Source organism: Rhizobium sp. 768_B6_N1_8 (assembly GCF_051811225.1).
Lineage (GTDB): Bacteria > Pseudomonadota > Alphaproteobacteria > Rhizobiales > Rhizobiaceae > Rhizobium.
The window spans coordinates 3,615,875-3,726,902 of record NZ_JBPWPV010000001.1 but is presented as its reverse complement, the minus strand read 5'-3'; the positions used below and the strand labels follow the sequence as shown (position 1 = coordinate 3,726,902).

113 protein-coding genes, 1 other RNA gene and 1 pseudogene (2 of these 115 cut by a window edge) are annotated in these 111,028 nt (G+C 60.3%); 56 read left to right on the top strand and 59 right to left on the bottom strand.

The genetic code is table 11. The features are described from left to right. Positions 1–450 carry the 5' portion of an N-formylglutamate amidohydrolase gene (locus tag AB8B33_RS19185; protein ID WP_439017277.1) on the bottom strand. 339 nt of this gene lie to the left of the window's left edge, so only the first 450 of its 789 coding nucleotides appear in the window; it begins with the start codon at positions 448–450; its stop codon lies beyond the left edge, outside the window. A gap of 214 nt (positions 451–664) precedes the next feature. Here AB8B33_RS19185 and AB8B33_RS19180 point away from each other — a divergent pair, with 214 nt between their 5' ends. Continuing rightward, positions 665–1,138 (top strand): DUF1036 domain-containing protein, encoded by a 474-nt coding sequence (locus AB8B33_RS19180; RefSeq protein WP_439016536.1) that lies wholly within the window; start codon positions 665–667, stop codon positions 1,136–1,138. Continuing rightward, positions 1,138–2,577: a pyruvate kinase gene (gene pyk, locus AB8B33_RS19175; protein WP_439016535.1), complete on the top strand. Its 1,440-nt coding sequence runs from the start codon at positions 1,138–1,140 to the stop codon at positions 2,575–2,577. The genes AB8B33_RS19180 and pyk overlap by 1 nt, the downstream gene beginning before the upstream one ends. 77 nt (positions 2,578–2,654) lie before the next feature. Here the strand turns inward: pyk and AB8B33_RS19170 are convergent, their stop codons facing one another. The 3 genes from AB8B33_RS19170 to AB8B33_RS19160 are packed head-to-tail and all read right to left on the bottom strand — an operon-like array spanning position 2,655 to position 4,017. Further along, the gene (locus AB8B33_RS19170) at positions 2,655–3,206 is read right to left on the bottom strand and encodes a DUF4865 family protein (RefSeq protein ID WP_439016534.1); all 552 of its coding nucleotides are present in this window, start codon (positions 3,204–3,206) and stop codon (positions 2,655–2,657) included. Next, positions 3,203–3,601 carry a cupin domain-containing protein gene (locus AB8B33_RS19165; RefSeq protein WP_439016533.1) on the bottom strand — a complete coding sequence of 133 codons (399 nt, stop codon included), beginning with the start codon at positions 3,599–3,601 and terminating at the stop codon, positions 3,203–3,205. Before AB8B33_RS19165 ends, AB8B33_RS19170 begins: the two co-directional genes overlap by 4 nt. Next, a complete protein-coding gene (locus AB8B33_RS19160; protein WP_113320911.1) occupies positions 3,598–4,017 on the bottom strand; it encodes a tautomerase family protein in 420 nt (139 codons plus the stop codon). Before AB8B33_RS19160 ends, AB8B33_RS19165 begins: the two co-directional genes overlap by 4 nt. 107 nt (positions 4,018–4,124) lie before the next feature. Between AB8B33_RS19160 and AB8B33_RS19155 the strand changes: the two genes are divergently transcribed. Together AB8B33_RS19155 and AB8B33_RS19150 are read left to right on the top strand one after the other, a co-directional pair. Further along, positions 4,125–5,057 carry a LysR substrate-binding domain-containing protein gene (locus AB8B33_RS19155; RefSeq protein WP_439016532.1) on the top strand — a complete coding sequence of 311 codons (933 nt, stop codon included), beginning with the start codon at positions 4,125–4,127 and terminating at the stop codon, positions 5,055–5,057. 227 nt (positions 5,058–5,284) lie between these two features. Beyond that, positions 5,285–6,091 (top strand): phytanoyl-CoA dioxygenase family protein, encoded by an 807-nt coding sequence (locus AB8B33_RS19150; protein WP_113320910.1) that lies wholly within the window; start codon positions 5,285–5,287, stop codon positions 6,089–6,091. Between the two features lie 38 nt (positions 6,092–6,129). Here AB8B33_RS19150 and AB8B33_RS19145 read toward each other — a convergent pair whose 3' ends face one another. Next, on the bottom strand, positions 6,130–7,074 hold the full coding sequence (locus AB8B33_RS19145; protein ID WP_113320975.1) for a GlxA family transcriptional regulator: 945 nt from the start codon (positions 7,072–7,074) through the stop codon (positions 6,130–6,132). A gap of 130 nt (positions 7,075–7,204) precedes the next feature. On the opposite strand from AB8B33_RS19145, the gene AB8B33_RS19140 reads away from it, so the two are divergent. Continuing rightward, a complete protein-coding gene (locus tag AB8B33_RS19140) occupies positions 7,205–8,002 on the top strand; it encodes an SDR family NAD(P)-dependent oxidoreductase (protein ID WP_113320909.1) in 798 nt (265 codons plus the stop codon). Between the two features lie 54 nt (positions 8,003–8,056). On the opposite strand, the gene AB8B33_RS19135 is transcribed toward AB8B33_RS19140, so the two are convergent. From AB8B33_RS19135 to AB8B33_RS19125, 3 genes are all read right to left on the bottom strand, one after another. Further along, positions 8,057–9,085 carry an alpha/beta hydrolase family protein gene (locus AB8B33_RS19135; RefSeq protein ID WP_439016531.1) on the bottom strand — a complete coding sequence of 343 codons (1,029 nt, stop codon included), beginning with the start codon at positions 9,083–9,085 and terminating at the stop codon, positions 8,057–8,059. A 132-nt stretch (positions 9,086–9,217) separates the two neighbouring features. Further along, complete coding sequence (locus AB8B33_RS19130) at positions 9,218–10,192, bottom strand: threonine ammonia-lyase (RefSeq protein WP_439016530.1); 975 nt, start codon at positions 10,190–10,192, stop codon at positions 9,218–9,220. Positions 10,193–10,261: 69 nt separating this feature from the next. Next, positions 10,262–11,323 (bottom strand): helix-turn-helix domain-containing protein, encoded by a 1,062-nt coding sequence (locus AB8B33_RS19125; RefSeq protein ID WP_439016529.1) that lies wholly within the window; start codon positions 11,321–11,323, stop codon positions 10,262–10,264. Between the two features lie 151 nt (positions 11,324–11,474). On the opposite strand from AB8B33_RS19125, the gene AB8B33_RS19120 reads away from it, so the two are divergent. Further along, entirely contained in the window at positions 11,475–12,182 is a 708-nt protein-coding gene (locus tag AB8B33_RS19120; RefSeq protein WP_439016528.1) for a hypothetical protein, read from the top strand. Positions 12,183–12,190: 8 nt separating this feature from the next. Here AB8B33_RS19120 and ggt read toward each other — a convergent pair whose 3' ends face one another. Both ggt and AB8B33_RS19110 read right to left on the bottom strand, forming a co-directional pair. Next, complete coding sequence (gene ggt / locus AB8B33_RS19115; RefSeq protein ID WP_439016527.1) at positions 12,191–13,933, bottom strand: gamma-glutamyltransferase; 1,743 nt, start codon at positions 13,931–13,933, stop codon at positions 12,191–12,193. 62 nt (positions 13,934–13,995) lie between these two features. Next, a complete protein-coding gene (locus AB8B33_RS19110) occupies positions 13,996–14,850 on the bottom strand; it encodes a helix-turn-helix transcriptional regulator (RefSeq protein ID WP_310383573.1) in 855 nt (284 codons plus the stop codon). 114 nt (positions 14,851–14,964) lie between these two features. Here AB8B33_RS19110 and AB8B33_RS19105 point away from each other — a divergent pair, with 114 nt between their 5' ends. Then, the gene (locus tag AB8B33_RS19105; protein ID WP_439016526.1) at positions 14,965–15,681 is read left to right on the top strand and encodes an SDR family oxidoreductase; all 717 of its coding nucleotides are present in this window, start codon (positions 14,965–14,967) and stop codon (positions 15,679–15,681) included. A gap of 4 nt (positions 15,682–15,685) precedes the next feature. Here AB8B33_RS19105 and AB8B33_RS19100 read toward each other — a convergent pair whose 3' ends face one another. Further along, positions 15,686–16,051 carry a winged helix-turn-helix transcriptional regulator gene (locus AB8B33_RS19100; RefSeq protein ID WP_439016525.1) on the bottom strand — a complete coding sequence of 122 codons (366 nt, stop codon included), beginning with the start codon at positions 16,049–16,051 and terminating at the stop codon, positions 15,686–15,688. A gap of 106 nt (positions 16,052–16,157) precedes the next feature. Here AB8B33_RS19100 and AB8B33_RS19095 point away from each other — a divergent pair, with 106 nt between their 5' ends. Continuing rightward, entirely contained in the window at positions 16,158–16,487 is a 330-nt protein-coding gene (locus AB8B33_RS19095) for a nuclear transport factor 2 family protein (RefSeq protein ID WP_439016524.1), read from the top strand. Continuing rightward, the gene (locus AB8B33_RS19090; protein ID WP_439016523.1) at positions 16,484–17,287 is read left to right on the top strand and encodes an SDR family oxidoreductase; all 804 of its coding nucleotides are present in this window, start codon (positions 16,484–16,486) and stop codon (positions 17,285–17,287) included. The genes AB8B33_RS19095 and AB8B33_RS19090 overlap by 4 nt, the downstream gene beginning before the upstream one ends. Here AB8B33_RS19090 and AB8B33_RS19085 read toward each other — a convergent pair. From AB8B33_RS19085 to AB8B33_RS19060, 6 genes are all read right to left on the bottom strand, one after another. Further along, the gene (locus tag AB8B33_RS19085; protein WP_439016522.1) at positions 17,239–18,288 is read right to left on the bottom strand and encodes an alpha/beta fold hydrolase; all 1,050 of its coding nucleotides are present in this window, start codon (positions 18,286–18,288) and stop codon (positions 17,239–17,241) included. The two genes, AB8B33_RS19090 and AB8B33_RS19085, sit on opposite strands and share 49 nt — an antisense overlap. A gap of 78 nt (positions 18,289–18,366) precedes the next feature. Then, positions 18,367–18,984 carry a hypothetical protein gene (locus AB8B33_RS19080; RefSeq protein ID WP_113181450.1) on the bottom strand — a complete coding sequence of 206 codons (618 nt, stop codon included), beginning with the start codon at positions 18,982–18,984 and terminating at the stop codon, positions 18,367–18,369. A 99-nt stretch (positions 18,985–19,083) separates the two neighbouring features. Continuing rightward, positions 19,084–19,209: a type B 50S ribosomal protein L36 gene (gene ykgO, locus AB8B33_RS19075; RefSeq protein ID WP_007826467.1), complete on the bottom strand. Its 126-nt coding sequence runs from the start codon at positions 19,207–19,209 to the stop codon at positions 19,084–19,086. A 177-nt stretch (positions 19,210–19,386) separates the two neighbouring features. Further along, positions 19,387–20,454, bottom strand: a complete 1,068-nt coding sequence (locus AB8B33_RS19070; RefSeq protein ID WP_439017276.1) for a 5-(carboxyamino)imidazole ribonucleotide synthase — start codon at positions 20,452–20,454, stop codon at positions 19,387–19,389. Beyond that, complete coding sequence (gene purE, locus AB8B33_RS19065) at positions 20,451–20,945, bottom strand: 5-(carboxyamino)imidazole ribonucleotide mutase (protein WP_162728560.1); 495 nt, start codon at positions 20,943–20,945, stop codon at positions 20,451–20,453. Before purE ends, AB8B33_RS19070 begins: the two co-directional genes overlap by 4 nt. 16 nt (positions 20,946–20,961) lie before the next feature. Continuing rightward, on the bottom strand, positions 20,962–21,165 hold the full coding sequence (locus AB8B33_RS19060) for a YdcH family protein (protein ID WP_007826473.1): 204 nt from the start codon (positions 21,163–21,165) through the stop codon (positions 20,962–20,964). Between the two features lie 230 nt (positions 21,166–21,395). Here AB8B33_RS19060 and AB8B33_RS19055 point away from each other — a divergent pair, with 230 nt between their 5' ends. Then, positions 21,396–21,569, top strand: a complete 174-nt coding sequence (locus tag AB8B33_RS19055) for a YdcH family protein (RefSeq protein ID WP_007826474.1) — start codon at positions 21,396–21,398, stop codon at positions 21,567–21,569. 154 nt (positions 21,570–21,723) lie between these two features. On the opposite strand, the gene AB8B33_RS19050 is transcribed toward AB8B33_RS19055, so the two are convergent. Both AB8B33_RS19050 and AB8B33_RS19045 read right to left on the bottom strand, forming a co-directional pair. Then, entirely contained in the window at positions 21,724–21,984 is a 261-nt protein-coding gene (locus AB8B33_RS19050; protein ID WP_025669780.1) for an ArsR/SmtB family transcription factor, read from the bottom strand. Between the two features lie 65 nt (positions 21,985–22,049). Beyond that, positions 22,050–22,814: a sulfite exporter TauE/SafE family protein gene (locus AB8B33_RS19045; protein ID WP_439016521.1), complete on the bottom strand. Its 765-nt coding sequence runs from the start codon at positions 22,812–22,814 to the stop codon at positions 22,050–22,052. Positions 22,815–22,922: 108 nt separating this feature from the next. Between AB8B33_RS19045 and AB8B33_RS19040 the strand changes: the two genes are divergently transcribed. Together AB8B33_RS19040 and AB8B33_RS19035 are read left to right on the top strand one after the other, a co-directional pair. Continuing rightward, entirely contained in the window at positions 22,923–23,576 is a 654-nt protein-coding gene (locus AB8B33_RS19040) for a thiamine phosphate synthase (RefSeq protein WP_439016520.1), read from the top strand. 10 nt (positions 23,577–23,586) lie between these two features. Then, complete coding sequence (locus AB8B33_RS19035; protein ID WP_113320895.1) at positions 23,587–24,666, top strand: tetratricopeptide repeat protein; 1,080 nt, start codon at positions 23,587–23,589, stop codon at positions 24,664–24,666. Positions 24,667–24,678: 12 nt separating this feature from the next. On the opposite strand, the gene AB8B33_RS19030 is transcribed toward AB8B33_RS19035, so the two are convergent. Continuing rightward, on the bottom strand, positions 24,679–26,424 hold the full coding sequence (locus tag AB8B33_RS19030; RefSeq protein ID WP_439016519.1) for a chemotaxis protein: 1,746 nt from the start codon (positions 26,422–26,424) through the stop codon (positions 24,679–24,681). Between the two features lie 343 nt (positions 26,425–26,767). Between AB8B33_RS19030 and AB8B33_RS19025 the strand changes: the two genes are divergently transcribed. From AB8B33_RS19025 to AB8B33_RS18975, 11 genes are all read left to right on the top strand, one after another. Further along, positions 26,768–27,097, top strand: coding sequence for an STAS domain-containing protein (locus AB8B33_RS19025; RefSeq protein WP_439016518.1), 330 nt, complete (start codon positions 26,768–26,770; stop codon positions 27,095–27,097). After that, the gene (locus AB8B33_RS19020; RefSeq protein WP_112544064.1) at positions 27,094–27,462 is read left to right on the top strand and encodes a response regulator; all 369 of its coding nucleotides are present in this window, start codon (positions 27,094–27,096) and stop codon (positions 27,460–27,462) included. The genes AB8B33_RS19025 and AB8B33_RS19020 overlap by 4 nt, the downstream gene beginning before the upstream one ends. Further along, the gene (locus AB8B33_RS19015; RefSeq protein WP_310383543.1) at positions 27,459–29,522 is read left to right on the top strand and encodes a chemotaxis protein CheA; all 2,064 of its coding nucleotides are present in this window, start codon (positions 27,459–27,461) and stop codon (positions 29,520–29,522) included. Before AB8B33_RS19020 ends, AB8B33_RS19015 begins: the two co-directional genes overlap by 4 nt. Then, positions 29,519–30,028, top strand: a complete 510-nt coding sequence (locus AB8B33_RS19010; protein ID WP_007826497.1) for a chemotaxis protein CheW — start codon at positions 29,519–29,521, stop codon at positions 30,026–30,028. Before AB8B33_RS19015 ends, AB8B33_RS19010 begins: the two co-directional genes overlap by 4 nt. Positions 30,029–30,058: 30 nt before the next feature. Continuing rightward, complete coding sequence (locus tag AB8B33_RS19005) at positions 30,059–31,771, top strand: methyl-accepting chemotaxis protein (protein ID WP_439016517.1); 1,713 nt, start codon at positions 30,059–30,061, stop codon at positions 31,769–31,771. Between the two features lie 225 nt (positions 31,772–31,996). Then, complete coding sequence (locus AB8B33_RS19000) at positions 31,997–33,934, top strand: HAMP domain-containing methyl-accepting chemotaxis protein (protein WP_439016516.1); 1,938 nt, start codon at positions 31,997–31,999, stop codon at positions 33,932–33,934. A 200-nt stretch (positions 33,935–34,134) separates the two neighbouring features. Further along, positions 34,135–36,198 (top strand): HAMP domain-containing methyl-accepting chemotaxis protein, encoded by a 2,064-nt coding sequence (locus tag AB8B33_RS18995; protein ID WP_439016515.1) that lies wholly within the window; start codon positions 34,135–34,137, stop codon positions 36,196–36,198. A gap of 170 nt (positions 36,199–36,368) precedes the next feature. Beyond that, positions 36,369–38,189 (top strand): methyl-accepting chemotaxis protein, encoded by a 1,821-nt coding sequence (locus tag AB8B33_RS18990; protein WP_439016514.1) that lies wholly within the window; start codon positions 36,369–36,371, stop codon positions 38,187–38,189. A 76-nt stretch (positions 38,190–38,265) separates the two neighbouring features. Beyond that, positions 38,266–38,742, top strand: a complete 477-nt coding sequence (locus tag AB8B33_RS18985) for a chemotaxis protein CheW (protein WP_113320887.1) — start codon at positions 38,266–38,268, stop codon at positions 38,740–38,742. 33 nt (positions 38,743–38,775) lie between these two features. After that, a complete protein-coding gene (locus AB8B33_RS18980; RefSeq protein ID WP_439016513.1) occupies positions 38,776–39,630 on the top strand; it encodes a CheR family methyltransferase in 855 nt (284 codons plus the stop codon). A 9-nt stretch (positions 39,631–39,639) separates the two neighbouring features. Further along, complete coding sequence (locus AB8B33_RS18975; protein WP_310383529.1) at positions 39,640–40,737, top strand: protein-glutamate methylesterase/protein-glutamine glutaminase; 1,098 nt, start codon at positions 39,640–39,642, stop codon at positions 40,735–40,737. Between the two features lie 59 nt (positions 40,738–40,796). Here the strand turns inward: AB8B33_RS18975 and AB8B33_RS18970 are convergent, their stop codons facing one another. Together AB8B33_RS18970 and AB8B33_RS18965 are read right to left on the bottom strand one after the other, a co-directional pair. Beyond that, positions 40,797–41,537, bottom strand: coding sequence for a 3-oxoacyl-ACP reductase family protein (locus AB8B33_RS18970; protein WP_439016511.1), 741 nt, complete (start codon positions 41,535–41,537; stop codon positions 40,797–40,799). 74 nt (positions 41,538–41,611) lie between these two features. Continuing rightward, complete coding sequence (locus AB8B33_RS18965; RefSeq protein WP_113320883.1) at positions 41,612–42,190, bottom strand: TetR/AcrR family transcriptional regulator; 579 nt, start codon at positions 42,188–42,190, stop codon at positions 41,612–41,614. Between the two features lie 212 nt (positions 42,191–42,402). On the opposite strand from AB8B33_RS18965, the gene AB8B33_RS18960 reads away from it, so the two are divergent. The 3 genes from AB8B33_RS18960 (at position 42,403) to AB8B33_RS18950 (ending at position 45,448) form a co-directional block, all read left to right on the top strand. Next, positions 42,403–43,203 (top strand): inositol monophosphatase family protein, encoded by an 801-nt coding sequence (locus tag AB8B33_RS18960; protein WP_113320882.1) that lies wholly within the window; start codon positions 42,403–42,405, stop codon positions 43,201–43,203. 112 nt (positions 43,204–43,315) lie between these two features. After that, positions 43,316–44,416, top strand: coding sequence for a MotA/TolQ/ExbB proton channel family protein (locus AB8B33_RS18955; protein WP_113320881.1), 1,101 nt, complete (start codon positions 43,316–43,318; stop codon positions 44,414–44,416). Between the two features lie 3 nt (positions 44,417–44,419). Beyond that, on the top strand, positions 44,420–45,448 hold the full coding sequence (locus AB8B33_RS18950) for a peptidoglycan -binding protein (RefSeq protein ID WP_439016510.1): 1,029 nt from the start codon (positions 44,420–44,422) through the stop codon (positions 45,446–45,448). Here AB8B33_RS18950 and AB8B33_RS18945 read toward each other — a convergent pair. From AB8B33_RS18945 to AB8B33_RS18925, 5 genes are all read right to left on the bottom strand, one after another. Beyond that, entirely contained in the window at positions 45,429–46,679 is a 1,251-nt protein-coding gene (locus AB8B33_RS18945; protein ID WP_439016509.1) for an RNA polymerase sigma factor, read from the bottom strand. The genes AB8B33_RS18950 and AB8B33_RS18945 overlap by 20 nt on opposite strands. Positions 46,680–46,686: 7 nt before the next feature. Next, positions 46,687–47,028, bottom strand: coding sequence for a YciI family protein (locus AB8B33_RS18940; RefSeq protein ID WP_113320878.1), 342 nt, complete (start codon positions 47,026–47,028; stop codon positions 46,687–46,689). 232 nt (positions 47,029–47,260) lie between these two features. Then, complete coding sequence (locus AB8B33_RS18935; protein WP_007826520.1) at positions 47,261–47,449, bottom strand: YegP family protein; 189 nt, start codon at positions 47,447–47,449, stop codon at positions 47,261–47,263. 170 nt (positions 47,450–47,619) lie between these two features. Next, positions 47,620–48,609 carry a Bug family tripartite tricarboxylate transporter substrate binding protein gene (locus AB8B33_RS18930; RefSeq protein WP_439016508.1) on the bottom strand — a complete coding sequence of 330 codons (990 nt, stop codon included), beginning with the start codon at positions 48,607–48,609 and terminating at the stop codon, positions 47,620–47,622. A gap of 135 nt (positions 48,610–48,744) precedes the next feature. Further along, positions 48,745–50,547, bottom strand: a complete 1,803-nt coding sequence (locus AB8B33_RS18925) for an ABC transporter transmembrane domain-containing protein (RefSeq protein ID WP_439016507.1) — start codon at positions 50,545–50,547, stop codon at positions 48,745–48,747. A gap of 193 nt (positions 50,548–50,740) precedes the next feature. On the opposite strand from AB8B33_RS18925, the gene rpmE reads away from it, so the two are divergent. Further along, a complete protein-coding gene (gene rpmE / locus AB8B33_RS18920; protein WP_007826526.1) occupies positions 50,741–50,962 on the top strand; it encodes a 50S ribosomal protein L31 in 222 nt (73 codons plus the stop codon). A gap of 135 nt (positions 50,963–51,097) precedes the next feature. Here the strand turns inward: rpmE and rcdA are convergent, their stop codons facing one another. The 3 genes from rcdA to AB8B33_RS18905 all read right to left on the bottom strand — a co-directional run bounded on the left by rcdA (position 51,098) and on the right by AB8B33_RS18905 (position 53,582). Continuing rightward, positions 51,098–51,613, bottom strand: a complete 516-nt coding sequence (gene rcdA, locus AB8B33_RS18915; protein ID WP_037103737.1) for a protease adaptor protein RcdA — start codon at positions 51,611–51,613, stop codon at positions 51,098–51,100. 374 nt (positions 51,614–51,987) lie between these two features. Then, positions 51,988–52,179, bottom strand: coding sequence for a DUF1192 domain-containing protein (locus tag AB8B33_RS18910; protein ID WP_037103740.1), 192 nt, complete (start codon positions 52,177–52,179; stop codon positions 51,988–51,990). 122 nt (positions 52,180–52,301) lie between these two features. After that, positions 52,302–53,582 carry an MFS transporter gene (locus tag AB8B33_RS18905; RefSeq protein WP_113320874.1) on the bottom strand — a complete coding sequence of 427 codons (1,281 nt, stop codon included), beginning with the start codon at positions 53,580–53,582 and terminating at the stop codon, positions 52,302–52,304. Between the two features lie 175 nt (positions 53,583–53,757). Here AB8B33_RS18905 and AB8B33_RS18900 point away from each other — a divergent pair, with 175 nt between their 5' ends. Beyond that, positions 53,758–53,925, top strand: a complete 168-nt coding sequence (locus tag AB8B33_RS18900; protein WP_439016506.1) for a hypothetical protein — start codon at positions 53,758–53,760, stop codon at positions 53,923–53,925. A 7-nt stretch (positions 53,926–53,932) separates the two neighbouring features. Here the strand turns inward: AB8B33_RS18900 and AB8B33_RS18895 are convergent, their stop codons facing one another. The 7 genes and pseudogenes from AB8B33_RS18895 to tkt all read right to left on the bottom strand — a co-directional run bounded on the left by AB8B33_RS18895 (position 53,933) and on the right by tkt (position 63,349). Continuing rightward, complete coding sequence (locus tag AB8B33_RS18895; RefSeq protein ID WP_439016505.1) at positions 53,933–54,853, bottom strand: PhzF family phenazine biosynthesis protein; 921 nt, start codon at positions 54,851–54,853, stop codon at positions 53,933–53,935. A gap of 161 nt (positions 54,854–55,014) precedes the next feature. Next, positions 55,015–56,040 carry a class I fructose-bisphosphate aldolase gene (locus tag AB8B33_RS18890; protein ID WP_310383500.1) on the bottom strand — a complete coding sequence of 342 codons (1,026 nt, stop codon included), beginning with the start codon at positions 56,038–56,040 and terminating at the stop codon, positions 55,015–55,017. 213 nt (positions 56,041–56,253) lie between these two features. Next, on the bottom strand, positions 56,254–57,456 hold the full coding sequence (locus AB8B33_RS18885; RefSeq protein WP_439016504.1) for a phosphoglycerate kinase: 1,203 nt from the start codon (positions 57,454–57,456) through the stop codon (positions 56,254–56,256). Positions 57,457–57,537: 81 nt separating this feature from the next. Next, complete coding sequence (locus AB8B33_RS18880; protein WP_439016503.1) at positions 57,538–59,388, bottom strand: potassium/proton antiporter; 1,851 nt, start codon at positions 59,386–59,388, stop codon at positions 57,538–57,540. Positions 59,389–59,656: 268 nt separating this feature from the next. Further along, a pseudogene (locus AB8B33_RS18875) lies at positions 59,657–60,180 on the bottom strand (GNAT family N-acetyltransferase). A gap of 102 nt (positions 60,181–60,282) precedes the next feature. Beyond that, positions 60,283–61,293 carry a type I glyceraldehyde-3-phosphate dehydrogenase gene (gene gap / locus AB8B33_RS18870; RefSeq protein ID WP_439016502.1) on the bottom strand — a complete coding sequence of 337 codons (1,011 nt, stop codon included), beginning with the start codon at positions 61,291–61,293 and terminating at the stop codon, positions 60,283–60,285. A gap of 82 nt (positions 61,294–61,375) precedes the next feature. After that, positions 61,376–63,349, bottom strand: coding sequence for a transketolase (gene tkt / locus AB8B33_RS18865; RefSeq protein ID WP_439016500.1), 1,974 nt, complete (start codon positions 63,347–63,349; stop codon positions 61,376–61,378). A gap of 332 nt (positions 63,350–63,681) precedes the next feature. On the opposite strand from tkt, the gene AB8B33_RS18860 reads away from it, so the two are divergent. The 3 genes from AB8B33_RS18860 (at position 63,682) to ssrS (ending at position 64,566) form a co-directional block, all read left to right on the top strand. Next, positions 63,682–63,957 (top strand): DUF4164 domain-containing protein, encoded by a 276-nt coding sequence (locus tag AB8B33_RS18860; RefSeq protein WP_439016499.1) that lies wholly within the window; start codon positions 63,682–63,684, stop codon positions 63,955–63,957. 14 nt (positions 63,958–63,971) lie between these two features. After that, entirely contained in the window at positions 63,972–64,349 is a 378-nt protein-coding gene (locus tag AB8B33_RS18855) for a cell division protein ZapA (RefSeq protein WP_439016498.1), read from the top strand. Between the two features lie 59 nt (positions 64,350–64,408). Continuing rightward, positions 64,409–64,566, top strand: a non-coding RNA gene (gene ssrS / locus AB8B33_RS18850) — 6S RNA. Between the two features lie 57 nt (positions 64,567–64,623). Here the strand turns inward: ssrS and AB8B33_RS18845 are convergent. Further along, positions 64,624–65,181 (bottom strand): GrpB family protein, encoded by a 558-nt coding sequence (locus AB8B33_RS18845; RefSeq protein ID WP_439016497.1) that lies wholly within the window; start codon positions 65,179–65,181, stop codon positions 64,624–64,626. Positions 65,182–65,247: 66 nt separating this feature from the next. Then, on the bottom strand, positions 65,248–66,144 hold the full coding sequence (locus tag AB8B33_RS18840; RefSeq protein ID WP_439016496.1) for a LysR family transcriptional regulator: 897 nt from the start codon (positions 66,142–66,144) through the stop codon (positions 65,248–65,250). Positions 66,145–66,259: 115 nt separating this feature from the next. Here AB8B33_RS18840 and AB8B33_RS18835 point away from each other — a divergent pair, with 115 nt between their 5' ends. Then, positions 66,260–67,453, top strand: coding sequence for an MFS transporter (locus tag AB8B33_RS18835; protein WP_439016495.1), 1,194 nt, complete (start codon positions 66,260–66,262; stop codon positions 67,451–67,453). A 26-nt stretch (positions 67,454–67,479) separates the two neighbouring features. Further along, the gene (locus AB8B33_RS18830; protein ID WP_439016494.1) at positions 67,480–68,310 is read left to right on the top strand and encodes an aldo/keto reductase; all 831 of its coding nucleotides are present in this window, start codon (positions 67,480–67,482) and stop codon (positions 68,308–68,310) included. Positions 68,311–68,416: 106 nt separating this feature from the next. Here AB8B33_RS18830 and AB8B33_RS18825 read toward each other — a convergent pair whose 3' ends face one another. From AB8B33_RS18825 to AB8B33_RS18815, 3 genes are all read right to left on the bottom strand, one after another. After that, the gene (locus tag AB8B33_RS18825; protein WP_439016493.1) at positions 68,417–69,406 is read right to left on the bottom strand and encodes an NAD-dependent epimerase/dehydratase family protein; all 990 of its coding nucleotides are present in this window, start codon (positions 69,404–69,406) and stop codon (positions 68,417–68,419) included. Positions 69,407–69,502: 96 nt separating this feature from the next. After that, on the bottom strand, positions 69,503–70,036 hold the full coding sequence (locus AB8B33_RS18820; RefSeq protein WP_113320861.1) for a helix-turn-helix domain-containing protein: 534 nt from the start codon (positions 70,034–70,036) through the stop codon (positions 69,503–69,505). Between the two features lie 49 nt (positions 70,037–70,085). Continuing rightward, entirely contained in the window at positions 70,086–70,418 is a 333-nt protein-coding gene (locus AB8B33_RS18815) for a metalloregulator ArsR/SmtB family transcription factor (RefSeq protein ID WP_113320860.1), read from the bottom strand. Between the two features lie 56 nt (positions 70,419–70,474). On the opposite strand from AB8B33_RS18815, the gene AB8B33_RS18810 reads away from it, so the two are divergent. The 6 genes from AB8B33_RS18810 to AB8B33_RS18785 all read left to right on the top strand — a co-directional run bounded on the left by AB8B33_RS18810 (position 70,475) and on the right by AB8B33_RS18785 (position 79,003). Continuing rightward, a complete protein-coding gene (locus AB8B33_RS18810) occupies positions 70,475–70,957 on the top strand; it encodes an SRPBCC domain-containing protein (protein ID WP_439016492.1) in 483 nt (160 codons plus the stop codon). Between the two features lie 11 nt (positions 70,958–70,968). Then, a complete protein-coding gene (locus AB8B33_RS18805; RefSeq protein WP_113320858.1) occupies positions 70,969–71,325 on the top strand; it encodes a hypothetical protein in 357 nt (118 codons plus the stop codon). A gap of 241 nt (positions 71,326–71,566) precedes the next feature. Then, positions 71,567–72,592: a phosphogluconate dehydrogenase (NAD(+)-dependent, decarboxylating) gene (gnd, locus tag AB8B33_RS18800; RefSeq protein WP_113320857.1), complete on the top strand. Its 1,026-nt coding sequence runs from the start codon at positions 71,567–71,569 to the stop codon at positions 72,590–72,592. Between the two features lie 147 nt (positions 72,593–72,739). Then, positions 72,740–74,815: a mechanosensitive ion channel family protein gene (locus AB8B33_RS18795; protein WP_439016491.1), complete on the top strand. Its 2,076-nt coding sequence runs from the start codon at positions 72,740–72,742 to the stop codon at positions 74,813–74,815. 202 nt (positions 74,816–75,017) lie between these two features. Then, the gene (gene mprF / locus AB8B33_RS18790) at positions 75,018–77,624 is read left to right on the top strand and encodes a bifunctional lysylphosphatidylglycerol flippase/synthetase MprF (protein ID WP_439016490.1); all 2,607 of its coding nucleotides are present in this window, start codon (positions 75,018–75,020) and stop codon (positions 77,622–77,624) included. Then, positions 77,621–79,003 (top strand): virulence factor family protein, encoded by a 1,383-nt coding sequence (locus AB8B33_RS18785; RefSeq protein ID WP_439016489.1) that lies wholly within the window; start codon positions 77,621–77,623, stop codon positions 79,001–79,003. The genes mprF and AB8B33_RS18785 overlap by 4 nt, the downstream gene beginning before the upstream one ends. 61 nt (positions 79,004–79,064) lie before the next feature. Here the strand turns inward: AB8B33_RS18785 and AB8B33_RS18780 are convergent, their stop codons facing one another. The 6 genes from AB8B33_RS18780 to ruvC all read right to left on the bottom strand — a co-directional run bounded on the left by AB8B33_RS18780 (position 79,065) and on the right by ruvC (position 83,426). After that, entirely contained in the window at positions 79,065–79,628 is a 564-nt protein-coding gene (locus AB8B33_RS18780) for a DinB family protein (RefSeq protein ID WP_439016488.1), read from the bottom strand. A 115-nt stretch (positions 79,629–79,743) separates the two neighbouring features. After that, complete coding sequence (locus AB8B33_RS18775; protein ID WP_113320853.1) at positions 79,744–80,256, bottom strand: NUDIX hydrolase; 513 nt, start codon at positions 80,254–80,256, stop codon at positions 79,744–79,746. A gap of 4 nt (positions 80,257–80,260) precedes the next feature. Then, positions 80,261–81,163 carry a metallophosphoesterase gene (locus tag AB8B33_RS18770; RefSeq protein WP_439016487.1) on the bottom strand — a complete coding sequence of 301 codons (903 nt, stop codon included), beginning with the start codon at positions 81,161–81,163 and terminating at the stop codon, positions 80,261–80,263. Beyond that, positions 81,164–82,201, bottom strand: coding sequence for a Holliday junction branch migration DNA helicase RuvB (gene ruvB, locus AB8B33_RS18765; RefSeq protein ID WP_183735182.1), 1,038 nt, complete (start codon positions 82,199–82,201; stop codon positions 81,164–81,166). A gap of 70 nt (positions 82,202–82,271) precedes the next feature. Then, on the bottom strand, positions 82,272–82,886 hold the full coding sequence (gene ruvA / locus AB8B33_RS18760) for a Holliday junction branch migration protein RuvA (protein WP_037103812.1): 615 nt from the start codon (positions 82,884–82,886) through the stop codon (positions 82,272–82,274). 12 nt (positions 82,887–82,898) lie between these two features. Further along, a complete protein-coding gene (ruvC, locus tag AB8B33_RS18755) occupies positions 82,899–83,426 on the bottom strand; it encodes a crossover junction endodeoxyribonuclease RuvC (RefSeq protein WP_037103815.1) in 528 nt (175 codons plus the stop codon). 247 nt (positions 83,427–83,673) lie between these two features. Here ruvC and AB8B33_RS18750 point away from each other — a divergent pair, with 247 nt between their 5' ends. The 3 genes from AB8B33_RS18750 (at position 83,674) to AB8B33_RS18740 (ending at position 87,593) form a co-directional block, all read left to right on the top strand. Continuing rightward, positions 83,674–85,989: a methyl-accepting chemotaxis protein gene (locus tag AB8B33_RS18750; RefSeq protein WP_439016486.1), complete on the top strand. Its 2,316-nt coding sequence runs from the start codon at positions 83,674–83,676 to the stop codon at positions 85,987–85,989. A 7-nt stretch (positions 85,990–85,996) separates the two neighbouring features. Next, entirely contained in the window at positions 85,997–86,491 is a 495-nt protein-coding gene (locus AB8B33_RS18745; RefSeq protein WP_439016485.1) for a GNAT family N-acetyltransferase, read from the top strand. Between the two features lie 100 nt (positions 86,492–86,591). Then, on the top strand, positions 86,592–87,593 hold the full coding sequence (locus AB8B33_RS18740; RefSeq protein ID WP_439016484.1) for an LLM class flavin-dependent oxidoreductase: 1,002 nt from the start codon (positions 86,592–86,594) through the stop codon (positions 87,591–87,593). A gap of 72 nt (positions 87,594–87,665) precedes the next feature. Here AB8B33_RS18740 and AB8B33_RS18735 read toward each other — a convergent pair whose 3' ends face one another. Continuing rightward, complete coding sequence (locus AB8B33_RS18735) at positions 87,666–88,412, bottom strand: YebC/PmpR family DNA-binding transcriptional regulator (protein WP_113323808.1); 747 nt, start codon at positions 88,410–88,412, stop codon at positions 87,666–87,668. A 173-nt stretch (positions 88,413–88,585) separates the two neighbouring features. Between AB8B33_RS18735 and AB8B33_RS18730 the strand changes: the two genes are divergently transcribed. After that, positions 88,586–89,089 (top strand): pyridoxamine 5'-phosphate oxidase family protein, encoded by a 504-nt coding sequence (locus AB8B33_RS18730; RefSeq protein WP_113323807.1) that lies wholly within the window; start codon positions 88,586–88,588, stop codon positions 89,087–89,089. Positions 89,090–89,119: 30 nt separating this feature from the next. Here AB8B33_RS18730 and AB8B33_RS18725 read toward each other — a convergent pair whose 3' ends face one another. The 4 genes from AB8B33_RS18725 to AB8B33_RS18710 all read right to left on the bottom strand — a co-directional run bounded on the left by AB8B33_RS18725 (position 89,120) and on the right by AB8B33_RS18710 (position 92,005). Further along, positions 89,120–89,965, bottom strand: coding sequence for an MBL fold metallo-hydrolase (locus AB8B33_RS18725; protein WP_439016483.1), 846 nt, complete (start codon positions 89,963–89,965; stop codon positions 89,120–89,122). Between the two features lie 95 nt (positions 89,966–90,060). Next, positions 90,061–90,885: a TIGR00282 family metallophosphoesterase gene (locus AB8B33_RS18720; RefSeq protein ID WP_007827096.1), complete on the bottom strand. Its 825-nt coding sequence runs from the start codon at positions 90,883–90,885 to the stop codon at positions 90,061–90,063. Between the two features lie 3 nt (positions 90,886–90,888). Continuing rightward, positions 90,889–91,476: a 5-formyltetrahydrofolate cyclo-ligase gene (locus AB8B33_RS18715; RefSeq protein WP_439016482.1), complete on the bottom strand. Its 588-nt coding sequence runs from the start codon at positions 91,474–91,476 to the stop codon at positions 90,889–90,891. Between the two features lie 67 nt (positions 91,477–91,543). After that, positions 91,544–92,005: a MarR family winged helix-turn-helix transcriptional regulator gene (locus AB8B33_RS18710; protein WP_439016481.1), complete on the bottom strand. Its 462-nt coding sequence runs from the start codon at positions 92,003–92,005 to the stop codon at positions 91,544–91,546. Between the two features lie 58 nt (positions 92,006–92,063). Between AB8B33_RS18710 and AB8B33_RS18705 the strand changes: the two genes are divergently transcribed. Beyond that, on the top strand, positions 92,064–93,131 hold the full coding sequence (locus tag AB8B33_RS18705; RefSeq protein WP_439016480.1) for an FUSC family protein: 1,068 nt from the start codon (positions 92,064–92,066) through the stop codon (positions 93,129–93,131). On the opposite strand, the gene AB8B33_RS18700 is transcribed toward AB8B33_RS18705, so the two are convergent. From AB8B33_RS18700 to AB8B33_RS18685, 4 genes are all read right to left on the bottom strand, one after another. Next, positions 93,128–93,919 (bottom strand): hypothetical protein, encoded by a 792-nt coding sequence (locus AB8B33_RS18700; RefSeq protein ID WP_113323802.1) that lies wholly within the window; start codon positions 93,917–93,919, stop codon positions 93,128–93,130. The genes AB8B33_RS18705 and AB8B33_RS18700 overlap by 4 nt on opposite strands. Before the next feature lie 39 nt (positions 93,920–93,958). Then, positions 93,959–94,873 (bottom strand): NAD-dependent epimerase/dehydratase family protein, encoded by a 915-nt coding sequence (locus AB8B33_RS18695; RefSeq protein WP_439016479.1) that lies wholly within the window; start codon positions 94,871–94,873, stop codon positions 93,959–93,961. Next, positions 94,870–95,694: a glycosyltransferase gene (locus AB8B33_RS18690; protein WP_113323800.1), complete on the bottom strand. Its 825-nt coding sequence runs from the start codon at positions 95,692–95,694 to the stop codon at positions 94,870–94,872. The genes AB8B33_RS18695 and AB8B33_RS18690 overlap by 4 nt, the downstream gene beginning before the upstream one ends. Before the next feature lie 67 nt (positions 95,695–95,761). Beyond that, positions 95,762–96,982, bottom strand: a complete 1,221-nt coding sequence (locus tag AB8B33_RS18685; RefSeq protein WP_439016478.1) for an NAD-dependent epimerase/dehydratase family protein — start codon at positions 96,980–96,982, stop codon at positions 95,762–95,764. Positions 96,983–97,100: 118 nt separating this feature from the next. On the opposite strand from AB8B33_RS18685, the gene ybgC reads away from it, so the two are divergent. The 11 genes from ybgC (at position 97,101) to glmM (ending at position 108,906) form a co-directional block, all read left to right on the top strand. Next, positions 97,101–97,550, top strand: coding sequence for a tol-pal system-associated acyl-CoA thioesterase (gene ybgC / locus AB8B33_RS18680; protein WP_113323798.1), 450 nt, complete (start codon positions 97,101–97,103; stop codon positions 97,548–97,550). A gap of 402 nt (positions 97,551–97,952) precedes the next feature. Beyond that, positions 97,953–98,672, top strand: coding sequence for a protein TolQ (gene tolQ, locus AB8B33_RS18675; protein WP_007827062.1), 720 nt, complete (start codon positions 97,953–97,955; stop codon positions 98,670–98,672). A 14-nt stretch (positions 98,673–98,686) separates the two neighbouring features. After that, a complete protein-coding gene (gene tolR / locus AB8B33_RS18670) occupies positions 98,687–99,142 on the top strand; it encodes a protein TolR (protein ID WP_113323797.1) in 456 nt (151 codons plus the stop codon). 8 nt (positions 99,143–99,150) lie between these two features. Further along, entirely contained in the window at positions 99,151–100,290 is a 1,140-nt protein-coding gene (locus AB8B33_RS18665) for a hypothetical protein (protein ID WP_439016477.1), read from the top strand. Continuing rightward, entirely contained in the window at positions 100,290–100,703 is a 414-nt protein-coding gene (locus tag AB8B33_RS18660) for a hypothetical protein (RefSeq protein ID WP_113323795.1), read from the top strand. The genes AB8B33_RS18665 and AB8B33_RS18660 overlap by 1 nt, the downstream gene beginning before the upstream one ends. A 20-nt stretch (positions 100,704–100,723) precedes the next feature. Further along, complete coding sequence (gene tolB / locus AB8B33_RS18655; protein WP_113323794.1) at positions 100,724–102,034, top strand: Tol-Pal system beta propeller repeat protein TolB; 1,311 nt, start codon at positions 100,724–100,726, stop codon at positions 102,032–102,034. 158 nt (positions 102,035–102,192) lie between these two features. After that, the gene (gene pal, locus AB8B33_RS18650; RefSeq protein ID WP_113323793.1) at positions 102,193–102,720 is read left to right on the top strand and encodes a peptidoglycan-associated lipoprotein Pal; all 528 of its coding nucleotides are present in this window, start codon (positions 102,193–102,195) and stop codon (positions 102,718–102,720) included. 158 nt (positions 102,721–102,878) lie between these two features. Then, the gene (gene ybgF, locus AB8B33_RS18645; protein WP_439016476.1) at positions 102,879–103,877 is read left to right on the top strand and encodes a tol-pal system protein YbgF; all 999 of its coding nucleotides are present in this window, start codon (positions 102,879–102,881) and stop codon (positions 103,875–103,877) included. An 11-nt stretch (positions 103,878–103,888) separates the two neighbouring features. Then, entirely contained in the window at positions 103,889–105,292 is a 1,404-nt protein-coding gene (tilS, locus tag AB8B33_RS18640) for a tRNA lysidine(34) synthetase TilS (protein WP_439016475.1), read from the top strand. A gap of 97 nt (positions 105,293–105,389) precedes the next feature. Further along, positions 105,390–107,321, top strand: coding sequence for an ATP-dependent zinc metalloprotease FtsH (gene ftsH, locus AB8B33_RS18635; protein ID WP_310383415.1), 1,932 nt, complete (start codon positions 105,390–105,392; stop codon positions 107,319–107,321). Positions 107,322–107,553: 232 nt separating this feature from the next. Beyond that, positions 107,554–108,906 (top strand): phosphoglucosamine mutase, encoded by a 1,353-nt coding sequence (gene glmM / locus AB8B33_RS18630; protein WP_439016474.1) that lies wholly within the window; start codon positions 107,554–107,556, stop codon positions 108,904–108,906. 43 nt (positions 108,907–108,949) lie between these two features. Here glmM and AB8B33_RS18625 read toward each other — a convergent pair whose 3' ends face one another. Further along, positions 108,950–109,564 (bottom strand): class I SAM-dependent DNA methyltransferase, encoded by a 615-nt coding sequence (locus tag AB8B33_RS18625; RefSeq protein ID WP_439016473.1) that lies wholly within the window; start codon positions 109,562–109,564, stop codon positions 108,950–108,952. Positions 109,565–109,886: 322 nt separating this feature from the next. Here AB8B33_RS18625 and AB8B33_RS18620 point away from each other — a divergent pair, with 322 nt between their 5' ends. Further along, on the top strand, positions 109,887–110,732 hold the full coding sequence (locus AB8B33_RS18620) for an outer membrane protein (RefSeq protein ID WP_439016472.1): 846 nt from the start codon (positions 109,887–109,889) through the stop codon (positions 110,730–110,732). A gap of 52 nt (positions 110,733–110,784) precedes the next feature. Here the strand turns inward: AB8B33_RS18620 and AB8B33_RS18615 are convergent, their stop codons facing one another. After that, a protein-coding gene (locus AB8B33_RS18615) for a TetR/AcrR family transcriptional regulator (RefSeq protein ID WP_113323789.1) crosses the window boundary here: on the bottom strand, positions 110,785–111,028 show its 3' end. The gene runs 377 nt beyond the window's last position; 244 of the gene's 621 nt are visible here — the last part of the coding sequence; the start codon falls outside the window, past its right edge; its stop codon occupies positions 110,785–110,787.

Here is a 111,028-nt window from a genome sequence, read left to right as displayed (position 1 = left end):
AGGCGTGAAGGAGTGGAGGGACAGTACCAGCGGCGCTTTGCCGGTCGCGTTCGCCACCCTACCGATCGTCTCCGACACGGCATTGTGATAGGGTCTGTGGAAGGTTTCGACCCGGTAGTTCCACTCCTCTTCAGTAATCGGATGGTTGCCGGCGATGATGGTGCCGTCGGAGATTTTCATGATCAGTGTCGGGTCGTCCTCGCCTCTATTAGGATCGATCAGCAGACGTGAAAAACCGCCGAGCACGCCCGGCACGCCCAGCTGTGCACACAGCTTGCGGGCAAGGCCCTGAATGCCGATGTCATAAGCGATGTGCCTGGAGAAGGCACTTTCCGGTAGGCCGAGCCGGCCATATCGTTCGGGCAGACGGTTCATGGCATGATCGCCAAGGATCACCATGCCTTTGTCATGTTGGCCAGATAGGATTTCAAAGGATTGGAAGTGATCCATCAGGAAATTGCCAATTGTCATTTCGCGTCTTCGCCCAGTGATTGCATGCGCGTTCGGCCGGTTCAAGCGTGATGGGCGGACCAACGCGACAAGATGCGCCCGATCGGCGGTTATGAAAGGAAATATAATCGATTAGCATTGCGTTGACTTTCGCCTGATGGCGGCGCAAGAAGACACGGATAACGAATAACCGTGGAGCTATTTGGGAGCCGTGTTGATCCAAGCCGCGCCAAGTTTCCTCACGCGGTCCGGGCCGCTGGTCCGTCTCGCATTGTTCGCTCTTGCAGCCGTCTCGCCGTTCTTCATTGCCGATGCCGCGCGCGCGGATTTCCGTGTATGCAACGGTACGCAAAATCTGGTTGGCGTTGCGATCGGATATAGGGCGAAGGGTGGCTGGGTCACGGAGGGTTGGTGGCAGGTGCCGGCAACGACCTGCGCCACGCTGATCGAGGGAGAGTTACAGTCGCGTTATTATTACCTCTACGCAGAAGACGCCGCCCGGGGAGGCCGATGGACGGGTGACGTGCAGATGTGCGTGGCGGAAAACGAATTCAAGATCACGGGTGTGCAGGACTGCTACGCCCGGGGTTATCAGAAAATGGGATTCAAGGAATATGATACGGGCCGCCAGGGAAGCTGGATGGTTCAACTCTCCGACACCCCAGGGACGCAAGAAAGCCAGAATTGATGAAGCGTAACCGCAAAGTTAAAATCCTCGCCACCCTCGGCCCCGCCTCCTCCGAGGAGTCGATGATCGAGAAGCTGCACCAGGCGGGTGCTGATATCTTCCGCATCAATATGAGCCATGCGAGCCATGACGTGATGCGCACGCTCGTGCAGCGCATTCGCGCCGTCGAAGCCCGCTCGGGTCGGCCGATCGGTATTCTGGCCGACCTGCAAGGTCCGAAGCTTCGCGTCGGGAAGTTTGCCGATGTTAAGGTCGAGCTGAAGCCCGGCCAGACATTTACGCTCGACAACAACGATACCCCCGGCGACAACACCCGCGTGTTCCTGCCGCATCCTGAAATTCTCGAAGCCGTGCAGCGGGGCCATCGCCTGCTGATCGACGACGGAAAACTGGCTCTCCGCGCAGAAAAGTGCGACGGCAAGAGCATCGTCACGACCGTCATCGCCGGTACCAGCATTTCCGACCGCAAGGGCGTCAGCCTGCCCGATACGCTGCTTGGCGTTGGCGCGCTGACCGACAAGGACCGTGTCGACCTCGACGCCGTTCTCGCGACCGACGATGTCGACTGGGTGGCGCTTTCCTTCGTCCAGCGTCCCGACGACCTTGCTGAAGTGCGCAAGATCGCCCGTGGCCGCGTCGGCATTATGTCGAAGATCGAGAAGCCGCAGGCGCTGGAACGCATCGAAGAAATCATCGAGCTTTCCGACGCACTGATGGTCGCCCGCGGCGATCTCGGCGTTGAAATGCCGCTCGAAGCCGTTCCGGGTATCCAGAAGCAGCTCATCCGCTCCTGCCGCCGTTCGGGCAAGCCTGTCATCGTCGCCACGCAGATGCTGGAATCGATGATCTCCTCGCCGGTTCCGACACGTGCCGAAGTTTCGGACGTTTCGATCGCCGTCTTCGAAGGCGCGGATGCAATCATGCTGTCGGCCGAATCGGCTTCCGGCGCTTATCCGGTCGAAGCCGTCTCGATGATGGCCTCGATTGCGAGCACCGTGGAGAAGGATCCGCACTATCCGGGCATCATCTACGCGCAGCGCGCCCAGCCGGAAGCAACCGGCGCCGACGCCATCTCGCTTGCCGCCCGCCAGATCGCCGAGACGCTGAAGCTGTCGGCTATCGTCTGTTACACGTCTTCCGGCACAACTGGCCTGCGCGCCTCGCGTGAGCGTCCGCAGGTGCCGATCATCGCTCTGTCGCCGATCATCAAGACCGCGCGCCGTCTGTCCGTCGTCTGGGGCATGCATTGCGTCGTCACGCATGACGCGACCGACCTCGACGACATGGTCAACCGCGCCTGCCGCATCGTTGCTGCAGAAGGTTTCGGCAAGCCGGGCGATCGCATCATCATCTCCGCTGGCGTGCCGCTCGGCACACCGGGCGCAACCAACATGCTGCGTATCGCCTATATCGGCTCCGACGGCCAGAGTGGCATCTGATCGCTTTCAGGCCTGAAAAAACAAAGCGCTCCTCGAAAGAGGGGCGCTTTTTGCTTTTCGATTCTGCCTTTGGTGCCTTAGCCGCGGGAGAGGTGACCGACGTGATAGATCTGGTTGGTGCCTGACGCGGGCGGGGATTCCGCGCCGAGGCCAAAACGGACCATCGTCCAGTCATGCGGGTCAAAGGCGGTAATGCGGGCGAGCAGATGTTTGCCACCGGCTTCCTGCTTTGCCAGATCAACCTCTTGCTGCCGCAAGTCGGGCAGAGAGACATGCGGTTGGATAGGGAGGTGTTCGCTGTAAGCAAAGCGGGCTTTGGCGAGGTCCGGTGAGACATGCGCATGCCAGACGATCCAATGGCGAATGCGCGGCCGGCCGAAGGCGTCCGTCAGCGCGGCAAAGCCGGGACCGCAGATGAAGTTGCTGGCGCCCTCCGGCTGATCCCAGAGATAAAAGGGCGAGTACAGATTTTCCCGGCTGCCGAATTCACCGCGGCGAACGCTCAGAAAAGCCTTGAAACCGAGGTGGGGGAAGCCGTCCATCGCCGGCCCCTTGTCGCGGATGCGGCGATCGATGATCTGCATGTCGTAATCTGCCGGCAAGGTGAAGGAATATTGCATGGCCATCATGGCTGTGTCTCCTCAGACCAGTCGACGAAGCGTCCCTTCTCAAAACCCTGGATGCTAAGATATCCGAAAGGGCTGTCAGTTGTTGCCCCGTGCCAGTGAAGCTCGTCCGGGGCGAACCATATTGCATCGCCGGTTCTGACTTCCTCGACGGGTTCACCCTCCCGCTGCACGACACCGACACCGGAGAGGACATAAAGAAGCTGGCCGCGCGGATGCGTATGCCAGTGTGTGACCGTGCCGGGATCGAGGGTTGCGCGCATGGCGGTGTTCTCGCCATCGATCTCACTGTCGAGCAGGATTTCGACCCAGAAGGGTGCATTCGAAATGCCTTCGGGAGAACGGACCGCACTGCCGGGACGGCGGATCGTCATCGTCCTCGGATTGGCGGTGTTCATGCCGGAACTCCCCTGGCGCGCGCTTCCCATCCGGGTTCGGCCATCTGCGCCAAGCCGTCGCCGAAGGACCATTCGTCCGGTTCGCTGGTCGAGATGACGATCATCACGTCTTCGGGACGCAAGCCGGGCGATTGTTGGAGCAATTCGACGGTTCGGCGGAAGAGAGCCTTGCGCATTTCCGTTGTGCGCGGCTTGCCGGTCGTGATCGAAATCAGCACGAAATCATCCGAGCGCGGACCGGCAAGGTAATTGCGATCGAAGATCAGTTCGCCCGGCTCATGCTGGTGGATGATCTGGAAGCGGTCGGCCGGCGGCACATTGAAGGTCTCGACCATGGCCTTGTGGATATTGTCCGAGAGCGCACGCAGATAGTCCGGCGATTTGCCCTTCAGAAGGGAAATGCGAGCGAATGGCATTGGATGCCTCCTTGTTCTTTGTCTTGACAGGAGAAGCATGCCACGACACCATGGTGCGGAAAATCAGAATTTTATGGATGAATTATCCTGAAAATCGGGATCGTGAAATGCGACGGATTACATTCGACCTGGATGTGCTCAGGACATTCGCGACCGGCATGGATCTCGGCAATTTCGCCAGGGCGGCGGATCGCCTGGGGCGCTCGACCTCGGCGGTCAGCGCACAGCTTAAGAAGCTGGAGGAGCAGGCTGGCACGCCGATTTTCCGCAAATCCGGGCGCGGACTGGCGCTGACGGAAGCCGGAGAGACGATGCTTGCCTACGCCCGGCGATTGCTCGATCTGAACGACGAGGCAGTCGCTGCGGTGCAGAGTGTCGAGCTGGAAGGCTGGGTGCGGCTCGGCCTGCAGGAGGACTTCGGTGAGAATTTGCTACCCGAGGTGCTCGGACGCTTTGCTCGGGCGCATCCGAAGGTGCGGATCGAAGCGCGTGTGGTGCGCAATGCCGAGCTTCTGGAACGGGTGACGACGGGGAAGCTCGATCTTGCGCTCGCCTGGAGCACCGGCACTTTGACCGCCCATTGCGAGTATATTGCCGATGTGCCGATGCGCTGGATTGGCCCGGCGAATGGCTTGCCGGCATGGGCGGCTGGAGGCGGCGAACCGATGCCGCTTGCCTCGCTCGAGGCGCCCTGCCTGCTCAGGAATGCCGCGACGAAAGTGCTGGACGAGGCGGGTATCTCCTGGCGGCTGTCTTTCGTCAGTCCAAGCCTCGGCGGCCTCTGGGCGGCAACCGCTGCAGGACTGGGTATTACGGTGCGCACGCCTATAGGGCTGCCTGCCAAGGTGCGGATGCTGACGTCAGGCGAAGCCGGCCTGCCGGAACTGCCGAAGCTGGGGCTGGTCTTGCATCGAGCGGAAGCGGAGCCGGATGCTGCAACGAGCCGGCTGGCGGAACTGGTGCTGCAGTCGGTGCACGAGGCAGTGCGAGATATTTCTATTCCATCCGATCAGGAGAAGGCGCTGCGAAGATTCGGGTGAAGTGTTGACCCTCCCCTTGGAAGCCAGTAGCCTCCCATCGCTATGAAAATGATCGCTCTCAATATCGCTACGGTCTTCTTCTTGAGCCTCTAAGGCTCTGCCCTCGGGCAAAGGAAGATGCGGCCGCTTCACCAGCCTGCTGACTGGGTCCGTTGCCGTGAACTGTAACCACCCTGCATTCGGCCGATGGACAATGCCGGCAGGGTTTGGCGATAGAGACATATTTCATGACATCTACTGGTTACCCGCCGGCGCTCAGCGCCGTGCAGATCGAGCAATTCATCGAAGACGGCTTCGTGCGGATCGATGATGCTTTTCCCCGGGATGTGGCCGCGAAGGCCCGCGACATCATGTGGCGGGACATTCCCTTCGATGCCGATGATCCGAAAAGCTGGGTGCGGCCGGTCGTCCGGCTTGCTGGTTATGGCGGCGGGCCGTTCGAGACGGCGGTCAACACGCCCCTGCTGCATTCGGCTTTCGATCAGCTCGTCGGCAAAGGACGCTGGGAACCACGCAGCGGTCTTGGCAGCTTCCCGGTCCGCTTCCCGCACCCGGACGATCCCTGCGATGCCGGCTGGCATGTGGACCTGAGCTTTCCGGGGGACGAAGGCGACCCGAATGAACAGCGGGATTTTTCCGTCTGGCGGGTGAACATCACCTCGCGCGGACGGGCACTCCTGATGCTCTTCCTGTTCTCTGATGTCGGGGAGAACGATGCGCCGACGCGTATCCGGGTCGGGTCGCACAAGGATATCGCGAAGCTACTGGAGCCGGCTGGCGAAGCCGGCATGGCGCATCTGTGGCTGGAGCATGTCGGTGAGGAGAGGCCGCTTGCTCTTGCAACGGGGCAGGCGGGCACGGTCTATCTGTGCCACCCGTTCCTGATCCATGCCGCGCAGACGCATCGCGGCAAGGAACCGCGCTTCATGGCGCAGCCGGGCCTTGCGCCTTCAGAACCCTTGCGGCTTACGCGTGAGGACGGCGCCTACTCGCCTGTCGAGATTGCCATCCGTAGGGCGCTTCAACAAGGCTAGGACAGAGAAGATGCATCCGGCTTTGCCGGGTGCGTGCATCACGCCAGCAGTTCCTGCTGTGCCGCCCGGCGAATCGCTTGTGGCGGCTGGCCAAAAGCCCGCAGGAAGGCGCGTCGCATGCGCTCGCGATCGGCAAAGCCGGTCTCGCGGGCGACGACCTCGATCGGATGGCGGCCCTGCTCCATCATCAGGCGGGCCGCCTCCAGCCGCAGGTTCTCGACTGCTTTAGCGGGGGACTGACCTGTTTCGGCGCGGAAGGTACGACTGAACTGGCGGGGGCTCAGATGTGCAGCCTCGGCCAGTTCCTCGACCGAGAGGGTGGATTTCAGATTGCTGCGGGCATGCGCAAGCGCCTTCTGGATGCGGTCGGATTTCGGCTCCAGTTCCAGAAGGGCGGAAAACTGCGACTGGCCGCCGGCGCGACGATGATAGACGACCAGCTTGCGGGCAACAGCGCGGGCGATCTCCAGGCCATGATCTTTCTCGACCATGGCCAGAGCCAGATCGACACCCGCCGTCATACCTGCCGAGGTCCAGACGGAACCGTCGATGATGTAGATGCGGTCCTCTTCCATCCTGATTTCAGGGTAACGGCTCTGCAGTTCGCGGGCGCGATACCAGTGGGTCGTGGCGCGGCGGCCATCAAGAACGCCGGCATCGGCAAGCAGGAAGGCGCCGGTACAGATCGAGGCGAGGCGGCGGACAGCGGGGAGGGCGGCGCGAATGAAATCCGCCTCGGCTTCGTTGGGCAGCTTGATGTCAGGCGCGCCGGCGACGATCAGTGTGTCGAAACCGGGATCGCCGAAGGCTTCCGTTTCGACGATCATGCCCAGCGAATTGGCGATGGGACCGCCGGTCTCCGAGAGATAATGGATGTCATAGACTTTCTCGCCGATCTCGAGATTGGCGAATTCGAAGGCCGAGACGGCGGCAAGGCTCATGATCTGGAAACCGGGAAAAAGCAGGAAGCCGATTTGCTGCATGGTCATCATGTCCTGAAAAGTGGATGTCTTAAAAGGTGGTATATATGACATTTGGGACATCGGCAATCGGGCGTAAAACTCTCCGCAAGCGCAAGGCAATCGGGCTGGCGCACGAAATGGAGAAACGATCATGGCACAAGAACATAAGGGTACGGCGCTGGTCACAGGCGCCTCTTCGGGCATCGGCGCGATCTATGCACACCGGCTGGCGAAACAGGGCTACAATCTCATCCTCGTCGCCCGCAACGGTGATCGGCTGAAGGCACTGGCAAGCCGGCTGACCGATGAGACGGGCCGGACCGTAGAGACGCTGTCCGCCGATCTCGGCAAGAAGGACGATCTTGCCAAGGTCGAGAAGGTGCTGAAGGAAGATCAGAGCATTACCCTGCTCGTCAACAATGCCGGCTTCGGCGGCACGGCGCCGCTGCTCGCGTCCGACGTCGACAAGATGCAGGAAATGATCGAGCTCAACGTGACGGCATTGACGCGGCTGACCTATGCTGCGGTTCCAGGTCTCGTTGCCCGCGGTGGCGGCACAATCATCAACATTGCCTCGATCGTCGCAATCGCGCCCGAGGTCCTGAACGGTGTCTATGGCGGTAGCAAAGCCTTCGTGCTCGCCTTCAGCCAGTCGCTGAAGCACGAGCTTGCCGACAAGAATATTCGCGTTCAAGTCGTGCTGCCGGGTGCCACGGCTACCGAATTCTGGGGCATTGCCGGCACGCCGGTCGAGCACCTGCCGGGCGAGATCGTCATGTCGGCGGAAAACATGGTCGATGCCTCGCTGGCAGGTCTCGCCGAGGGAGAATTTGCGACGATCCCGGCGCTTGAAGATGCCGGCTTGCTTGCTGCCTATGAACAGGCCCGCCAGGCGCTGATGCCAAACCTGTCGCGTTCGGCTCCGGCTGCGCGCTACAAGATCGCCTGAAGACGATCGATGGCGAAGACATCGTCCGCGGCAGGTCGCTGCGGACGATGTTTTCTATTGGGGGAGATCCGTGCGGAAGGCCGCTGCGATATTCTCAGCGAGGCGATCGTGGATCGTGGCCCTGCTCGTTCCCTCGGGATCGTCACAGAGAGGTTCTTCACCTTCTTCCTGAAGGATCGCAGCGCCTCCCGGCTTGCATTCGCTGAAGGCACCATATTGCGAAGTATCGCCCAGGAGATCGTAGCGCGCGTTGGGTATAGTGTCCTTAAGGCCTGATATCCGCAGCCCAGGCCAGATGGTCGCCGGCGTGCCGAGATTGATAAGGCGGACCGGGATCGATATGCGCTTGAGGCTTTCGGGTGTGAAACTGGCGCCGAATTCAGGATCGATGACGACGACCGCCTTCACCCGCGTGTCTAGATGAGAGCGGCTGAGTTGCTGTCTGTCGACGGAGTGGAGATCGATACCGGCTCTGGCGAACTCGGCGCAGTCTACGCCGGTGCCATTGGGACCGCAGGAACGCGCAAAGCTTTCCGGATCCAGGCTGCCGCCCGCAAGCGAAAGTGCGGATGTTCCGCCGATGAGGAAGCCCAGCACGCCGATACGGTTTCGGTCTATCTTTGCAGGTAGTGTGCTGTCCTTCTCGATCGCGGTCAGGGCGGCTGAGAGATCGGCGGGCCGCAGCCAAATTTCATGAATGCTCTCCTCGCTCGTCATTGTCTGCGGATCCGGCTGGCGCATCGTTGCCACCACGAAGCCTTTCGAAGCGAGGCGCGACGCCATCCAGGCGCCGATGAAAGGGCCGGATTTCAGACCGCCATGCGAAAGCAGGATCAGCGGAAAATCGCCGGCAGCGGCCGGTGCGTCCCGTTGCGCGGTCTCGCCTTTGAAAAGCGGACTGTCTCCGATCAGGATGGGCGTTCCGCCTGCTAAGGCCGGATACCAGAGTGAGATCTCCATGGTGCCGTGGCGTTCGGACACCGGAACCGAAAGAAAGGACAGACCGACAGGGTCGGCCGCATGTGCCGGAGTGTTGACAGCAAGAAGGCAGGCCGACAGCAGCAGGGTGAGAAGATGTCTCATGGAAACCTCGGAACGAAGACCGCCATATGGCGGCGAGACGAGGTTTTCGCTGTTTTTCAGGTGAGCGAGACCCCGATCATGATCGAGGTCGTCGCCGATCGCGATCAGGGTCTTCGAGAGCGTTGTCGAGCGTTAGCCGAAGCGTTCGAGTGCAGTGATGAACACGTCGGCGTCGATATTGCCGCCGGAGGTGACGACGACGGCCGTGTCGCTCTCCAGCTGGTCGCCATGGAAGAGTGCGGCGGCAAGAGCGACGGCTCCGCCCGGCTCGACGACGATCTTGAGGCGGGTGAAGGCGAGGGCTACGGCGCGCAACGCCTCATCATCTGTCACTACAATACCCTGTCCGGCCAGACGCTTGAGGATCGGGAAGGTGATGTTGCCCGGTTGCGGCGTGACGATCGCATCGCAGATCGACCCGCTCATGGTGGCATTGCGCTCGATCTTGCCCGATGCAAGCGATCGCGTGGTGTCGTCGAAATTTTCCGGTTCGCAGGGACGGACACGGAAGCCCGGCGCACTCGCTTCCAATGCCAGGGCGATGCCCGAACTCAGGCCGCCGCCACCGCAGGGAACGAGGACTTCGGCATTCCTGACGCCTTCCTCCTCCGCCTGTTCGGCGATTTCCAGCCCAGTCGTGCCCTGGCCGGCAATGACCAGCGGTTCGTCGAAAGGCTTGATGAGCGTCAGTCCGCGTTCGGCCGAAAGTCTCGCGCCGATCTCGTCGCGGTCTTCATTGGCGCGGTCATAGAGCATCACTTCGGCGCCGAAGGCGCGCGTATTGGCAATCTTCAGCTTCGGCGCATCGCTTGGCATGATGATGACGGAGGGAACGCCGTGCATGCGTGCGGCCAGCGCAACACCCTGGGCATGATTGCCGGAAGAGAATGCGATGACGCCCTTCTTGCGCAGTTCCGGATCGATGCCCGAGACGGCAGACCAGCCGCCGCGGAACTTGAAGGAGCCGGAATGCTGCAGGCATTCGGCCTTCACGAGCACCCGCCGGCCGGCGATTTCATCGAGGAAGGGGGAGGAGAGAAGCGGCGTGCGCCGCGCATGTCCGCGCAGGCGGGCCCTGGCGGCAACGATCATTTCAATGGAGGCCATGGGAATCTCTTCTGCTTTAATGCCGCTCATGCATAGAGCGCGCATCTTTGCTTGTGAACGGCGACTTTGTCACGGTGACATGAATATGACATTGGACGCGGCGCCACCCGATTCCCGCGGGACGCGCCGCTTTCTGAATTGTGTGGGGTTTTCGCCGTTCATGCGCGCGAATTCGCGATTGAAATTGGACTTGCTGATGAAGCCGGAGTCGAACATCACCTGCGTTATCGGATGATCGGTGCCGACCAACTGCTCGCAGGCGGCGCGGATACGGAAGTCGTTCACATATTGCGAGACGCTCATGCCGTGGATGCGGTTGACGGCCGTGGAGACGCGCCGGGCCGGGAGATTCATCTTGCGGGCAATGCGGGTGAGATTGAGATCGGGATCGCGATAGAGCTGACGGGCGCGCATCAGCGTGTCGAGGGCAGCGGCGACGGCACCGTCTTCTTCCGTTGCCGGTGGTGGCGGCGGTAGCTCCGCGGAGGTCGCTTCTGCACTGCTGCCGCCACTTGCTACCGAAGCGGCGGTGCCGAGGATCAGGAGAGCAATGACATTGCCGAGTGCGACGATGGCGCCCGCATGAATGCCGCCGGTCTTGGTGAAATCGAAGCTGATGATGACGTCGGTGACGGCGGAGGCGATGAGGGCAAAGCCGGTTATCTGCAGCGAACGATAGGACAGCACTGCACCGTCGAGGCGGGAGGATACGAGAACATCAGGTCCATGCCGGGCAAGCCAGAGCAGCGCGCCGCCATAGAAGAGGAAGATCAGAATGATGGCGAGGCTAATCGGCTCTGGATAGAGTGCGATCAAGACTGCGATTGCGGCTGTCGGCAGAAGATGTGGCCAGAAACGGGAAAGGGTGGGTTGCTCTTCCACAGCAAGCCCCTTGAAGCAGACCCAGGCGATGGCCGCGATTGTTGTCGCGATCAACGATTGAATCGGCATGATCGCGATGACGTCGTAACCCCAGCGGATGCCGATCACTATGGACTGGAGGATGTAGAACCCGATCAACAATAGGAAAGGCCGCTTTTCGGCAAGCGCCCCATCTCCCTGCCGCAGCATGCGGATCAGCAGGATGGCAAGCAGCAGAGCCACGACGAAGGGCAAGGGAACGAAGATCATCGGCGATATCCGGTAGCAACAACGATCCTCAGAATGAACCCGATTGCGTTCGCGGTCGACCCGGATCGTGATCGAGGTCTCGAAATAGGGGCTGAAAATCCATTCCTGAAAGTGTCCTCGACGGGAGGGCTTCATTCATGGACGGATTCCGATGATCATTCTTCTTGTGATGCCGGTGCTTCTGGTAGTTTCTGCGGCCGCTCCGCCGGACAAGGTATCGACAACTGCAATTCCCGATCTTTCCGGCGTGCGTGCGATTGCCATCAGTGGTGACGCAAGCTCGATCAACATCACCACGCGAAGCGACCAGTCCTATGGCGCATCGCTCAGCGGGCGACGGAAGGGCTGGTTCTCGTCCTGGTATTCAAGTTGGTATTTTGCCGATTGCCGCGACAATAGCGCCATGCGGGTGGAAGGCACAGTTTTGCATATCGATATCGCCGCATCGTCGTGGCTGGACCCGTCAGATTGCATGATCGAGGTCAATGCCAATGTGCCTGCTGGTGCTGCTCTCCGGATCGATCAGAGCGCTTTCACGGCGAGGCTCACTGGGCATTTTTCCGAGCTTGCGATTGCCGGAAAGGCGGCCGACATCACATTGGACGGCCATGCTGGGGGCATCGATATTCGCGCAGACGCCTTGCGGGCTTCCCTCGATTTCGACAGGGTCGAAGCGGACGAGAGAGTATCGATCCGCGCTCGTGCTCTCGATGCCTATCTTGGTTTCGGAGACAACGCGTCGGTCGATTACAAGGTGACGGCAAAGGCTTCCTGGGTCGATGCCCTGAAGCCAAGCGTGTCGGGCGCGATGCCACGCGTCGAGATCGATGGCGATTTCGTTCGGGTCAGGATCCGCTAAGCGGCTGTTCAATAACCGTTGGCTGAGCCTTCGGTCGCGCGGTTGTCCATTGCGCCGTTGTAGCGGGCGCCGCCGCCCTTCTGGATGGCTGCAAGGCTCTTGCCACCGACGAGAATACCGGCGGCCTGCCCCCAGACCGGTGCATCATTTCCGCCATCAAGCTTGTAGCCCATTGCGGCGAGCGCCTTTTCGGTATCCGGCGAGAGCGCAAAAGGCTCCAGGTAGACGGTGTCCGGCTGCCACTGATGATGGACGCGCGGTGCGTTGACCGCCTGGCTGATGTTCATGCCGAAATCGACGACGTTGAGGATTGCTTCCAGGGTGATCGTAATGATGCGCGAACCGCCGGGGCTGCCGATCACCATGAAGGGCTTGCCATCCTTGGTGACGATCGTCGGACTCATGGAAGAAAGCGGCGTCTTCTTCGGCGCGATGGCATTGGCCTCGCCCTGTACGAGGCCATAGAGATTCGGCACGCCGGGCTTGGAGGTGAAGTCGTCCATCTCGTTGTTGAGGAGCACGCCGGTGCCGGGTGCAACGACGCCAGCGCCGAAGGAGCCGTTCAGCGTATAGGTCACGGCGACTGCATTGCCCTCGTCGTCGATGATCGAATAATGGGTCGTCTCGGTGCTTTCCTTGCCGCCCAGCGGCTTCAGATTGGCCGAGGTGCCGGCCCTGTACGGATCGATCTTGGCACGAATTGACGCCGCATAACTTCTGTCCAGCAGTTTGGAGACGGGATTGTCGATGAAGTCAGGGTCGCCGAGTGCGGCGTTGCGGTCCACATAGGCATAACGCATGGCCTCGACCATGATGTGAACGGTTTCTGCCGATCCGTAGCCGAGATAAGAAAGCGGATAGCCTTCGAGGACGTTCAAGATCTCGCAGATGATGACGCCGCCGGAGGAGGGCGGCGGCGAGGAAATGATGTCATAGCCGCGGTAATTGCACTCGATCGGCTTCAGTTCCCGCACCTTGTACTGCTCGAAATCCTCCTTGGCGAGAATGCCGCCCTTGGCCTGGCTGGCATTGACGATTGCCTCGGCAGGCGCACCTTTGTAGAACGCATCGGGGCCTTTTTCGGAGATGGATTGCAGGACAGCCGCAAGATCCGGCTGCACCAGCTTTTCGCCCGACGCATAGGGGCTGCCACCGGCCTTCAGGAAGATTTTGGCGGCCTCTTCATCCTTGGCGAGCCGTTTGGCGCTGGTCGCGAAAGTGGCTGCATCGCCCTGTTCGAGCGTAAAGCCTTCCTTCGCATATTTTAAAGCTGGGGCGATCAGTTCTTCACGCTTCCTGGTACCGTATTTCTCGCGGGCTGTCTCAAAGCCCATGACCGAACCTGGTGTGCCGACGGCGAGATAACCATCGAGACTGGCGCGTGGGACAATGTCGCCTTTAGCATCGAGATACATGGTCTTGGTTGCCGCAAGCGGTGCGCGTTCGCGGAAATCAAGGAAGGTTGTTTTTCCATCCTTCATCCGGATCGTCATGAACCCACCGCCGCCAAGATTACCGGCCGTCGGATAGACGACGGCCAGCGCGTAGCCCACCGCGACCGCGGCATCGACGGCATTACCGCCGCTCTTCAAGACATCGACGCCGACATCGGTTGCCAGATGCTGGGCGGTGACGACCATGCCATGCTCAGCTTCGACGGGTGCCGGCGAGGCGGCAAAAGCCGGCAATGGGGCGAGGCAAAGCGAAATGGCGGCGAGAATAGCGACGGATTGTCTGGGAAGGCGATCCATGAATTTCCCCTCAAAGGACGGCGATGGGAAAGATATGGCGTCGCTTCTGCGGCAGGCAATGATCAGGCAAGAAGCTCGGCGAGTTTCCTGTTCGTGTCGTGCTCGTCGAGAGGCGTGTAGACGATCAGCTTCATATCCGGCTGGCTCATCAGCGCAAGGCCCGTATGTTCAAAGGACATCAGGCCCTTGACCGGATGGTTCAGGCGCTTCACGCCGGTGAGCGGAGCCACGACCTCATGGCGTGGCCACCAGGCGCGGAATTCCGGACTTGCCTGCTGGAGCAGACCGATGAGCCGCTCGAAATCAGGGTCGCCGGCATAGCGGGCGCTGTCGGCGCGGAACATGGCGAGCGAGACGCGGGCGACTGCCTCCCAGTCGACCAGCAGGCTGCGATGGAAATCATCGGCAAACAGCCGGTGCATGGTGTTGCGCTCGTCCGGCCCCAGCCGGTCATACCCGCCGAAGAGTAGGTCGGCGGCACGGTTCCAGGCCAGCACGTCCCAGCGGCGACCCAGCACATAGGCCGGCTGGTGGGTCAGATTATCCAGCATTCGGCGCAGCGGCTCATCGACCACTTCCGGCGCGGACGAAAGCGGCTGCGGCGACTGGCGGCTATTCAGGGTGAAGAGATGCTGGCGTTCGGCCTCATCAAGGCGAAGCGCATCCGCAAGCGCGTTCAGCACCTGCGGGGAGGGGCGGATGTCGCGCCCCTGTTCCAGCCAGGTGTACCAGGTGGTGCCGACACCGGCGATCATGGCGAGCTCTTCGCGCCTGAGCCCCGGCGTGCGGCGGCGAAAACCGTCGGGCAGGCCGACATCGGCCGGGCGGAGGCGCTCACGGCGCGAGCGCAGGAAGGCCGCGAATTCGCGACGGCGGGCTTCGAACGTGTCCAGCTTCTGATCCATGGCGACGATCATATCAGTATCGATACCAGGATAAAATCAGGCCTGTTTGCGATTTTGGGACTCCGCAAGATGAGAGCACTCCCGGCAATGAAAGCCGGAAGTTTGATCATCCAAAGGAGTATTCTCATGTCATTGCAGCACGCAGTCGTTATCGGCGGCTCTTCGGGTATCGGCCTTGCCTCGGCGAGACTGCTTCTGGAACAAGGATTTCGGGTCACCATCGCTGCGCGGGACGAGGCGAAGCTCAAGGCATCGGCTGATCATCTTTCCGGCGAGATCGGAATGATTGCCATCGATGCCCGAGATCCCGCCACCGTGAAGCAGGCCTTCGAGAGTCTCGGATCCTTCGATCATCTCGTGCTGGCGCTGGGCAGCGGCCATGGCGCCGGTCCCTTCGCGACGCTTGACATGGCCGACCTGGTTGCCGGCTTCCAGACGAAGCTCATCCCGCATGCGGCGACGGCGCAGGCGGCTCTGCCGTTCCTGCGGCCAGACGGCAGCATTACTTTCGTGTCCGCCGTGAGTGCGCAGGCCGCGATGCCGGGAACTGCAGGCCTTGCCGCCATCAATGCGGGGATCGAGGCGATGGTGCGGGTGCTTGCTGCCGAGTTGAAGCCACTGCGCGTGAATGGCGTTTCGCCTGGTGTGATCGATACGCCGTGGTGGGATTTCCTGCCAGCCGAACAGCGTCAGGCAGTGTTCCAGGATTTTGCCGGGCGCACGCCGGTCGGTCGCATCGGCCAGCCCGATGATGTCGCCAAGGCCGTCGCTTTCCTGGTCTCGAACGGCTTCGTGAGCGGTCACGTCCTGACCTGCGATGGTGGCATTCACCTCGCGGCTTGAACGCTCAGACAGTACCGTCGACGGCTTCCTCGGGTGCGAAAACCATGCCGGTCAGGTCCTTGTCCCTCAGGGTCGCCCATTTCAGCAGGGCGTCCAAAGCGGGGCAAAGGGCCTGACCCCAATCCGTCAGGCGATATTCCACCTTGGGCGGCACCTGATGATGGACGATGCGCAGCACGATACCGTCGTTTTCCATCTGGCGGAGCTGCTGGATCAGCATCTTTTGCGAGATGGCGGGAATGGCGCGTTCGAGATCGGAAAAGCGCAGCACCTTGCCGCCGAAGAGGTGGAAAAGAATGATGAGCTTCCATCGCCCTTCCAGAATCTTCAGCACGTTTTCGACGCCGGTCGCTGCGGAATAGGGTGTCATCGCAGTACCTTACTTTCAGGTAAGTACCTGACTTTTTTGTAGGTTCTTGTCATCTGGTAAGCCTATGCCCATTCTTTTCGCGAAGCAACCGAAGAGGAGTTTCCGAATGAGTATCGAGCTTCCGAAACCGCTGGCCGCCTATTACGCCGCCAAGAATCAGAAGGATATCGACGGCATGCTTGCCTGCTTTGCGGCAGATGCCAGCGTGCGCGATGAGGGCGACGACAGGCGCGGTCATGTCGACATCCGCGAATGGATGGAGGAGACGACGCGCAAATATGGTGTGACGGTCGATGCCAGGGAGATTTCCGGCGACGCAGACAAGCCGGTTGTGGCTGCGCTGGTCTCCGGGAATTTTCCGGGTAGCCCTGTCACACTATACTATCACTTCACGCTTGCCGGCGGCATAATCACGCATCTGGAGATCAGTGCATGACTGTCGTATCGGCATTTTCGTTCGATCCGAACGAGTTCATCGGCAAGCGTGTTCTTGTCACAGGCGGCACGAAGGGCATGGGTGAAGCGATCGTGCGGCGACTTTCCGCAGCCGGCGCACGGGTCGCGACGACCGCACGTTCGCCGCTGCCCGAGGGGCAGGTGCCGGCGCTCTTCATTCAGGCAGATATCGGCACGGCGGAAGGCGTGAATAGCGTCGCGTCGAGGGCGCTGGAGGTCTTCGGCGGTCTCGATATTCTGGTCAACAATGTCGGCGGTTCATCGGCACCAAGCGGCGGTTTTGCGGCGCTGACGGATGCGCATTGGCAGGCGGATATCAATGCCAATCTGCTCGCGCCGGTGCGGCTCGACAGGGCATTCCTGCCCGGCATGATCGAGCGCGGCCATGGCGTCATCATCCATATTTCCTCGATCCAGAGGCGGCTGCCGCTTTATGAAGCCACACTTGCCTATGCGGCGGCCAAGGCAGGATTGTCGAATTACAGCAAGGGATTGTCGAAAGAGGTCGGGCCGAAGGGCGTTCGGGTGAATACGATCGCGCCGGGCTTCATCGAGACCACGGCTGCCACCGCCCTGATCCGGCGCATCGCTGATGAGGCCGGTACCGACGAAGATGGTGGCCGCAGGCTGCTGATGGAATCGCTGGGCGGCATACCGATCGGCCGGCCGGGCCGCCCGGAAGAGGTGGCGGAGCTCGTGGCCTTCCTGGTCTCGCCCCGCGCCGCCTCCATTCACGGTGCGGAATATACGATCGACGGCGGTACCGTTCCGACCGTCTGATTGATGGAAGAGCCGGCAAGCCGCTCTTCCGCCTTGCGGGCAATCGCTGCAAGGTCATGCGGCTTGCCGGCAATCTTCTCCATGGCGGCAATAGCGACGTCGGTCGCAAGATAGTCAGGCTTGTGGCCGACGCCCCTGACCATGATAAGTTCCGACCCCTTGATATCCCGCGCCAATCCGCGCGAATGCAGATGCTCCCAGACGATCTCGTCCTTGTCACCGGTGATGATGACGGTTGGCGCTGATATTTCGGAATAGTGTGGCGCGTTGGCCGTCAGATATTCATGGAGCCGTTTGAAGTCTGTGGCGTTGTTGTAAAAGGCGCGCGGCCGCAGCACCAACGACGGACCAGTCTTGGCCACGTAATCGAGAGGCCGGGGATTGGGATGAAAGACGTTCAGCGTGCCGCGTTCCAGCCGCCGCAGGCCGAGGGGCACGACGACCGCATGATTGAAGAGCCAGCCGACAAGCGGTGTTGTCGCGACATGATAATACCAGTCGATGCCGCCTGGCCATGGATGGGAGGCCGGCGCGAGGAATAACAGGCCGGCTGTCTTGTCGGGATGGCGGACAGCGAAGGCCGCAGCGATTGCGCCGCCGAAGGAATGGCCGATGATAACAGCCTTTTCGATGCCGCGCTTTTCCATCAGCTTGGCAATGGCATCGGCCTGGCCTGAGGGCAGCGCGTTTTCCGACCCGCCACGTTCCGAGTAGCCGTGACCGGGTCGATCGACGAAGAGCATCTCGGCGCGGCCCTCCAGTGGTTCACGGAAGGCGCCGGTCTGGTCGAGCAAATTGCCGCTTGCTCCGTGAATGAAGACCAGGGGCGGAAGATCGGCGGTGTCGGGGCGCGGAACATGCACGGCATTCAAGCTATAGCCGCCGATATCGGTCAGTTCGCCGATATTGGGATAGGCGTGTTCGAACTGGCGGGCCTTGTAGGAGGAATAGCCGATGGCGGCGGCGATGGAGGCGAGGAGGGCAGAGAATTCGGCAAGCATGGCACTAACCGCACAGTGACGATATCATTGAGCTAAGATTGTGCGCCTTCCTACGCCGTCAAGTGCGCGCCGGATCTGTCAGGTGCGGCTGCCGGCAAGCTTTTCCGAGAGCGTGCTGACCTGCTCCTGCGCGGTGCGATCGGCGGGGTAGACATCCAGAACGCGCTCCCAGGCCTTGAGGGTAATCTGATCATTGCCCGTGGTGGCAAGGATAGCCGCCATGCCTGACAGGGCGCCGAAATGGCGGGGCTCGATCTTCAGCACCTGTTCGATGTCGGCCATCGATTTGCGATAGTTGCCGAGCACGAAGTTCAGCGTTGCACGACGGTTCCAGCTTTCGGCATAGGTGGGCTTCAGGGCGATGGCTTCATCGAGAAAATCGAGCGCTGCCGGATTGCGCTTTTCCTCGATCGCCTTGTCGGCCCATTGCATCAGGAGATTGATCGTCGCGCTGTTGGAATCGTTCCATTCCATGCGGATCTGATTGGCGATGCTGCTTGCCTTGTCGGGGTCGCGCTCACGCTTCAGCTGCCCATAGAGCTGGTCGAGACGTTGCTTTGGAGACGAATCGGAATCAGCCGGCTGTTCGACGATAACGTCCTTCTGCTGAGCCATAGCGGGAAGAGCAGGAGCGAACAGGGTGAGGGCAAGCGGCAGCGCCGCTGAGGTCAAGGCAAAAAAGCGCATGGCGGACATATTAGCCCGCCATCGCTGAAGATCAAACAAATTTGGCGTGATCACCGAAGCGACCAACCGATATGCCCGCCTGAGGGCAGGCAAACCGGATACGCGCAATCAGCCCTGACGAGCCTTGTAGCGCGGGTTCTGCTTGTTGATGATGTAGATGCGGCCCTTGCGGCGAACGAGACGGTTGTCACGATGACGCGCCTTGAGCGACTTGAGCGAATTCTTGATCTTCATTTTTCTGATCCGCGATGTTTCTGGGGGAATTCACATTCGCCCGTGTCTTTTAACAATCAAAAGCGCGCCGGCTGGGCGCGCTCTTTAGGTGGGGGAGCAGATAACCCGACCTCCGCCTTGTGTCAACCACGTGAAGGCTTTTTTCCGTGGGTTTCAGGTGCCGGCCGGGCAAACGGCTCAGCAGGCTTTGCCCGTCAGCGTCGTCACGTGGCCCATCTTCCGGCCGGCGCGCGCCTCGGTCTTGCCGTAGAGGTGCACCAGCGTGTCGTCACGCTTCAGCCAGTCCGGAACGGCAAGGATATCGTCACCGATCAGGTTCTGCATCACGCAATCGGAATGGCGGCGCGGATTGCCGAGCGGCAGGCCGGCGACGGCACGGATATGCTGCTCGAATTGCGAGACGATGCAGGCGGCTTCCGTCCAGTGGCCGGAATTGTGTACGCGCGGCGCCATCTCGTTGGCGATCAGGCTGCCATCGGCCAGCACGAAGAACTCAATGCCGATGACGCCGACATAATCGAGCGCGGTGAGAATCTGTTCGGCAGCCTTGCGCGCCGCATCGGCGGTGGCGGCGGAGATTGTCGCCGGAATCGTCGACGTATGCAGGATGCCGTTGCGGTGCACGTTTTCGGCCGGGTCGAAACAGAGCACAGTGCCGTCGGTGGCGCGGGCGGCGATGATCGAGACCTCGCGTTCGAAGGCGACGAAGCTTTCGAGGATGAGCGGCACCGAGCCTAGTTCCGCATAGGCGCCCTCAGCACTGTCGGTTGCTGACCGGAAGACCTTCTGGCCCTTACCGTCATAACCGAGGCGGCGGGTCTTGAGTACGCCCTGGCTGCCGAAATCCGCTAGCGCCGAATCGAGATCGGCCTGACTGTCGATGGCATGGAAACGAGCCGTCGGGATGCCGCAACCATTGATGAAGCGCTTTTCGACCAGCCGGTCCTGCGCAGCTTCCAATGCCCTCGGCGGCGGATAGACGGGCACTCTCTTTGCCAGCATTTCGGCAGCGGCGACGGGCACGTTCTCGAATTCGTAGGTTATGACATCGCAGAGCCCAGTCAGTTCGGCGAGCGCTGATGGGTCATCATAGGCGGCGACGATCTGCTGGTTGGCGAGCTGAGCGGCAGGGCTGTCGGCCTGCGGCTCCAATATGATTGTGCGGAAGTTCAGCCGGGCTGCGGCCATGCCAAGCATGCGGCCGAGCTGGCCGCCGCCGATGATGCCTATTGTCCTGACCATCAGAGATCGTCCATCGGATATTCGGCGACGGAGGCGCTCTGGCGCTCGCGCCATTCGTCGAGGCGCTCTGCGATTTCCTCGTCCGAGAGGGCAAGGACTGCCGCAGCAAGAAGTGCTGCATTGATCGCGCCGGCCTTGCCGATGGCAAGCGTGCCGACGGGGATGCCGCCCGGCATCTGGACGATGGACAGCAGGCTGTCCTGGCCGGACATTGTCTTTGACTGCACGGGCACGCCGAAGACCGGCAGCGGCGTCATTGCCGCCGTCATGCCCGGAAGGTGCGCCGCGCCGCCTGCGCCTGCGATGATGATCTTGAAGCCTTCGGCACGTGCGCCCTTGGCGAAGGTTACGAGCCGGTCGGGTGTGCGATGAGCCGAGATAATGCGCGCATCATACTCGATTTCCAGCGCCTCCAGCGTATCGGCAGCATTCTTCATGGTTTCCCAGTCGGACTGGCTGCCCATGATAATGGCGACTGGTGGTCTGTCTGTCATCGTCACAATCGTTCCTTCAGGCGATGATATCAGGGATGATCTGGTCTTCTAATTTGGAGAGCTTGTCCTTGATGACCAGCTTCTTCTTCTTCATGCGCTGGATGCGCAGGGCATCGCAGCCCGTCTCAATCATGGCGTTGATCGCGGCGTCGTAATCCTCGTGCTCCTGGCGCAGACGCGCCACCATGAGCCTGATTTCCGCCTGTTCCTGATCGGCCATTTATATTCCCCATAGTCGTCTTCGGACCTTGTCCGGTCTGCCGATAATTTCCGCAAGCTCCTATCACCAAATAGAGGTAACGGGAAGTTAGTGTTGATCATGAATTTGCCGCTTAGTCTCCATCTTTTGGCCTTCGACAAGCCTTTAAAAATGTGTCACAGTCCGCTGGTTGACACCTTGGATCTCCAGCAATGGATGGCTGGGGAAGGGTAAGAGGAAGGAAGGGTCAAATGACTGTTCAAGCTCATCTTGAATCGCTCCAGAAAAAGCATGTCGCTCTCGAGGAGGAGTTGCATGCCCTGAGAACATCTCCCTCTATTTCCGATACTGAACTTGCCGAATGCAAGCGCCGTAAGTTGCGCATCAAGGACGAGATCGAGCGTCTCAAGTCATCCGTCCATTGATCTTTCCAGGCTATCGCCGGACATCTGTCTTGTGAAAGAAAAGGTAAATTCCCCAATTTTCTAGACCATCAAGCAAGACCCGGTGAATAACCGAAATCAAGCGCCAGTCCCTTGCATGCGGCATCGGGCTGGCGTTTTTACGATGAGGGGCGCCTTAGGCCCAGAACTGATCCAGCCAGAGATTGAGCTTGTCGAAGCCACGGTTATTGACCGTGTAAATGCGCTTCGTTCCTTCCGAGGTCACGGAAACGAGGTTGCTTTCGAGCAGCGCTTTCAGGTGTTGCGACACGGCAGGACGACTGATCGGCAGGCCCTCGGCAAGCTCATTGACCGTCTTCGGCGCGCGCCGCAATTCCTCCAGCAAGAACCGCCGGTTCGGATCGGCAATCGCAGCGAAGGGGTCCGTGTTCGACATCACAAAAAGCTACGTCAAACAGGCCTTTGCAGCAAGGAAATTGTGCATCGCAACGGAACACAACCCTATTCGAGCAAGCCTTCGCGCAGGATCAGGAAAGCAGCGATCAGCGCCATGGCATACATGAAGGGGTAGAATATCTGCGGCTTCATGCGCCGCACACACCATGCACCGGCAATCGTTGCCAGCGGGGCGAAGGGCAAGAGCGTGGCAGAGGCCAGAAGGTTGCGGGTGTCGAGCTGGCCGAGCGCAAAATACGGAACGAGCTTTACAGCGTTCAGAATGGCGAAGAAGCGCACGCTGGTGCCGGTGAATTCGCGTGGCGGCAGCTTGAGCGGCAGGGCGTAGACCTGGAAAGGCGCGCCGCCGGCATGGGCAACGAAGCTGCCGTAACCGGAAAACGTGCCCCAAAGGCTTGCCAGCACCGGGCGCTGAGGTCGTGGCGGGATGACTATACCTTTGCCGGGGCCGAAATTGTTCCAGAAATAACGCAGACAGAAAGCAACGGTGACGGCGCCGATGAGAATGCGCAGCATGCTGCCCGGCACGAGAGCAGAGGTGGCCCAGCCGAAAGCAATGCCGAGAAGGGCGCCAGGCAGCATGATCTTCAGCGTCGTCCAGTCGCCGTGCTGGCGCCAGATGACCAGCGATATCATGTCCATGAAGACGAGGATGGGGAGCAGGATCGCGGCGGCTTCGACGGGTGCTACGACGAGGGCGAGAAAGGGAAGGCCGATCAGCGACAAAGCGTCGCCCATCCCGCCTTTGGCAAGCCCGACAAGAATGACAGCCGGGATTGCGGCGTAGTAGAATGACAGATCTTGCGGCATGCTTTTGAAGTTCCTCCCCTTGCAAGCCCCCTCTATCGGAATTACTCACTCAAAACGAGTGCGGATCCGCCATAGAGCAGGAAAAACCGCCGCAGATGGAAAGACTTCATGACCGAACCGGAAAACCGCTGCCGCCTTGTTCTCGTTGTGCCTGATATCGCCGATGCCGATGAAAGGGCGAAGATCGTTGCCGATGCGTTGAAGGGCGGCGATGTTGCGTCCGTTATCCTGCCGCAATACGGTCTCGATGACGGCAGCTTCCAGAAACACGCTGAAAAGCTCGTGCCCATCATTCAGGACGCCGGTGCCGCGGCGCTGATTGCCGGCGACAGCCGCGTCGTCGGTCGTTCGAAGGCCGATGGCCTGCACATCGCCGGACCGGCAAGCGAGATTGCCGATGCGATCGATCGTTATGCCGACAAGCTGATTGTCGGTGGCGGCAATGCCGCCGACCGGCATACAGCGCTCGCAGTCGGCGAGGAGCGGCCCGACTATATCTTCTTCGGCAAGCTCGACGGCGACATCAAGCCGGAGGCGCATCCGAAGAACCTGGCGCTTGCCGAGTGGTGGGCGTCGATGATCGAAATCCCGTGCATCGTCATGGGCGGCACTGATCCGGCTTCCGCGCTTGCCGTTGCGGAGACTGGGGCCGAGTTTGTGGCGATGCGCATGGGCGTGTTTGCCGAGCCGGCTCAGACGCCCTCGATCGTGGCTCAGATCAATGCCTTGCTTGACGAAAAAGCGCCACGGTTTGAGGATTGATATCGCGCCTATGCCGATCCCCGCCCGCTTTTCGAGATGCGCTCTCCTTTGTATGACCGTCTTGCTGGCGGTCCGGCCGGAATTTGCGCCGGCGCAGGCAAATGAGGCGACTACCGAGCCCTCGGCGACACCCAGCCAGACATTCCGTACCGACCGAGCGCAGCCGCAGGGTATTGTGCCGTCTGATGGTGTCGGGGTTTTCGATCGCATGGGCGCGAAGCTGCCCGACCTGCCACCTGAAAAGGAATATAAGGGTCAAATCGACGAGGCGTTCGGCGCCTATCAGCGTGGCTATTATCTGACCGCTATGGACAAGGCGCTGCCACGGGCGCAACTCGGCGATCCAGCGGCCCAGACCCTGATCGCCGAAATCCTGTCGCAGGGCCTCGGCGTTAAGCGGGACATGAAGAACGCTGCCTTCTGGTACGGCAAGGCGGCGGAGGGCGGCGATCCGACTGCCATGTTCAAATATGCGTTGCTCCTCATGGAGGGCAATAACGTCACGCGCGACAAGGCGAAGGCCGACGAATATATGCGCAAGGCGGCCGATGCCGGAAATTCATCCGCAGAATTCAATTGGGCGCAGACGCTCGTTGCCGACAATCCCGGCGACAAGGGATTGAAACTTGCCCTGCCTTATTATGAAAAGGCGGGGGAGCAGGGCATCGCAGACGCGCAATATGCGGTAGCGCAGATCTATCAGCAGGTACCAGACCTGCCCGAAGACAAGAAGCAGCTGGCCCGCGAGTGGATGGCGCGCGCGGCGCGAGCGGGCTTCGATACGGCCCAACTCGACATGGGTATCTGGCTGGTCAACGGCGTCGGCGGGCCGAAGGATTACGTGCGCGGCTTCGAATGGCTGAAGATTGCCGCCAATAGGGGCAATGTCGCTGCACAAAACAAGCTCGCGCATCTCTACATCAATGCGATCGGTACGGCGCCAGATCCGGTCGAGGCTGCCAAATGGTATGTCCTGTCGCGGCGGGCAGGGTTGAGCGACCCGTCGCTCGAGGATTTCTATCTCGGCATCGAGGACGACCAGCAGAAGGCGGCGATTGAAGCGGCGAACAAGTTCCGCCGCATCAACTAACCCGCGGTCTTTCTAGAAAAGGGCGTCCTCGAACAGATCCTCGTCGCTCTGGGCCTTGGCGGGCTCAGCAGGAGCCGCTGCGGTTGTTTCCTCAGTGGCGGGAATGATGTCACGATGGACATTGCGTTCCTGTACCATGGTGTAGAGCTTGAAGATCCTGCGGTCGAGCGGGGCGATTGCTTCGGCAATGTCGGAAATATCGGCGATCTGGTCGCCGGCCACGGTTTCCAGCACGTCGGCGCAGCGGGCGAGCACGTCGCCGAGATCATGCTGGAAATCGAGCTTGCCGATCAGCAGGTTGATCTTGGTCGCGACCTCGCGGCCATGTTCGGCAAGTACCTTGAGCTCGTCTTCCATCAGGTTGGCCGCAGCGCGGATCGTGCCGACGGCCGAGGTGAGGCTTTCGGCAAGGCCGCCATTCTTGGCGCCGGCGGCAGGGGCGACACGTCCGGCCGAGGCTTCGAGCGCCGGCAGGCCATTGACGATGGCATCGGCGGAATCATCGAGCTTGCCGGCAAAGATACGCAACTCGGCGGTGACGACGTTGATCGACTTGCCTTCTTCACCGAGACGGCTGCAGCGCAGGTTGGTATTCAGCGCCATATAGTGGATATCGGTCTTGACCGCGCGGATCGCCTCAATGGACTGCAGAAGCGTTGCAGCCGTGCCGAGCGTCGACTGACTGACCTGGTCGGCTTGACGGCTTGCCGTATCGACCTGCTTGACGATCTCGTGGGCAGTAGAGACGCTTGATTCCAGCGCACGCATGAAATTGCCGCCGCTGCCGTCGCTCTGACCGCTCATCTGGTCGCGCAATCTCAGAATTTGCTGCGTATCCTGGCTGAAGCTCGCGATGGTCTTTACGACATTGCGGGAATCCCGTTGGAAGTCGGTGCAGATGTCTGCCATCTGCGCGGCCGTCAGGTGGTGAATGACGTTCTGCAGCCGCTTGTGCGCATCGCCATCAAGCTTGGCGCCGTCTTCGCTCGCGAAGAAATCCTCCAGCAGCGAGAAGGTGTTCTGCACATGCTCGATGCGCTGACGGGTGATATCACCGATCTGCAGCGCCGAAAGCGTAGATGCGACCTTGCCCTGTACGCCGCGAGCGATGGCGCCTACGTCTCGGGCGATGGTGCCGAGGTTCTGGCGGTGATCGGCAATCTTCTTTGCGTCGTCCTTAAGCGCCCTGGCGACGGCAGGAACCGTGTCGGCATAGCTTTTGGAGAGACTGTTGCCAAAGGAGAGGGCGAGCTTAACCTCCTTCTGCAGGCTGTCGAGATGGGTGGCGAAGCGATTGACTTCGTCCGTCCCCGAATAGATGCGCTCGAGGATTTCCTGGGCGAAGCCCGCGAATTCGGCGAGGCCGGCACCCGTTATCTTTACCGTGACCGCGAAGGTGCGCAGGTAGCGCATCGTTTCCTGCATATCCGCGACATGCCGGTGTAGTTCCGAGCCGGTCTGGGCAAGTGCCGCCAGAGCCTGCTGGCGGTTTTCCTCAGCGCCAGGAAGCTCGATCAGATTCTGGACGGTTGCATTGAGATCGGCGCTGGTGTCACTCGCCTCATTGTTGTCCAGCGCCTTGGTGATCTGGTCCAGTGACGTCAACAGACGATTGAGGACATCCATCACGGACAGCAGGACGGTGCCACCTTCGAGGAAGCGTTCCTCGACCTGGGTGCGGGCCGATTCCAGGGTACGGCTGATATCCGAACCTGATGCGTAGTGCGCAGTCTGTGCCGATGCCGTCGCGTTTGTCACTTTTGTACCTTTACTTATAAACACAGGCAATTTGACTCTATTTTTACGGGCAGGATGGAAACGGCAGGTAAACGCCACAGACTCGTAAACGTTGTGATTAACAACCTATGAAGGCATTCGGCAAGAATTGATAGGTTCTGCGGCGGGTCCAGCTTATCTATCTGTTTTTTCGTGGTATTTTACCATATGAGAAAGCTTCAGTATAAGTTATCCTGGATGATAATTCAGGGAGTCCAGACTCGCGGTAATTGCACTTTCCTACAACCGCCGTTTACGCACTGTTAAGCCTGTCATGAGAGTCCTTTTATGGTCGTTAAGTATTTCTCCGACCATGGAGGCTGCATTGGATACTCAGGCACAATATTGCGAATCTATATCCCTTCCGAAAGTTCTGAGCATTCGTAATGCTTCGGAAGTATATTCGAATATTATTGATCGATTTCGCGGCAATAATAACATTACTCTAAGTCTTCCCGAAAACGCGGAAGCGGATCTGAGTTTTCTTCAGCTCATCGAAGCCGCCCGCCGTCAGGCAAAGGCCGAAGGCAAGACTTTTACCCTTTCGGCTCCGGCCAGCGGTCCGCTTCTCAAGGTCCTTGAGCGGGCCGGATTTACCGAGGCCTTCGATGAAGAAGACAAGAAGTTCTGGTTGCATAAAGAGGTGACGTTATGAGCGCAAACATCCTGACCGTCGACGATTCCGCCAGCATCCGCCTGACTACCAAGGTCACGCTGACCAATGCCGGCTACACGGTCACCGAAGCCGTCAATGGCGCCGAGGGTCTGGCAACAGCCAAGAGCGGCAATTTCGACCTGATCGTCACCGACCTCAATATGCCTGTCATGGACGGGCTGACGATGATCGAAGAATTGCGGAAGCTGCCCGCTCAGGCCGGCGTGCCGATCATCTTCCTGACGACGGAATCCGATGCGGACCTCAAGGCCCGCGCCAAGGCCGCCGGCGCCACCGGCTGGCTCACCAAGCCGTTCGATCCGGAAAATCTCGTTAAGATCGTGAAGAAGGTTCTTGGCAGATGAGCTCGCTTGATCCAGTCGCAGTATTCCGTACCGAAGCGGCCGAATGCCTCGAGGCGATCGAAGCCGGCCTTCTCGACCTCAACCACGACCTCGAAAACAAGGACCTCGTCGACGCCGTGTTCCGCGGCCTTCATACGTTGAAGGGCTCGGGTGCGATGTTCGGCTTCGAGGCGCTTGCCGCTTTCACCCATCATTGCGAAACGGCCTTCGACCGTGTCCGCAAGGGTGAGGTTCCGGCAACCGCCGAGCTCGTCGCCGCCGTTCTTGCCGCGCAGGATCATATGCGCGCCCTCGTCGAACAGCCCGATGCCGATCACGGCGATACCGGCCACAAGCTGCTTGCCCAGCTCCAGGCCGCCGTCGGCGGCAAGGCCGAAGTCAAGGAGGCTGTCGCGCTTGCCGCTGCAGCCCCTGCCGTCGCCGCTCCCACCAAGAAGAAAACGACCTGGCGCATCCGTTTCAGCCTGCCGGCAAATTCCATGGCCAACGGCACCAACCCGCTCGGCCTTCTGGATGAACTGCGCGATCTCGGCGAATGCACAGTCCGCGCAAACACATCAGGCATTCCGCCGCTCGATAATCTGGTCCCGACTGAGCTTTACGTTTCCTGGGACGTCATTCTGACAAGCGAACAGGACCGTTCGGCCATCGACGACGTGTTCATCTTCGTCATGGATGACATGGAGCTCGACGTTCAGGAAATCGCCGGCCCGCAAGCCGCACCGGCCGAGACAAAGACGGACGTCGCTCCTGCTCCGGACGTTCCGGTTGCCGCAGCACCTGTCGCACCGGTGCCCGCCGCTGCTCCTGAATTCCGCCCGGTCGAGGCGGTTCCGGTGAAGCGTGAAACGCCAGCGCCTGTTCAGGCGGCAGCCCAGGCAAAGGCACAGGAAAACGTCCGCGTTCCGGCAGAGCGGCTCGACGAGCTGATGGACCGTGTCGGCGAACTCGTCATTGCCCAGTCGCGCCTCAGCCAGCTGGCAAGCTCCAGTTCGGATATTGCCCTACGCTCGGTTTCGGAAGAAATCGAACGTCTCTCCGGTGAGCTGCGCGACACGATGATGGTGCTGCGCATGGTGCCGGTCGGAACGCTCTTCTCGCGCTTCCGCCGCCTCGTACACGATCTCGCCCGCGAAACCGGCAAGGTCATCGAACTCGTCACCGAGGGCGAAACGACCGAAGTCGACAAGACCGTCATCGAGCGTCTCGCCGACCCGCTGGTGCACCTCGTTCGCAACTCGATCGACCATGGCCTCGAGCCGCCAGCCGAACGCCTTGGCGCCGGCAAGACGGAAGCCGGTACCGTGACGCTGTCCGCCCACCAGTCCGGCGGCGAAGTCATCATCTCCATCAAGGATGACGGTCGCGGCATCAACCGCGAGCGGGTTCGCGCGAAGGCGGAATCCTCGGGCCTCATCGCGCCCGGCCAGCCGCTTTCCGATCAGGAACTGCTGCAGCTCATCTTCGCGCCGGGCTTCTCCACCGCCGCGCAGATCACCAATCTCTCCGGCCGCGGCGTCGGCATGGATGTCGTCAAGAAGACGGTCGAGGCGCTGCGTGGCGCGATCGAGATCGTCAGCCTGCCGGGGCAGGGCTCGGAAGTCTCCCTTCGCATCCCACTGACGCTCGCCATCATCGACGGCCTGCTGGTGCGTGTCGGTTCCGGCCGCTACGTCATCCCGCTCTCGGCGGTCGAGGAATGCCTCGAACTGTCGCTGGAAGAAGACCTCCGCTCGCGTGGGCGCAGCTTCATCTCGCTGCGCGACAGCCTGGTGCCGTTCCTGAGGCTTCGCGATCTCTTCCGCACCGGCACCAAGCCGGACGTGCATCAGAAGGTGGTCGTCATCTCGACGGGCACCGAACGTGTCGGCCTCGTGGTCGATCAGATTATCGGCGACCACCAGACGGTCATCAAGTCGATGTCGAAATTGCACAACGACGTGGCGACCTTCTCTGGCGCCACCATTCTCGGCGACGGCAGCGTCGCCCTCATTCTTGACGTCGGGCATCTCGTTGCCGCGGGTCAGCAACAGGAGGCGCAATTGCGCGTGGCAGGATGAGCACAGCAGCAACAGCCGAAAAATTCGACAAGCACTGGAATTACGCCGACGAAATCGAAGTTCTGACCTTCGATCTCAATGGCGAAACCTTCGCGCTGGAAGCGGTCATAGTCCAGGAGATCCTGGATCTGCTTCCCGAGACTGCGGTGCCGGGCAGCCAGCCCTTCGTCGCCAGCGTCATCAACTTCCGCGGCAAGGTCATTCCGCTTGCCGATCTTCGTCTCGCCTTTGGGATGGAAGCTTCGGAAGCGACGATCGATAGCCGCATCATCGTCATTGAGGTCGATCTGCAGGGGGAGCAGACACTCGTGGGAATGCGTACCGACAAGGTGAACGAGGTGACGACGCTGACGAAAAGCGCCAGCGAACCGCCGCCAAGCGTGGGTATGCGCTGGCGCGCGGATTACATCAACTGCCTGGTCAAGAGGGGGGGCGAGTTCATCATCCTTCCGAATTTGCAGGCGATTTTCTCATCGAGGCATGAGACGGCGGGGGCCGTCAACTAGCCGGGGGCCAATCATTGAGGGGTTAAGACGATGCGATTGACGATCAAGACCAAACTGGTGAGCGCGTTCACCTTCATCATTTTTATGCTGATAGGCACCGCTGCCTACGGTATCTTCAGCCTCGGTTCGCTGAACGATACGATCGGCAATCTTCTTGCAGGTCCCGCCGCGCGCCTGGACCTGGCGCAACAGATCAATATCGCCCAGCTCGAAGCCATCCGCCAGCAGAAGAACCTTCTGACAGCACGCAATGACGACGATGCTTCCGGTGCAATCGAAAAGGGCAACCAGGCCCGCAAGGACTTCGCCGATGCATTCGCTGCCGTGACGAAGCTTGCGACCGAGGAAGGCAAAGCGCGTTGGGAACGCGTTGCCGAACTCTCCAAGACATTCAATGACGCCGACGACCAGATCCGAGATTTCATCAAGGGCGGCAATACGGATGGTGCCAACACTGTCTCGGTCACGACGGCTCGCCAGGCAGCCAACGCGATCGACTCCACACTCGATGAAATTCTGGCGCTAGAAAAAAAGCGCATGCAGGATGCGGATGACAACGCCGAGCAGCAGTACGGCACGACGCGCACGATGATGATCGCGGTTGCCGCGACAGCGTTGCTGATTGCTGTCCTCACAGCCTTCTGGATTGCGAATACCATCAGCAAGGGTCTCAGCCGTGCCAACACCGTTGTCCGCGAAGTTGCCGAAGGCGACCTGACGAAGATGGCCGAGATTACCACGCATGACGAAATCGGCGAACTGCTCGGCAACGTCAATATCATGATCGAACGCCTTCGCGGTGTCGTCGCCGATGCCCTGTCTGCCGCCGACAACGTTTCTTCGGGCAGCCAGGAACTGTCGGCCAGCTCCGAGCAGGTTTCGCAGGGTGCGACCGAACAGGCGGCTTCCGCTGAAGAGGCCTCTGCTTCGATGGAGCAGATGGCTGCCAACATCAAGCAGAACGCCGACAATGCCGCTCAGACCGAGAAGATCGCCCGCCAGTCCGCCAAGGACGCGGAAGCTTCCGGCGATGCCGTCAACCGCGCCGTCGATGCAATGCGCACGATTGCCGAGAAGATCGGCATCGTTCAGGAGATTGCCCGCCAGACCGACCTGCTCGCCCTGAACGCCGCCGTAGAAGCCGCTCGTGCTGGCGAACACGGAAAAGGCTTTGCGGTCGTCGCCTCGGAAGTGCGCAAGCTCGCGGAACGCAGCCAATCGGCAGCCGCGGAGATCTCCTCCATGTCGAGCGACACGGTCAAGGCCGCCCGCGATGCCGGCGAAATGCTCGGCCGCCTGGTTCCTGACATCCGCAAGACTGCCGAACTGGTCTCCGAGATCAGCGCCGCCTGCCGCGAGCAGGATATCGGCGCTTCGCAGATCAACGAAGCGATCCAGCAGCTCGACAAGGTGACGCAGCAGAATGCCGGTGCTTCGGAAGAAATGTCGGCTACTTCGGAGGAACTTGCTGCTCAGGCCGAGGAACTGCAGGCTTCAATCGCCTTCTTCAAGGTCGATACGGCAGGCGCGACCCGTGCTGGCGTAAGGAAGACCGCTGCAAAGACGGCTGCCAAGGTGGTCAAGGCTCCGGCCGCTGCCCCACGCAAGCCAGCTCCGGCTACGCAGAACCACAATCACGGCCACACCGTCGCTTCCCAACAGGCGCGTGCCAAGGGCTTTGCTCTGGACATGTCGATGGGCGGGCCGGACGCCGGTGACGACGATTTCCGCGAAAGCGCTTAAGCGGCTTCGCAGTCAACCGAAACTCTCCGCGGCCGCTTCGGCGGCCTCGGATCGAAATATCCCGCAACGTGTGTATGCGTTAGCGTCGTGATCACTAGATGTCCGACTGCTGGGAAGTGAATCACTCGCTGTCCCCCTTTTTTGGCTCTTCATTGGTTTTACTTACTGGCGATCTGCTCACGGGCCGCCTTGCGAGACAGTATTTTCCGCTTTCAGGGGATAGAGATGCGATTCACCATTAAAATGAAGCTAGGTATTGCTTTTGGTCTCGTAATATTACTGGCACTTGGGATGGCAGGTCTTGCCATTTCCAATCTTTATTCACTCAATGCCGCCATCAGCGATATCGTTGCTGGTCCTGCCAAGAACCTTTTGAATTCGGGCGGGCTTTCTGATGCGGTCGCCGCATCGATCCGCGCCGAGAAGAATGCCGTTATGAACACGGATCCGGCTGCCATCACCGGATATCGGGACACGGTCGCGCAGGAACGGAAGACTATCGACGACCGGCTGGCCGAGCTCGACAAGGAGACCAATCCGGCAGTCGTCAGCAAGCTTGCAGAATTCCGTTCGGTCTATCCGAACTGGACACGGATGCAGGACCAGATCCTTGATTTGGCAACCCAGAACACTGCTGAAAGCAACGCGCATGCCGCTCAGATTTCCATGGGCGAAGGTGCCAAGATCACCGATAATCTCCTGAAGATCCTGGGTGAACTCAACAATCATATCGTTGAAGATCTTCACGCCACCGATGTAGCGACGAATGTCCAATACGACAATTCCAGCAGCGCCCTGATCGGCATGGCGGCGGTGCTGTTCGTTTTCTCGACGGCCATCGCGGTCTGGATCGCTTTCGGTGTCAACCGTGGCCTGAAGAAGGTTGCCTTCATCGCGGAAGCCGTCTCGAAAGGCGATCTCGAGCAGAAGGTCGAGATCAAGACCAATGATGAGATCAAGGATCTGATCGACACGGTCAACATCATGACCGCCAACTTGCGCAGCACTGCGGCCCTTGCTGACAAGATTGCCATGGGGGACCTCTCGATCGACGCAAAGCCGCTGTCGGACAAGGATGCTCTCGGCATCGCCATGCAGAGCATGGTGACCAACCTGCGCACAACTGCCGAAGTGGCCAACCAGATCTCGAACGGCGACCTGACCGTTTCACCGAAGCCGCTTTCGGAAAAGGATGTGCTCGGCACTGCGCTCGAGCAGATGGTCGAGCGCCTGCGCGGCGTCGTTGCCGATGCGATTTCGGCTGCCGAGAACGTCTCTGCGGGCAGCCAGGAACTCTCGGCAAGCTCCGAGCAGGTTTCTCAAGGTGCGACGGAGCAGGCCGCCTCCGCCGAAGAGGCTTCGGCCTCGATGGAAGAGATGGCCTCAAACATCAAGCAGAACGCCGACAATGCCGCCCAGACCGAGAAGATCGCCCGCCAGTCGGCCAAGGATGCGGAAGCCAGCGGCGAAGCCGTCTCCCGCGCCGTCGACGCCATGCGCACGATCGCGCAGAAGATCGGCATCGTCCAGGAGATTGCCCGCCAGACCGACCTTCTCGCGCTGAATGCCGCCGTCGAAGCGGCACGTGCCGGTGAGCACGGCAAGGGTTTTGCGGTCGTCGCCTCGGAAGTGCGCAAGCTTGCCGAACGCAGCCAATCGGCCGCCGCTGAAATCAGCGCCATGTCCGGTGATACGGTGAAAGCCGCCCAGGAGGCGGGCGATATGCTCGGCCGCCTGGTGCCCGACATCCGCAAGACGGCGGAGCTGGTTTCCGAGATCAGCTCGGCGTGCCGCGAGCAGGATATCGGGGCTGCCCAGATCAACGAGGCGATCCAGCAGCTCGACAAGGTGACGCAGCAGAATGCCGGCGCCTCCGAGCAGATGTCAGCAACCTCGGAGGAACTCGCCTCCCAGGCCGAGGAACTGCAGACGTCGATCGCCTTCTTCAAGGTGGACATGGCCAGCAACCGCCAGTCCCGCACGCCGGCCGCCAAGGTCACGGTCCGCAGCCCGGCTCCGGCAGCAATCCGCAAGCCGGTCGGCAAGAAGACCACGGCTGCCAATTCGGTCGCCGCCCAGCAGGCACGCGCCAAGGGCTTTGCCCTGGATATGTCGATGGGCGGCCCGGACGCCGGCGACGATGATTTCCGCGAAAGCGCCTGAGCGCTTTCTCGCTCCAATACCGTCAGGGACCAGGCTTATGGCCCCTGACCACAAGCATTCGGTGCCCAGGAACGCCGGACGCAAGATCGCAATTTCTTCGATAACTGTCTTCGCCTCCGGAATGTTTTTGCTGCGTGACGCCGCGCCCAGGAAACCACCGGTCCACACTTATTCCGTCGCTTTCAAATAGGGGTATTGCGATGCGTATCACGATCAAGCTCAAGCTCGCAGCCGCGTTCGGCTTCGTCATACTGTTGCTAGTGGGTAGTGCAGTCTTTGGAATTATCAGCCTCAGCTCGCTGAACGACGCTGTCGGCAACCTGATCGCAGGTCCTTCAAAAAGACTGGAGCTGGCTCTGGAAGCCAAAGCTGCCGAACTCGATGCCATCCGGTGGCAGAAGAATGCCCTTTTGGAAATGGATCCTGAAGCAGCCAGGAAACACTTCCAAAACTCGGCAAAGAGCATGGATGAAATGCTCACATTCGCGACAGGCGGCCAGCAGCTTGCAACGGCTGACGGCAAGCCGACGTGGGATAGGCTGGTCGAGCTGAGCAAACGTTTCGTGGAAGGTTCCAACAAAGTTGCCTTGATCCAGGAAAGTGGCGACAGGGCAGCGGCCACGGCCTATTCCGGTGGAGAGGTTCGCGCCATCGTCACGGAGCTGGAAGACGTCTTTACGGCGCTCGTCGCGCTTCAGCAGAAGTCGATGACCCAGGCCGACGACGATACGGAAATCCTCTACGGCAACACCAGGAACCTGCTGATCGGCATCGCCATCGGCGCTTCTGTCATCGCTTTTGCTGCCGCGCTCTGGATCGCGCTCGGCATCAACAGCGGCCTGCGCAAGATCATGAACGTCGCCAGCGCCGTCGCCATCGGCGATCTGAACCAGAAGGTCGAGATCCGGAGCAACGACGAGATCAAGGATCTGGTGAACACGATCAACGTCATGACGGACAATCTGCGCAATACCGCTGGCATCGCAAACGAGATTTCGAACGGTGACCTCAGCGTTACACCGAAGCCGCTCTCCGACAAGGATACGCTCGGTATTGCCATGCTGGGTATGGTGAACAACCTGCGCGCCACCGCCGATGTTGCCAACCAGATCGCAGAAGGCGACCTCTCGGTAGAGGTCAAGCCGCTTTCGGCGAAGGATACGCTCGGCATTGCGATGCAAAGCATGGTCGCCAACCTTCGCATCACTGCCGATATTGCTACGCAGATTGCTGCCGGCGACCTGACAGTGTCTCCGAAGCCGCTTTCGGCCAAGGATACACTTGGCACTGCGCTCGAACAGATGGTGGAGCGTTTGCGCGATGTCGTCGCCGACGCAATTGCAGCCGCCGAGAATGTTTCGGCCGGCAGCCAGGAGCTTTCGGCGAGCTCGGAGCAGGTATCGCAGGGCGCGACCGAGCAGGCTTCGGCGGCCGAGGAAGCCTCCTCCTCGATGGAAGAGATGGCAGCCAACATCAAGCAGAACGCCGACAATGCCGCCCAAACGGAAAAGATCGCGCGGCAATCCGCCAAGGATGCGGAGATGAGCGGAAGTGCTGTTTCCCGCGCGGTCGAAGCCATGCGTACGATCGCCCAGAAGATCGGCATCGTTCAGGAAATTGCCCGTCAGACCGACCTTCTTGCCCTCAACGCCGCGGTGGAGGCGGCTCGTGCCGGCGAACACGGCAAGGGTTTTGCGGTCGTCGCTTCGGAAGTGCGCAAGCTTGCAGAGCGCAGCCAGTCGGCGGCAGCGGAAATCAGCGCCATGTCGAGCGATACCGTCACTGCCGCCCAGGAAGCCGGCGACATGCTCGGCCGCCTAGTGCCTGACATCAGAAAGACGGCGGAACTCGTGGCGGAGATCAGCTCTGCATGCCGCGAGCAGGATGTCGGTGCGTCGCAGATCAACGAGGCGATCCAGCAGCTCGACAAGGTAACCCAGCAGAATGCGGGTGCTTCCGAGCAGATGTCTGCAACCTCCGAAGAGCTCGCTGCCCAGGCCGAGGAATTGCAGACGTCTATCGCGTTCTTCAAAGTGGATACGGCGGGTGGCAAGGCAATGGCGACGGGTGGCCGCCAGGGTCGCGCACCGGCTACCAAGGTGACCACGCGCAGCCCGGCTCCATCTGCACCTCGCAAGCCGGTCGGCAAGGCGGCTGCCGCCAACGGCATTGTCGCTCAGCAAGCCCGCGCCAAGGGTTTTGCCCTGGACATGTCCATGGGCGGACCGGACACGGCGGACGATGATTTCCGGGAAAGCGCGTAAGCGCTTCCCGGCGGACAGGCATTGGGGCCGCGGCAACAGCGGCCCCGTTACGGCCGGCGCATGGAAGCGCCGGGGCACACCGGCTCGGCCGGCAACGCATGAAGCGTTTTTACGGCGGCACAATGTGTCATTTCGCGGGATATCCGCTGCAGTCCTAAAGGGGTCTTGGAATGCGCTTCACGATCAAACTCAAACTGGGCCTGGTGTTCGGTTTCATCGTTCTCCTGACCTGCGCCATGGCCGGTCTTTCGATCTACAATCTCTCGTCGCTGAATAGCGACATCTCGGTCATGGTTGCCGGTCCGGTCGCCAATCTGCGCGATTCCGGTGATCTCTCCGATGCCGTGATGCGTTCCATCCGCGCCGAAAAGGATGCGATCATCAATACCGATGCGACCAAGATCGCCGGCTATGTCGATGAGATCTCGCAGCAGCGCGAGCAGATCAAGACACTGCAGGCTCGCCTTGCCACTTCGGAAGACCCTGACATCAGGAATGGCATGGCTCAGTTCGGCGATCTCTACGGCAAGTGGACGGCGCTGCAGGATCGTGTTGCCGACCTCGCCAAGCAGAACACAACCGAATCCAACACCCAGGCCGGCGTCATTTCGATGGGCGAAGGCCAGGCGGTGACGACCCAGCTTCTCGGCATTCTCACCAAGCTGAACGACACCGTGACCGGCAATGTCGCCGAGACCGACGCCGCTACCAACGACCAGTATGCCCAGTCACGCAACATGCTGGTGATGATGACGATAGGTCTGATCATCATATCCTCTGCTGCTGCCATCTGGATCCTGCTCAATATCTCCCGTGGCCTCAAGCGTGCAGTCCAGCTCGCGGATGCCGTCAGCATCGGCGACCTCGAACAGGACATCGAGCATAAGAGCAATGACGAAATCCGCGACCTGGTCAATTCCATGACGAGGATGACCGGCAACCTGCGTAACACGGCGCAGATCGCCAACCAGATCTCGAACGGCGACCTTACCGTGTCTCCGAAACCTCTGTCCGAAAAGGATACGTTGGGTATCGCTCTGGAGCAGATGGTGGAGCGTCTGCGTGGTGTCGTCGCTGATGCAATCGCCGCTGCGGAAAACGTCTCGTCCGGCAGCCAGGAACTGTCAGCCAGCTCCGAGCAGGTCTCGCAGGGCGCAACCGAACAGGCGGCTTCGGCTGAAGAGGCTTCTGCTTCGATGGAGCAGATGGCCTCAAACATCAAGCAGAATGCCGACAACGCCGCCCAGACCGAAAAGATCGCCCGCCAGTCCGCCAAGGATGCGGAGAATTCCGGCGATGCCGTCAACCGTGCGGTGGCTGCGATGCGCACGATTGCCGAGAAGATCGGCATCGTTCAGGAAATCGCCCGCCAGACCGACCTGCTCGCCCTGAATGCCGCCGTCGAAGCTGCGCGTGCCGGTGAACACGGCAAGGGCTTTGCGGTTGTCGCCTCGGAAGTGCGCAAGCTTGCAGAACGCAGCCAGTCGGCCGCCGCTGAGATCAGTGCGATGTCCGGCGATACAGTCAAGGCAGCGCAGGAAGCCGGCGACATGCTTGGTCGCCTGGTTCCTGACATCCGCAAGACTGCCGAACTGGTCTCCGAGATCAGCTCGGCGTGCCGCGAGCAGGATATTGGTGCAGCCCAGATCAACGAAGCGATCCAGCAGCTCGACAAGGTGACCCAGCAGAATGCCGGCGCTTCCGAAGAGATGTCGGCGACCTCCGAAGAGCTGGCGACCCAGGCTGAGGAACTGCAGGCCTCCATCGCCTTCTTCAAGGTGGACATGGCCGGCCACCGCCTGTCCCGCGCTCCGGCTGCCAAGGTCACGGTGCGCACGCCCGCTCCGACCGGAGGCCGCAAGCCGGTCGGCAAGAAGACCACGGCCGCCAATTCGGTCGCCGCCCAGCAGGCCCGCGCCAAGGGCTTTGCTCTCGACCTCTCCATGGGTGGCCCTGATGATGGGGATGCCGAGTTCAAGGAAAGCGCCTGAGCATCCGGGTCCTTTCAATATGTTAACAGGCGTCTCCGATAATCGGGGCGCCCGAATCCAAGGAAAGCGGTTGATCATGGCAACAACATCTCTGGAAGCCCAATTCGTGACCTTCAGCCTCGGCGAGGAGATCTTCGCCGTTCCGGTGGAGGTGGTGCGCGAAATCCTCGACTATGCGGAAGCATTCAAGATTCCGAATGGTCCCGACTATCTGCTTGGCCTGCGCGACGTGCGCGGCCAGGGCGTTCCGACGATCGATCTGCGCCTGAAGCTCGGCATGTCGAAGACAGTGCCGACGCCGCACACGCGGGTGCTGGTTCTCGACGTTCCGATGGAAAATCGCCTTCTGACGCTCGGCCTCGTTGCCGACCGCGTTTTCGAAGTGACGCCCTTCCGTCGCGATCAGATCGAGTCTGCACCCGATATCGGCGTACGCTGGCGGTCGGATTATATTGCTGGTGTCGTGCGCCGCGAGAACGGCTTCGTCGTCATCGTCGACCTCGCCCGGCTTCTGTCGCGCGAGGATGCAACTGTCCTGCAATCGGCCGCCTGAGGCCCTCAAGACCTGTTCGGAGCGTCGCGTTTTATGAGTATGGCAGCGGTAGAAACCCAATTGCCGGGTGACAGGATCAGCAAGCGTAATTTCGACAAGCTGGCACGGTTCATCTATGACTATAGCGGCATCAAGATGCCGCCGACGAAGCTGACGATGCTGGAGGGCCGGCTGCGCCGGCGTTTGCGCGCCACGCGCCATGCGAGCTTCGACGACTATTGTGATTTCCTGTTCAACGAGGATGGTCTCGAGCAGGAGACTGTCTACCTGATCGACGTCGTGACGACCAATAAGACCGACTTCTTCCGGGAAGCCAAACATTTCGAATATATGCAGATGGTCGCCCTACCGACGCTCGCCGACAGCGGCCTGCGGACGATCCGCACATGGAGTTCTGCCTGCTCGACGGGTGCAGAGCCCTATACGATGGCTATGGTGCTGGCCGAGTTCGTCGAGAACCGCAGCGATGTCTCCTACAATGTGCTGGCGACGGATCTCTCCACCGATGTGCTACAGACAGCGCGCAAGGGCATTTATGCGGAAGATCTGGTCGCTCCGGTGCCGCGTGATCTGCAGAAGAAATATGTCATGGTGGCCAAGCAGCATGGCCGCCGCGAGGTTCGCATCTCGCCGAAGCTGCGCAGCCGTGTCGGCTTCGCCCGCATGAACCTGATGGATGAGAAATATCCTGTTGGCGACATGATGCACCTGATCTTTTGCCGCAACGTGCTGATCTACTTCGACAAGCAGACGCAGGCCGGAGTGCTCACCCGTCTCTGCAATTGCCTCGCGAAGGGCGGTTACATGTTTATCGGTCACTCGGAATCGATCACCGGCTTCGACCTTCCCTTGAAGCAGGTTTCGAATACGGTGTTCCAGCGCATCTGAGGGGATCCTATGGCCAAAAAAGTCCGCGTCCTCATCATCGACGATTCCGCCAGTGTCAGGCAGACGCTGGCTCGGGTTCTGGAAGAAGACCCGGAGATCGAAGTCATGGCCGTGGCTTCCGACCCGTTCATGGCGGCGCGCAAGATCCAGGAAGAGATCCCTGATGTCATCACGCTCGATGTCGAGATGCCGCGCATGGATGGGATCACCTTCCTGCGCAAGCTCATGTCGCAGCGGCCGATCCCGGTCGTCATGTGCTCCTCGCTGACAGAGGCGGGTTCGGAAACTCTGCTTCAGGCGCTTGAGGCGGGTGCCGTCGACGTCATCCTGAAATCCAAGATCGGTGCGGCGGATAGCCTGGCCGATGATGCCATGCGCATCCGTGAAGTGGTCAAGAGCGCCTCGCATGCGCGGCTTACCAATGTGCGCCGCGCTGCAGGCAGCATCCGTTCGGCTTCGGCGGAAGGGCCGGCCAAGAAGCTGACGGCCGATGCGATGTTGCCGCCGCCAACCGGCCGGGCAATGGCGAAGACGACGGAAATGGTCGTCTGCGTCGGCGCTTCGACGGGCGGAACGGAAGCCCTGCGCGAATTTCTGGAAGCGCTGCCGGCCAACGCGCCAGGCATGGTCATCGTTCAGCACATGCCGGAAAAATTCACAGCGGCTTTTGCCAAGCGCCTCAACGGTCTTTGCGAAGTCGAGGTCAAGGAAGCGGCCGACGGCGATCCGGTGTTGCGCGGTCATGTGCTGATTGCGCCCGGCGACAAGCATATGTTGCTGGAGCGTCAGGGGGCGCGTTATTACGTGTCCGTCAAGCCGGGGCCGCTGGTTTCCCGCCACCGTCCGTCCGTCGATGTGCTCTTCCGTTCCGCTGCCCGTTCGGCCGGCTCGAACGCGATGGGCATCATCATGACCGGAATGGGAGACGACGGTGCGCGCGGCATGCTGGAAATGCATCAGGCCGGTGCCTATACCGTCGCGCAGGATGAAGCGACCTCGGTTGTTTTCGGCATGCCGAAGGAAGCGATCGCCAAGGGCGGTGTCGACCGTATTCTGCCGCTCGACCAGATCGCCCGCGAAGTGCTGATCACACAGCAGAAATCCTGAGTTTCGGACATTAAGCAGTGGAACGGCGGCGTATCTGCGCCGCCGTTCCACTGTCTGCATCAGGCCAGATAACCGCCGTCGATCGTAAGGCTGGCGCCGGTGATGAAGGAGGCTTCGGGGCTGGCGAGATAGGCGGTGAAGCTAGCGATTTCCTTGTCCTCGCCGATGCGGCCGAGCGCCATCAACTGTTTCAGCATCTCATGGCTGGCTTCGTTCGAGTTCATGTCCGTTGCCGTCGGGCCTGGCTGAATAGTGTTGACCGTGATGCTGCGCGGGCCGAGATCGCGGGCAAGGCCGCGTGTCATGGCGGCCACTGCACCCTTTGTCATGGAATAGACCGAGGAGGTCGGGAAACCGCTCCGCTCGGCGACGATGCTGCCGATGGTGATGATGCGCCCGCCTGCTTTCATGTGGCGCGCGGCCGCTTGCGTACCGGCAAAGACGGCGCGGACATTGACCGCAAACATGCGGTCGAAGTCCTCGAGGGGGAAATTCTCTACTGAATTCAACATGAGAATTCCGGCGCTGTTGACGAGAATGTCGATGCCACCGAACGTCGAGACGGTCTCATCGACCGCATCCTGAACGGCCTTCGGATCAGCGCTGTCTGCCTTGATGGCCAGCGCGTTCGCACCCTGCGCCTCTATTTCGGCAACGATGGCCTTCGCCTTGTCGCCAGAGGCGGAATAGGTGAACGCAACGGCCGCGCCGTCGCTGCTGAGGCGGCGGACGATTGCGGCACCGATACCGCGCGAGCCACCGGTTACGAGGGCGATCTTGCCGGAGAGTGGTTGGGACATTGTGGGTTTCTTCCTTTTTTTGGACTGTTTAGTCTGGAATTGGACATGCGAAATCGGGTTTGGACTTCCAGTTTTTACCGGAGGCTTCGAACGGCGAGGCGGGCTATCCCGCGAAGTGCTTCGGGGGGGGCGCCGTTGCGGGCGCTGACCTTCATGCCTGACAGGGTCGAGCCGAGGAACTGCACGGCATCGGTGGTATTGACATCATCCGCGACCTCGCCCCGCTTCTTGCCTTCCTCAAGGATTGTCTGCACGGCGGATGAAAGCAGGCGGGATGCCTTGTCTGTCAGATCAGAGACCGCACTGTCCGTGCGGCCGAACTCGCATACGGCGCTGACGCCAAGGCAGCCACGGCCGGCTTCGGTTTCCGGACGGGAGGCAAAGGCGATGAGCGTCTCTTCCAAAGCTTTCAACGGTGTCGTATCGCGGTGCAGATCGGCCACGAGTTGAGAGACGCTGTCGAGATTGTAGCGGTCGAGCGCTGCCAGATAGAGGCTGCGCTTGTCGCCGAAAGTATCGTACATGCTTTGCCGGCTGATCTTCATGGCCGAGAGCAGCGCATCCGTGGACGTGCCCTCGTAGCCGTGTTCGGTAAACACGGTGATGGCAGCCTTGAGTGCGGTGTCGCGATCGAATTCCTTATGCCTTGCCATGACGCCTCAATAAGGTTTCCAGACTGATCTGTCCAGAATAATTTAGGAACTATCCTTTCCTGCTGCAACCCTGCCATGCGGCATTCCCCTTGAAATTTCCCTGATTTTGTGGTCTTGAGGCCGCCAATCTATGCAGCGCTGTCGCTTCCGGCGTTCAGGGACATATCCCGCCCCTGACAGCGCGTCCCGTATTATCCAAGGAAAATGCCCACATGGCCCGTTCAGCTCTTCTCAATGTCATGGTTCAGGCTGCCATCAAGGCAGGCAAGTCGCTGGGGCGTGATTTCGGGGAAGTGCAGAACCTGCAGGTATCCGTGAAGGGACCGGGCGACTTCGTTTCGAATGCCGACCGCAAGGCCGAGAAGATCGTCAAGGAAGAGCTTCTCAAGGCTCGTCCGACCTATGGCTTCCTTGGCGAAGAGAGCGAAGAGATCAAGGGTACCGATGGTGCGCACCGCTGGATCGTCGATCCGCTCGATGGCACGACCAACTTCCTGCACGGTATCCCGGCCTTTGCCGTTTCCATTGCACTCGAGCGCAACAATGAGATCGTCGCAGGCGTGGTCTTCAATCCGGCGACGGACGAGCTTTACACTGCCGAGCGTGGCGGCGGCGCGTTCCTCAACGATCGCCGCCTGCGCGTCGCCTCGCGCCGGGTGCTTTCCGACAGCGTCATCGGCTGCGGCGTGCCGCATCTCGGCCGCGGCAATCACGGCAAGTTCCTGATCGAGCTGCGCCATGTCATGGGCGAAGTTGCCGGCATCCGCCGCATGGGGGCAGTCTCGCTTGATCTTGCCTATGTGGCCGCCGGTCGTTTCGACGGCTTCTGGGAAGTGGCGCTGTCGCCCTGGGACATGGCGGCCGGCATTCTGCTCATCCGCGAAGCGGGTGGTTATGCCACTGACTGGGACGGGGGGGCGTCAATTCTGGAGACCGGTGCGATCATTGCCGGCAACGAGCACATCCACAAAGCGCTCACGGAAGTCGTCAAGCGGCCGGTTCCGACCAAGTGACGATCTGGGCAACAGCCTGTTGTAAAGTCCGGCTTTTCGCCTGCGCATACTTCAATTCGGCACAATGTTGATCTAGTCTTCGGCTGTAATGAGTCCGGAGGCCGAGGAACCTATGGAAAATGTGAATGTGGCCGAGTTCGGCTCGACCGAGAAGACGGCCGGTGGCTACACTTACAAACTCTCCAGCCCCATGTCGTTCTTCTGGACGATGGTGTTGTTCCTCATCATCGTGGGCTTCATCGCGGCGATCCTGTTCCGGCAGACGCAGACTGCCTTCATGCATAATCCGGGCCTGAACGGTCTCATCGTCGGCGTTCTTGCCGTTGGAATCATTCTCGTTTTCAATCATGTCCTGTCGCTTCGCCCGGAAGTACGCTGGTTCAATTCTTTCCGTGCTGCTGGCAGTGCCGACAAGGTGAACCGCCATCCGCGGCTGCTTGCGCCGATGCGGGCGCTGATTGGAAATCGTAGCAGGTCCGGGGTTGCATTATCGACCACCGCGCTGCGCTCCATTCTGGATTCGATTGCCAACCGCCTCGACGAATCGCGTGACGTTTCCCGCTATCTTATCGGCCTTCTCGTCTTTCTCGGCCTGCTCGGCACCTTCTGGGGCCTTATCGGCACGATCGGCTCCATCAGCTCTGTCATCCAGTCGCTCGATGCCGGCTCGAATGGCACGGGCGATGTGCTTTCGACGCTGAAGGAAGGGCTTGCGATGCCGCTTTCCGGCATGGGCCAGGCTTTCTCGTCCTCGCTGCTCGGTCTTTCGGGCTCGCTGATCCTCGGGTTCCTCGATCTGCAGGCCGGACGTGCGCAGAACCGTTTCTATACGGAGCTGGAAAACTGGCTCTCCTCGGTTACCGATGTCGGCTCCGACATTCCGGTGCCGGCGCTGGATGGCGTTTCTGGTGGCTCATCGGAAGATATGAAGGCCCTGTCGGAATATCTGCGAAAGGTCGCCGAAGGGGACGGCGCGTCCAGCCAGCGGTCGGTCGCCGCCATGGCAAGCCTTGCCGAAGGCATTCAGGGTCTCGTCAAGAACATGCGCAACGAGCAGCAGATGCTGCGCGACTGGATCGAGGTCCAGCAGGACGAGGCAAAGGCGATGCGCCGCACGCTCGATCGTCTGGCTGAACGCATCGGTGTGCAAGACCGCGGCAGCGACAGAGCGCGCGAACGGTCCGGCCAGGTCGAAAAGAGCGAGGGCAAGTAAGCCATGCCTCTTGGCCGCAACCGCCGCCAACGCGCGGTGGACTACTGGCCGGGCTTCGTCGATGCTCTATCGACGCTGCTCATCGCCATCATGTTCATCCTCACGGTTTTCGTTGTCGGCCAGTTCATTCTCAGCCGCGAAATCAGCGGTCGTGACGAGGTGCTGACGCGTCTGAACGGTCAGATCAACGAGCTCACGCAGTTGTTGGCGCTCGAGAAGGGCAGCAATCAGGATCTTCAGGATTCGGTCGCCAATCTGCAGGCGTCGCTTGCGAGTGCCGAGGGCGAGCGTACGCGGTTGCAGGCGCTTCTCAGCGCCGGTACCGGCGGCCAGAATGCGGCAAAGCAGCAGATCGGAACGCTGACGCAGCAGCTCGATGAGCAGAAGCAGGTCAGCGACCGTGCCCTCAGCCAGGTCGAGCTCCTCAACCAGCAGATCGCGGCGCTGCGCAGCCAGATCGCTGCTGTCGAGGCAGCACTTCAGGCTTCCGAGGAGAAGGATCAGACTTCGCAGACGAAAATCGCCGATCTCGGCCGCCGCCTGAACGTGGCGCTGGCTGCGCGTGTGCAGGAACTCAATCGCTACCGCTCGGACTTCTTCGGCCGCTTGCGCGAAATCCTGTCCGATCGCGAGAACATTCGCGTCGTCGGCGACCGTTTCGTCTTTCAGTCGGAAGTGCTGTTCCCGTCTGGCGGAGCCGACCTCAATCCGGATGGCCAAACGGAAATGGCAAAGCTTGCCGCCGCGCTACTCGATCTCGCCAAGGAAATTCCGCCTGAGATCAACTGGGTTCTGCGCGTCGATGGCCATACGGACAATGTCGCACTGTCGGGCTCAGGCCGCTACCGCGACAACTGGGAGCTTTCATCCGCCCGCGCGATTTCGGTCGTGAAGTTCCTGATCGCGCAGGGAGTGCCCGCAGACCGGCTCGTTGCGGCAGGTTTTGGCGAATTCCAGCCGATTGCACCGGGCGATACGCCGGACGCGCGTGCCACCAACCGCCGTATCGAGCTCAAGCTGACCGAAAAATAACGGCTTGAAGCTTGCCGGTGAGGAAGGTGCGGACGGCGGGACTGTCGCTGAGGCCGATCGCCATCCTGTAGGCTGCTGCCGCGGCATCGCTTTCGCCAAGGTCTTCCAGCAGATGCGCCCGCACCGCCCAGTAAGGCTGGTAGCTGGCGATGCCCGGTTGTTCCAACCCGTCCAGCAGGGCGATGGCCGGGGCCGCGCCATCGACCCTGCCGATTACGGCGGCATGGCTGACCTTGGAACCGAGTGTCGGTTTCATCGCGATGAGCGCTCGGTAGAGGGTGACGAGCGCCTTCCAATCCGTCGTGCCCGTCCGGCGGCGCGTGGTGTGGACGGACTGGATCGCCGCCTGGCACTGGAACGGACCGAAGCGGTCGAAAGTGCCCGCCTTGCGCAGCAACGCGTCGGCTTCGGCCATCATGATTTCGTTCCAGAGACCGGTATCCTGCTCCTCAAGCGGTATGTAGGCGCCATCGCCATCACGTCGTGCGTGTCTTCTCGCCTCGCAATAAAGCATCAGTGAGAGCAGCCCGATGACCTCCGGCTCCTCGGGCAGAATGGTCATGAGGGCGCGGCCAAGCCAGATCGCCTCATCGGTCAGGCTCGTGCGACTGCCTCCTTCACCATCGAGACCGTCCCAGCCGAGCCCGTAGGCGGCATAGATTGCCGAGAGCACGCCTGCCAGCCGTTCCGTCAGGATCTGCCGCTCGGGAACGGCGAAGGGAATGCCGGCGTCGCGGATCTTGACCTTGGCCCGCACCAGGCGCTGGCTCATGGCATCCGGCAAGACTACGAAGGCCTGTGCGATTGTCTTCGCATCAATGCCGAGCACGGTCTGAAGCATCAGCGGCGTGTGAACGGACCGGTCAATTGCCGGGTGTGTGCAGGCAAAAAGCAGCTTCAGTCGCTCATCGGAAAAGTCGCCATTTCGTGCATCGTTCATGCGCTCCTCGGCTTCCTCGACGGCCAGCGCAATCGTTTCGCTGGCATTGTCGCGGACGGTTCGATGGCGGGCAGCCTGTATGAGGTTGCGGCGGGCTGCGGTGAGCAGCCAGCCCTCGGGATTGTCGGGAATGCCCCGCTCGGGCCAGACCCGCAACGCGGCCGCCAGCGCATCAGACAATGCGTCCTCCGCCGCCGGGACATCGCGGGAGCGGGCGGCAAGGAAGGCGATGAGCTTGCCGTAGGATTGCCGTGCCACCTTCTCGGCGGCACGGCCTGCATCGGATGTCACAACGGCCTCACGCGACCTGCAGCCGGGGCCGTATTTCCACCGAGCCCTGTTCGGAGACGGGAACGCGCGTGGCCCATTCGAGCGCCGTATCGAGATCGGGCACGTCGATCACGTAGAAGCCGCCGAGCGATTCCTTACCTTCCGGGTAGGGGCCATCCTGTACATCATGGTTCTCGCCCTTGCGACGCACGATCGTGCCTGTCTCAGGCGGGGTCAGGCCGGCACCAGCGGTCAAGATCCCGGCTTGCACCAGTGCCTTGGTATAGGCCGTCCAGCCGTCGCGGTAGGCAGGGTCGCTGCGGCGGACGAAGTCTTCTGCGGATTCACGGATGATAAGTGCGTATTGCATCGGAAACTCCTGATCCTCTAGGGGCGTTTGACCGGGCAGACAGCATCTAAAGCCAAATTCGCCCATGCTGCAATGCTCCGGTGGCGCGGCCTTCAGCCGTTCCGAAACAATGAGGTCTCAGTCGTCCTCATTTCGACATTGCGGTCGAAAAAAATCGATCACATGGAAATGCGTGCGAAAAATACGCTGAGCGGAAAGTGCGGGAGGCGACTGATGCCGCCTCCGCTTCCAGTCAGGCTTCCGCCTTTGTCTGATCCACTACATCAGCGCCAGGCGAATTTTTCTTGATGGATTCGATGGCGTTTATCGCGGATGCCTTCGCCTTGTAGCCTTCGGACGAGAACATGGTCTCGCCGTTCGACGCCTTGAAGCGGAAGCGGAATTCACCGGCCTTATCCTTGTAAACTTCAAATCTGTACATGGATCCCTCCTGGTAAGCTGAAATCATGCATCAGCCTTCCGAAAGCTAGCCCAGAATTGCGAGCTTTTCCACTACCTTAATTAGAATTCAATTGCATGGCGTCCAATTGCCGCCGGTTGGATCGGGCGCGGGAGAAGGGGCTAACGGCACGCTGTCCCCTTCCGTTGTGCTCATTCCATCTGGATATGGGCGCCGTCCACGACCGGTTTCCATTTCGCAAGCTCGGCCTTCACGTGGGCGCCGAGTTCTTCCGGCGTGGAGCCGACGATCGTTGCGCTGAATTCCTTCATCCGCTCGGCAACGGCCGGATCGGTCAGCGCCTTCTTGGCGGAGGCGTTGAGGCGGGTGATCACATCGGCCGGCGTATTGGCCGGTGCAAAGAGCGCATTCCACGTATAGGTCTCGTATCCCGGGATACCGGATTCCGCGATGGTCGGAATATCAGGGAAGGATGACGCGCGTTCGGCGGTCGTTACGGCGAGTGCCCGCAGCGTGCCGGCCTTGATGTGGCTAGACGACGAGGGCAGGTTGTCGAACATGATCGGCACCTGGTTGCCAATGACGTCGTTCAGTGCCGGTCCAGCGCCCTTATAGGGAATATGCTGCATGTCGACGCCCGCCATACTTTTAAAAAGTTCGCCGGAAAGATGCAGCGGCGTGCCGTTGCCGGATGAGGCGTAACTGTATTTGTCCGGATCGGCCTTCAGCAGCGCGATCAATTCCTGCACGTTCTTTGCGGGCAGTTCCGGATTGACGACCAGCACGTTCGGAACGACCACGAGCAACGAGATCGGCGCGAAATCCTTCTCGGCATCATAAGGCGTCGATTTCAGGATCAGCGGATTGAGCGCGTGGGTGGCGACAGTGCCCATCAGGATCGTATAGCCGTCCGGCGCAGCACGCGCGACGTTGTCAGCGCCGAGATTGCCGCCGGCTCCCGCAACATTCTGCACGATGACCTGCTGGCCGAGATCTTCAGACATTTTCTGCGCGACGATACGCGCGACGACATCGGTCGAGCCTCCGGCCGCGAAAGGCACGATCATGGTTATGGATCGGTCAGGAAAGCTCTGAGCCGATGCGGCCGTGCCTGTGGCGGCTGCGAGCAGGCCAAGGCCGAGCGCCAGGCTCATGCGACGGGTAATATCAGAAAACGCCATTCGAATCTCCTCCCACAGATTTCAACAGCAAGGGCCCCTACCTCGGGCATAGGGAGGTTAGGGCAGGTTGCCGCAAAGGCAACCGCGTCCGGGAGCTATGCGATCAGACTTTAGTCGCGATGACGTATGGGGAAGCTATTTGGCGGCTGCCAGCACATCCTCGTTGGCTGCATCGAATTGCAGGCTGGCGAGCTTTGCATAGATGCCGCCGTGCCGGATCAGGCTCTGATGTGTGCCTTCCTCGACGACACGGCCCTGATCCATGACGAGAATGCGGTCGGCCTTGAGAACAGTGGCGAGACGGTGGGCGATGACAATCGTAGTGCGGCCATGCATAAGCCCGTCAAGCGCCCTCTGCACAAGCGTTTCGCTCTCGGCGTCAAGGGCCGAGGTCGCTTCGTCCAGGAGCAGGATAGGTGTGTTCTTCAGGATCGCGCGGGCGATGGCGATGCGCTGGCGCTGGCCACCGGATAGCGTTATGCCGCGTTCGCCGACTTGCGTATCGTAGCCTTTGTCCAGCCGATTAATGAACTCATCGGCCTGGGCCGCGATCGCGGCGGCGCGTACCTGCTCGCGCGTGGCGCCTTGAACACCGAAAGCGATATTGTCGTGGATCGAGGCGACGAAGATGGTGACATCCTGCGGCACGATAGCAATGCGCTGTCGCAAGGCGTCCGGATCTGCCTGCCGGGCGTCGACACCGTCGATCTTCACGCTACCCTGTTGCGGATCGTAGAAGCGCAGCAGCAGCGAGAAGACCGTGCTCTTGCCGGCGCCGGATGCACCGACGATTGCTACTGTTTCTCCTGGCAGCACCGTGAAATCCAGTCCGTGCAGGGCCGATTTGCCTGGACGAGACGGATAGGCGAAGTGCACGCCGTCGAATTCCACGCGGCCCTGGGCAGGCGAGGGCAGTGGCTGCGGATTTGCGGGGGCGGTGATCGGCGAGACTTCGTCGAGAAGCTCAGTCAGGCGGTCGGCTGCACCTGCTGCCTGCGAAAGCTCGCCCCAGACTTCCGAGAGTGCGCCGAGCGATCCGGCTGCGATGACCGCATAGAGCAGAAACTGCCCGAGTGTGCCGGCCGAAAGCGTGCCAGCGAGGACACTATGGGCGCCAAACCAGAGAACGGCGACCACGCTGCCGAAGATCAGGGTGATGGCGATGCCCGTCAGCAGGGCGCGGGAGGAGACGGCGGAACGTGCGGCCTGATAGGCGGATTCGACAGCCGAGCCGTAACGGTCCGCTGCGGCGGTTTCGGCGTTGAAGGCCTGCACGGTGCGGGTTGCAGCGATCGTCTCATTGGCGAAGGCGGAGGCTTCTGCCAGCGTATCCTGTGCCGCGCGGGAGCGCTTGCGCACCGATCGTCCGCCGGCGACCAGCGGAAAGACGATGATCGGGATTGCGACGATGACGAGGCTCGAGAGCTTCGGCGAGGTGATGATCATCATACCGAGCGCACCGATACAGAGGATCAGGTTGCGGAGCGCCACGGAAGCCGTGGCGCCGACGGCGGATTTGATTTGCGTGGTGTCGGCCGTCAGCCGCGAGACGATCTCGCCCGACTGGTTGACGTCGAAGAACGAGGGTGAGAGCCGTGTGACATGCGCAAAGACGTCACGGCGCAGATCCGCAACGATGCGTTCGCCGATGGTAATGACGAAATAATAGCGAAGAGCGCTGGCGACGGCGAGCACGATGGCCATGATCATCAGCATGGCAAAGTAGCTGTTGATGAAGGTACCATCGGCCTGGGTGAAGCCGTGGTCGATCATGCGGCGCACGGCAAGCGGTATAGCAAGCGATGTGACGGCGGCGAGCGCCAGCGAAACCAGAGCGCCCGCGACTAGGCCGCGATAACGCGCCACATAAGGTGTCAACCTGCCGAGCGGCCTTAGCGAACGCGACTTCTTTTCCCCAAGCTCTGCCTGCTCTGCCAAATCGTCTCCGATCGCCCTCAAAGACCGCGTATTGCGGCTCCTTGGCCCTTGTTATCCCGGCGCCCTTCATGTATAGGCACCGCATCCTAATGGGAAGCCGTAGCCTTCACGACTGCGGCTTCATTTATTCAATCGGTTCTTTCCCCGCAACTGTCTGCGGCAAATTGAACCCCGGCATCGCAGGAAGATTGTCATGAAGGAAGGCATCCATCCCGACTACCACGTCATCAAGGTAGTCATGACCGATGGCACCGAGTACGAAACCCGCTCGACCTGGGGTTCGGAAGGCGCTGTCATGAACCTCGAAATCGACTCCAAGTCGCACCCGGCCTGGACCGGCGGTAACCAGCAGCTGATGGACCGCGGCGGTCGTGTTTCGAAGTTCAACAAGCGTTTCGGCGGCCTCGGCCTCTAATTCGCTTCCGCTTGGCGGAATATTCAAAAGCCCGGCCTTGTGCCGGGCTTTTTGTTTTCCGGGCCTATACCGGTGAGCAAACAAAAAACCGGCCGCGTTGCCGCAGCCGGTTTCATGAAATTCTATGATGCCAGATCAGTTGTTGCCGAAGGCCGTCTGCAGCAGGGAAAGCTGAGCCTGGACGCTGTTCTGGTTATCAGGAACGATCGCAGCTTCTGTCGGGCGATAGATTTCGCGGTCGAGCAAGGCGATGCGGTTCTGCAGGCGGAGCGAGCGCTCTACGAGATCGCGGAAGGATTCCGGCAGGTCACCCCAGCCCGGAGCGTTGCGGTCGACATTAAAGCCGTCGAGCCGAACCTTATTCTTCTCTGCCAGAACCTGATCGCGGGACATTTCGCCATTGTTGACGGCGCGCTGCAGGAGCAGCCAGGAAGCCATCTGCATGAGACGGGTGGTCAGGCGCATCGATTCAGCCGCGTAAAGGACCGAGGCCATGCGCGGCAGCACCTTAGCGGCTGCGCGGCCCTGGCCGTCGAGGTAGGATGCGGTTTCTTCGACCAGCGACATGCCCTCTGCATACAGCGTCTTGAACTGCGAGGATGCGGCAGCGCGGCCCGCAAAACTGATTGTATTCAATCCAAGTTCCGACATCGAAAGAATCCCTGTTGCACGCATCTACTATCAGGTAACGCCGGTTTCCGCGGAAAAGTTTCCCAGGCCGGTCTTTATGATTTCAAGATGGTATCTTTAGCCTAATTGCGCAAGCCGTTTCTTAAGAAAAGGTTAATCTCCACAGTTTCGTGGAAAGGTCTAAGGCAGCGCAAAAAAGAAGAGCCGCAAAAGCGGCTCTCAAGGTAAAACAGGGAGAAAAATCAGACCAATTCACCGCTTGGAAAACTGTCTGAGGTTCAGAAGGATCTGAACAGCTTGAGTAATATCTTATAAAGCTTAATTTTTTATTAATGTCGTTCCAATTTAAGACTTAACGAAAGTAATTTCGGAGCAATAGTTGCTCGTTCACAGTCTTATGATCGGAAAAGGCTTTCGGCGGCTAATCTGCCGGAAGCCTTCTTGGTCGCCTCGGCTTCGAGCCGCGCGATCTCGGCTTTCAAGAGTTCCACGCGCGCCTTCAGCTCGTCCACCGAAAGCAGGGAGAGATCGGAGCCGATCTCGTGTGCAGTCTTCTTCTGAGGCCTGTCGTCATCCATCAAGCTCATTGTCGCTCCTCCTTTAAACCGTGTCGCGATCTTTCAGATTCGCCTCCACGCTTTAAGTCTCCGTTTCCGGCATGTCGTTATCGCAAAACCGCTGCACAGTTTGCGCAACATGCGTCAGTTCGTCAGCCGAACTTTACAGCAGGATCGCCGGTTTCGGGAGACTTGTTGGAGCCGCGATCGGCAAGCGACATGCTTTGCGGCGTGAGCGTAGGAGATGTTGCTGTCGGGATCGTCGTGTAGGCATCGCGGTCGCTTGCCGGAATGGCTGCGCGAATACGGCTCCTGACGATGGCATAGCCGGTGATCAGAAGATGGGCGAGCGCCGTCACCAGGAAGAGCGCATGCGGGCTGATGATCGACATGACCGGACCGCCGATCGTCGGACCGATGACGGTGCCGATGCCGTAAAGAAGCAGCAGGCCGCCCGAGACCTTTACGAAATCCTCCGATGCGGCAAAGTCGTTCGCATGGGCGACGGCGATCGGATAGAGCGTATTGGCGACGGCGCCGTAGAGGATGACGAGGCCGATCAGGAAGACAGGGGACGAGGGGTGCAGCACGAAGATCAGGAGGCCGGCGAGCGCTGCGATGGCTGACATGGCCGCCAGCACATAACGGCGGTCGATGCGGTCGGAGAGGCGCCCAGCCGGAAGCTGCATGATGGCACCGGCAAAGATGGTGGCACTCATCATCACCGCAATCGAGGTGTCGGAGAGGCCGGCACCCGCGCCGAAGACGGCGCCGAGTGTACCGTAGGCACCGTTGGCGATGCCGACGAGCAGGATGCCAAGGCAGGAGACGGGCGAATTGCGATAGAGCGCAGGCAGATCGAGTTTCACCGCTTTCAGTGGCTGCGGCGAAGCGGCGGTCGAGAGCGTCGTCGGCAGCATGGCGATGCAGTAAAAGATGCCGCAGATCATGAAGAGCACTGGTGTGCGCACGTCTTCCAGCGGGATCATCAACTGGCCGCCCACGACGCCAAGAAGGGTGATGCCGATATAGAGCGAGAAGATCGCACCGCGGCTTTCATTGTTCGCCCGCTCGTTCAGCCAGCTTTCGATGATCATCGAGGTGCCAGCGGTTGAGAAGCCGGTGACAGCGCGCAGGATGACCCACCAGACCGGGTCGATAATGATGCCGCTGACCAGCGCGATGATGGCGATAATGGCAATGAAGCCGGAGAAGGCGCGTACATGGCCGACGCGGCGCACCATCTTCGGGGCGACAAGGCAGCCGATGACGAAGCCCGCCGCCCAGGAGGTGCCGAGCAGGCCCAGTGTGGTCGTTGCATAACCTTCGAGATTTCCGCGTACGGGAAGCAGAATGCCCTGCAGTCCGTTGCCCATGAAAAGGAAGAGCGTGCCAAAGAGCAGCGCAGCGACGGACAGCAGATTTCTTGTCATATCCCCAGACTCGGCGTGTTCGCTTTGAAAAAGGACATAAGGCGAGACCTGTATCTGCCCAGTCCATAAGAATGTTGATTGTGTCCCGGAATGCCTTTACGGCGAGTAGATATTCTCTGTTCGCGTGAAAAAATGTCCGTCCTGTGACATTCTGATAGATGGAAAAAATAAAGCCATGACAAAGCTGATAGCTTTGCTACTCATCCTTGCCATGGCAATCCAGATCATCAAGCCGCTCGGCTATCCGGGGCTGCGCCGCCGGATGGATTTCTGGAGAATCGCGCTGATTGCTTTTGCTATCTGGGCGGTGGCGCTGCTGGTGCGCGATTTCCTGGTGCAATAGGACTGGTTCAGTCCCGCAGGATGATCTCGCCTTTCATGACCGGCACGCAGGTTCCCGAGATCGTCACGTCGGTGACTGTGCCGGCCTTCTTGACCACATCAAGTTCGATGATGCTGCGCCGGCCCATTTCCACGCCCTGTTCGATCGTCACGTGCCGGCTGATGTCCGCCTCCGGCAGGAGTGAGACGAGATAGGCGGAAAGGGCTGCCGAAGCGCTGCCGGTCGCCGGATCTTCGATGACGTTGTCCAGCGGCGCGAACATGCGGGCGCGGATCTTCCATGGCGTAGCGGCGGGACGAACGTAGAGAAACAGGGAGAAATCATGGCTGCCGGTTACAGACCTGGCCGCAGCCTGGAAGCCGTTGATATTAGGGCTTGCCGCGGCCAGAGCCTCGAGGCTTTCGAGTTCGGCAACGGCAAATTTCAGGCCGACGGAGACGAAAACCGGGACATGCGTGTCCTTGCGGATCGACGCCGGGTCGATGGAGATGCAGCCGGCAATGACCGCATCGGGTATCGTGTCTTCTACTTCAAGCGGTCGTGGAGCGCGGATCGTCGCTGCGGTGACACGACCTTCGCTGCGCTGCAGAGCGACCTCGACGAGGCCGGCCTTCTCCTCGAGCCGCAACGTATCGCCGATGGGGCGGCCGAAGATTTCGCTCTGCTGGCCGAGTACATAGGCGGTGCCGACATTGGGATGACCGGCAAAGGGTATCTCCATTGTCGGCGTGAAGATGCGCACCCTTGCCGTGTTTTGAGGGTTTTCCGGAGGAAGCACGAAGGTGACTTCTGAATAGCCGAATTCGGCGGCGATCTTCTGCATTGCCGCGTCGCTGATGCCCCTGGCGTCGCTCATGACCGCGAGCGGATTGCCTTCGAAGCGGGTGGAGGTGAAGACGTCGACGGTGATGTAGGGCAGGCTGTTCATGGCGGCTCCAATGGTTAAGGCGCCATGATTAGCGAGGCCAGCGATTGCGGCGAAGGATTATCTTGTCGCCATGACAAATCGCCTTCGCGACGGGCAAGCGCAAATAAAACGGGCGGCGAAGATGTTCGCCGTCCGTCTCATTTTCTCAAATATCAAAAGGCTCATGCAGCCTTTTCGAGTTCGGCCTTCCAGTTGCCCTTGGCGGCGAGACTGTTCATTTCGGCGCGATGAGAGAATTCGCGCTGGCCGGCGGCGACGTTTTCCTGCTTGCCGTTCCAGGCCTTGAGCGCGCTGTCCTGCAGGGCGCGGCCGTAGGAGAAGGTGACAAACCAGGGCAGCTCATAACCGGAGTTGATTGCGGAGAGATGGGCGGTGGCCTCTTCCGTGGTCTGGCCGCCGGAGAGGAAGGCAATGCCCGGAACCGATGACGGGACCGTGCGCTTCAGGACTTGGACTGTACGCTCCGCAACTTCGGCGACGGAGGCCTTGCGGGCATTCTTGCCGTCGATGACCATGTTCGGCTTCAGGATCATGCCCTCGAGGCTGACACGGGCATCGGCCAGTTCCTCGAACACGATGCGCAGCGTGGCCTCAGTCACTTCGGCGCAGCGGTCGATATTGTGGTCGCCCGGCTTGCCGTCCATTAGGCATTCCGGCTCGACAATCGGTACGATCTTGGCTTCCTGGCAAAGCGCAGCATAACGGGCAAGCGCCTGGGCATTGGCGCGGACGGAACCGCGGCTCGGCAGCGTCTGCGAGATGGCGATGACGCCACGCCACTTGGCGAAGCGGGCGCCGGCCTCATAATATTTGGCGAGGCGGTCTGCGAGGCCGTCGAGGCCCTCGGTGACGGTTTCACCCGGGTATTTTGCCATCGGCTTGGCGCCGATGTCGACCTTAATGCCCGGGATGCTGTCGGCAGCCTTGATGATGTCGACGAAGGGCGTGCCGTCGGCGGCCTTCTGATACAGGGTTTCCTCATAGAGGATGACGCCGGAAATGTACTTCTTCATCGCTTCGTCGGAGCGGAAGAGCATCTCGCGATAATCGCGCCGGCTGGTTTCGGTCGATTCAAGATTGATCGCGTCGAAACGCTTCTTGATGGTAGCGGTCGATTCATCGGCTGCAAGCAGGCCCCGACCACCAGCAACCATCTTAACTGCAATGTCTTCCAATCGTTCGCTCATCTCGTTCTCTCCACAATGAAACCCGGTAGAATTGATAATATAGAACCCGGATAACAGAAGTTTATAGGGAGAAAAAAGGGAGTGCTAAGTCATTGAAACGATTGAAATGATTTCAATCGTTTGAAAGTTCGGGAATTTTTTCTCTTCTTGGGCAAAAGACCGCGGAAGCGTTTGCTCCGCGGTCTATCCTGCTGGAATATCTGCCGAATCGGCTTATCGGTTAGCGGAGAGAACGGCCACACCCGGCAACTCCTTGCCTTCCATCCATTCAAGGAAGGCGCCGCCCGCGGTCGAAACATAGCTAAACTCTTCGGCAACGCCGGCATGGTTCAGCGCCGAGACCGTATCACCACCGCCTGCAACTGACGTGAGCTTGCCGGCCTTGGTGCGTTCGGCGGCGTATTTCGCGGCCGCGACGGTCGCTGCGTCGAAGGGCTCGATTTCAAAGGCGCCGAGCGGACCATTCCAGACGAGCGTAGTGGCGCGTTCGATCCAAGCCTTGACGGCATCGATCGACTTCGGACCGACATCGAGGACCATGGCATCGGCCGGAATGGCTTCGATGGAGACGATCTCATTGGCGGCACCTGCCTTGAACTCACGGGCGACGACACCGTCTTCCGGCAGAACGATGGCGCAGCCGGCGGTGGCGGCCTCGATCATGATCTGCTTGGCGGTATCGGCGAGATCATGCTCGCAAAGCGACTTGCCGACATCGGTGCCGCGGGCGGCGATGAAGGTGTTGGCCATGCCGCCGCCGATGACGAGCGCGTCGACCTTCTTCACCAGATTCATCAAAAGGTCGATCTTGGAGGAGACCTTGGCACCGCCGACGATTGCGACGACCGGACGGACCGGGTTGCCGAGGCCCTTTTCCAGTGCCTCAAGTTCGGCCTGCATGGTGCGCCCCGCATAAGCCGGTAAATGATGGGCAAGACCTTCGGTGGAGGAGTGGGCGCGGTGCGCGGCCGAGAAGGCGTCGTTCACATAGATATCGCCGTTTGCGGCGAGCGCCTTGGTGAAATCAGGATCGTTCTTTTCCTCGCCCTTGTGGAAGCGGGTGTTTTCAAGGAGCAGGATATCGCCATTGTTCATCTTCGCGACGGCGGAAGCGGCTGCCTCGCCGATGCAGTCGGAAGCCGTCAGCACGGCATGGTCAAGCACCTGCTCGACGGAGGGGGCAACCAGCGAAAGCGAGAATTCTGCCGAGGGGCCATCCTTCGGGCGGCCGAAATGGGCGAGCAGAATGACCTTGGCGCCCTTTTTCGACAGTTCAAGGATCGTCGGCGCGACGCGCTCGATGCGGGTCGTGTCCGTAACCTTGCCATCCTTGACCGGGACGTTGAGGTCGACGCGGACGAGAACGCGCTTGCCGGCGATGTCGTTGAGATCGTCGAGTGTCTTGAAAGCTGCCATGGGAGGATCCGTTCGTGGTTGGCGTAAATTGCGCCGACCATAGCAAGGATCGGGGGAGACGCAAGGCAGTCGGCGGCCGTTTTAGCGCGGGCTTTCGTCACGTCCGGCAGCGCTTTCCGCAGCCGTTGCCTCATGCTTTTTGCGGCCCTTCATACGCTCGCGGATGCGCTGGATAATCTCGTGCAGATTGATGAAGATCGGCAGCGTAATGGCAGGCTCCACTGCCTCGAGCGACATGCCGACGGAGGTGATGTGATCCTGGTCGTCGAGATCACGGACGATGAGGATGAGTGAGCCGAGACGGACGCGATCGGCATAGTCCGCCTTGCCGCCGAGGCGCTGTTTCATCAGTTCGGCGATCGTCAGACCCTTCTCGGATTCATTGAGAAGGCCTGGACCATAGGCCGCATCGAGATCGGCGGCGGGACGGGCCGGCGACAGCGCGAAGGCGCCGAAGAATTCCGCGTCGTCCTCATCAACAGGTGCGCGGCTAGCGAAGAGCCGGTCGAGCAGGCGCGAATAGCTGGGTGCGATGAAAAGGTAGACGAGATCGTTTTCCCTGAGGCGGCCGGCATATTGATAACGCATCGACTTGCCGTCGCGGATCACGAGCGAGGGTGCTGCCCAGCGCGGGATGCGCTCGCCGCGAAGAACCGGGCTGTCCTTGATGACGCGATAGGAAAGCAGCTCGTGATTGGCGGCGCCCGGCAAGTCAACCTCGACCTTATCGACCGCGCCGATACGCGGCGGGATGATGAGGCCGAGGCGCTTGGCAACTGGTTTGATCGTCCAGCCTTGTACGAGCAGCGAGACGAGTACGATGATGAAGGCGGTGTTGAAATAGATCTGGCTATGCTGCAGCCCGCCGAGGATCGGCATGATGGCAAGCAGGATGGATACGGCGCCGCGCAGGCCGACCCAGGCGACAAAGCCGATTTCCTGCTGCGTATAATCGAAAGGCAGCAGAGACAGCCAGACGGCGAGCGGCCGGGCGACGAAGATCAGGAACAATGCCAGCAGGATCGCCGGCACGATGATGACAGGAAACTGTGAAGGCGTCGCCAGCAGGCCGAGCACGAGGAACATGATGATCTGGGCAAGCCAGGTCATGCCGTCCTGAAAGCGCCTGATTGTACCGATCGCCTGCATCTTGCGGTTTCCGGCATAGATGCCGGCGACATAGACCGCAAGGAAGCCGCTACCGCCGACCGCACCGGTGAAGGAGAAGACGAGCAGAGCGAGTGCCAGCACGAAGATCGGTGTCAGGCCGCGATCCGTTTCCAGCCGGCCGGCGATCAGCACGATCATCATGCCGCCGAGCAGGCCGAGGATGACGCCAAGGCCCATCTGCTGGATGAACATGGCGAGCATGCCGATGTTGATACCGGCGTAGCGTTCGCCGCTCGCGAGAACCTCGACCAGTGCGATGGTCAGGAAAATCGCCATCGGGTCGTTGGTGCCGGATTCAACTTCCAGCGTGGAACGCACCTTGTCTCTGATATTGATGCCGCCGATGCGCAACAGGAAGAAGACGGCGGCGGCATCGGTGGAGGCAACGATCGAGCCGAGCAGCATGCCTTCCAGCCAGGTGAAGTTGAGCAGCCAGCGGGCGGCGAAGGCGAAGAGTGCTGCGGTCAGAAGCACGCCGATCGAGGCCAGCGTCAGCGACGGCACCGCGGCGATGCGGAAGGCCTGCATCGGCGTGCCGAAGCCGGAATCGAAGAGGATGATCGCAAGGGCGATCGAGCCCAGAACATAGGCCAGATAGTTATTGCTGAATTCGATGCCGAGACCATCGACACCGGCGGCAAGCCCGATCATCAGGAACAGCAGAAGGAGGGGGGCGCCGAAGCGGAAGGCAAGGAGGCTCGAAAAGGCAGCAAGAAGCACAAGTGCTGTCGCAACGAGCACCACTATGTAAAACGCTTCCATGCCCTACCCCTTTCGCCTCATCACGCCATCCCGAAGCCGCCCCCGGCCTGTCCCTTGCCCCTCCGCGCCCAGTGCGATCTTTTAGTAAACGGCAAAATACACCAGAAGGGTAGGCCTTGCGGCTTAACCTCTACTGCATTGCTGCATCATGCTGCTGGACAGCCCTTGGGGTGAGGACCAGTGAAGAATGCTACGGGAAAAAGTCTGTATAAAGAATGTAGAAGCAATTCAGGCGATAGGAGGGCGGATAGGCCGAGTGAGGGACTTTTTATTGAGCTGACCGCCAGAGGCCGCTTTTATCTTTGCTCACCTGATATTGCTTCTGAATTCGATCCACCGGCGTACCGTCGTTCAGCGGCACTTTCTCCAGCATATTGTAGGTGCGAAAGCCCATCTTCTCGTAATAGGCCAACCCGCCAGTATTATCGGCGCGAATGGTTGCATTGATGACTTCGATATTGCGCTCTTCTGCGGCGGCAAGGGTTGCCGCGAAAAGTGTGGTGCCGACGCCCGGTATCTTCGGGTTCTGCCGGGTAAGGTCGCGATATCGGCCCAGCCCTCTGGCGGGTTTCCGTAGAGGCTCAGGGATTGAAAACCGGCGAGACCAGAACTGGTCTCGGCGACATGGCACGTTAGAGGCCATTCGCCTGTTATGAACCAATCGGCCAGTTCCTCCGGCGAAAGAGGGGTCTCGATGGCGGTCGTACCGCCGATTGCTATAATCTCGTTGAGAATTTCGGAGAGTTCTCGGGCGTCGCCGGGATCAGCCTTTCGAACATTCAGATGCACCATGTCCTGTCCTTCCGACTTGATCCAGCGAGGATTGCCACGCAGTCTCTCTAAACAAAACGGCCCGGTTTCCCGGGCCGTTTTTCAACACGTTTGCCGTTGCGGTCAGATGAGCTTGGCGAAAGCGACTGCCGTGTCGGACATGCGGCTGGAGAAGCCCCACTCGTTGTCGTACCAGGACAGGACGCGCACGAAGTTGCCTTCCATGACCTTTGTCTGATCGGTTGCGAAGATCGAGGAGTGGCTGTCGTGGTTGAAGTCGCGGGAAACCAGCGGCTCATCGGTGTAGCCGAGGATACCCTTCAGCTTGCCGTTTGCGGCAGCCTTGATCGCTTCGTTGATTTCGCCGACGGAGGTGGTCTTCTTGGCAACGAACTTGAAGTCGACGACGGAAACGTTCGGGGTCGGAACGCGGATCGAGGTGCCGTCGAGCTTGCCCTTGAGGTGCGGCAGCACGAGGCCGACGGCCTTGGCAGCGCCCGTCGAGGTCGGGATCATCGAGAGGGCAGCAGCGCGGGCGCGATACAGATCCTTGTGCATCGTGTCGAGCGTCGGCTGGTCGCCGGTGTAGGAGTGGATGGTCGTCATGAAGCCGTGGTCGATGCCGACGGCGTCGTCCAGAACCTTGACGACCGGCACCAGGCAGTTGGTGGTGCAAGAGGCGTTGGAGATGACCAGATGCTCCTTGGTGAGCTGGTCATGGTTGACGCCGAAAACGACCGTGAGGTCAGCGCCGTCGGCAGGAGCCGAAACGATGACGCGCTTGGCGCCAGCCGTCAGGTGAGCGGCAGCCTTGTCGCGGCTCGTGAAGATGCCCGTGCATTCCATCGCGATGTCGACGCCCAATTCCCCATGGGGAAGGGTAGCCGGGTCCTTGATGGCGGTAACCTTGATCGGCTTGCTGTTGCCGACGGTGATCGTGTCGCCTTCGACCGTCACGGTCGCCGGGAAACGGCCATGGATGGAGTCGTAACGGAGCAGGTGGGCGTTGGTCTCGACCGGGCCGAGGTCGTTGATGGCGACGACTTCGATATCGGTGCGGCCGGATTCGACGATGGCGCGAAGAACGTTGCGGCCGATACGTCCGAAACCGTTGATGGCAACCTTGACTGTCATGTGCATTCACTCCCTAGAGGTGGGGCTTGCTGATACTAGATGAGGAAGTGCCCGAAGGCACCCCCCGTTAATGCTTGGGCCGTTAAAGCTTGGCTTCCGCAGCGGCGACGACGGCGTCAGCCGTGATGCCGAAGTGCTCGAAAACCTTCTTGGCCGGACCGGATGCGCCGAAGCCCTTCATGCCGACGAACGAACCTTCCGGACCGATGAAGGCATCCCAGCCTTCACGAACGGCGGCTTCGACGGCGATCTTGACCGGCGAGTTGCCGAGGACTTCCTTTCGGTAAGCCTCCGGCTGGTCGAAGAAGAGTTCCGTGCAGGGAACGGAAACGACGCGGGTGCTGACACCCTTGCCTTCGAGCGTTGCGCGGGCGGCAACGGCGAGTTCCACTTCCGAGCCGGACGCGAAGATCGTGACCTTGGCGTCGGCATTGCCTGCGAGCGTGTAGGCGCCGAGTTCGCAGAGGTTCTTCTCGTTGTACTCGGTGCGGACAGTCGTCAGGTTCTGGCGGGTAAGAGCCAGACCGGACGGATGATCCTTGCTCTTGATGGCGATCTGCCAGCATTCCGCCGTTTCGACTGCGTCCGCCGGGCGGAAGATACGCAGGTTCGGTACGGCGCGCAGGCTGGCGATCTGCTCTACCGGCTGATGGGTCGGGCCGTCTTCGCCGACGCCGATCGAGTCATGCGTCAGAACGTGGATGACACGGATACCCATGAGGGCGGCGAGGCGGATCGGCGGGCGGCAATAATCCGAAAAGATCATGAAGCCGCCGCCGTACGGGATAAGACCGCCGTGCAGCGAGATGCCGTTCATCGCAGAGGCCATGCCGTGCTCACGGATGCCCCAGTGCATATAGCGGCCCTTGAAGTCCGTCGGCGTGATCGAGACCATCTGGCTGGTCTTGGTGTTGTTGGACGGCGTCAGGTCGGCGGAGCCGCCAAGCGTTTCCGGTACGAAGCCGTTGATGACTTCAAGCACGTCTTCCGATGCCTTGCGGGAGGCAATCGTCGGCTTTGTTTCGGCAAGCTTCTTCTTGTAGTCGTCGATGGCCTTGTCGAAACCTTCCGGCAGGTCGCCGGCAAAACGGCGGGTAAACTCGGCCTTGGACGGCGACTTGGAAAGCGTCTCTTCCCATGCCTTGACGATATTGTCAGAGCGGGTGCCGGCGGCGCGCCATGCGTCGAGAATGTCGGAGGGAATGACGAAGGGTTCGTATTCCCAGTTCAGCGCCTTGCGGGTGGCGGCGATTTCTTCGGCGCCGAGCGGGTTGCCGTGCACCTTGTGGGTGCCCTGCTTGTTCGGAGCGCCGAAGCCGATAACCGTCTTGCAGGCGATGAAGGTCGGGCGGTCGGACTTGTGAGCGGCCTCGATCGCATCGGCGATAGCAGCCTGATCGTGACCATCGATCTCGATCGTGTTCCAGTGAACGGCCTTGAAGCGGGCGACCTGGTCGGTCGAGTCCGACAGCGAGACGGCGCCGTCGATGGTGATTGAGTTGTTGTCCCAGAAGAGGACCAGCTTGTTGAGCTTCAGGTGGCCGGCAAGCGCGATCGCCTCATGGCTGATGCCTTCCATCAGGCAGCCGTCGCCATTGATGACGTAGGTATAATGATCCTGCAGTTCCGGACCGAATTCGTCGCGCAGCTTGCGCTCGGCGATCGCCATGCCGACGGCGTTGGCAATGCCCTGGCCGAGCGGACCGGTGGTCGTTTCGATGCCGGTGGCGTGGCCATATTCCGGGTGGCCGGCGGTCTTCGAGCCAAGCTGGCGGAACTGCTTCAGATCCTCGACCGACATGTCCGGATAGCCGGTCAAATAAAGCAGCGAGTAGAGCAGCATCGAGCCGTGGCCGGCAGAAAGCACGAAGCGGTCACGGTTCGGCCAGTGCGGCTTCTGGGGATCGAAGCGGAGGTATTTGGTGAAGAGGACCGTTGCCACATCCGCCATGCCCATCGGCATGCCCGGGTGGCCGGAATTCGCCTTTTCGACGGCGTCCATGGAGAGGAAACGGATCGCATTTGCCATCCGGTCGTTTTGTTCGCGTGAGGTCATGGCTATTCCGCTGGTTCCGGGTTGGGGATGGCCTCGAGCCTGCCAAGACCATCAATGAGAGCGGTCGAGACATAGCAGTTGGAACGGCCAAGTCAACAAAATGGAAGCCGTTTGGAGGCCGGGTGCGACGATTTTTAACATTTGACCGTCAAGTTTTACAAAAGACGAATCTTGTGTGACGGACTTGTGTAAATCGCTCATCCACAGAATAGGGCGGGGGGCAGCCGAGAGGCTTTATTGACGCGCTCCAACCTAGCTGCATATCCTCTTGAAAATACAGGGTCGGCGGCAGAGGCCGATTCGCGGGTCTTGTGCGGGGAACCGGAAAAGACATGACGCCTAATGGCAACACCATCGAAGCTGCGCTTACGGAGCTGAAACAGGCAATCTCGGGCCTCGAGAATGCCGTCGACATGCGCATCGAGCGCCAGCTTGAGCAGGGCGAGATCGAAGGCGAGGTTCGCCGTGTGCATGCCGATCGCTCGCGCCTTGCCCAGGAGCTGGACCAGGCGGAATTCCGCGCGAACCGGCTGGAAGAGGTCAATCGCGAGGTTTCGCGCCGTCTGGTGGCGGCGATGGAAACGATCCGCGCGGTTCTTGACCGCTAAGAGGACTTAAAGAGATGGCGCAGGTAACGGTAACGATCGACGGCAAGGCCTATCGCATGGCCTGCGAAGAGGGACAGGAAGATCATCTGACTGATCTCGCGACCCGCTTCGACCGTTATGTCGGCCATCTCAAGGGGCAGTTCGGCGAAATCGGCGATCTGAGGATCACCGTCATGGCCGGCATCATGGTCATGGATGAGATTTCGGAGCTGACCCGACGTGTCGCGGGGCTGGAATCAGAGCTGGAGACGCTCCGTAGTAACCGGGACACGGTACTTGCCGCCACAGCTCGCACAGAAGAAGGCATCGCAGTGGCGCTTTCGGAAGTCACGAGCCGAATTCAGGGCATCACCGACAAGCTGAACGGCCGCACGCCGGCCGAACTTAATTAATTTTGAAGAGCAGCGCTGCCCCACTGGTGCGCTGCTGCAAATGTCCCTATATTCGCTCACGCGGTCTGTGCTTCTCGACAGGAACAATGAATCCTCGGGGCCATACCCGATCCTTAGGGAGCTGTCCCTGTCCGGGCTCGTGGGTCTGGATACACGGTGCCCACCTACATTCGTAGGCGCCCAGGATCGAAGTTTCCACCGGTTGTGTGGATCGCGCTCTTCTCTTCCCAGCCCGGTTTCTCCGGCGCGGCATTCCCAACAAGAAGCTTCGTTGTCAGTCGCTCGCTGGTTCGGTCCATCCGGTCAGCTTTGCCCAGTCGTAAGCACCTTCCATGATGATATCGAAGACCGGATCCTTGATGTCGTAATAGGCATCGACATTATCAGGGAAATAGCCGGCGAGGCGTTGTTTGATCAACCCGTAAGCGGCGGCTGCCGTCGGATGGGCGCGCAGGAAATCCCTGCAGAGAAGCGGATAACGCTGATTGAAGCGGCCTTTTTCACGGATATGGATATTCGCGAGACGGCCTGTGCTTTTGAAGAGCAGCTTTCGCAACTCGCCTTCTGCCAGATCGAGACCCGGCGGGCAGTGATCGGTCGCGATCGCGCGACGGATGAAACCTTCCCTTTCGAAGGCTGTGTCATCGATGAGATCAAGAGCGTCGACGCTTACCTGGATGTCGATGATGTCCTTCGCCGGAAGGCCGGGCACGGCAGTGGAACCGATATGATGGATCGCTGCGCCTGATGGTGCTGCACGCAGGAGGGCCTGCTTCAGGCTTGCGAAATCGTCGATCCAGCTTTGTCGTGGCGGATGAATTTCTATGGACATGGCGGGCTCGCTAACTTTCCGCTGTAACAGGGAGATGACGGAGATCTTTCGCTCCTCATATCCGGCCTAGCGGATGTTCTTGACCAGGAAATCGATGAAGGCGCGGATACGCGCTGCAAGATGCTCATGACCCGGATAGACGGCGTGAATGAACTCGATATCTTCGGGGTTATAGGCTTCAAGGACGGGCACCACCGTGCCGGCGTCGATATCCGGCTGCACATGGAACTGGCCGACGCGGGCGAGGCCAAGGCCGGCAAGGCAAAGGCTGCGTGCGGTCGGTCCGTTATTGGTTTCAAGATTGCCGAAAATAGGTCTTGAAAAGCGATCTCCATTCTCGGGATCGCGGAACGGCCATTCCTCCGAGGTTGAACGGAAGCTGAAGGTCAGGCAGTTGTGGCGGTCGAGATCGTCGGGGCTTTCCGGCACGCCCTCCCTTTTCAGATAGCCGGGCGAGGCGACGATGACGCGGCGGCTTTCGAGCAGCTTGCGCGCCTTCAGCGACGAATCGCGCAAGGCGCCCGAACGGATAGCTATATCGGCGCGCTCTCCGACGATATCGATGATGCCGTCGCTGAGGGCAAGATCGAGATCGACCTCCGGATAGAGCTTCAAGAAATCCGGCACCAGCGGCACGATGTAGCGAACGCCGAAGGCGACGGAGGTGCTGACACGCAGGCGTCCGCGTGCCACCGTCGTGCCGCCGGCCGAGACGGCGCGCTCCGTTTCCTCGATTTCCGAGAGGATACGGCGGGAGCGTTCGAGATAGATTTCGCCTTCAGGCGTCAGCTGAAGGGCACGCGTGGTGCGTACCAGAAGACGCGTACCGAGACGGTCTTCCAGTCGCGTGACGAGCTTGCTCACGGCAGAAGGCGAGAGCCTGAGCTTGCGGCCGGCAGCCGAAAAGCTCTGCAGTTCGGCCACCTGCACGAAGACATCCATCTCGCCGACACGATTGTCCATCACATCCTATCTTGAATTCAATTCACAACTGTTGAGCTATTATAGGCTGTTATCGAGCAGGTGTGCCACGCCCATATTCCGACCCGAACAAGAAACAAATCATCGGGTCACTCTCATGCCACTCGCTCTCTTTGCGTTGACGATCGCGGCCTATGCGATCGGTACGACTGAATTCGTCATCGTCGGCCTGCTGTCGACGGTTGCCAACGATCTTCACATCACCCTGCCGCTCGCCGGTCTCATCGTCAGCGTCTATGCGCTGGGCGTCACTTTCGGCGCACCGATCCTGACGGCGCTGACCGGAAGGATCGAGCGCAAGCCGCTCATGCTTGGGCTGATGGCGCTCTTTATTATCGGCCATATTATCGCGGCGCTCAGCCCCGGTTATGAAGTGCTGCTGATTGCCCGCGTCGTCTCGGCCTTCGCGCACGGGGTATTCTTCTCCGTCGGTTCCACGATCGCTGCCGATCTGGTGCCGGAAAACCGCCGCGCATCGGCCATCGCGATGATGTTCATGGGCCTGACGGTCGCGATCGTCACCGGCGTTCCGCTCGGTACCTTCATCGGCCAGACCTTCGGCTGGCGCACCACCTTCGCTGCCGTTGCCGGCCTCGGTGTGATCGCGTTCGCAGGCATCGCCTTCCTGCTTCCGTCGAACCTCAAGAAGGCGCCGCCGGCCAGTATCGGTGAACAGATCCGCGTGCTTGCCACGGGCCGGCTGTTGCTCGTCTATGCGATGACGGCGCTGGGCTACGGCGGAACCTTCGTCGCCTTTACCTTCCTTGCGCCGATCCTCGAGCAGATCACCGGCTTTGCCTCCTCGGCCGTCGGCCTGATCCTGATGCTCTATGGCGTGGCGATTGCTGTCGGCAACGTCGTCGGCGGGCGCATCTCCAACCGCGATCCCGTCAAGGCGCTGACCTTCCTGTTCATCGCCCAAGCGCTCGTGCTGGTTCTCTTCGGTTTCACGGCCGTCTCGCCCTGGTTGACCATCCCGACGCTTGCGATCCTCGGCTTCCTGTCCTTCGCCAATGTGCCGGGTCTGCAGCTCTATGTCGTGCAGCTTGCACGCCAGCTGCAACCGAATGCCGTCGATGTCGCCTCAGCGCTGAATATCGCCGCCTTCAATCTCGGCATTGCCATGGGCGCCTGGATCGGTGGTCTGGTGGTCGAGTCTCGTTTCGGACTGTGCGCCACGCCCTTCGTTGCGGCAGGCCTCGTCACTGTTGCCCTTGGCCTTACCATCCGCAGCGGTGCCCTCGACCGCCGCTCCAGCCCGGCTGCAGCCATTGCCCGCAGCGCCGCCTGATCTCTCCTCACTCGAAAGGAAACAGCATGAAATTCGTCAGCGCCAACGGCGCCTCCATTCCCGCCCTCGGCTTTGGCACGTTCCGCGTGCCGGGCCCGGATGCCGAACGCATGGTCTCGCACGTGCTCGCCAACGGTTATCGCCATATCGATACCGCGCAGATCTACGGCAACGAGGCCGAGGTCGGCGAGGGTATCCGCCGCTCCGGCGTCGCCCGTGGCGATATCTTCCTGACCACCAAGGTCTGGGTCGAGAACTACAAGCGTGCTGCCTTCATCGCTTCGGTCGACGAAAGCCTGAAGAAGCTGAAGACAGATTATGTGGACCTGCTGCTGCTTCACTGGCCAAACGAGGCCGTGCCGCTTGCCGAGCAGATCGGCGCGCTGAATGAAGTCGCGAAGGCAGGCAAGGTGCGCCATATCGGCGTGTCGAACTTCAACACGGATCTGATGCGCCAGGCCGTAGCACTTAGCAGCCTGCCGATCGTGACGAACCAGGTGGAGTATCATCCCTATATCGATCAAACGCCGGTGCTGCGCGCTGCAAAGCAGCTCGATATATCCGTGACGGCCTACTACGCCATGGCTGATGGCAAGGTGCTTGAGGATGCGGTGTTGAAGGCGATTGCCGCGAAACATGGCAAGTCGATTGCCCAGATCGTGCTCCGCTGGATCATTCAGCAGGATCTGATCGCACTTTCAAAGACCGTCTCGGAACAACGCGCTGAGGAGAATGCAGCGATCTTCGATTTCGAACTCTCTTCCGAGGATGTGGCGGCGATCCATGGGTTGGCGAAACCCGATGGCCGTATCGTCAGCCCGGAAGGGTTGGCGCCGGCCTGGGACAAGGCAGCTTGAGAACGGGCGCTTCGGCGCCCGTTTCCCTATTTGGTATAGCTCAGGCAAGTTCGGCGATATCTGCGATGGGTCGCCCCACCGCAGACGGCCGGCCTCGCGGTCCGTATCAGCGGCGCTGGAGCGGGTAAGGCCCATCCTCGAAAATCTGGTCGTGATAGCCCTTTGCGCCGACGACAAGAGCTAGCGGACTTCTCCATTCCCTGCCGTCGCGGAGGCAATCGAGCACGTGCCGAAAATCATACTTCGGGTGCCAGCCGAGTTCCTGCCGGGCCAGCGCATTGACATAGACACGGTCGAAGTGCGGAAACATCGTCCAGCCGCGCGCCGCGTAAAGTGCGGCCATGCCGGGGAAAAGACGCTCCACCGTCGCGAGTGCATCACGGCGCAGGTCGGCGAGATCGGCTTCGGTGAAGGGTGCCGTTGCCGAGATGATGTAGCGGCCGAAGCCGATGGACGGCGCTCTTTCCAGTGCCAGCAGATGGGCGTCGACCACATCCTCGATGTCGACGCGCCGATAAAGCAACTCGTTGGCCTGGGCATTTTCGGCGGAATAGTGGTTGCGGATATCAGGGTCGTCGTCATTTTCCGGGAAGAAACGTGAAGTCCTTAGAATGACGACAGGCAGCGACATGTTGCGCGCGAAGAGTTCGCAGATGCCTTCGGCAGCGATCTTCGTCACGCCGTAGATATTGCGGGCAACGGGCAGAACATCCTCGGTAACCCAGGCGGCCGGTTCGCCTGCGGCTGGGCGCAGGGCTGCTCCGAAAGCGCTGGTGGTGCTGGTGAAGACGAAGCTTGTTACGCCAACGACGACTGCCTGTTCGAGAAGGTTCATCGTGCCCGTGGCGTTGGTATCGATGAAATCCTTGTTGGCGTGTGTTCCGACATGTGGCTTGTGCAGCGTGGCGGCGTGGATAACGGCGGTGATGCCTGTCATCGCGCGGCGGATGAAATCGGGATCGGTGATCGATCCGGTCATATCGGTAAAAGGCGAGGGTTTGATATCGATGCCGCGCACCCGACGGCCTTGATCCCTCATCGTCCGCATCAGCGCTTCGCCCAGATGGCCGGCGCTTCCCGTCACCAGTATCGTCATTCTGCGTCTCCAGACAGTTGGCGACGGACGCTAACAAAGGCCGCTTCGGCGGGGCAACGCATAATTTATGCAGCAGGATACAGGAATTCTGCAGGCTCAGCCGATTGTTGTAACCAGCCTTGCGGCGCTGCCATCGGCCAGGAAGATGCGCTCCCAGAGCACACGCCCGGCGGCAATAGGCAGGTGCGGATTTCCGTTAGCGCCTGTCTCCAGTGTCAGCGAATTTATTTGGCCCTCATGCCAGCCGAGGCCGACGAGTACGCCCTCCGTCTTTACGATCTCCTGCGACGCATAGGAGAACAGAGGCCTGTCCAGAAAATCGGAGAGCGGCAGGCGCCATTCGCTCTGCCGTGCACTGGAAGCGGCAAGAAGCCTGTGGGTGCGGTCGCAGATGAGATGAACCTTGCTCCGGGAATGTTTGACCAGCCGTTTCAATGCGGCATCGGCGGAGGATGACGGGGAAGCGAAGATGCTTTCCAGCCGCCTTGCCTGGGCGACGGTGACCGGCAGGATGCCGCGCTCCCAGCGGGAGACGGTCGCCTGGTTGACGGCGAGCAATTCCGCCAGGTGCTCCTGCTTCATATTGCGCAGCTGGCGCATGCGACGGATGGCAGATCCCGATATCGGCATGGTTCCTCCCCCCTCTTTATCATAGAGCCGCGACGATTGCCGCCGCAAGTTAGTGGGAAGGGCTGTCGAGGTCGCTCCTCAGCCGGTCGAGAATGGACAAGGCGTGGCCGGCATAGGCGCTGATCCAGCGGTCATGAATCTGCTTGATCGGCAGGCTGTTCAGATGGTTCCAGCGCTCCCTTCCTTCCTTCCTGGCAATCACCAGATCGGCTTCTTCCAGCACCTTCAAATGCTGCATGACAGTGCAGCGATCCATCTCCGGAAATGCTTCGCAGAGCGCACCTGTCGTGCGCGGCTCTTCCTTAAGAAGATCGAGAATATCGCGGCGGCGGCGATGCGCCAGCGCCTTGAAAATGGGATCGTCATCCGATTCGCTTGACATGTTATCTTTTTATAACATAATTGAACCAGATACAACGGAGAAGAGGAGGAAGTCGCATGTCCCTCAATATTCGCGTCTCGGGCCGCATCGGCCGCCCGGTGGCTGATGTCTTCGATGCGGTCGTCAATCCGAAGAAACTGTCGGGCTATTTCACCACGGTGGGCGGTGCCAGCGCGCCGCTGGTGCAGGGCACGACGGTGACCTGGTGGAAAGATGTGCCGGTTGAAGTGGTCGAGCTCGTGCCTGACAGCAAGATCGTGCTGCGCTGGGATGGCGCAGCAGACGAGGAGAAGAAGCCTTACAAAACGCTCGTAGAGATGAATTTCAAACCGCTTGATGATGGTGGCACCATGGTGACCATCGCCGAGGATGGCTGGCGTGAGGATGCGCCGGGGCGCCGCGGAACCTACCAGAATCTCGAAGGCTGGACGCAGATGTTCTGCTGCATGAAAGCCTTCGTCGAATACGGCATCAATCTGCGCGAAGGCATGTTCCTCAGCGAGATGCGGGGTGAGCAGGCCAAAGCGCAGGAAGGTTGAGGGGAAGCGTCATGAATGATCTGATCTATGGCGGCGTCGACGTTGCGATGAAGGTTCCGCCGCATCAGTACGAAGCCACCGTTTCCTTCTATCGCGACATCGTGAAACTGAAAGAAATCGAAGGGGACGATATCTCCTTCGAGCTTGGGCCGATCCGGCTTTGGATCGACCGTGTCGAGACCATGAGCCAGGCCGAGCTCTGGCTGGAATTCATGACGCCGGATTTCGATCGTGCAGCGGAGTACCTGGAGAAGGCCGGTGTTCCGCGCTGCGATCCCATCGAGCCACTGCCACCCAATCTTCGCGGTGGCTGGATCCTCAACCCAACTGGCATCGTACATCTGGTACGGGAGACCAGCCGCAATTAGCGGCGAGCTGAACCGGTGCCGAGCAGGCAGAAGTGATCATATAGCCGCCGATGAGGCGGCTATATGTCAGTTGGAGGGTTGGAATTACGCTCTAAAGACGGCAGATTGCTAAGTGCGGAAGGCATAGCCCTGCGCAAGGTGCAATAGACGCACTCGCTTTCGTGACAGAGACTTCGCTTGCCTGTCACGATGCGGGTGTTAGTTTCCGGAATCATATCGATTAAATCCCAGGAGATTTCAGATGCAGCTTGGCATGGTAGGTTTGGGCCGTATGGGCAATTACATGGTCCAGCGCTTGATGCGGGGCGGCCACGAATGCGTGGTCTATGACGCCAAGCCGGAAAGCGTCGCCGAGCTTGCTGGCCTTGGTGCGGAAGGCAGCGCCTCGCTCGAAGAATTCGTCTCGAAGCTCGCGCGCCCACGCGCCGTCTGGCTGATGCTGCCGGCTGCGATCACCGACAAGGTGATCGCCTCACTTCTTCCGCTGCTGCATGACGGCGATATCCTCATCGACGGCGGCAACTCCTATTATCATGACGACATCCGCCGTGGCGCGGAACTCATCACCAAGGGCATCCACTATGTCGACGTCGGCACCAGCGGCGGCGTCTTCGGCCTCGAACGCGGCTATTGCCTGATGATCGGCGGCGAGAAGGGTATCGTGCAGCATCTGTCGCCGATTTTCGCAACGCTGGCGCCGGGCAACGGCACCGCGGAAGCCTCGCCGAACCGCACGCCGGAAGCTGCAGCTCTCAGCACCGCCGAGCAGGGTTTCCTGCATTGTGGCCCGCATGGTGCCGGCCACTTCGTGAAGATGGTTCATAACGGCATCGAATATGGTCTGATGGCCGCCTATGCCGAAGGCCTCAATATCCTGAAGCACGCCAATGTCGGCGCCCTGACGCATGAGGCCGATGCCGAGACGGCACCGCTTTCCCATCCGGAATATTACCAGTACGATTTCAACCTGCCGGAAATTTCCGAAGTCTGGCGCCGAGGAAGCGTCATCACCTCCTGGCTGCTCGACCTGACGGCCGATGCGCTGCACAAGGACCCGGCCCTTAACCAATATGCAGGTCGTGTTTCAGACTCCGGCGAAGGCCGCTGGACGATCATGGCTGCCATCGACGAAAGCGTGCCGACCCCGGTGCTCAGCGCCGCACTGCACGGTCGTTTCTCCTCGCGCGACCAGGACGAGTTCGCCAACAAGGTGCTTTCGGCCATGCGTGCCGGCTTCGGCGGCCATGCCGAGAAGCCGCATAAGTAATCTAAGCGCATTGTTTTATGTCAGCCGCCGGTCCGCGAGGTTCGGCGGCTTTCTTTTGGTCGTCACTACGGCCTAGACCGTTTGTTCGTCTGGCTTTTCGGCTGCAGCACTTGCATAAATGCCTGACGTGTAAAACCGGAGGCGGGCATGGGGCGAATTTCTGCGATCGGCATCTGCGGCATCATGGTGTTGCTTTCTCTTTTCAGCGCCGTTTCCGCACAGACGACGCCGGCAGCTTCCGCTGACGTTGCGCCACCGCCTGCCCAGGTGCGACAGATGATGGAGCTGATGCAGACGCCGGAGGTCAAGCAATGGATGGCGACGCAGATGGCGGCGCCGGCAGCTTCTGACGGCAATGACCAGGAAATGTCGATATTGTCCGACCGCCTTCAGCACGCCCGCCGACACATCGCCATGGTGTCTGGTGCGGCCATGACGCTGCCATCAGAAATCGCGCGGGCTTCATCGCTTTTTCTTGGCGAATTGAGAGCGGCCGGTCCACTTCGCATGGCGGCGCAATTTCTTGCCATCCTCGTCACCGGATTCATCGTCGAAATCCTGGTGCGGAGGGCCGTGCGTGAAAGGCGGGAGCGAGCAGCGCAGATGACCGGCACGCGGCTGGCCGCGCGCGTTATTCCCGCCATCGTCTTCGGTCTCGCAACGGGGCTTGCGTTGGTCAGCTTCAACTGGCCGCCGATCAGCCAGAATATCGCGATCGCGATCGCCATCGCTGTTGTTGTGCAGCGTTTCGCCGTTTCCATCGGTGGTGTCATCGTCGATCTCGTCACCCTGCCGCGCGGCGAGGGCGAGACCGTTGCGGTTGACCCGGCCGTCGCGCAATTCTGGTTTCGGCGCTGCACGCTATTCGTCATCTATTTCGTTTTCGGCTGGGTCGTTCTCCAAGCGATGGAGCCGCTGGGCTATTCGATGGCCACGCGATATCTGGTCGGCTATGTGCTGGGCATCGGTCTTTTCCTGATCGCGACCGAAGCAGTCTGGTCACGACCGGGAAATGAAACGCGGCGCAGCCATGCCGTCACCTGGCTGCTGACCCTTTATTTCGTACTGCTCTGGGGCATCTGGGTCTTGAGCTTCGATTGGCTCCTCTGGGTCTTGATCTATCTCCTGCTGCTGCCGCGAGTGCTTGCCGTATCGACGCTCGCCGTCAAATCCTTCCACCATGCCGAAGCGGGCTTCCTTGCCCAGCGGCGTATTGCGACCGTGTTGCTTGATCGCGGTGTGCGGGCTCTGATCATCGCCTTTGCGGCGATCTGGCTTGGGCGCATGCTCGGCGTCGAAACTGCTATGATGATGACGTCGAACGAAACGATGATCGACCGGGTGGTGCGCGGCATCATCGGCGGCATTGTCATCCTGCTTGCGGCGGACCTGCTCTGGCATCTCGTCAAGGCCTATATCGACGGCAAGCTACTGGATTCTCCTGTCGATGGCCCAATCGGCGACGAGGAGAAAGTCAAGCGCGCTCGTCTGCAGACGTTACTGCCGATCTTCCGCAACATCATCGCGGTCGTTATCGCCCTGATCGCGGCCCTTATGGTGCTCTCGGGCGTCGGTATCGAAATCGGGCCGCTGATTGCCGGCGCCGGTGTCGTCGGCGTTGCGGTTGGCTTCGGCGCGCAGACCATCGTCAAGGATGTCATCAGCGGCATGTTCTATTTGTGGGACGATGCCTTCCGCGTCGGCGAATATATCGAAAGCGGCAGCCACAAGGGTGTGGTCGAAGCCTTCAGCCTGCGTTCCGTTAAACTTCGCCATCACCGCGGGCCGCTGACGACGGTGCCTTTCGGGGAGCTTGGGGCCGTCAAGAACCTCAACCGCGATTGGACGATCGACAAGATAAGCCTGAACGTGACCTACGACACCGATCTCGTGAAAACGAAGAAGATCATCAAGCAGATCGGCCAGCAGCTTCTCGAAAACCCCGAGTGGGGTCCGAATATCATCGAAACGCTGAAGATGAAGGGTGTGGAGCAGTTCGGCGAATTCGCAATCGAGCTCCGCCTTTCTATGATGACCAAACCCGGCGAGCAGTTCGTCATCCGCCGCAATGCGCTGGCGATGATCCGCAATGCCTTCAAGGAGAACGGCATCGAATTCGCCGTTCCGACCGTGCAGGTTTCGGGCGAGCGCGAGATTGAGGCGAACGTTGCCGCAGCGCGTTACGCGGCTCAAGCCCGTGCCGGGGGTGAGCCGGCCGCCTGATCTTCTAATGCAAGGCGAAGCTTACGAAATTGCAATGCGATCGAGCCTGTGCACTGCGCAAATTTGCCCCAATTGAGGATGAAGGAGGCGGCAAGTGCGCGGGTGTGGGTAGCCGCAACATGGTTCATAGAGCTTGCATGTTGCTTATGTTACGTCTCTCAAAAGAGATTCCCGCCAGATTGGCAATTGCAGCAGGTACGAGATGTCGGGTCACGGCAAGTTGGAAGAGAATTCAGAGACTGATGAGGGCTTTTCCTTTGGCGCAGTTTTCCGGCGCTATCGCACTCCGCTGACGGCTCTTGCCACGCTCCTCATTTTTTGCCTTGTCGGCTACGCGATCATGCAGCTGACAGATGAAGTGCGCTATGACGACGTCGTCGAGGCCCTGGCGGAAACGCGGCTGAGTTCGATCCTGCTCGCCTTGTTCTTTACCGCGCTGAGCTTTATGGCACTCGTCTTCTACGATCTCAACGCAATCGAGTATATCGGCAAGCGGCTGCCTTTCCCGCATGTCGCGCTCACGGCCTTCAGTGCCTATGCGGTCGGTAACACCGCTGGTTTCGGCGCGCTTTCGGGTGGAGCGATCCGTTACCGCGCCTATACGCGGCTTGGGCTTTCGCCTGAAGATATCGGCCGCGTCATCGCCTTCGTGACGCTGTCCTTCGGCCTTGGCCTTGCTGCCGTGTCGGCGATCGCGCTTCTCATCATCGCCGATGAAATCGCGCCGCTGATCAGTGTCAGCAGCCTGTGGCTTCGTATCATCGCGGCTGTCATCTTGGCGATTCTCGGCTCCCTCATGGTGCTCGGCCGCGAGGGCCGGGTGATCGAAATCGGGTCGATCGCACTTCGCTTGCCGGATTCGCGCACTTGGTCGCGTCAGTTCCTGGTGACCGCCTTCGATATCGCAGCCTCCGCCACTGTGCTTTACGTGCTCCTGCCGCAGACGGCGATCGGCTGGCCGGTGTTCCTGGCGGTTTATGCGATTGCCGTCGGGCTTGGCGTGCTGAGCCATGTGCCGGCGGGCCTCGGCGTTTTTGAAACAGTCATCATCGCTTCGCTCGGCAGCGCGGTAAATATCGATGCCGTTCTCGGCTCATTGGTGCTCTACCGTCTGATCTATCATGTGCTGCCGCTCTTGATCGCCATCCTTGCGGTCTCCGCCACGGAGCTACGCCGCTTCGTGGATCATCCGGCTGCTTCCAGCGTGCGGCGCATCGGCGGGCGGCTGATGCCGCAGCTTCTTTCGGCGCTGGCGCTGCTCCTGGGCGTCATGCTGATCTTTTCGAGCGTGACGCCGACGCCCGATCAGAATCTCGAATTCCTCTCCAATTATCTGCCGCTGCCGATGGTGGAAGGCGCGCATTTCCTCTCCAGTCTGCTCGGCCTTGCACTTGTCGTTGCCGCCCGTGGCCTCGGCCAGCGGCTCGATGGTGCCTGGTGGGTGGCGGTGTTTTCTGCCGTTGCCGCTCTGACGCTCTCGCTGCTGAAGGCGATTGCCCTTGTCGAGGCGGCCTTCCTCGCCTTTCTGGTCTTCGGCCTGTTCGTCAGCCGCCGGCTCTTTACCCGCCATGCTTCGCTTCTCAATCAGGCGATGACGGCATCCTGGCTGATGGCGATTGCCGTGATCATCGTCGGCGCGGTTGTCATCCTGCTCTTCGTCTATCGCGACGTGGAATACAGCAACCAACTCTGGTGGCAGTTTGAATTCGCGGCGGAAGCGCCGCGCGGACTGCGTGCCGTACTCGGCATCACCATCATTTCCTCGGCGATCGCCATTTTCAGCCTGTTGCGGCCAGCGACCTTCAAGCCGGAGCCGGCGGATGAGGAGGCGGTGCGCCGTGCTGTCGAGATCGTCGAGAAACAGGACAGTGCGGACGCCAATCTGGTGCGCATGGGCGACAAGTCCATCATGTTCTCGGAAAAGGGCGATGCCTTCATCATGTATGGCCGGCAGGGCCGCTCGTGGATCGCGCTGTTCGATCCGATCGGCGACCATCATGCGGTGCAGGAATTGGTCTGGCGTTTCGTGGAAGCGGCGCGCGCCGCAGGCTGCCGCGCCGTCTTTTACCAGATCTCGCCGGCGCTGCTTTCACATTGTGCGGATGCGGGTCTGCGCGCCTTCAAGCTCGGCGAGCTTGCAGTGGCTGATCTGCATACCTTCGAGATGAAGGGTGGCAAATGGGCGAATTTGCGCCAGACCGCAAGCCGCGCCCAGCGCGACGGTCTGGAATTCAGCGTTGTCGAACCCGTCGATATCCCCGGAATCATCGACGATCTCTCGGCCGTTTCCAACGCGTGGCTCGAGCATCACAATGCCAAGGAGAAGGGCTTCTCGCTCGGCGCCTTCGATCCGGACTATGTGGCGTCGCAGCCGGTCGGCGTTCTCAAGAAGGGCGGCCGGATCGTTGCCTTTGCCAATATCCTTGTCACCGCGGCGAAAGAGGAGGGGACGATCGACCTGATGCGCTTCTCGCCTGATGCGCCGAAGGGGTCTATGGACTTCCTGTTCGTGCAGATCATGGAATATCTGCGCATCCAGGGTTTTACGCATTTCAACCTCGGCATGGCGCCCCTCTCCGGCATGTCGAAACGCGAGGTGGCGCCCGTTTGGGACCGTATCGGCGGTACCGTCTTCGAACACGGCGAGCGCTTCTACAACTTCAAGGGGCTTCGCGCCTTCAAATCCAAGTTTCATCCGCACTGGCAACCGCGCTATCTTGCGGTTTCAGGAGGGGGCAATCCGATGATCGCATTGATGGATGCGACATTACTGATCGGCGGCGGATTGAAAGGGGTAGTGAGAAAATGATGAAAAAGTTACTGTTTGCTGCTGCGTGCGTCAGCATGCTCGCGGCTGCGCCGTCTTATGCTGCGGATGAAACCACCCAGACCTTCGAGACTGGCCTTATTCCTTCGCCGCATATCTTCCTGCCGCAGGGCGAGGTGAAGGGCGCCGTCTTTCTGATTTCGGATGCAGCCGGCTGGGGAGACAATGAAAAGACCGAAGCAGACCGTCTGGTTTCGCAGGGTTCCGTCGTCATCGGCGTCGATTTTCCGTCCTATATGGAAGCGTTGAACCGCTATGACGTCAGTCTCAACGACGGCTGCATCTACACGGTTTCCGATATTGAGTCGCTCAGCCAGCAGGTGCAGCGCGCCGCCGGCAACAGCCCCTATCACCTGCCGATCGTTGCCGGCATCGGCGAGGGCGGCGCGCTGGCGCTTGCCATTGCCGCACAGACACCCGATGCGACGATCGGCCAGACATTTGCCGTCGATCCGCGTGCCGGCATTCCGTTGAGCAAGGAGCTCTGCACCCCGGCCACGAGGAAGGTGGTCGGCGACCGCAGTGTTTATGGGCTCACCGATGGCGCCCTGCCGGATCCTGTTATCGCCACCTTCACGCCTGCTGCCGATAAGGACGGTCGCGCTCACGTGGAGGATCTGAAAAAGGCGCATGAGGCGATCGATATCCGCGACTCGTCCGATGATGCACAGACTGTGTTTGCCGATACGCTCGACGATCTGGTGACGGCTTCGGGCGCCTTCGACAATCCGCTCGGGCTGCCGCTTGCCATTCTCGACGCCAAGCCGAACCTCGATACGATGGCCGTGATTTATTCCGGCGACGGCGGCTGGCGCGATATCGACAAGGAAGTAGGCGGCATGCTGCAGAAGGAAGGCATTCCCGTCGTCGGCATCGACTCGCTGCGCTATTTCTGGACGGAGCGGAAGCCGCAGGAAACGGCCGACGATCTCTCTCGTATCATCGAATTCTACCGCAAACAGTGGAAGGTTAAGCACGTCTTGCTGATCGGCTATTCCTTCGGCGCGGATATCCTGCCCGCTACCTATCAGCTTCTGAAACCTGCCGAAAAGGCGGCAGTAGCGCAGATTTCGCTTTTGTCGCTATCGCACCAGGTCGATTACGTCATTTCCGTCATGGGCTGGCTCGGCCAGAAGACGGATGGGGCAGGCGGCGATCCCATCAAGGATCTCAAGGGCGCCGATCCGAAGCTCGTCCAATGCGTCTACGGCAAGGATGATGATGACGACGTGGCTTGCCCCGCCGTGAAGGATGTTGGCGGCGAGGTCATCGAGCTCCCGGGCGATCATCACTTTGACGAAAATTACGATCTTCTGACCAAGACGATCATTAATGGCCTAAAGGCGCGCGTCAAAGGATGAGTATTTCTGGCTCACGCAATTCCGAATGCAAAAACCGCTGCGCACTTTTGCTGGAATTGCTCTAACGCATCAGCATCTGTTCACTCCAGCCAAGGGCGGCGATCTCGCCGCCCCGAAACCTCGCATCGTCGTCGACAATGAATTCGTCGAGTTGCGGCGGAGCGACGCTGCTGCCGGCCAGCATGGCATGTACCTGTCCGCGGTGATGCGTCTGATGTTGGAAAAGGTGGCTTAGTACATCCTCCATACGCTCTCGCTGGGTGCGGCCATCGCGCTGAAGCTCCACGGTCGAAGCAAGCCTCTCGAGTGTCAGCCCTTCGCAGATTGCAACAAGGCGCTGGTCGACCTTCGCCTGTTCTGCGGAGAGCGATCGGATATCGTCAAAGGGTTCTTCGGTGTCGAAAGCGTTAAGGCCGAGCGTGCCGCCTTCCAGCCCATCGACATAGAACCAGTCGACTGTGAGGATGTGGTTCAGCGTCGATTTGATCGATGGGAAAAAGCTTGTGCGCGTGGCCTCGAATTCACCGGACTTGAGGGTTGCGCAGGCGGCAAGAAGCCGGTTGTTCGCCAGGGCATTGTTGTAGGCAAGCTTTCGGAACATGCGGCAGGGGTCGAAACTCGGCATCGCGTCTCCTCCTTGGAGCATTTCCGTTTATCTCCGAACCACGGAAATGATTTATCTCTTTGTTTTCACGCAACTCTGAGTGCATAACCGATTTCACGCTCTTGCTGGAATTGCGCTAGTCCTTGTCGTCGAGATCACCATCGCGCCACACGAGATGGCGGGGTGTGACTGGCAGATTTTCAATCTCGCCGGCAAGGAAATAGGGCGGAATATCGAGCGCGGTCAGGGCCTGGAATGTTGCGGGCACCCATTTGAATTCCAGATGGTTGTCGCCGTCCTCCACCCGATGAATGATCTCATGCGTGCGGAAAGGGAAATTCTCGGGTATTTCCATGAGATAGTAGAAGCCGAGTTCGTGCCACTCGCGGCCTTCATAGTGGAAGAAATTCTCGACGATCCAGAGCAGGCGGCCGACGGTCACCTCGACACCGAGCTCCTCCATCATCTCACGCTTCAATGTTTCCTCCGAAGTCTCGCCAATCTCGGCCCGACCGCCAGGGATGGTCCAGAAAGGTTCGTGAACTGCGCGATGGACAAGCAGGTGCCCGTCACGAAAGCCGAGCCCGGCGATGCGGTAATTGAAGCGCTGACTGCCTGCATTGAGGCGAACGACGGTTCGCTTGGGCATGACGTTATCCGAGATCGATGACCACAATTTCCGGCGGAACGCCGAAGCGGATAGGCGCCATGGAGCAGCCGAGCCCGCCGGAGACGATAATATTACGGCCGTTTTCGACGATATGGCCGTAGGCATAACGGTCGCCATAGCGCGAGGGCACGACTGGCGAATAGCCGAAAAGGCGGATCTGTCCTCCATGCGTATGGCCGGACAGTGTCAGCGATACTCGTTCGGGCACGCGTGGAAATATATCGGGCTCGTGGGCAAGGAGGATAACGGGCGCGTCGTCGGAAACCTGCGCAAGCGTTCCGCCGAGATCGTCGAGGCCTTGCATCCGGCTGCGGCCCCATTTCCTGCCCGGCAGGAGCGCCAGCTGGTCCTCCAGACCCGCCAGCCAAAAGCCATTCCCGTCCTTTTCCAACCGGGTGGCACGGTTGCTGTAAACGGAGATGCCCGCTTCGGCCAAGGCTCTGTGCCCGAAAGTATCGCCTCCGCCAATCTTCTGTGCGGTCCTGTCCTCCCACCAATCATGGTTGCCCATGATCGCATGGACGCCGAGCGGGGCCTTGAGCGTTGCCAGCGCCTTCGACCATTCACTGGAATGGACATAGCGCGTCACCATGTTCATGCCGGCCGCGTAATCGCCAAGCAGGAGCGTGATATCACCTCCCAGTTCGTTGGCGTGGGCGCAGATCGAAGCGATGCGGGCTGTGGACATCCAGGGTTCGCAAGCGTGAAGATCAGCAAGTGCGACAAGCCGCAGCTTCAGGCCGGGCGCCCACCCTGGCGGGGTCAGCGCGTAACGGGAAATCGCAGGCCGGGCGAGTGGTTCATAGGCGAAGGCATATCCGCCGAGTGCCGTGAGGCCGGCAAAGCTGCCGCCCATGAGTTTGAAAAAGCTGCGCCGGCTGATCAATCAATCGTCCTCCCGGAACAACCCGAACTGAGCAGCCTCCATATCCTTCGGCGGCTGCATGCCGAGATGTTTCCATGCGATTGCGGTCAGAACGCGGCCGCGCGGCGTGCGCTGGATAAAACCCTGCTGGATCATATAGGGCTCGATAATGTCTTCGATCGCGTCGCGCGGCTCGGAGAGGCCGGCGGCGATGGTTTCGATGCCGACCGGGCCGCCGCCGAAATTGACGGCGATCATGTTGAGGTAGCGCTTGTCGAGCTGGTCGAGGCCCATATTATCGACCAGCAGGCGCGTGAGAGCCTCGTCGGCGATCTCGCGAGTGACGGCTTCGGCCCTTGCGACTTCGGCGAAGTCGCGCACGCGGCGCAGCAGGCGGCCGGCAATGCGCGGGGTGCCGCGGGCGCGCCGCGCGATCTCGCGGGCGCCGTCATCGGTCATGCCAAGGCCCATCAGGCGGGCGCCGCGGCGGACGATCAGCTCCAGTTCCTCCACCGTATAAAAGGAGAGACGCACCGGAATGCCGAAACGGTCGCGCAGCGGTGTCGTCAGCAGGCCGAGGCGGGTGGTGGCGGCAACGAGCGTGAATTTCGACAGGTCGATCTTCACCGAGCGGGCGGCAGGGCCTTCACCGATGATGAGGTCAAGCTGGAAATCCTCCATGGCTGGATAGAGGATTTCCTCGACCGCCGGGTTGAGGCGATGGATTTCGTCGATGAAGAGAACGTCGCGCTCTTCGAGATTGGTCAGCAGAGCGGCCAGATCGCCGGCCTTTGCGATGACGGGGCCGGAGGTCGAGCGGAAATTGACGCCGAGCTCTTTTGCCATGATCTGCGCCAATGTCGTTTTGCCAAGGCCGGGCGGGCCGACGAAGAGAACGTGGTCCAGCGCCTCACCGCGGTTTTTGGCCGCTTCGATGAAGATCTTGAGATTGGCGCGCGCCTCCGCCTGGCCGGTGAACTCGTCCAGAGACTGCGGGCGCAGCGTGGTGTCGAAGTCTTCGCCACGCTTTTCCGGCGTTATCAGGCGGGCATCAGTCATTGGGTATTTCCGTTAGAAGCTTGCTCAAGTCCATACACCAAGCGGCCTGCATTGACACCCTGTGGGGCCATCAGCGTGAGAGTTCCCGCAGGCCGAGGCGGATCAACTTGGCGCTATCCGCATCTTCGCCGGCCGTCTTCATGGCGGCGGCAACCGCATTGGCCGCCTGATCACGCGAATAGCCGAGATTGGTCAAGGCCGAAACGGCGTCGGCAACGGGGGCTGCGGCCACGCCTTCGCCGATCTCCTGCTTGAGGCCGATATTGATCGCCTCGCCGGCAAAGGCGGGCGCCTTGTTCTTGAGCTCGGTGACGATACGGATCGCGACCTTGGGACCGACGCCCTGAGCGCGCGAAACAGCCGTTTTGTCCTGCAGCGCGATGGCATTAGCAAGCTCGGGCGGAGTGAGAGTCGAAAGCACGGCGAGTGCCACTTTCGCGCCGACGCCCTGAACGCTCTGCAGCAGGTTGAACCATTCGCGTTCGAGCTGCGTCTGGAAGCCGAAGAGCTTCAGTTGGTCCTCACGCACATAGGTTTCGATAAAGAGCACGCAGGCCTCTCCGACGGAACCTAGCTTCGAGAGCGTGCGCGCCGAGCAAAAAGCGACGTAGCAGACGCCGTGCACATCCACGAGCACGTAATCATCGCCGATCTCATCAATTGTGCCTTTCAGCTTGCCGATCATGATCTTGTTCCGTCAGGGGTGGGTTTGGTGAGCGCCGGCGATTGCCTGCCGCATGCGGTTTGCGCCACGGTGATGAGCATGGCAGATGGCGATCGCCAATGCGTCGGCAGCGTCGTCGCCTTTGAACTCCGCCTTCGGCATCAGGATCTTCAGCATCATGTGGATCTGCTTCTTTTCGCCGTGGCCGACGCCGATGACGGTCTTCTTCACGGCGTTTGGCGCATATTCCGATACCGGCAAACCCGCACGGGCCGGCACGAGCATGGCGATGCCACGGGCCTGGCCGAGCTTCAGCGTGGCGACCGCGTCCTTGTTGACGAAGGTCTGTTCGACGGCGGCTTCCTCCGGTTTGTAGGAATGGACCACATCAGCAAGACCGTCATGCAGCTGGCAGAGGCGCGAGGCGAGATCCATGTCGCCATCCGAGGTGACGGTTCCCGAGGCAACGAAGCGCAGCGAATTGCCGAGCGTATCGATGATGCCCCATCCCGTGCGGCGAAGGCCGGGATCGATACCGATGATGCGAATCGTGTTTTGCATGGTTCACCCTATAGCGATGGTGAAATAAGTGCCATCGATATGTGAACAAAACAAAAACATGCCTTGTTTTTGCGGGACCGCATTTACCGCGAATTAAACCGAATGCCTGAATTCTAATCCATCAAATGTGAGAGGAGCCGGCTTTCGCAAAGCTTAAGGCTTCCGATGCTCTGTTTGCAGTTCAACCGGTGGGTGATGTCTCCATGATCCACTCGCCGGCGGCGCCGTTCCGGAAGGGTTCGTTTTCATGGCTCAGAGATTTCAGTCCCTGTCCTTCAAGGTGATAGCCACCTTCATCCTGCTGACCACGCTTTCGGTCGCGGTGATCAATATCCTCGCCTATTTCGCCAGCAGCCGCGTTTCCGACGAACAGGCGCTGAAGGCCAAGGAGAGCGTGCTGATCTTCCGCGGCGACATGCTGCAGGACCAACTCGAGCAGCTTGAGAACCAGGCAACCTCGATTGCGCGCATCGAAGCGCTGCAGATGTCGATCACCAACCTGAAGAGCGGTTGGAAGACGATGGAGAAGAGCTCCGGCGATGCTCGCGGTGAGCTGAAGAAGGTCTTCATCACGAACAATCCGAACCCGGCCGACCAGCGCGAGAAGCTCGCAAAGCCGGAGGGTCCGAGCGGTTTCTATTATTCGAGCCATGAGAAGACGCAGGGCGAAGTGGCGCGTGACCTCGCCGATACCGCCTTCAACGACCTCTTGATCGTCGATCTCGACGGCACCGTGCTCTATTCCTACAAGAAGAATGACGACTTCGCCGAAAACCTGAAGTCGGACGCCTGGAAATCGACCGGCGCGGGCATCGCCTATGCCAAGGCAATCGAAAACACCACCAAAGCGACGGACGATTCCGCGCCGACGGCCTTCTCCGGCTTGCGTGTCGATGCCGGCAGCGGCAAGTCGGCGATCTTTTATGCCGTGCCGATCGTCAAGCTCGGCCAGGCGAAGGGACTGATGCTGTTCAAGGTGCGCGACGATATCGTCACCAGCATTCTGGCAAAGGGTATCGTGTCCGGCAGCACGGCAAAGACGGCCATCATTTCGGCTGATGGTTCGGCCGTTGGTCTCAATGCATCCGGCCAGCTTGCGACGCTCGATGCTGCACCGTTCACCTTCATCAAGGACGCGCTTGCGAGCTCTGCGATGACGGTTTCAGATTTCGATCGCGCCGACGGTGCGGCACGCGCCTACGTCCGCGGTATCGATTATCGCGCTGACCGTTTCCTCGTCGTTGAAAGCGTGCTGCTCAGCGAATTGAATGCCGGCTCTATCGAGGTCGCCACATTGCTGACCTCGATCGGCATTGGCGTTCTCGTTGTCATGGCGATTGCCACAGGCCTTATCACCAACTTCCTGTTCTCGCCGCTTGCCCGTCTTGCCGGCGTGACGCGCGAAGTCGCTGACGGCAAGCTCGGCGTCGAGATCGGCAGCCAGAACCGCCAGGATGAGATCGGCACGATGGCGAAAGCGCTTGCTCGCTTCAAGCAGTCGCTGATCGAAGGCCGCGAGCTCGAAGCTGCGAGCGAGCAAACGCGCATGCGGACTGAAAGCGAGCGCCAGCAGAATCTGGCTCAGCGCGAGGCGGAGGCCCGCAGCCTGCAGGATGTCGTCGCGGCACTCGACGAGGGGCTTCACCATCTGGCGAGTGGTGATCTGGCCTACCAGATCGAAACCCGCTTCCCGAGCGAGCTCGAAAGCCTGCGTGTGAACTTCAACGAGGCACTGGCGACGCTTAACGAAACGATGACGGCGATCGGCGGCAACTCCATGGCCGTCCGGGCCGGTTCCGAGGAGATGCGGACGGGTGCCGATGAACTGGCCGGCCGCACCGAGCGCCAGGCAAGCTCGATCACGGAGACGGCCAACGCGATCAGCGCCATCACCCAGTCGGTGCGCGTACAGATCGAACGCGCCGAGCAGGCCGCGCGCATCGCCCGCGATGCCAAGAAGGAGACGATCGGCTCCAGCCAGATCATGCGCGAGACGATCGCGGCGATGGAAGCGATCCAGGCGTCTTCACGGCAGATCAACACCATCATTTCGGTCATCGACGATATCGCCTTCCAGACCAATCTGCTGGCACTGAATGCCGGCGTCGAGGCGGCACGCGCCGGCGAAAGCGGCAAGGGCTTTGCGGTCGTGGCCATGGAGGTACGCGAACTGGCGCAGCGGTCTTCGAGCGCTGCCAAGGAAATCTCCAGCCTGTTGCAGAAATCCACGCATGAGGTGGAAAGCGGCGTGGCGCTCGTTGAAAGGGCCGGCGTTGCGCTGACCGGCATCGGTGGTCATGTTGAATCCATCAACGGCCAGATCAACGAGATCATGGAATCCACCCGTGAAGAGGCCGACACCCTGCGGCAGATCAACAGCTCAGTCGCCGAGCTCGATTCCATGACGCAGCAGAATGCGGCGATGGTCGAGGAGACGACGGCTGCAATCCACCGTCTGGCAACCGAAGCTGTGGAGATGGACCGCCAGCTCGGCAATTTCACCCTTGCTGAAGGGTATCAGCAGCAGAGCGCCGACATGCATCTGCTGCGCAAACGGGCGTGATTGCATCATGCTGATCCGGTTCGAAAGACCCGAGGATGCGGATGCCATTCACTCGCTGACGCGGGTGGCGTTCGAGCCGATGCCTTACAGCAACAATACCGAAGCGCGGATTGTCAGGGATCTTCGCGCGTCTGGTGATTTGATACTATCTCTCGTCGCGGAAGAGGGCGGGGAGATCATCGGCCATGTCGCTTTCTCGCCGATCACGATCGGTGATATCGAGGATGGATGGTATGGGCTCGGGCCGATTTCGGTAAAGCCGGAGCGGCAGCGGCAGGGGATCGGCAGAGAGTTGATCCTGAAAGGGCTCGATCTGCTGAGAGAGCGTGATGCGACCGGCTGCGCGCTGATCGGCAATCCCTCGGTCTATCGCGGCGCTGGCTTCGAGAGCGATGGGAAGCTGACCTATGGCGATCTCGATACGCGATATGTCCAGAGGGTCATCTTCAAGGGATCGCCGCCATCAGGCGCTTTGAAATTCTCCCCGGCTTTCGACGAATGACAGTTATTTTCCGCGGCAGCTTTTGTTGGCGCCGCGATTTGGAATAGCGCCACGGCGAACCTACATAGACCGCACTCCCATTCTCGAGCGGCAGGTTTCCATGGTTCCGTTTTCCATTCTCGATCTTTCCCCTGTGGCCGAAGGCACGACCATCAGCCAATCCTTTGAAGCGTCGAAGCGTATGGCACAGAAGGCGGAGGAGTTCGGCTATACGCGTTTCTGGATGGCGGAGCATCACGGCATGCCCGGCGTCGCGAGTGCGGCGACGTCTGTCATCCTCGGTCAGATCGGTGCGGTGACGAAGACCATCCGCATCGGCTCGGGTGGCGTCATGCTGCCGAACCATGCGCCGCTCGTCATCGCCGAACAGTTCGGCACGCTGGAAGCCTTGTTTCCCGGCCGCGTCGATCTCGGTCTTGGCCGCGCGCCCGGAACGGACATGCGCACGGCGCAGGCGCTACGGCGCAACCTCGACGCGGGTGCAAATAGTTTCCCCAATGATGTGGTGGAACTGCAGCAGCTTCTCGGCACACCGATCGAAAACCAGGCGATCCTCGCCGTACCCGGCAACGATTCACACATCCCGATCTGGCTGCTCGGCTCCAGCCTCTACAGCGCCCAGCTTGCGGCCATGCTCGGCCTCCCCTTCGCCTTTGCTTCGCATTTTGCGCCTGACATGCTGCTTGATGCTATCGCGATCTATCGCGACCGGTTCCAGCCCTCGTCGGAACTCGACAAGCCCTATGTGATGGTCGGCGTCATGGGCGCGGTTGCTGAGACGGACGAGGAGGCGCAGTATCACTTCACCTCGGCTCAACAGCAGTTCGTCAATCTGCGGCGCAATGTGCGCGGGCCTTTCCCACGGCCGGTCAGGGATATGGATGCCTTCTGGTCACCGATGGAAAAGATGAATGTCGAGCACACGCTACGCTACGCCGTCGTCGGTTCGCCGGCCACGGCCGAAGCCCAGCTCAATGAATTCCTCAAGGAGACGCAGGCCGATGAGGTCATCATCTCCATGCCGATCCATGATATCGAGGCGCGGTTGAAATCGGTGGAGCTCTTTGCCGGGCTTGGCAACTTCATGCGGGCTGCGGCCTAGCCGCCAGAGCATCCCAGCAAACAAAAACCCGGCGGAATGGCCGGGTTTTTCGATTCAATATCCTGGATGGCTTTAAGCCGAGAGCTTGGCCAGAACTTCTTCGGAGACTTCGAAGTTCGAATAGACGTTCTGGACGTCGTCATCGTCTTCAAGCGAGTCGATCATTTTCAGCAGCGACTGCGCCCTCTCTTCGTCGACCGGTACGTTGTTCTGGGCGCGCCAGACTGCCTTCACGGTATCGGCTTCGCCGAGGGATGCTTCGAGCGCCTTGGCGACTTCGCCGAGGGCTTCGAAGGCGGTGGTGATGTAGTGGCCTTCCTCGTCGGTCTCCACATCATCGGCGCCGGCTTCGATCGCGGCTTCCATGACCTTGTCGGGATCGCCGGCGGACAGCTTGTAGGTGATTTCGCCGACGTGGTCGAAGGAGAAGGAAACCGAGCCGGTTTCGCCGAGTGCGCCGCCGGCCTTGGTGAAGATTGAGCGGACGTTGGAGGCGGTGCGGTTGCGGTTGTCGGTCAGGGCCTCGACGATGATCGCCGTGCCGCCTGGGCCGTAGCCTTCGTAGCGGACCTCGTCATAGTTCTCCGTATCGGCGCCGGAAGCCTTCTTGATGGCGCGGTCGATATTGTCCTTCGGCATAGACTGGGCCTTGGCGTTCTGGATCGCCAGGCGCAGGCGGGCGTTCATCGTCGGGTCGGGCAGGCCGGCCTTGGCGGCAACGGTGATTTCGCGCGCGAGCTTGGAGAACATTTTCGAGCGCACGGAATCCTGACGGCCCTTACGGTGCATGATGTTTTTAAACTGTGAATGGCCAGCCATGGCACCCCTGTTCACGTCTCATTGTTCGGAATGGGCCGCCTTATAAGATCGGAAAGGGCGATATTCAAGGAAAAAGCAGCTTTTCGATCCTTCCCTGGTGGCGTGGTGGTGGGCGGAACAAAGCCGAGGAGATGACGTTTTCAACCGACAACACCAGCAGGAAAGGAACGGCAATGGCAAGCTTCACTGAAGCCCGGGAACAACCGGCACGTCAGCTCTGGGATCAGATCAACGATATCAATGCCGGCATGCTTGGTCTTTCAGGCATCGATATGCACATGCAGCCGATGGCACCCAACGTCGATCCGACCACCAATACGATCTGGTTCTATACCAAGACGGATGCCGAACTCGTGCAGATGATCAAACCAGGCAGCCGCGCGCATTTCTGCGTCATCGGCAAGAACCATGATTATCATGCCTGCCTGTCCGGGGTTATCGAGGTGCACCCTGATCCCTCGAAAATCGAGGAGTTTTGGAACTCGGTCGTTGCCGCCTGGTACGAAGGTGGCAAGAAGGATCCAAAGCTGACGATGCTCTCCATGCATGTCGATGACGCCGACATCTGGGTCTCGACCGGCAGCAAGCTGAAATTTGGCTGGGAAATTGCCAAGGCCAATTTCGATGAGGAGAAGATGCCTGACGTCGGCATTAAACGGCATCTGCAATTTGCGTGAGCAAACAGGCCCGGCATGGTCCGGGCCTTTTTACTGCACGTCCTTCATCACATAGATCAGAGGCTTTTTCGGCAGCGTGCGCAGCGAAACGGTGATGCTGTTGTCGGGCGCGTAGTTGACGTTGAAACCATTGCCGAACATCGAGATGAAGGTGTTAACCGGCGGGCCGCGGCGATGCATCGGCAAGATCAGCGACGAGCGCAGCCGCTTGATGACACGGCTCATACTGTCTGCACCCATGGTCAGGCCGCCATCGACCGGCACCATGACCACATCCAGCCTGCCGATTTCAGTGTAATGTGTGTCGGTCAGCTCATAATGCAGGTGGCCGAGATGGCCGATGCAGAGGCCGGCGATCTCGAAGATGAAAATGGAATTTCCGTCCTGCTGCGATCCGCCGAGCCCGTAGCTGAAGCGGATATCCGTCGTCACATTGCGGATATAGGCATCGCCGACGACAAGATTGATCTTCGCCTTGTCGCCGGGAATATCGCTCCAGCCGTGCAGAACATGCTTGATGCCCGGGTCTGGCGTCAGCGTGTAATGCGTCTGATGCGCCTTGTTCATGGTCACGACATCGGGTGTTACCGCGGGTTTGTACCAGCCGTTATAATCGGTGGCGATGACAATGCCGCTGGGTGTGTCGATCTCGAAGGTAGAATGGCCAAGGTAGGTGAATTTAACATCTTCGTCCTCGGACACCGCCGGGATTATCGGCGCCGTAACGGAGAAGCTGGCGAAGGTCGCCTTGGGGATAGTCTGCGCGATAGCCTGGCACTGGCTGACAGGTCTGCGGTTTTCCTGGGCTGCGGCAAGGCGCGGTGCGGTGAAAACCGCTAGGCATGCGATAGCGAGGACAAGACAATGCGGCTTCATGCCACCCCTCCGGCGCTTTCACGAAGCCGCGAGGATGCGGCATGCCGTCGCAGTGGTCCAGCCGGACCATGCTCACAATTGCGTGTTGCAGTGGCCTAGCGCCAGAACTCCGGGATCGTTTCGGCAAGCCGCGGGCCAAGGCGCAGCGGGGCGATCTTTTCGGCCAGACCCGTCGCATCCGAAATTTCCACGCCGACGCCGCAGATGGTGGCGGGACCAGTAGCGGCTTCCATACGGCCCTTCGGCATCTTGGAGATGAAGCGGTTCAGCGGTTCTTCCTTGTCCATGCCGAGCGAGGAATCGTAATCGCCGCACATGCCGGCATCCGACATATAGGCGGTGCCGCCATTCAGGATCTGCGCATCGGCGGTCGGCACATGAGTGTGGGTGCCGACGACGAAGCTGGCGCGGCCATCGACGAAATGGCCGAAGCACTGCTTTTCGCTCGTCGCTTCCGCATGGAAATCGAAGATGATGGCATCGGCCTGCTCCTTCAGCGGGCAGGCGGCAAGGATCGTCTCAGCCGCCTTGAAGGGGTCGTCGAGCTCGGGATGCATGAAGACGCGGCCCATGATGTTGGCGACGAGCACACGCGCGCCGTTGCGCGCATAGAAAAGACCGGAGCCGCGGCCGGGCGTTCCCTGCGGATAATTTGCCGGACGCAGAAACTGGTCATGGCGGCCTGCGAAAGCGACGGCATCCTTCTGGTCCCAGACGTGATTGCCGGTTGTCACCACATCGGCGCCGGCATTGATCGTTTCCAGAAAGATGTCTTCGGTGATGCCGAAGCCGCCGGCGGCGTTTTCGCCATTGACGATGACGAAGTCGAGCTTCAGGTCGGAAACCAGACCGGGCAGGCGGTCCCAGACCGCCGTGCGTCCCGTCTTGCCGACCATGTCACCCAGAAATAGCAGTCGCATTCCCTATCCAATCCGTGAGGTAAAATGGCGCAGGCCGCTTTCCGTCAGGATGGCATCCAGGCTTATGTCATGCGGCTCAGCCGGTACCTCTGCCACTTCCTGGCAGTCAAATGCAATGCCGATCAGCTTCGGCGACAGGCCTTTTTGCCGGAGACGGCCGATTGCACGGTCATAATGGCCGGCGCCGTAGCCAATGCGGTGGCCGCGGGAATCGAAGGCCGACAGCGGCACGAGCATGATTTCGGGGTCGAGGATAGCAGCGTCTTCGCTTGGGCCGACCGTACCGAAGCCGGTGCCGATCAGTGCCACGCCGTGGACGAGTTCACGGAAGACGATGGTCTGCTTGTCGACGATTGCGGGCACGCAAAGGCGGGCGCCGCGTCCGCGCCACCGCGCCATCAGCGGCTGCAGATCGGCTTCCGAACGGATCGGTAGAAAACCGGAGATGATGGTGCCGGGTGTAAAAACAATCGCATCGCCGGCATGGGCTGCCATATCGAGGCTTTTGGCCGCGCGCAGATCCGTCGGGATGGCATCCCTGAGCGCCAGACGCTCAGCGCGCAATTGAGCCTTCAATTCCTTGGGCGTCATCTCAAATCCAGTATCGTTGTCCGGCAAACATAACCGCTTGTGGCTGATTGCAACAGGTGAAAAGGGCCTATTCCTCGCCTGATTGCTCCTCGTTCTCGATATGGGCATAGGCGAGTTTCAGCATAATTTCCGACGCTTCTATTAATGTATCGCGCTCTTCCGGCGTCAGGCGGTCGTCCATCGTCCTTTCGAGCCAGGCGCGGCGAGCGCCTATGTCCTCGGACAACACCGTGCGGCCACGAGGGGTGATCGACAGTTCGATCTCGCGGCGGTCGGCCTCGCTACGCGCGCGGCTGATCAGCCCGTCGCGCTCAAGGGCCGCGATGATGCGGGTGACCGATTGCGGCTGCAGATGTTCTTCCAGGGCGAGCCGCCAGGCGGGCATCGGCCCCAAGCGATGAAGCGTGGCGAGGATCGCAATGGTCGACAGGCTGTGCGGACCTTCGGGGCGCGCAGCCCGCAAGCGGCGCCCGAGCAGCAGGACGGAGCGCAAGATGCGTGTCGCAGGTGCGTCGTGATTACTGGACATATCGTACGCAGTGCGTATTATTTCTTGGATGCCCAATTCCGGGTCTGAGAAACGATTGATGGAAAAGACACTCAATCACGTAGCCGGAGCCTTTCGCTGGTCGACTGAAAAGGAAGTGACGGCGATCGAAATCGCCGTATCGGCGCTTGCCATGGCCGTTCCGGCGCTGCTTGCGGCGAGGGGCCATCATACGGGGCTTGGCCTGATCGGCGGCATGGCGATGAGCGGGACGGTAGCGCATGGCAGACTGAGGACGCAAGCTGCGAGCGCAGGGGCCGCATTGCTGGTCCTAGTGTTTGCGACAGGGCTTGCCTGCGCACTCGGGCGGCTTGGCGGTGCTTGGCAGATGGGCCTGTTGGTGATTGCCGGCATTGCCGGTATCGTCGGCGGTTTCGATCGCGCTATGGTCGCCGCCTCCATGCGCTTCGTCTTCTATCTCGTCATGGTCGGCGGCATCGTCTCTACCACCACGGCAGATCCGCTGCTCATCTTTGCCATTGTCATCGGCGGCGCACTTTTCGCTGTCGTTCTCCACATGATGATGGCTGTGGTCGTTGCACATATCCGCCGTCATGCGGCAGAGCCGGTCGAGGATGAACGCAAGCCGAGCGCCGGACAGAAATTCAACAGGCTGTGGCGCTCCCTGACGGAGCCAGCTGGCTGGCAATATCCAGTCCGACTGGTTTCCTGCCTGGGCGCGGTCTCGCTCATCCACCTGTTCTTTCCCGATCACGATGTTCACTGGGCGGCGCTGGCGCTGGTGCTGCTGATCGAGCGGCGGCCGGAACGCTTGCCACTCAAGACGACGCAAAGAGTGATCGGCGTTCTCTTCGGTGTCTTTTGTGCGGGATTGCTGTCGTTTCTTACCTTGCCAGCCTGGGCAGATGTGCTTGTTGTCGCCGTGCTCGGCGGTAGCAGGCCCTTTCTGAGAGCCAGGAATTATCTCGCCTATTCGATGGTGATGACGCCGCTGATGATGATGGCCACGGGAACCGCCGATCATGCCCTGCCGGCTTCCGCGCTGCTGGATAGGCTATTTGCGACTGTCTTTGCCGCCTGCCTTGTGCTGCTCGTCAACCAGGCAACGATCCATTTTCTGCCGCAGACGGCCGCGCCTAAGGCTTAGACGACGATGCTCGAGGGAATGGTCGCCGTCGGAACGGCAGCCGACAGGCCGGTCACGGCTGATTGTGCTGTTCCGATTGCACCTTCGGCGGCGGCGTCGCGGTTCTTCTCGCGCAGATCGCGCATGGCCTTTTCGAGGATCTGCTTCAGCTCGCGGACGACGGACTTGAACTCTTCCATCGTCTTGCGGTCATCGGCGGAAATTGCCGACGACTTCGGACCGTCTTCGACGATTTCCTGATAGGCCTTGCGGGCATGAGCCGCACCGTCTGTTTCCGCCGTGTCCGTGCCGTCTTCCACTGCTTCCGTTGTCGTTTCGGCACCCTGCGTTGCCTCGGTTGAAGCCGTTGCATCGCTTGCGACAACGTCGGCCGTTGCATTGGTGGTGGCATCGGTCGTCGCGGCGGTGGAAGCTGATATGGCTGCTGTGCTGGTCGCAGCACTTGCATCGGAAGAGCCGCCGGTTGCAACGGCCGAGGCAAATTCGGAGGCCGCGGCGCCAACCTTACGTGCGAGTTCGGCGGCGAGACGCGCAATCACTTCAGGCGGGAAGCCCGCCGTCTTCAGCGCCTGAAGCTCCTGCTTGGCTTCTTCGAGCTTGCGCTGGGCGCGGCTCTTCGCATCGTCGGCGGAGCTTGCCAGCGAATTACGCACCTGTTCCAGCGCCAGCGACTGCCGCTGGATCTTCAATACGCCGGTATCGGGCTCGTTGCTCGTGGACGAAACGCCGGATTGTGCCGGCTGAGTGCCGCGCAGAAGGGTGGACGCCGAAACGGTTGCGAGCTGCATAATATACCCCCGATTACATTTGGGGCGCACTCTGCCAGATCAGACTTGCGTGGAACTGGGGCGCGGAACCCCTTGTTTCCCAGCCAATTGCTGCATCGTTTGTTCGAAAAGGGGCATGCCACCGGGCTTCCAGCCGAGCGCGCGGATCTTACTCGTGTTCATGGTGCAAAGCTCTGCCTTGTCCGCTGCTTCGGGCAGCGGGAAGGGACAGTCGACGTGATGGCGGATCGGCGAAAGGATATCCCTCGTATCGACGGCGATATCCGAAACGTTGAAGACCTCGCCGGAGATTCGGGCACTTTCCGTTTCCAGCATCAGCCGCACGACACGGCCGAGATCGCGTCCATGCACCTCGGTTCCCGCACGTGGGGAAACAGGCTGGCCGCTCAGATAGTCGTCGATCAGTCGATCCCATTTGTTTGGGGACCGGTCACCGTAAACGCCTGTTGCCCGCAGGCTTGCTCCTGCAAAGCCTGGGCCGGAAAGATGGGCGAGCGCCCGCTCCGCATCAAGCTTGACCTGTCCGTAAAGGGTTTCCGGCGTGGCGGGCATGGTTTCGAAAAGCTCGGTGCCTGGTGCAGGCTCGCCGTAAGCGGCACGGCTGGACATGAAGATGCAACGGCGGGTGCCTGCGCGCTTTGCCTCCTCGAAGAGTTTCACTGTGCCATCGAGATTCAGGCGGTGAAACGCCTTTGGATCATCGCCTTCGCCGCCGCGGTATTTTCCTTCGATGTGACTGAAGGCGGCGTGCACGAAAAAATAGGCATCATCGAAGGCGCCGATATCGTCCTCGTCCGGATCGAGCGAAAGCGGGGCGAAATCGACCGGACGAGAGAAGGACTGGGGGAGCGGCGCCCGCCGTCCGCCGATAATCACCTGATATCCGGCAGAAAGCAGCTCTTCGACGATATAACGTCCGACGATACCCGTTCCGCCTGATACCAGTACTTTCATGCCGCCTCATCCGGATTGGCCAGAGATGCAATCTCCGGCACGTGGCCGCCAATATGAAAACAATGCCACAAATCGATCAAAGGTTGTAGCCTCGCTGCCTTGGGATGATCTTTTTCCCAAGGTTTTTCATACTGATAGTGCAGGATAGAAATGCTCTTCCAATCCCACAGGGCCGGCATCGTGAACCAGACATATTGCAGCATGTTGAAATAGACCGGCAGACCATGCCAATTGGGGAAGAACGTCTCGAGGAAGGTCTGGTCTGTGCGCCGCCAGAAGATGTCGGGCTGATCCAGAACTGCAAGCATCTGCCGGAAGGTCTCTTGCGAAGGGCGGGCAACGAAGACGCCGGAGTTCATGCGGTGGAAGTCGGCAAGGCTTTCATAGACATTCGGCGCCGCGGAGAATTCCGGGTAGGCGAAGAGCTTGTCGACATTCTTCAAGACGATCGCATCGGCATCGATGAAAACGCAGCGCTCATATTCGACAAGCTGCCAGAGGCGGAGCTTGCAGAAATTGTCGAGCGGCGAATGAAAGGTCGGCTTGCGGCCTTTGGTGAAAGGTGCTGCGGAGTGGAGATTGCCGCGCGCATGCCGCTCGTTGAAAGCATCCGACAACGGCAGATGCTCGACTTCGATCAGCCGGCAGCCGAGAGCGTTCAGCGGGGCGAGGGTGGCCGCGTCGACTCCGCCGGTATGCAGAATGACGATGGAGGCGTCCGTGCCGGTGCGACGCAGCGAGTTTGCCAGTGCCGTCGCGCCCATGGCGTAATCGGCGTTGGTGACGAGAGTGACGTAGGCGAAGTGCGGGGCAGGGGTCATGGATGCGGGGTACTTTCCTGAACGGCCTCGCTCCGGCAAGGCCGTTGCTTCGAGAAGAAAGCACCACTCATGATACGGACTTCAGCCGCTTGCCTTCCGGGTCGTGATTAATTGTCGCGGCGATATCCTTCGTCCAGGCGGAGACGGCCGGGACGCGAGAGCGGTCGACACGGTAAGCGAATTTCTTGGCGACTTCGACGATTTCGTCGAGCAGGCCTGCCTTCAGGGTAATCGGATCGAGGCCGAGGCTGAGGAACTTGTCGTTCCTGACGACCAGATCGTTTTCGGCAGCTTCCTTACGCGGATTGGGCAGCCAGACGACTTCGGAACCGGCCATCTTGGCGATCATCTCCGCGAGATCGCGCACGCGATGGGTCTCCGTCATCTGGTTGAAGATCTCGACGCGTGAGCCGCGCGCGGGGGGATTCTTGAGCGCCAGTTCGATGCAGCGGACGGAATCCTGGATATGGATGAAGGCACGCGTCTGGCCGCCGGTGCCGTGGACGGTCAGCGGATAGCCGATGGCGGCCTGAATGAGGAACCGGTTCAGTACCGTGCCGTAGTCGCCATCATAATCGAAGCGGTTGATGAGCTGCGGATGGCGGCGCGTCTGTTCCGTATGTGTACCCCACACGATGCCTTGATGCAGATCAGTGATCCTGAGGCTGTCATTCTTGGCATAGAACTGGAAGAGCAGCTGATCCAGGCACTTGGTCATGTGGTAGATCGAGCCGGGATTGGATGGATAGAGAATCTCCTGGGAGGCAGTTTCGCCATCCATCGTCTCGATGCCGACAGGCAGATAACCTTCCGGGATGGCGGCGCCGACTGTCGAATAGCCATAGACGCCCATGGTGCCGAGGTGGACCATATGCGCATCGAGCTGCAACTCGACCAACGCATTCAAGAGATTATGTGTGGCGCTGACATTGTTGTTAACAGTGTAATTCTTGTGCCGGTCGCTCTTCATCGAATAGGGCGCAGCGCGCTGCTCGGCGAAATGGATGATCGCATCCGGCCGGTTTTCCGCGAGCCACTTCTTCAGGAGCTCGTAGTCCCGAGCGAGGTCGATCAGATTGAAATGAATGCGGCGGCCGGTCTCGGCATGCCAGATGCGGGTGCGCTCCTGAATGGAGTCCATCGGCGTCAGCGACTGGACGCCGAGCTCGGTGTCGATCCAGCGGCGGGAGAGATTGTCGAGGATGTGGATGTCATGCCCGGCATCGGAGAGATGCAGCGAGGTTGGCCAACCGATGAAACCGTCTCCACCCATCACCGCAATCTTCATGCCACTGGCTCCTCATCGGTTGTTTTCCATCGGGATAATTAGGAAATATGACAATTGTTCAATGCTTGCCTGTCGAGAAGTGTTGCGTCAAAGAGGGCCGGAAAGTTTGGAGAAAATTATGGCGGAACACGGTTTTTCTATTTCCGGCGAGCTCACCGACGTGGGGCATCGACTCGTCCAGCGGGTCTATTATGAAGATACGGATTTCTCCGGTCTGGTCTATCACGCACGCTATCTGCATTTCCTCGAACGGGGCCGCACCGACTACCTGCGCTGTCTCGGTGTGGAGCAGCGAGAGCTCGTGAATGCGGACGAGGAAGGACTCGTCTTCGTCGTCCATCGCATGGAGATCGACTTCAAAAGCCCGGCCCGCATGGACGACATTTTGACCGTGATCACACACACCGAAAAGGCCGGCGGCGCGAAGATGGTGCTCAACCAGGAAATCCGCCGCGACGATACGCTGCTGATCGCTGCCAAGGTGATCATCGCCGTGATCAATGCCAAGGGCAGGCCGCGCCGGCTGCCGGAGGCACTGGCAAGGCAAATGCTCATTCCCGAAAGCTGAAAACAGCCGGGATATGCCTGCGTTTCCTGCGTCAAACTGCCGGAATCGAGGGCTTGTAAAAACTTGAATTTTATGTGAAGGAATTGCTGCGCTGCAAGATGAGCGCTGTGTTCAGCAACCGGACAATGTTCCGGTCAAGTTATCCAGGAACAAAATCTCCCGCGACATTCCCGCTGTCATAGTCTGGCACTAACGATCTATTAACCATAATGGTGTCTTACTTGCGGAGTCGGAGTTTGTGCGACGCACGCCTTCCTTTGACCAAATTTGACGGCAAGAAGGCGGAAGAAGAGCTTGGAAGCTTGACCAGGGCTTTGGGCGGCGGCCGCCAGACATTCTTGCGTGATCACTTCGTGCCGCCCGGTCAAGCGCCGGGCGTTTGGATTCGGGGATTTTGGATCTATGGAACAAGTAGGATTGGCAGCAGCCACGACCGACGTCAGCCTCTGGTCGCTTTTCATGCAGGCCGGCATCGTCGTCAAGCTGGTCATGCTCGGCCTTATCGCCGCTTCGGTGTGGACCTGGGCTATCGTCATTGACAAATATCTGGCCTACGGACGCGCCCGTCGCCAGTTCGACAAGTTCGAGCAGGTGTTCTGGTCGGGCCAGTCGCTGGAAGAACTCTACCGGACGCTTTCCGAGCGCAACAACACCGGTCTTGCGGCGATCTTCGTCGCGGCGATGCGCGAATGGAAGAAGTCCTTCGAGCGCGGCGCGCGTTCGCCGATCGGCCTGCAGATGCGTATCGACCGCGCCATGGACGTGACGCTCGCCCGCGAATCCGAATTTCTCTCTGCCCGTCTCGGATCACTGGCGACGATCGGTTCGGCCGGTCCGTTCATCGGTCTCTTCGGAACGGTTGTCGGTATCATGACCTCGTTTCAGGCAATCGCCGGTTCGAAGTCCACCAACCTCGCGGTCGTCGCACCCGGTATCGCGGAAGCGCTTCTCGCAACCGCCATCGGCCTCGTCGCCGCTATCCCGGCGGTTATCGCCTACAACAAGTTCTCCGCCGACGCGGGCAAGCTCTCGGGTCGCATGGAAGGCTTTGCGGATGAATTCTCCGCCATCCTTTCGCGCCAGATCGACGAGAAGCTGCAGCCGCGCCAGGCTGCGCAGTAACGGAGTAGACGATCATGGGTATGGCTGTAGGCGGCAATAGCGGAGGGGGCGGCGGACGCCGCCGCCGTGGTAGCCGCAACAAGGGTGTGATCTCCGAAATCAACGTGACGCCGCTCGTCGACGTCATGCTGGTGCTTCTCATCATTTTCATGGTGGCGGCCCCGATGATGACGGTCGGCGTTCCGATCGATCTGCCGGAAACGCAGGCCAAGGCACTGAATTCTGAGACGCAGCCGATCACGATCTCGGTCAAGAACAGCGGCGAAGTCTATCTGCAGGAAACGCCGATCCCGGCCGAAGAAATTGCTGCAAAGCTGGAGGCGATCGCCACTACTGGCTACAACGAGCGCATCTTCGTGCGCGGTGATGCGACGGCGCCTTATGGCGTGATTGCTGACGTCATGGCCCGCATCCAGGGCGCAGGCTTCAAGAATATCGGCCTCGTGACGCAGCAGAAGAAGGACCAGTAACGCTCAAGATGAAGACCAGCGTCGTCACATCTGCGGTTCTGCACGGGCTGGTGCTTACCTGGGCGCTGGTGTCGCTCGGCGCGCCGGAATCCTTCAAGGTGGAGGATTTCGAGGCGATGCCGGTCGACCTCGTGCCGGTGGAATCCATCACGCAGATGCAGCAGGGCGACAAGAAGGCTCCGAAGAAGGAGACGTCTGCGCCTGTACCGACGACACGGCCGCCGATCCCGCAGCCGGCCGAAAATGCCGGCGACAACAAAGTCGACCTGAAGACGCCGCCTCTGCCGAACGCCAAGCCGACCAACACCGATGCGGCCGCTGCCAATTCCAGCGACAAGCCGCAGCCGCAGATCGATCCGAAGCCGAACGACGTCAAGGAAGTCAACAAGGAAGAAACCGACGTCGAGCAGCCGAAGGAAGTCGCTTCCATTCCGCAGACCAAGCCGGTGGACGTGACGCCACCGAAGCCCGAGGAAAAGCCGCCGGAAGAACAGGCCAAGCCTGCCGAACCGCCGAAGCCGGATGCCGAGGCCTTGCCGGATAACGTTCCGACGCCGGTCGTCAAGCCGCAGGCAAAGCCGCCGGAACCGAAGGCTGCCGAAAAGCCGCCTGAGAAGCCTCAGGAGCAGCCGAAGACGGCCGAGAAGCCGACGGACAAGAAGAAAGCCGACAAAAAGCAGGAAGTGGCGAAATCTGCCTCCTCGATGAAGAGCGACTTCAATGCGGACGAGATCTCCGCTCTGTTGAACAAGACCGATCCTTCCGCCGGCGGCGCCAAGCGTTCGACACAGGAAGCGTCGCTAGGCGCGAAGAAGAGCAATGGCGGTGCCAAACTTAGCCAGAGCGAGGTCGACGCAGTACGCGGTCAAATCTCCGGTAATTGGTCGGTTGTTTCGGGGTTGGCGGGCGCGGGCGACGTTCATCTTCAGGTTCGTTTCCAGCTTGATCAGGCCGGAAATGTCGTTGGCGATCCAGAGGTCATTGCCACAGGAGGCCCCGATGCAACACGCCAGGCTCTCAAGAGCAGCGTGTATCGTGCTGTCATGAAATCGTCTCCTCTCAAGAATCTGCCCGCAGACAAGTATGAGGGGGACAACGGTTGGAACGAGATGGTTCTCAACTTCGACGCGAGCGATTTTGGAATCTGATGCTGGCAAACCTGTCCCACGGCAACAAGCACCTTGCAGCCGCCGCCATGCTCGCCGCGGCGCTCGGCTTTGCGCTTGCCGGGCCGGCGCAACCGGCCAGGGCGGCAACTTCCGATGAGCCCGCAGTGGCCATTCGCGAAGCCGTTGCGGCTCATTTCAACATTCCCCCGGATCTGCTTCAGGGTGGGAAAGTCCTGATCACCGTTCACATGAACCTCGACAGGACCGGCGCTATCGTTGGTTCGCCAGCGGTCGCCGCGACCGGCGGCACGGAGGCGGCCCGCAAGGGGTTCTCTGCTGCAGCGCTTCGTGCCGTGGTGGTTGCGTCGCCCTTCACGATGCTTCCGAAAGACAAATACGAATCCTGGAAAGAAGTCGTCCTGCGCTTCGAACCCGGCGATCCGACTCCATAGATGCTGAAAGGCTGTTTGGTATGACAAAGTGTTCCTTCTTCCGCGCCATCATGGTCGCTGCCGGTCTGATGACTGCGGCCGCCTTTGCGACGCCAGCCAACGCCCTTGTTGAGATCAACATCAACAAGGGTAACGTTCAGCCGCTGCCCATTGCGGTGACGGACTTCCTGCAGGGCAACATGGGTGCGCAGGTTTCTCAGGTCATCGCGGCGGATCTTCAGCGCTCCGGTCTGTTTGCGCCGGTCAATAAGACGGCCTTCATCGAAAAGATCTCCAACCCCGATGCCTCGCCGCGCTTCGAAGATTGGAAAGTCATCAATGCGCAAGCGCTGGTCACCGGTCGTGTCACCCAGGAAGCGGATGGTCGCCTTCGCGCCGAATTCCGTCTCTGGGATACTTTCGCCGGCCAGCAGATGACCGGCCAGCAGTTCTACACGCAGCCTGAGAATTGGCGGCGCGTCGCCCATATCATCGCTGACGCGATCTACAAGCAGATCACCGGCGAGGAAGGCTATTTCGACACCCGTGTCGTCTTCGTTTCCGAATCCGGCCCCAAGCAGCAGCGCAAGCGCCAGCTGGCGATTATGGACCAGGACGGCTTCAACGTGCGCATGCTGACCGACGGCAGCGACCTCGTGTTGACGCCGCGCTTCTCGCCGAACCGGCAGGAAGTCACCTACATGTCCTTCGCCAACCAGCAGCCGCGCGTCTATCTGCTGCAGCTCGAAACCGGACAGCGCGAAGTCGTCGGCAACTTCCCGGGCATGACTTTCTCGCCGCGCTTTTCTCCTGATGGCCAGAAGGTCATCATGAGCCTGCAGCAGGAAGGCAACTCGAACATCTACACGATGGACCTGCGTTCGCGCACGACGACCCGTCTGACATCCACGGCTGCGATCGATACCTCGCCCTCCTATTCGCCAGACGGCAATCGCATCGCCTTCGAAAGTGACCGCGGCGGACAGTCGCAGATCTATGTCATGAATGCCGACGGTTCGGGCCAGACCCGTATTTCCTTCGGCGATGGCCGTTACTCCACGCCGGTCTGGTCGCCGCGTGGCGATCTGATCGCTTTCACCAAGCAGTCGGGCGGCAAATTCTCGATCGGCGTCATGAAGCCGGATGGTTCGGGCGAACGCATTTTGACGACCGGTTTCCACAATGAAGGCCCGACCTGGGCGCCGAATGGCCGCGTCATCATGTTCTTCCGCCAGGCGGCAGGTGCGGGCGGTCCGCAACTCTATTCGATCGACCTGACTGGCTACAATGAACAGGCCATCAAGACGCCGGCCTACGGCTCGGACCCGGCCTGGTCGCCGCTTCTGGAGTAGTGGAGGGGGAGAATATCGCCTTCATGTCGCCGCAAAGTCCTGAAAATGGGCGATGCAGGGACAAATCAACGAATCATTAACCATAATCTTTGATGGCTGGTTAACCGAGTGCGGTTACTGTCCGGAAACCCTGATTGAAGTCGCAAGGAGACCCGGCCATGAGCCGAATTCACACCCCGGCAATGAGCCGCATGCAGAATTTCGCCCGTAACCCCGTCATGATCGCGCTTGTCGCCGGCCTTGCTCTCGCAAGCTGCGCCAAGAAGAACGTGCCGAACAGCGCCGGTGAGCTCGGCCTCGGTGCAGGTGCGGCAACACCTGGCTCCACCCAGGACTTCACGGTCAATGTCGGCGACCGCATCTTCTTTGATACCGACTCCACTTCGATCCGCGCCGATGCTGCCCAGACGCTCGACCGTCAGGCTCAGTGGCTCGGTCGCTACCCGAACTACCAGATCACGGTCGAAGGCCATGCCGACGAGCGCGGCACGCGCGAATATAACCTCGCTCTCGGCGCTCGCCGCGCTGCAGCCGCCAAGGATTATCTCGCTTCGCGCGGCGTTCCGGCCCAGCGCATGAAGACGATCTCCTACGGCAAGGAACGTCCGGTCGCCGTCTGCGACGACATTTCCTGCTGGTCGCAGAACCGCCGTGCCGTCACCGTTCTCGGTGGCGCAGGCATGTAATTCACGGCAAAAGCCGGAATTTGACGAGGCGGCTCCTTGCGGGCCGCCTTTCTTTTTGACCACACTTTGGCCAGACTCCGTTGCTTTTTGAGAGCAATTGGAAAAATCTCCTGTCGTGCCATCGGGGCGCGAAGAATCACTGGGACAGGACGATACAAATGAAGAAACTAGTCGTGGCAGGCATGCTGTGCCTTGCGGCCGTGACCGGGAGCGAGCGAGCGGCATATTCCGCTTCGTTCTTCGGCTTGCACATCGGCGGCCAATCCGCGCAACAAAGCCAGCCGGCAGCGCCTGTTGTCAAGGTGCAGGGCAGCGACGCGGAAATCCGCATCCAGCAGATGGAAGACCAGATGCGGCAATTGAACGGCCGTATCGAGGAGATGAGCTATCAGCTCCTCCAGATGCAGGAGACAATCCGCAAGCAGCAGGAAGACAATGAATTCCGCTTCCAGCAGCTCGAAAAAACCGGAGGCGGCGCAGGAGCCGGCGGTGCTGCCAAGACGCCGGTGAAGAAGAGTGAAGCGGACGTCGCTCCACCGGCATCAGGCGGTGGCGATGATATCGCGAAGGTCATTCAAGCCCCGCGGGGAGCCGAAACGGCTCCCTCCACCGGCGTGCCGGCCAATGAAGGCCTCGGCCAGCCGCCGCGCGAGCTGGGCTCCATGGATTTCGACCAGAACGGCAATCCTGTCGGCAATTCCATGAACCAGAATGCGACGGTCGGTTCCGCACCGCTGCCGGATGCGGCCGCGCCGCAGCAGACCGCTTCGCTCGGCAGCGAGTCCGACCAGTACAAGGCGGCCTATGGCCATGTGCTTTCCGGCGACTACGCTACGGCAGAGCAGGAATTCACGCAGTACATCTCCCGTTATCCGAACAGCTCGCGTGCTCCAGATGCCAATTTCTGGCTTGGCGAAGCGCTTTATTCGCAGGGCAAGTTCAACGAATCGGCCAAGACTTTCCTGAACGCTCATCAAAAATACGGCACGTCCGAAAAGGCACCCGAGATGCTGCTGAAGCTCGGCATGTCGCTTGCCGCACTCGACAATACCGATACTGCCTGCGCGACCCTGCGCGAAGTCAGCAAGCGGTATCCGAAAGCCTCCCGTGCCGTCATAAACAAGGTCGCGAGCGAACAGAAGCGTCTCGCCTGCTAGGGTCTTCCGGTTTGTTTCCGGAAGATCCGATTTCTCCCGAGGCGGCAATCGACCGTTTCCTCGCTTCGCTGAAGACACCCGCGCGCATTCTTGTCGCGATCTCAGGCGGAAGCGATTCCAGTGGCCTGCTCCTGCTGCTCCATGAAGCGCTGAAGGCAGCACCCGACCTTTCCATTTCCCTTTGTGCTGCGACAGTCGACCATGCGCTGCGCCGCGAATCCGCGGATGAGGCCTGCCGGGTCGCAACGCTCTGCGCATCAATGGGCATTCCGCACCGGACAATAGTCTGGCAGGGGGAAAAGCCGAAAACCGGTATGATGGCGGCTGCCCGCGAGGCGCGTTACGGTCTTCTTGCCGAGGCGGCGGAAGCCTTCGATGCTGATCTCATGGTGACAGGACATACGCTGGACGATCAGCGCGAAACGCTGCACATGCGTGGAATGCGGACGGAGCAGATTTCGACCGGTATCGCGGATGCGGTGCTGTTCGATCGGCATTTCTGGATCCTGCGGCCGCTCCTTTTTTCCACCCGGGCAGATATCCGTCGCTTCCTGACCGCGCGAAGCGTGGCGTGGATCGACGATCCCAGCAACGAAGATGTGAAATACGAGCGTGTGCGGACGCGCCGTCAGCTTTCCATTGAGGGCGCTGCCGAGACGGATATCTGTCGTGCTTGGGAAGAGCGGCTGACTCTTTCTTCTGATGGAGCCGAATGGCTGCATCGCCATTTCAGGCTTCATGGCGGTTTACTCGGGCAGGTGATGCCCGGTGGGTTGAAGCAGGATCGCAGAGTTCTTGATTATGCGCTTGGCCGTCTGACGGCCGTTTTTGGCGGGCAGCCGTTTGTGCCGGGAAGGAAACAGATGGAGCGGCTTCTTGCATTCGCCACAGGTGGCAAGCCGGGGCGAATGACTGTCGGCCGTGTGGTATTCGATTTTCGGCGTGACGGGCTCTATCTGGCACGTGAGAGCCGCGGAATCCTACCTCTGGTGCTTCGGTCGGGAGAAGCCGGCGTTTGGGATGAAAGATTTGAAGCGAGAAACAGGTCGTCAGAGACCGTAGAAATTACGACACGCGCCGGCTTGGCGAATGAGGCAACAATGCGTAAAGGGTCTTCCGCGCCCGACTTAGGCTCGCCGGATTCCCATGACAGGCAGGACAAGGGGGATTGGAGTCAGGGTCTTCCCAAGGCGGCGTGGAAACGGGCTGCGGCTTCTGGGCCGGCCATATCCGCAGGGCAAGGGCTTTTATTGCCGGAATTCGCCCGATCCGTCGATTTGACGCCCCATTTCGCAGCCTTCGACCGCTTTTTGACACGATTTGATTTCACCTTTGCCGAGAGGCTTTCGGCAGTTTTCTCAAGGGCGCCCTATGCGGAGCCGCCTTTAAGAAGTATTGACGGAAAAACGATCTGACAGAGTGGATCGCCTTGGCAATGGCCTGGCGCAACCCTATGTTAGAGACCAAATATGACGGCCGCCATGAGGCGACTGTCCAGTGCTGGGGAGTTCAATGAACCCTAACTTACGTAATTTCGCCTTGTGGGCGATCATAGCGCTTCTGCTGATCGCCCTCTTCAGTATGTTCCAGACGGCTCCGGCGCAGACGGGTTCGCGTGAAGTTCCTTATTCGCAGTTCCTGCGTGAGGTCGATGCGGGCCGCGTGAAGGATGTCGTGGTCACCGGTAACAGGCTGACCGGAACATATCTGGAGAATAACAATACCTTCCAGACCTATTCGCCTGTGATCGACGACAATCTGCTGGAGCGCCTGCAATCCAAGAACGTCGCCGTTACTGCGCGGCCGGAAACTGATGGTTCCTCCGGCTTCCTGAGCTATCTCGGAACGTTGCTGCCGATGCTCTTGATCCTCGGCGTCTGGCTGTTCTTCATGCGGCAGATGCAGGGCGGTTCGCGCGGTGCGATGGGCTTCGGCAAGTCCAAGGCCAAGCTTCTGACCGAGGCGCATGGCCGCGTGACCTTCGATGACGTTGCCGGCGTTGACGAAGCCAAACAGGACCTGGAAGAGATCGTCGAGTTCCTGCGCGACCCGCAGAAGTTCCAGCGCCTCGGCGGCAAGATCCCGCGCGGCGTGCTGCTTGTCGGCCCTCCGGGTACCGGTAAGACGCTGCTCGCCCGCTCGGTTGCCGGCGAAGCCAACGTGCCGTTCTTCACCATTTCCGGTTCGGACTTTGTTGAAATGTTCGTCGGTGTCGGTGCAAGCCGCGTCCGCGACATGTTCGAGCAGGCGAAGAAGAATGCACCCTGCATCATCTTCATCGACGAAATCGACGCGGTCGGTCGCCATCGTGGCGCCGGTCTCGGCGGCGGTAACGATGAACGCGAACAGACGCTGAACCAGCTCCTCGTCGAGATGGACGGTTTCGAAGCCAATGAAGGTATCATCCTGATCGCTGCAACCAACCGTCCTGACGTTCTCGATCCGGCGCTGCTGCGTCCGGGCCGTTTCGACCGCCAGGTCGTTGTTCCGAACCCCGACATCGTCGGCCGTGAGCGCATCCTGAAGGTTCATGCCCGCAACGTTCCGCTGGCACCGAATGTCGATCTCAAGGTTCTGGCTCGCGGTACGCCCGGTTTCTCCGGTGCGGACCTGATGAACCTCGTCAACGAAGCTGCCCTCATGGCCGCCCGCCGCAACAAGCGTGTCGTGACCATGCAGGAATTCGAAGACGCCAAGGACAAGATCATGATGGGTGCGGAGCGCCGCTCTTCGGCTATGACCGAAGCGGAAAAGAAGCTCACCGCCTATCACGAGGCCGGTCATGCCATCACCGCGCTGAACGTCGCCGTCGCCGATCCGCTGCACAAGGCAACGATCATTCCGCGTGGCCGTGCGCTCGGCATGGTCATGCAGCTTCCCGAGGGCGACCGCTACTCGATGAGCTACAAGTGGATGATTTCGCGCCTCTGCATCATGATGGGCGGCCGCGTTGCCGAAGAACTGACCTTCGGCAAGGAGAACATCACTTCGGGTGCTTCCTCCGACATCGAGCAGGCGACCAAGCTTGCCCGTGCGATGGTCACCCAATGGGGCTTCTCCGACGAGCTCGGCCAGGTTGCCTATGGCGAGAACCAGCAGGAGGTCTTCCTCGGTCATTCTGTTTCGCAGTCGAAGAACGTCTCCGAAGCGACCGCGCAGAAGATCGACAACGAAGTGCGCCGCCTGATCGACGAGGCCTATACGCAGGCTCGCACGATCCTGACGGAAAAGCATGACGAGTTCGTCGCTCTCGCCGAAGGGCTGCTCGAATACGAGACGCTGACCGGCGAAGAGATCAAGGCTCTGATCCGTGGCGAAAAGCCTGCGCGCGATCTTGGCGATGATTCGCCTCCGAGCCGCGGCTCGGCCGTGCCGAAGGCCGGTGCGCGCCCTGCTTCCAAGGGTGATGAGCCCGAGGGTGGGCTGGAACCGCAGCCTCACTGAAATTGAACAGGAATTTGCTTAAAGGGCCGGATTTCCACAGGGAATCCGGCCCTTTTAATATTAGTAACAGGATATAATCAGTTTTCTTGGTAATTTACGTGCCGGTTACGCGATTTTGTGGCATTCCGCTGACTAAAGACAAGGTTTCGGGCGCAGCACCAATCTTTGAAGCCGGATTCTTGTTTGAGGAATGCCTAAGCTTCTACGGCGCGCGGAAAGCGCAGGAGTGCATATGAAAAGACGCTATTTTGGGACGGACGGCATCCGAGGCCAAGCCAATATCTTCCCCATGACGCCGGATCTCGCGATGCGGGTCGGCATAGCTGCAGGAACGATCTTCCGTAACGGCGCCCACCGTCATCGTGTGGTGATCGGCAAGGACACGCGCCTGTCGGGATACATGCTGGAGAACGCCCTCGTGGCCGGCTTTACCGCGGCGGGACTGGACGTGTTCCTGCTCGGTCCTATTCCGACACCTGCGGTTGCCATGCTGACGCGTTCGCTGCGATGCGATATCGGCGTGATGATTTCGGCCTCGCACAATCCGTACCAAGATAACGGTATCAAGCTTTTTGGTCCGGACGGTTACAAACTCTCCGATGACATCGAAGCGCAGATCGAGGACCTGCTGGACAAGGATCTATCGGGACAGCTTGCCAGGGCTGAGGAAATCGGCCGAGCCAAGCGCGTCGATGGCGATATCTACCGCTATCTCGAACACGTCAAACGCACCTTGCCGCGCGACGTGACCTTGCAGGGCCTGCGCGTCGCGGTCGACTGCGCCAACGGTGCGGCCTACAAGGTGGCGCCTGCCGTTCTGTGGGAGCTCGGCGCCGACGTGGTGACGATCGGCAACGATCCGAACGGCACGAACATCAACCTGAATTGCGGCTCTACCAGCCCGGTCGCCCTGCAGAAGAAGGTCGACGAGGTGCGCGCCGATATTGGCATTGCGCTCGATGGCGATGCGGACCGCGTCATCATCGTCGATGAAAACGGCTCGATCGTCGATGGCGATCAGCTGATGGCCGTCATCGCCGAAAGCTGGGCAGAGAGCCAGCAGCTGCGCGGCAACGGCATCGTTGCGACTGTCATGTCCAATCTCGGCCTCGAGCGCTTCCTTGAGGACAAGGGCCTCGGACTTGCCCGCACGAAGGTCGGCGACCGTTACGTCGTCGAACATATGCGCCAGCACAATTACAATGTCGGCGGCGAGCAGTCCGGCCATATCGTGCTTTCGGATTACGGCACAACAGGCGACGGTCTCGTTGCCGCCCTGCAGATTCTGGCGGCAGTCAAGCGTACCGGCAAAACGGTCAGCGAAATCTGCCGCCGCTTCGAGCCAGTGCCGCAGCTTCTGCGCAATGTCCGCATTACCGGCGGCAAGCCGCTGGAGGATCTGCAGGTGGTCAAGGCGATTGCCGATGCGGAAGCCGAGCTTTCCAAGAATGGCCGCCTCGTCATCCGTCCCTCCGGCACCGAGCCGCTGATCCGCGTCATGGCGGAAGGCGACGACCGGGCGCAGATCGAGCGTATCGTCAACGATCTCATCGGCACGATTTCGAGCGTACGCAGCGCCGCCTGAAAGCGCCGCAAAAAGGATTGAAAGCCGGCCTCGTGCCGGCTTTTTATTGGCGTTGCGCGAGCCAGACCGTGTGATTGCCGCAGGCCGGGTCTTCAGCCTTGTGGGCGACGACTGTAAAGCCGTGTTCGGTGAGCAGGGCGCGATATTCATCCGGGCTGAGGCTGCTGTGATAAAGTGGTTCACCGACGAAAACGCCCATAGCTTCGCCATGTGCCGGTCCGCTGGTGAACATCAGCGCCGTTCCCGGCTCCGAATGCGCACGAAACAACGAGAACATGCGCCGCTGATTCTCGAAGGGCAGGTGGAAGAAACTGTCCCAGGCAATCAGCCCATCGAAACTTCTGCCAAGCGAGAGGCGGCGCATATCTGCGACCTGCCAGTCGGAGTTTGGAAAGCGCGTCCGGCACATGTCGATCAGGCTGGGTGAGGAATCGATGCCGGTCACTGCGTGGCCGCTTTCGATGAAATGACGCGCGAGAGGCTCGCCGGAACCGCAGCCGATATCGAGGATTGACCCGCCTTGCGGGATCAGTGCGGTGAAGCGATCCAGCCAGCTCCGTTCAAAAAGGGTCTTGCCGCGGCTTGTATCCCAGACTTTGGCATGCCGTTCGTAGAGATCGGTAATGGTATCGGCGGCCTGCCTGTTGCTGTTCTGCATACGCTTGCTGATCCTCTGTGGAAAAATCTTCGATTTGTCTTTAGCGGTTCGATCCCGGAGGATCATGTGGGGTGATGCGGTTTATCCGTCCTTGCTCATCCGTCGTTCGCAAGCGTGAAAGTTCGCCGGGCTTTTTATTCGTCGTCTTCCCGATTCGGGAAGTCGAGACGGGCAGATTACTTTTCGAAACATGTTCTGGCGTGAATATTCGCATTACTTCTTATGGTTAAGCAGCTTTTAACGTTTCCGATTCATTATCCATAAAAAGCATATCCGTTTTGGCGGCCTGCAACGCGCCGACGCAACCGACTGGGGTGAATCCATGAAACGAACTTTGTCCGGTATCTTCGCCGCGCTGTTGATCGCGTCGAATGCCTATTCTGCCGATCTTGCTCCGGTCGAACCCATTCCGGAACAGCCCCCGGAAGTCGCCGTCAGCGAATCGACCGGCTGGTATCTGCGCGGTGATGTCGGCTACGCCTTCACCGACCTGCGCGGCGCGAAGTTCTTTCAGGGCAGCAATGCTCTCGAAGCCGATTTCGACGATGCGGACCTTGATGATGCCTGGACGGTTGGCGGCGGTGTCGGCTACCAGATCAACAGCTATCTGCGCACCGACCTGACCTTCGACTATCTCACCAAGTCTGACTTCCGTGGTTCGACGGTCGGCGGCGGCGCTGACTTCGGTGCCTGCGTGATCGCATGTACGTCGAGAGACGTATCGTCGATGACGGCCTACACGCTGCTCGCCAACGCCTATGTGGATCTCGGCACCTACGCCTACTTCACGCCTTATGTCGGCGCTGGTATCGGCGGTTCCTACGTCAAGTGGAAGGACCTCCACAACGTCGCCTGCGCCGATGATGGCACCGGTTGCGATGATGAAGTCGTCCATGGCGGTCGCGGCGGCTGGCGCTTCAGCTACGCCCTCATGGCCGGCGCCTCGATCGACGTGACCTGCAACGTCAAGGCCGATGTCGGCTACCGCTATCTGCATATCGATGGCGGCAACATGTTCGGCTACAACGAAAACGGCGGCCCGGGTCGCGACCGTGGCGTCAACGTCCACGAAGCCCGTATCGGCGCGCGCTATCTCTTCGGCGGCTGCGCTCAGCCGGTTGCCTACGAACCGCCGGAAATTCCGCTGCAGCAGCCGGTCTACAAGTAAGCCATAGCTTCAAGGATTATCGAAAGCCGCCCGCAAGGGCGGCTTTTTCGTTTCAGCTGACGTTTCTGGCGACCATTGCCAGAATGATTTCGAAAAGTTCGCTTTCAGCCTGGCTGGCACTGATCTCGCCGGTTGCCGCAGCATAGGAGAGAGTTTCCGCAGCGCCGAGCATTGCCCAAAGGCTGGCTGACGCGATTGTCCCTGCACCAACGAAGGGAGTAAGCACGGATCTGCACTGGTCCATAAAAACCACCTGACACTTGTGCTTGACCTTTTCCAGCTCCGGAGAACTTGCC

Bases quoted from the DNA above. Each gene is read 5' to 3' on its own strand.
- AB8B33_RS18815 (WP_113320860.1), bottom strand. From the start codon at position 70,418: ATGTCAAGCGAATCGGATGACGATCCCATTTTCAAGGCGCTGGCGCAT.
- AB8B33_RS18845 (WP_439016497.1), bottom strand. From the start codon at position 65,181: ATGTCCATAGAAATTCATCCGCCACGACAAAGCTGGATCGACGATTTC.
- AB8B33_RS19035 (WP_113320895.1), top strand. From the start codon at position 23,587: ATGCCGATCCCCGCCCGCTTTTCGAGATGCGCTCTCCTTTGTATGACC.
- rcdA (WP_037103737.1), bottom strand. From the start codon at position 51,613: ATGTCGGAACTTGGATTGAATACAATCAGTTTTGCGGGCCGCGCTGCC.
- gap (WP_439016502.1), bottom strand. From the start codon at position 61,293: ATGACAGTCAAGGTTGCCATCAACGGTTTCGGACGTATCGGCCGCAAC.
- AB8B33_RS18695 (WP_439016479.1), bottom strand. From the start codon at position 94,873: ATGAAAGTACTGGTATCAGGCGGAACGGGTATCGTCGGACGTTATATC.
- ftsH (WP_310383415.1), top strand. From the start codon at position 105,390: ATGAACCCTAACTTACGTAATTTCGCCTTGTGGGCGATCATAGCGCTT.
- AB8B33_RS18705 (WP_439016480.1), top strand. From the start codon at position 92,064: ATGGAAAAGACACTCAATCACGTAGCCGGAGCCTTTCGCTGGTCGACT.
- AB8B33_RS18620 (WP_439016472.1), top strand. From the start codon at position 109,887: ATGAAACGAACTTTGTCCGGTATCTTCGCCGCGCTGTTGATCGCGTCG.
- AB8B33_RS19155 (WP_439016532.1), top strand. From the start codon at position 4,125: ATGCGACGGATTACATTCGACCTGGATGTGCTCAGGACATTCGCGACC.
- AB8B33_RS18700 (WP_113323802.1), bottom strand. From the start codon at position 93,919: ATGCAGCTCGCAACCGTTTCGGCGTCCACCCTTCTGCGCGGCACTCAG.
- AB8B33_RS18810 (WP_439016492.1), top strand. From the start codon at position 70,475: ATGTCCCTCAATATTCGCGTCTCGGGCCGCATCGGCCGCCCGGTGGCT.
- ggt (WP_439016527.1), bottom strand. From the start codon at position 13,933: ATGGATCGCCTTCCCAGACAATCCGTCGCTATTCTCGCCGCCATTTCG.
- AB8B33_RS19010 (WP_007826497.1), top strand. From the start codon at position 29,519: ATGAGCACAGCAGCAACAGCCGAAAAATTCGACAAGCACTGGAATTAC.
- AB8B33_RS19050 (WP_025669780.1), bottom strand. From the start codon at position 21,984: ATGTCGAACACGGACCCCTTCGCTGCGATTGCCGATCCGAACCGGCGG.
- AB8B33_RS19110 (WP_310383573.1), bottom strand. From the start codon at position 14,850: ATGATCGTCGCCATGGATCAGAAGCTGGACACGTTCGAAGCCCGCCGT.
- tolB (WP_113323794.1), top strand. From the start codon at position 100,724: ATGACAAAGTGTTCCTTCTTCCGCGCCATCATGGTCGCTGCCGGTCTG.
- AB8B33_RS19140 (WP_113320909.1), top strand. From the start codon at position 7,205: ATGGCACAAGAACATAAGGGTACGGCGCTGGTCACAGGCGCCTCTTCG.
- tkt (WP_439016500.1), bottom strand. From the start codon at position 63,349: ATGACCTCACGCGAACAAAACGACCGGATGGCAAATGCGATCCGTTTC.
- AB8B33_RS18940 (WP_113320878.1), bottom strand. From the start codon at position 47,028: ATGCAATACGCACTTATCATCCGTGAATCCGCAGAAGACTTCGTCCGC.
- AB8B33_RS18880 (WP_439016503.1), bottom strand. From the start codon at position 59,388: ATGGAAGCGTTTTACATAGTGGTGCTCGTTGCGACAGCACTTGTGCTT.
- AB8B33_RS18980 (WP_439016513.1), top strand. From the start codon at position 38,776: ATGAGTATGGCAGCGGTAGAAACCCAATTGCCGGGTGACAGGATCAGC.
- AB8B33_RS18855 (WP_439016498.1), top strand. From the start codon at position 63,972: ATGGCGCAGGTAACGGTAACGATCGACGGCAAGGCCTATCGCATGGCC.
- AB8B33_RS18625 (WP_439016473.1), bottom strand. From the start codon at position 109,564: ATGCAGAACAGCAACAGGCAGGCCGCCGATACCATTACCGATCTCTAC.
- AB8B33_RS19125 (WP_439016529.1), bottom strand. From the start codon at position 11,323: ATGATCTTCGTTCCCTTGCCCTTCGTCGTGGCTCTGCTGCTTGCCATC.
- AB8B33_RS18935 (WP_007826520.1), bottom strand. From the start codon at position 47,449: ATGTACAGATTTGAAGTTTACAAGGATAAGGCCGGTGAATTCCGCTTC.
- AB8B33_RS18825 (WP_439016493.1), bottom strand. From the start codon at position 69,406: ATGACGATACTGGTGACGGGAAGCGCCGGCCATCTGGGCGAAGCGCTG.
- AB8B33_RS18690 (WP_113323800.1), bottom strand. From the start codon at position 95,694: ATGACCCCTGCCCCGCACTTCGCCTACGTCACTCTCGTCACCAACGCC.
- AB8B33_RS18860 (WP_439016499.1), top strand. From the start codon at position 63,682: ATGACGCCTAATGGCAACACCATCGAAGCTGCGCTTACGGAGCTGAAA.
- AB8B33_RS19165 (WP_439016533.1), bottom strand. From the start codon at position 3,601: ATGAACACCGCCAATCCGAGGACGATGACGATCCGCCGTCCCGGCAGT.
- AB8B33_RS18780 (WP_439016488.1), bottom strand. From the start codon at position 79,628: ATGCCGAGTTTCGACCCCTGCCGCATGTTCCGAAAGCTTGCCTACAAC.
- AB8B33_RS18775 (WP_113320853.1), bottom strand. From the start codon at position 80,256: ATGCCCAAGCGAACCGTCGTTCGCCTCAATGCAGGCAGTCAGCGCTTC.
- ykgO (WP_007826467.1), bottom strand. From the start codon at position 19,209: ATGAAGATCAAGAATTCGCTCAAGTCGCTCAAGGCGCGTCATCGTGAC.
- AB8B33_RS18685 (WP_439016478.1), bottom strand. From the start codon at position 96,982: ATGAAGATTGCGGTGATGGGTGGAGACGGTTTCATCGGTTGGCCAACC.
- AB8B33_RS18970 (WP_439016511.1), bottom strand. From the start codon at position 41,537: ATGTCCCAACCACTCTCCGGCAAGATCGCCCTCGTAACCGGTGGCTCG.
- AB8B33_RS18730 (WP_113323807.1), top strand. From the start codon at position 88,586: ATGGCAAGCTTCACTGAAGCCCGGGAACAACCGGCACGTCAGCTCTGG.
- AB8B33_RS18905 (WP_113320874.1), bottom strand. From the start codon at position 53,582: ATGACAAGAAATCTGCTGTCCGTCGCTGCGCTGCTCTTTGGCACGCTC.
- gnd (WP_113320857.1), top strand. From the start codon at position 71,567: ATGCAGCTTGGCATGGTAGGTTTGGGCCGTATGGGCAATTACATGGTC.
- AB8B33_RS19015 (WP_310383543.1), top strand. From the start codon at position 27,459: ATGAGCTCGCTTGATCCAGTCGCAGTATTCCGTACCGAAGCGGCCGAA.
- AB8B33_RS18710 (WP_439016481.1), bottom strand. From the start codon at position 92,005: ATGTCCAGTAATCACGACGCACCTGCGACACGCATCTTGCGCTCCGTC.
- AB8B33_RS19080 (WP_113181450.1), bottom strand. From the start codon at position 18,984: ATGTCCGCCATGCGCTTTTTTGCCTTGACCTCAGCGGCGCTGCCGCTT.
- mprF (WP_439016490.1), top strand. From the start codon at position 75,018: ATGTCGGGTCACGGCAAGTTGGAAGAGAATTCAGAGACTGATGAGGGC.
- AB8B33_RS18995 (WP_439016515.1), top strand. From the start codon at position 34,135: ATGCGTATCACGATCAAGCTCAAGCTCGCAGCCGCGTTCGGCTTCGTC.
- AB8B33_RS18835 (WP_439016495.1), top strand. From the start codon at position 66,260: ATGCCACTCGCTCTCTTTGCGTTGACGATCGCGGCCTATGCGATCGGT.
- AB8B33_RS18745 (WP_439016485.1), top strand. From the start codon at position 85,997: ATGCTGATCCGGTTCGAAAGACCCGAGGATGCGGATGCCATTCACTCG.
- AB8B33_RS18820 (WP_113320861.1), bottom strand. From the start codon at position 70,036: ATGCCGATATCGGGATCTGCCATCCGTCGCATGCGCCAGCTGCGCAAT.
- AB8B33_RS18725 (WP_439016483.1), bottom strand. From the start codon at position 89,965: ATGAAGCCGCATTGTCTTGTCCTCGCTATCGCATGCCTAGCGGTTTTC.
- AB8B33_RS18840 (WP_439016496.1), bottom strand. From the start codon at position 66,144: ATGGACAATCGTGTCGGCGAGATGGATGTCTTCGTGCAGGTGGCCGAA.
- ruvC (WP_037103815.1), bottom strand. From the start codon at position 83,426: ATGCAAAACACGATTCGCATCATCGGTATCGATCCCGGCCTTCGCCGC.
- AB8B33_RS18990 (WP_439016514.1), top strand. From the start codon at position 36,369: ATGCGCTTCACGATCAAACTCAAACTGGGCCTGGTGTTCGGTTTCATC.
- AB8B33_RS19005 (WP_439016517.1), top strand. From the start codon at position 30,059: ATGCGATTGACGATCAAGACCAAACTGGTGAGCGCGTTCACCTTCATC.
- AB8B33_RS18660 (WP_113323795.1), top strand. From the start codon at position 100,290: ATGCTGGCAAACCTGTCCCACGGCAACAAGCACCTTGCAGCCGCCGCC.
- AB8B33_RS19000 (WP_439016516.1), top strand. From the start codon at position 31,997: ATGCGATTCACCATTAAAATGAAGCTAGGTATTGCTTTTGGTCTCGTA.
- purE (WP_162728560.1), bottom strand. From the start codon at position 20,945: ATGACAGACAGACCACCAGTCGCCATTATCATGGGCAGCCAGTCCGAC.
- AB8B33_RS18750 (WP_439016486.1), top strand. From the start codon at position 83,674: ATGGCTCAGAGATTTCAGTCCCTGTCCTTCAAGGTGATAGCCACCTTC.
- AB8B33_RS19105 (WP_439016526.1), top strand. From the start codon at position 14,965: ATGTCATTGCAGCACGCAGTCGTTATCGGCGGCTCTTCGGGTATCGGC.
- AB8B33_RS18795 (WP_439016491.1), top strand. From the start codon at position 72,740: ATGGGGCGAATTTCTGCGATCGGCATCTGCGGCATCATGGTGTTGCTT.
- tolR (WP_113323797.1), top strand. From the start codon at position 98,687: ATGGGTATGGCTGTAGGCGGCAATAGCGGAGGGGGCGGCGGACGCCGC.
- AB8B33_RS19090 (WP_439016523.1), top strand. From the start codon at position 16,484: ATGACTGTCGTATCGGCATTTTCGTTCGATCCGAACGAGTTCATCGGC.
- AB8B33_RS18930 (WP_439016508.1), bottom strand. From the start codon at position 48,609: ATGGCGTTTTCTGATATTACCCGTCGCATGAGCCTGGCGCTCGGCCTT.
- pyk (WP_439016535.1), top strand. From the start codon at position 1,138: ATGAAGCGTAACCGCAAAGTTAAAATCCTCGCCACCCTCGGCCCCGCC.
- AB8B33_RS18950 (WP_439016510.1), top strand. From the start codon at position 44,420: ATGCCTCTTGGCCGCAACCGCCGCCAACGCGCGGTGGACTACTGGCCG.
- AB8B33_RS18960 (WP_113320882.1), top strand. From the start codon at position 42,403: ATGGCCCGTTCAGCTCTTCTCAATGTCATGGTTCAGGCTGCCATCAAG.
- AB8B33_RS19095 (WP_439016524.1), top strand. From the start codon at position 16,158: ATGAGTATCGAGCTTCCGAAACCGCTGGCCGCCTATTACGCCGCCAAG.
- AB8B33_RS19045 (WP_439016521.1), bottom strand. From the start codon at position 22,814: ATGCCGCAAGATCTGTCATTCTACTACGCCGCAATCCCGGCTGTCATT.
- AB8B33_RS19055 (WP_007826474.1), top strand. From the start codon at position 21,396: ATGACTGTTCAAGCTCATCTTGAATCGCTCCAGAAAAAGCATGTCGCT.
- pal (WP_113323793.1), top strand. From the start codon at position 102,193: ATGAGCCGAATTCACACCCCGGCAATGAGCCGCATGCAGAATTTCGCC.
- ybgF (WP_439016476.1), top strand. From the start codon at position 102,879: ATGAAGAAACTAGTCGTGGCAGGCATGCTGTGCCTTGCGGCCGTGACC.
- AB8B33_RS19120 (WP_439016528.1), top strand. From the start codon at position 11,475: ATGATCATTCTTCTTGTGATGCCGGTGCTTCTGGTAGTTTCTGCGGCC.
- glmM (WP_439016474.1), top strand. From the start codon at position 107,554: ATGAAAAGACGCTATTTTGGGACGGACGGCATCCGAGGCCAAGCCAAT.
- AB8B33_RS19040 (WP_439016520.1), top strand. From the start codon at position 22,923: ATGACCGAACCGGAAAACCGCTGCCGCCTTGTTCTCGTTGTGCCTGAT.
- AB8B33_RS19150 (WP_113320910.1), top strand. From the start codon at position 5,285: ATGACATCTACTGGTTACCCGCCGGCGCTCAGCGCCGTGCAGATCGAG.
- AB8B33_RS18740 (WP_439016484.1), top strand. From the start codon at position 86,592: ATGGTTCCGTTTTCCATTCTCGATCTTTCCCCTGTGGCCGAAGGCACG.
- AB8B33_RS18890 (WP_310383500.1), bottom strand. From the start codon at position 56,040: ATGAGCGAACGATTGGAAGACATTGCAGTTAAGATGGTTGCTGGTGGT.
- ruvA (WP_037103812.1), bottom strand. From the start codon at position 82,886: ATGATCGGCAAGCTGAAAGGCACAATTGATGAGATCGGCGATGATTAC.
- AB8B33_RS18910 (WP_037103740.1), bottom strand. From the start codon at position 52,179: ATGAGCTTGATGGATGACGACAGGCCTCAGAAGAAGACTGCACACGAG.
- AB8B33_RS18900 (WP_439016506.1), top strand. From the start codon at position 53,758: ATGACAAAGCTGATAGCTTTGCTACTCATCCTTGCCATGGCAATCCAG.
- AB8B33_RS19170 (WP_439016534.1), bottom strand. From the start codon at position 3,206: ATGATGGCCATGCAATATTCCTTCACCTTGCCGGCAGATTACGACATG.
- AB8B33_RS18885 (WP_439016504.1), bottom strand. From the start codon at position 57,456: ATGGCAGCTTTCAAGACACTCGACGATCTCAACGACATCGCCGGCAAG.
- AB8B33_RS18805 (WP_113320858.1), top strand. From the start codon at position 70,969: ATGAATGATCTGATCTATGGCGGCGTCGACGTTGCGATGAAGGTTCCG.
- AB8B33_RS18985 (WP_113320887.1), top strand. From the start codon at position 38,266: ATGGCAACAACATCTCTGGAAGCCCAATTCGTGACCTTCAGCCTCGGC.
- AB8B33_RS19135 (WP_439016531.1), bottom strand. From the start codon at position 9,085: ATGAGACATCTTCTCACCCTGCTGCTGTCGGCCTGCCTTCTTGCTGTC.
- AB8B33_RS18715 (WP_439016482.1), bottom strand. From the start codon at position 91,476: ATGACGCCCAAGGAATTGAAGGCTCAATTGCGCGCTGAGCGTCTGGCG.
- rpmE (WP_007826526.1), top strand. From the start codon at position 50,741: ATGAAGGAAGGCATCCATCCCGACTACCACGTCATCAAGGTAGTCATG.
- AB8B33_RS18895 (WP_439016505.1), bottom strand. From the start codon at position 54,853: ATGAACAGCCTGCCCTACATCACCGTCGACGTCTTCACCTCCACCCGC.
- AB8B33_RS19060 (WP_007826473.1), bottom strand. From the start codon at position 21,165: ATGGCCGATCAGGAACAGGCGGAAATCAGGCTCATGGTGGCGCGTCTG.
- tolQ (WP_007827062.1), top strand. From the start codon at position 97,953: ATGGAACAAGTAGGATTGGCAGCAGCCACGACCGACGTCAGCCTCTGG.
- AB8B33_RS19160 (WP_113320911.1), bottom strand. From the start codon at position 4,017: ATGCCATTCGCTCGCATTTCCCTTCTGAAGGGCAAATCGCCGGACTAT.
- AB8B33_RS18965 (WP_113320883.1), bottom strand. From the start codon at position 42,190: ATGGCAAGGCATAAGGAATTCGATCGCGACACCGCACTCAAGGCTGCC.
- AB8B33_RS18975 (WP_310383529.1), top strand. From the start codon at position 39,640: ATGGCCAAAAAAGTCCGCGTCCTCATCATCGACGATTCCGCCAGTGTC.
- ruvB (WP_183735182.1), bottom strand. From the start codon at position 82,201: ATGACTGATGCCCGCCTGATAACGCCGGAAAAGCGTGGCGAAGACTTC.
- AB8B33_RS18785 (WP_439016489.1), top strand. From the start codon at position 77,621: ATGATGAAAAAGTTACTGTTTGCTGCTGCGTGCGTCAGCATGCTCGCG.
- ybgC (WP_113323798.1), top strand. From the start codon at position 97,101: ATGGCGGAACACGGTTTTTCTATTTCCGGCGAGCTCACCGACGTGGGG.
- AB8B33_RS19085 (WP_439016522.1), bottom strand. From the start codon at position 18,288: ATGCTTGCCGAATTCTCTGCCCTCCTCGCCTCCATCGCCGCCGCCATC.
- AB8B33_RS18720 (WP_007827096.1), bottom strand. From the start codon at position 90,885: ATGCGACTGCTATTTCTGGGTGACATGGTCGGCAAGACGGGACGCACG.
- AB8B33_RS18830 (WP_439016494.1), top strand. From the start codon at position 67,480: ATGAAATTCGTCAGCGCCAACGGCGCCTCCATTCCCGCCCTCGGCTTT.
- AB8B33_RS19020 (WP_112544064.1), top strand. From the start codon at position 27,094: ATGAGCGCAAACATCCTGACCGTCGACGATTCCGCCAGCATCCGCCTG.
- AB8B33_RS19145 (WP_113320975.1), bottom strand. From the start codon at position 7,074: ATGCAGCAAATCGGCTTCCTGCTTTTTCCCGGTTTCCAGATCATGAGC.
- AB8B33_RS18665 (WP_439016477.1), top strand. From the start codon at position 99,151: ATGAAGACCAGCGTCGTCACATCTGCGGTTCTGCACGGGCTGGTGCTT.
- AB8B33_RS18955 (WP_113320881.1), top strand. From the start codon at position 43,316: ATGGAAAATGTGAATGTGGCCGAGTTCGGCTCGACCGAGAAGACGGCC.
- AB8B33_RS18735 (WP_113323808.1), bottom strand. From the start codon at position 88,412: ATGGCTGGCCATTCACAGTTTAAAAACATCATGCACCGTAAGGGCCGT.
- AB8B33_RS19130 (WP_439016530.1), bottom strand. From the start codon at position 10,192: ATGGCCTCCATTGAAATGATCGTTGCCGCCAGGGCCCGCCTGCGCGGA.
- AB8B33_RS19100 (WP_439016525.1), bottom strand. From the start codon at position 16,051: ATGACACCCTATTCCGCAGCGACCGGCGTCGAAAACGTGCTGAAGATT.